The organism is Exiguobacterium sp. s48, assembly GCF_018617395.1.
In the GTDB taxonomy this organism is placed as follows: Bacteria; Bacillota; Bacilli; order Exiguobacteriales; family Exiguobacteriaceae; genus Exiguobacterium.
In genome coordinates this window covers 1-115,343 of the sequence record NZ_JACSKC010000002.1, presented here as the reverse complement: position 1 = coordinate 115,343, position 115,343 = coordinate 1, and the positions used below count along the sequence as shown (strand labels likewise).

Below are 115,343 nucleotides of genomic sequence, written 5' to 3'. Positions count from 1 at the left end.
ACAACGTATTACTTCATTCAAACACCTGATGCTGAGGCTGATGACGATGCACGTACGTCTGAAGGAATTGTCCTTTACGGTGGACGTTCGATTGCGGGTATTCAAGTCGGTGACCTCGTCAAAGTGAACGGAAAAGTGAGCGAATACGCGATTGAAGGATACAGCGATCGCCAACAGACGGATATGAAGATGACGCAAATCGATACGCGTAACGGAAAAGTCGAAGTCGTCGCGAGCGGCGTGACCCTTCCGACACCGATCACAATTGATGCTTCAAACCTCCCGACCGAGTTTATCGACAGCGATAACCTCGCCGTCTTCAACCCGGAGAAGGACGCCATCGACTTCTGGGAGAGCCTTGAAGGAATGCGCGTTCAAACGAACAATTTGAAGTCGGTCGGACCGCAGGAATATGGTGACTTGGTCACTGTTCTCGAAGATACGCCAACAGAAACATACAATGGCGGCGTCTTATTGAAAAAGAACGACGCGAACCCAGAACGTATTCAGTTCCGTCTCGAGCCGAACGCGGAAGCGCGTGATTTCGATGTGGCGACAGGTGACCGTTTCAACGGACCAATCGTCGGTGTCGTCGGCTATTCATTCGGTAACTATAAGATTCAAGCTTCACTCGAAGATATGAAAGCTGCCTTCGTCAAAGGTGATGCACAACGTGAGAAGACATTCATCGAAGCAGAAGAAGATCAATTGACGATCGCCTCTTATAACTTGGAGAACTTCTCAAATAACATCAAAGAAACATCGGATGAGAAGGCACTCAAATTGGCAAAAGCGTTTGTCAACGAATTGAACAGCCCTGACATCATCGGTGTGACAGAAGTACAAGACAACGACGGACAGGACAAAGGGGCAGGTTCTGCCGCTGACCAGAGCTATCAACGCTTAATCGACAATATCGTTGCTGTCGGCGGGAAAACGTACAAGTACGTCAACATCGACCCTGAGAACAACCAAGATGGTGGCGCACCGGATGCCAATATCCGCGTCGGTTTCTTATATGATCCGGAACGCGTATCGTTGACAGAAGGAATGCCTGCCGGTGATGCGACGACAGCTGTCGGATACGCTGACGGCAAGTTGACGTATAACCCAGGACGCATCGACCCGACAAACGAAGCGTTCGATCGCTCGCGTAAACCGCTAGCGGCTCAATTCGACTTCCAAGGCGAGAACGTCATCGTGATTGCGAACCACTGGAACTCAAAAGGTGGCGACACTGGTTTCTTCGGCTCACAACAACCGGTCGTACTCGGAAGTGAAGTGCAACGCAAGAAAATCGCACAAGTCGTTCACAACTTCGTGGCAGACGTGAAGACGAAGAACCCGGAAGCGAACGTTGTCGCACTCGGAGACTTCAATGATTTCGAGTTCTCGGATGCGCTCCAAATCTTCAAAGGCGACTTGATGACGAACATGGTCGAGAAGGTCCCTGCTGTTGACCGTTACTCGTATGTGTATCAAGGAAACTCCCAAGTACTCGATCACATCCTCGTCTCGAACCGCTTGGCAGCTTCTACAAAGATTGATATGATTCACGTCAACTCGGACTTCACTGAGATGTCAGGTCGCGCGAGTGACCACGATCCGGTCCTTGCACAGATTGATTTCACACCAGAACCTGAAGTCGAATTGACACGCTATACCGTTGAAAATCATCCAGCGGCACGCCTCGTCCTTCAAGAGGATTACATCGGCGTGACAATCGGAAAAGGCACGAACTTCAAAAACGGAATCTTCGTTCGTGGCGTATACACGGAATTGACAGGAGACCCATTGAAAAACGTCGTCGTTCAAGTGAAACCGAAAGAAGCCGGTGCCATCATCGACTTCAAAGGTGCGACGGTGAAAGAAGTGATTGTTGACGGGAAGAACCTTGCCGAGATTCACGGGGCAAAAAACGTCCAACGTATCACGTATACGAAAGGCGCTTCTCCTTCATCGATCATCATCAAGAAATAACATGTTGAACCGCAGACACATCGTCTGCGGTTTTTTTGGTTTTACCTCTCTTGAAGCGGGGATAGAGAGGAAGATACTGAATCATGGAGGATGAGACCGATGGAATTGTATAACGGAGACTTGTATTGGCCAACGACTGAATCAGATGACGTCGTGTTAGAGAGACCTGACAAAAAAGAGCATTACGACGTACTCGTCATCGGAGCCGGTATGTCCGGAACGTTGACGGCATATACACTACATCAGGATGGGGTCGATTTCGCGGTGCTTGATGGACGAAAAGTCGGGACAGGCAGCACGTCGGCCAATACGGGTTTAATTCAATATTCAAATGACATCATGTTACATGAACTCGCAGAAAAAATCGGCGAAGATGCGGCGGTACGCTTCTATCAATTATGTCTCGATGCGGTCGAATCACTCGAACAGGTGGCAAAAGATGTCGATGCATCCGATATATATATTCGACGGGACAGTCTTTGTTTTGCGAGTGAAGAGACTGATGTTGCCAAATTGAAACGTGAGTATGAGATGCTGTCTAAACACGGTTTTGACGTAGAGTGGTTGGACCGTGAAGCGTTACGCGAACGTTTCCCATTCGAAAAACCGGCGGCCCTCATCACAAAAGGCGATGCCGAGGTCAACCCGCTCACGCTCAGCCGTCAAATCATCCGCCATTTATCAAAACAGAACGTCCCAATTTTTGAAGAAACGGCGGTGGATGAGGTCGTGGCCGATTGTGACGGATGGCTCGTCTTCACCTCGAATGGGACATTCAAGACGAAGAAAGTCATCTTTGCGACAGGTTATGGGCCTGCTCCCCTACTTGATTCCCATCGGATCGACTTGAATCGGTCATACGCCATCGCAACGAATCCGATTGCCGAGTTTAGTGAATGGGAAGGTCGAGCGCTCATTTGGGAGACGAAACGACCGTATCTCTATTTGCGCACGACTCCGGATGGACGAATTATCGCAGGCGGGCTTGACGAAGACAAGGCAGAGACACCGCACGACGAGGCGCTCATGAACAACCGGGCGGAACGGGTGAAAGAAAAAATCGCCGAACTGTTCCCGATGTATGACTTAGAAGTCGATTATGCCTGGGTCGCCTTGTTTGGAGAATCGGTGGACCAACTCCCGTTCATCGGGGAGCACCCGAATCGACCGAACTTGTTTTATTTGCTCGGATATGGGGGAAATGGAACGGTGTATAGTATGCTCGGCTCTCATATTTTGAGTGCCCTCGTTCGTGGTCAGTCGCATCCCGATGCGGACCTCGTTCGTCTAGATCGAACGTAACCCCCGACACATTGGGGGTGTTACATAATTGAAGGAGTGCTTTTGGATTGAAGAAAAAGAGAAAATCAAAAGGGGTATACCGATTACGTCGTCTCGCCGTATTCCTTGTCCCGCTTGGCTGTGTCATTTGGTTTTGGCCACAGGAATCGTCCCCTACAACGCAATTGAAGTCTGAACACACTTCTATTTCCGAGGAAATATATACGATTGAAGAACGTACACCCATTGAAGAAGACGGTGTCATTCGATATGAGTATGATATCGTGGTGCATAACGAACCAAGTACCGATGAACTACAATCGATTAGTCATGATATCATCGATGACGTCCGACAGTCTGATCAGTTCCAGGCCGCCTTATTACGTTTTTATGATGATGCTGCCTATGTCGGGACGGATCCTCCACTCGGTGAAGCCGTATTCGCTCCGGAAGGCGACTATGCGCTTGCGGACTGGGTGGAACCCGGCCAAACCAACGACATGACGTTCGGTTGGCAACTGCGGGAAAAAGAATGGACGAGCAAATTGACCGATTCAGAGATTCAGATTTGGAGATCATGGCAAGACCAATATACAAAGCAGAATCCTGACGACCCCGACGTGAATGCGAAAGTGACACGCGTCATTTCTACAGAGTACGAACTCGACCCTAAAGTGGTGCAACAAATCGTATTGAAACAGCATGTGTGGGCCGCATTATAAATGTTTGTGTGAAATCTCTCTTTTTTGAAAAAGAGGGATTTTTTTAGTGGCGTTAGGGAACACCGATACAGTAGGTCAAACGGTGACTTACGACGGTCAGTCATACTTAAGGGAGGCAATCACATGGGGAACAAGAAAGAAGAGCAGTTAAAACAACATACGATTGATAACGAACAACAAGCTGGCTTGACGACGAACCAAGGTCTGAAGATGGCAGAAGACGAATTCTCGCTGAAAGCAGGACGTCGTGGTCCGACATTGATCGAGGACTTCCATTTCCGTGAGAAGATGACCCACTTCGACCACGAGCGGATTCCAGAGCGAATCGTCCATGCGCGCGGCGTAGGAGCACATGGAGAGTTCCAGGTGTATGAACCGCTCGCCGAGATCACAAAAGCGGACTTCTTGAACGACCCTTCGAAAACGACACCCGTATTTGTCCGTTTCTCGACCGTTCAAGGCTCACGCGGATCCGCCGATACGGTCCGTGACGTTCGTGGTTTTGCGACGAAGTTCTACACAGACGAAGGGAACTACGATTTAGTCGGAAACAACATCCCGGTCTTCTTTATTCAAGATGCCATCAAGTTCCCCGACCTCGTCCATGCCGTGAAGCCTGAACCACATACGGAAGTGCCGCAAGGGGGAAGCGCGCACGATACGTTCTGGGATTTCGTTGGACAAAACCATGAAACGGCCCATATGGTCATGTGGGCGATGAGCGACCGCGGGATTCCACGTAGTCTACGCATGATGGAAGGGTTCGGGGTGCATACGTTCCGTCTCGTGAATGCGGAAGGAAAGGCACATTTCGTCAAGTTTCATTGGAAACCGAAGCTCGGGGTTCATTCACAAGTATGGGACGAAGCCCAAAAAGCAGTCGGGAAAAACGCTGACTTCCACCGCGTCGACCTCTATGAAGCAATCAATAAAGGTGACTATCCCGAATGGGAGCTCGGCCTGCAGCTGATCCCAGAAGAAGATGAGTTCAAGTATGACTTCGACATTTTAGACCCGACCAAACTGTGGCCGGAAGAAGAGATTCCAGTGAAACTCGTCGGGAAGATGACACTCAACCGGAACGTCGACAACTTCTTTGCAGAAACCGAACAAGTCGCCTTCCATCCGGGTCATCTCGTCCCAGGAATCGACTTCTCGAACGATCCGCTCTTGCAAGGTCGTCTCTTCTCGTATACGGACACGCAGCTTTCGCGTCTCGGCGGACCAAACTTCCACCAGATCCCAATCAACAAGCCCGTTTGTCCGTTCCACAACAATCAGCGGGACGGGATGCATCAGATGGCCGTCCACAAAGGTCAGACGAGCTACCACAAAAATGCGCTCAACCATAACCAGCCGGAACCTGTACCAGCCGACCAAGGCGGGTTTGAGCACTATCAAGAGAAAATCGATGGACATAAGATTCGGGGACGTAGTGACAGCTTCCTTGATTTCTATTCACAGGCGAAGCTCTTCTATAACAGCATGACCGATGTCGAGAAGCAACATATCCAAGATGCTTGCAGTTTTGAGCTCGGAAAATGTGAGTCCGACATGGTGAAAGAGAACGCCGTCGATTTATTGAACCGCATCGATCGTCATCTCGCTGAAGTCGTCGCCGACAACTTGGGGGTAACCGTGCCAGACGAGAACAATGAGGTCCAATCAGATAAGGCGTCCCCTGCCCTCTCGATGGCGAACACGATCAAAAAGCCTGATACGAAGAGCGTCGCCCTTCTCCTTGCCGGTGACGTGGATGCAAATCAGGTGAAACAGTGGGTGCAGACGCTCGCCGACCACAACGTCAACTATAGCCTCGTCGGTAAGAAAGCGTATATGCTTGGTGACTTGAAAGTGAAAGAGACGTACGACACGGTCGACTCGAGCCTCTTCGATGCCGCGTTCTTAGTGAGTGCCGCAACCTCGGTCGAAGATGACGTACTCGAATTTATCGAGAACACGTATAAGCACTATAAACCGCTCGCTCTACACGTACACCATAAAGAGGCACTCGCCACGTGCCGCGTGAAGACCGACCAGCCTGGCGTCTTCATGTTTGATGAGCACAATCTCAATGGATTTGATGCGTTCATCGACGGGATTGCGACTGCCCGTTTCTGGGATCGCGCTTGATGACTTCACTCGACTCATATTTTGGGTCGAGTGTTTTTGATTCTGACGAATTCAATTCGTTTAATGCGTCATCTCGGACAATTCTCCCTCCGATTTGGTATACTCATTTAGTTATGTTTATTAACTATTCGAATTTGAAGAGAAAAGGAGGCGTCGTGTTCGATGCAACAACCTATTCAAAAACTATGGACGAGAGACTTCTTGATCATCTCGCTCATCAACTTTTTCCTGACGCTCATCTTCTTCTTATTGATGGTGACCATCGGAGTGCATGCTGTCGAGTCGTACGGGGCGACAACAAGTCAGGCAGGACTCGTCACTGGTATTTTCATCATCGGAACGCTGACCGGGCGCCTATTCATCGGTCGACTGATCGACTCGATCGGTCGGAAGAAGACGCTTTATATCGGACTTGTCTTTTTCACCGCCACTATTCTACTTTACTTCGTCCATTGGGGCGTCGGTTTCTTACTATTCACTCGATTCGTACATGGACTCGGGATGGGATTATCGAGTACGGCAACGGGAACCATCGTTGCGCAAGTTATTCCTGCGACACGAAAAGGTGAAGGAATCGGGTATTATAGTATGAGTTCTACTCTGGCGACAGCCATCGGGCCATTCGTCGGATTACTTCTTAGCCAACATACAAGTTTTACTGTGATTTTCGCTCTCTGTTTCGTGATAGGGGTCGTCAGCTTGGCGAGTACGTTCTTCGTCAACGTACCGGAAGTCGATGCGCCAGAAGTCGTTCGCGGTTTCTCTTTGAAATCGTTCGTTGAGCCAAAAGCGTTACCGATTGCTCTGATTATCGGTATGGCTGCATTAAGTTATTCGAGCGTCTTATCCTATATCAACTTTTATGCGAGCGAACTCGACTTGATTGAGGCGGCAAGTATCTTTTTCCTCGTCTATTCAGTCGCCGTTCTGTTATCGCGCCCGGTTACAGGGAAGTTGATGGATGCGCGCGGGGCGAACGTCGTCATGTATCCAGCAATCGCGATCTTTGCCGTCGGACTTCTTGTGCTTAGCCAGGCAACTAGTGGTTTGATGCTTTTACTCGCAGGGGCGTTGATTGGATTAGGTTTCGGGAATATCCAATCTGGCACTCAGGCAATCGCCGTCAAGGCCTCTCCCCCTCATCGAATGGGGATGGCCACGTCGACCTTCTTTATCGCACTCGATGCTGGTCTAGGATTCGGCCCCTACTTTATTGGATTATTAATTCCATTGACTGGATTCTCGACACTTTACTTGATTCTTTCTGGCGTCGTACTGTTTACCATTTTCTTGTATTATGTGATGAGCGGACGAAACGAACAAAAACAATTAAACGAAGCTGCTTGACGGGATGTACGTACATCCCGTCTTTTTTTGAAAGTTCACACATTTGGTCGAATGATGCGGTAAGATAAAAATGACGTGTAAAAAATAGAATGATCGAAATGAGGGAGACGAGATGAACGCTGACCAAACACTTCAATACAATGCATCGATTTTGTTACGGACGTTCGATAAAATTTCAGACTATGTGTTCTTTATGGAAGTCGATGGATCAGCGTATCGGTATGTCTTCGTAAATGAACCAGGCAAACGAGCAATCAACTGGTCGGATGCGGATATCGGAAAAACCATCGATGAATTGGTTCCGACTGAAACCGCCGCTCTTATTACGCAACATTACGATGAAGCCATTCGAACAAAAAAGAGTGTCGTTTACGAAGATTATCGCCTTGCCGACTCTTTTTATACAGATACTGTGGAGGCAGACGATGTATTGACGCTTCCGCTTCATTATTTCGAGTCAGAAGTAACACCGATTTTTAATGATGACGGAATCTGTACACATATCGTCTCTGTCGTACGTGAAGTGACAGAACGGAAGCGTCGCGAACTCGAACTGTCCATCTTGAAAGATCATCACGAGTCGCTACGACGATATTCTCCACACGGTATCTTTGTTCTCGACCATCACTTGAACATTAAATCAGTTAACCCGGCCGTTACGGCCATCACAGGATATGCCGAAAAGGAAATTCTTCATCAACCGTTCCTTCACTGGCTCCCGGAGAGTGAACGATCTCGTGTTCGAAAAGGATTGCAGTTCACCCTTTCAGGCATTCCACACAAGTATTCCGTATACGCCGAACATCCATCCGGTGAACGACTCGACTTGTCCGTTCTCAATATCCCAATCGAGGTCGGTGGAAACATTACTGGTTTATTCGCGATCATCATCGATTTGACGCCAGAGAAGAATGCTGAACGTGCCACGGTCGAAAGTGAACGTCGCTACCGTCAATTGATTGAAACGATTCCAGAAGGTATCATCGTCCACCAGGAAGGGAATATTTTATATGCGAACGCGATGGCACTCGCTACAATTGGCGAAACCTATCTAGAGAGTGAATCGATTTTTTCCTTTATCGCGGAGGAATACCATCAGTCTGCCAGAAAACGAATCGCCTCTCTTGAACTCGGCGGTCCTGTTCAAGATACAGAGATGGTCATCGTGACACCAAGTGGTGACCATCTTCAGATGGATATTAGCAGTCTCCTCATCGACTACGAGGGTGAAACGGCCGTCCTAACGATTTTGCGAGATGTCACCGAAAAACGTGAAATGGAACAAGCCTTGAGACAAAGTGAGTTGCAGTATCGATTGATCACAGAAAACATGAGCGACCTCGTCTGTATTTTAGAACAGGGAGGAGTTGTTCGTTACGCATCTCCATCTCATCGCTCCGTTCTCGGTTTTGCAGCTGGGTATTATGAAGGGAAGAACACGCTTGATTACATACACCCTGATGACATCCATGTCGTGCGTGAACAGTTAAAAGAATTGAAAGAACGAGATGTTTCCTTGACACTCGAGTTCCGCCATTTCCATGCCGACCAGCGCTGGATTTGGCTCGAAACGAAAATACAGGCCATTTACGATGAGTCTGGACACCTGCTCCACTACTTGACGGTTAGTCGGGAAATCATGCAGCGAAAAGCGCTCGAGAAACAACTAAAGCATTTGGCGTATCATGATACATTGACCGACTTACCGAATCGTCGCTTCTTCCTCGCCTATCTCGAAGAGGCGATTGATCGAACCGAATTCGAACAGGAAGAGTTGGCCGTTCTCGCCCTTGATGTCGATCGTTTCAAACAAATCAATGATACGTTCGGTCACGACGCGGGCGACGAACTCTTACGACAACTTGCGCGCCGATTGACTTCGGTGCTTCGAAAACAAGATATGATTGCCAGACTAGGCGGTGATGAATTTGCCGTCCTCATTCGCTTTACCGACCCAACAGCCTTGCACCGCGTTGCAGAGAAAATTATTCAAGCACTCCAGCGACCATGGGAGATTGATCATCATACGTTCATCACGACGTCAAGTGTCGGTGGTGCGCGATATATCAAAGGACTATCGACTAAGCAGTTATTAAAACGTGCCGACCTCGCTCTATATGAAGCAAAAGCAGGCGGACGAAATCAATATGCACTCGCAAAGGACTACGTATAAGTAGTCCTTTTTTCACGTGAAACATTATATCGAGTCTAAATCCGAACATTAATGAGTATTAAATTAAACTTTATTCATTTTTAGGTTATTTTTCTGAAGTTTCCCTTTGACTTTAGCCTTCATTCACGTTATATTACCGAATGGGCGAAGTTTTTCTATTGTTCAATCTATTAATGTTCGTGAATAGGGGTGCGATATATGGATAAAGTATTTGATTATGAAGATATTCAATTAATTCCTGCAAAATGTATTGTCGACAGTCGTTCGGAATGTGACCAGACCGTCGAGCTCGGGGGCTTCACGTTCCGCTTACCGGTCGTTCCGGCTAACATGCAGACGATTATCGATGAAAAGGTCGCATTGATGCTGGCTAAGAACGGGTATTTTTACATCATGCATCGCTTCAATCCAGAGACGCGCCTTGCGTTTATCCAAGATATGCATGAGAAAGGTCTCTATGCCTCAATCAGCGTTGGGGTGAAAGAGGATGAGTATGGATTTATCGAGATGCTTCAGTCAACCGGACATACACCAGAATTCATCACCATCGATATCGCACATGGACACTCGAATGCGGTCATTCGCATGATTCAGCATATCAAACACCATCTTCCTGGGTCATTCGTCATCGCGGGGAACGTCGGGACACCAGAGGCCGTTCGTGAATTGGAGCATGCCGGAGCGGATGCGACGAAGGTCGGAATCGGTCCTGGTAAGGTGTGTATCACGAAAATCAAAACTGGATTTGGTACAGGGGGTTGGCAATTGGCGGCACTTCGATGGTGTGCCAAAGCAGCGACAAAACCAATCATCGCGGATGGGGGCATCCGTACTCATGGTGACATCGCCAAATCGATTCGTTTCGGCGCTTCGATGGTCATGATTGGTTCATTGTTCGCCGGACACGATGAATCACCGGGGGAAACGTTCGAGCAAGACGGAAAGCAACTGAAAGAGTATTTCGGCTCAGCATCCGAGTTCCAAAAGGGTGAGCGGAAAAACGTCGAGGGGAAAAAGATGTTTGTCGAACACAAAGGGGCATTGCAAGATACATTGACCGAGATGGAGCAAGACCTCCAGTCGGCGATTTCTTACGCGGGTGGCGACAGTCTCGAGGCATTGCGCACCGTAGACTATGTCATGGTGAAAAACTCAATCTTCAATGGGGATAAAGTATATTAAAAGGCGACCTCGTGTCGCCTTTTATAGTTCCTTCATCATCATGTAATAATCTGACCCCGGTGGATAGTCCGGCAACACTCCTGCGACTGTATAGCCGAATCGCTCATAAAAAGGTTTCGCTTGAAATGAGAACGTCGTCAGCTTCACACGCGTTGCACCGAGCGACTTCGCTAACGCCTCCCCTTCTCGAAGCAATTGACTACCGATGCCTTGACCATGAAAGTCTGCATCGACCCAAAGGCGGTCTAAATCGAACCATCCCCAATACACGCTCCCATACAAGCCGGCGATCATTCGTCCTTCTTGCTCGACTTTCAACTGAATAGTCGGCACGTGCGCCTTGCGAATGTCACGATGATGTGTCGAGTGGACATTGTTATAATCGCGCAGCTTTCCAGTTAAAAACTGTTGAAACGACTCGTTCTCCTCGTGAATTCTTTTGATGATATGTGTCATTTCCTCACCGTCCCATTCACAAAAAACGAAATCAATTCCTCCTCTTCATCGTTGATCTCACGATTGACGAGCGAAGCGTATGATTGCGTGATTTTATCACCATTTCCCGGGAAATCTCTAGAAATGGTGGCGATTCTTCTTAATGCCAGACAATCTTCTGCGAACGCTTCACGACTCACCATCTCACCGTGTGACCAGACAATCTGTTGGGCATCAAACGCCTCCAATAGATCCAACAACCGAAGGGTTTCTTCCGGAGTCATTCGCCGTGTCGGAGAATAGATGTCCGCGTATAACGCGTCTCCTAAAAATAGAACCCGCTCTTCTACGACATACAGGACAACCGCATCTTTTGCATGGTCTCCTCCGACATGCTGTAACACGACGTGAACGCCACCAAGGTCGAGCGTCAGCGACTCTTGAAACGTTAGCGTGGGCAACACGATTTTGATATCGCGCGTATCTCCATACTCTTCTCGGATCGCCTGGGCACAAAACTCGATTTCAATCCTTTTCTCCACCCGTTCATCGAGAGAAGCATCATCCCAAGCATACGGAATGAGTTTCTCCATCCCTTGTTTTGTTGCCTCACTCGCAATAGAAACCATCCCTGCAAGCGCAGATAAACCAAAGATATGGTCCCAATGCCAATGCGTCAATGCGACCATCGAAGGCGCGCGGAGGCCTTGTTTCTCTAGCTGTTCTAAAAAGAATGATGCGTGCGACACGGAATTACCCGCGTCAATGAGTAGGGTATGCGTATCGCCGACAACCGCACCGAGAATCGGTCGGTCTGTGCGGTCGACCGGTGTCATATACCAAAAACGATCCGAATGTTTAATCAAGGTTTGCATGAACGAACAGACTCCTCTTCCAATATATTCGTTAATTCTTCGAATGAACGTCGCTCATCGTTTTGAATCTGAACGTGGTGAAGCGGGAGTCGTTCCAGTAGTTCGAGCTCACGACGCTGACGTTCCACTAAAATCTCAATCGTTCCGGCTACCCCCTCACGCCTATGGTTCACACCATAGGCACCGCTCGTATAATACTCGACAAAGCCACCTTGCCATTCCATCGGTCGTTCATCATATATGATTGGAAAAATGCGTGCGACGTCATTCAACGCCAAATAAACGACCATCGGATCAATCGGTTTTAGGATGTCCGCGATCTCTTGGACGTATGCTTCCATATCCGCTAACGGAACGTCTTGAGAAACCATTCCAATCGTGAAAGGATTTTGGAGCAACGCACATTCAAAGATGACGTCCTGTTCTTCCCCCTCTACCTTTTGAACATACCGTCGCCAGCGTTCGCACATGATTCGTGCGTGAAGGGCGAAAGGTAGCTCGTAGACGTCCGTTCCGACACGTTCTTCGCCATCATCATAACGGACGAGCCATCCCCCCTCGATTTCATCGAGAATGCGACCAGTTGACGGTTTCTCCTCGACCCAATAGACATCATGCACATCTACCGGGTGTGACGCATCCACTTCCGAATAAAATTTACCATTACGTTTATCTTGTAGCATCTCGGCAAACGTAGATTTCCCACTTCCCGGTAATCCTTCAATTAGCCATAATTTCCCCATCTTCAAATCTCCTTATCTGAATATCCATCATACTGAAACCACTGATTTCCCCCATTGTTCTTTGCAATATACATCGCCGCATCCGCTTGTTGAAGAATCGAATCCACCTTTTCAATCGGTTGCGCCGTACTCACCCCCACACTTGCCGTGAGATGGACAACTTCTCCGTTTGACGCAACTATTTCCCGAGAAATTACATCATTCATTTCATGCACACCCGACGGTTTGCCCGCTTGCACGATCATATATTCATCGGCAGAGTAGCGGTACACCTGACCTCCAAATGTCTCCACGAACCCGCTTAATCGTTGAGCGAGTTCAATTAATAATTCATCGCCAATCAAGTAACCATATTGATCGTTAATCCGCTTAAAATCATCGATATCAACTAACATCAATGTGAGTGTATTCGAGCGTTGCGTCTGCTTAAATAAGTCTGTCATCAGCGTGTGACGGTTACATAATTTCGTCAATGGATCTTGTGTTGCGATGCGAATCATTTCACGTTGCTTACGCTCTTTTCGAATCCCGTTCTCTAACCATCTTGCGAGCAATCGTACCGTATCACTCAACTCTTGAAGCGTGTCCCCGTCCAATTGATCATTTAAATTGCCTTGCTCCGCTAGTAAAACAATCCAGCCATATACTTGATGTTTATGTGTCAATGGGAAACTAACCATCGTCGTGAACTCGACTCCATCCACAATCAGTTCCCCTTCTTGCAACGTTTGCGATCCGACCGTTGTCAATTGATGAAGCGCACGCAGATTTTCCTCTTCCCAATTCAGGTGAGATACCCCATTCCCAACAAGTAGACGGTGCGGTGGTTCAATCGAAAAGATGACCGCATGTGAATAACCAATCCAGTCCAATAGAATTTCTTGAACGCGTGCCAATTGATCCTTGAACGGCATACGAAATGCTGTCGCTTCATACAACGCCTCTATCGTTTGCTGACGATTCATTTGTCGTCGAGCGGCTTCGGTATGTTCAATTTCTGTCATCACCCAATGTGTGAACGTTTCTAGCGTTCGCAGGTTCTCTTCGGTAAACGTCCTCGCCTGGCCATCCACTACACAGAGTGTCCCGATGACATGACCTTGTTTCGTCCGTAGCGGCACACCTGCATAAAATCCAATTCGTCCGAGCCATGGACTATCACTTTCAATCGCTTCTGCTGCGACATCTTCAATCACGACCGGACGTTCCGATGTGACGACCCGATTACATAGCGTCCACTCTCGCTTCAAGTGAGCCGATTCGAGGTCGATGCCGACACACGATTTAAACCATTGTTGGTCCGTCGTCATGATGGAGATGAAAGCGACCGGCATCTGAAAAGTTTGCGCGACCAATCGGGAGATGCGATCAAATCGTTCCTCTTGGGGCGTATTTAAAATCTCTAGTCGTAATATGGCTTTAAGTCGTTGCATCTCATGTGCATCCAAAGAAGGATTCAGCATCTGGGACGGTTGTTCGATTCTCGCCAACATCGTCTGGTGGGTATACAAGAGTTCAAGCGCGCCATCTAAATCATCAAGTGTCATTGGACGACTGAAGAAATACCCTTGAATCTCATCACAGCCAAGTTGACGTAAAATCCGATATTGCTCTTCCGTCTCAACCCCTTCGGCCGTCACGTCTAACTCTAATTTTTTGGCGAGTGAAACAATCAGTTTGACGATTTCATACTCTTTGAGCCCACTTTCCTGGTCAAGTTGTGCCACAAACGAGCGATCGATTTTAATCCCATCGATTTCGAAGAGCTTCAAGTAATTCAAAGAAGAGTAGCTCACCCCAAAGTCATCAATTAACAATCGGAATCCTTGCTGCTTTAACGACTCGACCGTTTTGATGGCTGCGACCGGTTCATGCATCAAGGTGTGTTCGGTCACCTCAAACTCAAATTGCTCCGGTCGAAGGAAGTAAGAGGAAATAATGGATACCAACTCATTCATATGATGTTCATGGAACAAGTTCGGTGACACATTCACAGCCACACGACGACCTTCAAATTGTTCGGGATGTGAAGACACGTCCTGACATACTCGGTTCATGACGAACCGTGTCACGTCTTCGATTAGTAAAGATTGCTCGGCCACGCGAATGAATGTTTCTGGAGAGACGAATCCGAGAACCGGACTTTCCCAACGAATGAGTGCCTCAAAATGAATCGAACCGTCCATCGATACTTTCGGTTGATACACCATGTATAACTCATTTTGTTTTAGTGCTTTTACTAACTCTGCTTCAATCATCACTTCATCGATGTAGCGTTGCACATACTCGTCATGTTCATATAAACGAATCGTTTGATTTCCTGTCTGACGTGCTTCTAATAGAGCGGTCGAAGCGTTCATGATGATGCGGTCGGCATCCGTCGTGCCGGCACCGATTCCGATACAACTCGATAATGGAAATTCCGCATCTGCGACCTGGTAGGAATGACTGGCAATCACGTCGAGCAGATGCTCGGCATACATATACGCCGTCTGAATGGGGACGTGGGGCAACACGGCGATAAAGTCCTCACCGTCTACCCGACCGATGATCGAACCTTTCGGAAGCGTATTCGCCAATTGACGCGTAATGTCTTTGATCAATTGATTGGAGCGTTCTACTCCTTGGAGTGACATCATCATCTTGAAACGATTGATGTGAAGCCGCATCACGCTCGTCTCTTCTGTGCTCTTTTGTTCGAACAATTGATCAAGTTCTAATTTGACTTTCATCAGGTTCGGCATACCCGTCAAATAGTCGATATGCTCGATGCTTCGCAATAGTTTAATCTCCGCTTCCTCTGACAAATCTGTCGTCAAACTGAGTACGTAACGAACAAGACCAGTCTCATCCTCGATCGGCACGAGCATCGAGGAGGCGAAGCGGGCCGTATTGGAGTCGATGTTCATTTGCGACATGAAATAGACCGGTTCCCCCGTTTCGGCAACTACATCGTAATGCTCGATGAGTTCATCAGCCACTTCCGAGCGATACATCTCATGTAAATAACGGCCTTCTACATCACTCGGAAGCGAAGAGGCCACTTTCCCCTGCTCGCTCACACTCACGTAGCGATAGCCTTCCTCTGTCACTTCCATTAGAAATACCATCCGATACAAGCGTGTGAACAGCTCGAATAGATAATATGGGTCGCCTTTCATCCGTTGCATCGTATCCCTCCACCTGTCCCTTTTTCTTATAGTGTAGTTGGTTTCGCCCTAATGATGGAGAAAACCTTTGAAAAAATGGGGAAACGTTTTTCTCTTATAGAAAAAACACCTTCTCGTACTTGAGAAGGTGTTCTCCGGGTTAAAGCAATTCGTTCGCCAAGAGACGATAGACGTTCAAGCGATCTTCTTGCTTATGCTGAATGCTACAAATCATCGCCTCGTCGAAACCGTAACGTTCCGACTCATCCCGTAACTGTTCCGCAATTTGTTTTGGTGTCCCCACGAGGTGAATGGCTCGATTGTTGGCGATGTAAATTTTATCGACCTCCGTGAGCGGATAATCATGAGCCGCTTCCGGACTCAACAATTGTCTCAATTGACCACGCATCAAGAAGAGACGCGACAAATCAGAAGGTCGAGCCAAATATTCCGCTTCTTCTTCCGTCTCTGCCGTCGTGACCAAATACGTGACGCTGATGTCCGGTTTCTCCATAAAATCAGACGGCGTGAAATGGTGACGGTACGTGTCGAGCGTATCGGCACTTAGTTCACCATTAAAAAATTGAGCAAACGAATAGCCAAGTCCCATCCGTCCGGCTTGCACGGCGCTGTTCCCACTCGAACCGAGTAACCATGCTTCTGGAAGCGTAACGCCTGTCGGTGCTGCTGGCGTGTTCTTATACCATCTCTCTTCAGGTGCTTCATCTTTGATCAATTGAAGCGTCGTATCGAGTTTCTCGTAAAGTCCGTCCATCATCGGCTTTTGCCCTTGTGACATCGCATAGATCGCGTTCGCATCACCGCCTGGCGCACGTCCGACACCAAAGTCGATCCGTCCTGGGGCGAGCGCGCTGAGCGTCTTGAATACCTCTGCCATCTTGAGTGGCGAGTAATGCATCATCATGATGCCGCCGGACCCGAGACGAATCTTGTTCGTCTTAGCTGCCAAATAGGCCGTGATGACCTCTGGAGCCGAGCTGGCGAACGACATGCCCCCATGATGCTCCGCCATCCACATGCGGTAATATCCTAACTCTTCTGCGACTTGTGCGAGCTCGACTGCGCTGTTCAGCGCATGTTCTCCTGTATGACCCGACGTGACCGGCGCCTGGTCTAACACACTCAATCTCATCATGCATTCTCCTATCTCTATAATGAAGTTTCTAAATATCTTGAATTTGTTGGACTCGCCGTCATCATACTAAATGCTTCAACGGAATACGAATGTTTTGCCTAGTGTACAATCCTATATTTTTCAGAAAATTTCCGCATGTTGTTGATAGCATCAGGTCCCGTTTTTTATACTAGAAAAGAAATACGTTTTAAGAACAGCTGGATGTGTAATGGGGATACATAGACAGCACAAACACTTCGGGGAAATGGGGAATGCATCATGAATGGTTCATCAACACCAGACGGAAAGAAACCTTCTTTTTCGAGTCGAGACTTTTTCAAGTTCTTGATTCCATCACTCATCGGGATCATGTTTTTCATCGTGCCCATCTCATCAGAAGAAGGCTTTACGATTCCGGTCGCCTTCTTATCCAATCTATTGATTGACTGGATTGGGGATTACGTCCCGACACTCGCCGTCATCATGATGGGGATTTCGATTGTCGGCTCATTATTACTCTTTACGGCACGTCCTGCTTTTATGATGGAGCGCTCATCCATCAACGCACTGTTTAGCGTGACACCGTTTTGGTTCGTCATGCGCGTGATCGGTTTCATTGCCGGGGTCATGACGCTACTCACACTCGGACCAGAAATGATTACGTCAGAATTTACAGGGGGCTTATTGCTCTTTAACTTGATTCCAATCTTATTCGCGACATTCTTCTTTGCCGGTATGTTGTTACCGCTCTTATTGAACTTCGGACTTCTCGAGTTCGTCGGGACGTTCTTGATGAAGATCATGCGTCCGCTCTTCCGCTTGCCAGGGCGCGCCTCACTTGACTCGCTCGCTTCATGGGTCGGAGATGCGACGATTGGGATCCTACTGACGACAAAACAGTACGAGGAAGGCTATTACACGAAACGGGAAGCGTCGATCATTGCGACGACATTCTCCGTCGTCTCCATCACCTTCACCATCGTCGTCTTACAGTATGTAAAACTCGACCAATACTTCTTGCCGTACTACGGCGCCATCGTCCTCTCCGGCTTGGCCGCAGCGCTCATCATGCCACGGATTTATCCATTGTCCAGAAAGGCAGATACGGCTTATGAGAAGACCGAACTCAAACCGGAAGAAGAGGTGCCGGCGAACGTGTCACTCGGTAAGTGGGCGTTAATTCAGGCGCTACAAAAGTCACGTTCGAGTAAAAGTTTTTTAGAGACACTCAAGGACGGCTTCAAGAACGTGCTCGATATGTGGATCGGCGTTCTTCCTGTCGTCATGGCCGTCGGGACGATTGCGGTCGTCATCGCAGAATATACGTCGTTCTTCACCATTCTCGGGAAACCGTTCGAGCCAATCTTGATGCTCCTTCAAGTGCCTGAGGCATCGGAAGCCGCTCAGACGATGGTCGTCGGTTTCGCCGATATGTTCTTGCCGGCCGTACTCGGAAGCGGTATCGAGAGCGAGTTGACGCGTTTTGTCATCGCCACGTTGTCCGTTACCCAGCTCATCTATATGTCAGAAGTCGGGGGCTTGTTGCTCGGTTCAAAACTGCCAATCTCATTCCTCGACCTCGTCTTGATTTTCTTGTTACGAACCTTCATCACCCTTCCGATCATCGTCGGAATCGCGCATCTTGTCTTTTAACGAAAACGACGCCCTTTCTCTTTTATGAGATGGGGCGTCCTTTGTATACTAAAAGAAAAGGAGGGAGACCAAGATGGAGCACCCATTTGCAGGACAACTCGAGGTCGCGAACAACGGCTATGCCGGGATCATCGACCCGGAAGCTTATGTGAACGATCGTTATCACGGACGCTGGACATTAAAGCGCGCTGTACAGATTGAAGGCGTGCCCGTCTTGCTCCAACGTCAGTTCGAGAACGGGAAGAACAACTGTACGTTGACGTCAATCACCGCCATCTTCCGTTTCTATCGAGATCATGGGTATACGAACATCCCAGATGATGTGACACAGATTCAAGAAGATGTGCGCGAGATCGCCTTCATGCATCATTTCAAAGACGAGAAAGGGACACCACCGACTCAAATCGCCACCATCATCACGAAACTGTGGAAACGATACGGGTATGACGGTCGAGGCAGTTCACGCTATCTATGGAAATGGACGACGTTTGAGCGTGAGCTGAAAGCTGGCCGCCCATTTGTGTTGAACATGGCGAACGGCTTCTATAAAAATCATTCTGTCACGGGAGTCGGCTACTTGCAGTTTGAAAAACGAGGGTTTCCTGACGTCATCTTGTTGGCCGTGCTCGACAACCGTTCGAAAGACGTGCGCTACATCGACTTCAACGAATTCAACTTTTGGGGTAGCATCACGCGTGTCCATCCGCCAGCCAATCGTCCATAATCGTTTCAATCGCTTGCCCGATTTTTAACAGGTGCTTGCGTTTCGCGTATGACCCGTAATGTAACCCGTTTGAATCACGGCCATTCCCGAGACCGACGAACACTTCTGACGGCTTCATATGGAGCCCGATCATCGGGATACCCGAATCATGACGTCCGATTTCATAGGTGATGGCAGGATATGCAGACAGTCTTCCGATTTTTGAAAAACCGCTAAAGGCACGACAATTGTCGCGCCCGAGTACGATGATACGGCTCGGATGGATATACGCAATCGTCCGTTTCAATAATTCGATTGAGGTCGGGTGTTCCATCCAGTCGCGCCCCGTCCTCATCTTCCCCATCTGTTCATACGTCGCAAACTTGAAAAAATCGACGTGAATGACAGCGACCGGGTGATCATAGAACGAACGCCCCATCCCGTTAAGGAGCGCCTCGAGTTTGGCGCCACCGGGTTTCCCGAACCAGCTCGTCGTCGCGCGACCCGACTCGAAATAGGCCGATGCCCGTTCGAGCGTTTGTTGCAGCGCCTCTTCATTTTCAAGGTAATCTTCAATCGAGAGCGTTTCCCGCCAATAGAACTTTTGGGTTTGCCCCGTTCTCGGTGTCCCGTCACGATGTAAAAACTCGCCGCGAGACGGATTCGTCCCGATGGTCAGCCATTGATTCGGACCAGGTCGACCGTACCAAAGGACAGGCGACGCCTCCGGAATCAGTTCTTTCCCGAACGGTGTATCACACAGTTCCTGCTGAAATCGGATCGCGTCTTGTAACAGTCGTACTCCCTCCATGTCATCCCTCCTCTCCAGTTCGTTTCCCGCTTTCGAGAGTTCATAAAATGCGTTATAGTGAGAGGACGAAGCCAAACAAAGGACGTGTACACATGCGCATCAATAAATTCATCAGTGAATCAGGCAAGGCGTCCCGTCGCCAAGCCGACCGTCTCGTCGAAGAGGGACGCGTCACCATCAACGGGAAAAAAGCAAAAATCGGCGACCAAGTCAAACCGGGTGATGAAGTCCTCGTCAACGGTTCAGTCGCTCGGGTCGCACGAAACAACGTCTACATCGCCGTCCATAAGCCGGTCGGGATCACGAGTACGACAGAGAAGAAAGTAAAAGGGAACTTGGTCGACATGGTCAACCACCCGCTCCGTATCTTCAACATCGGTCGTCTCGATAAAGACTCGGAAGGTCTCATCCTCATGACGAACGACGGCGATATCGTCAACGAGATCCTTCGTGCAGAAGGCGAGCATGAGAAAGAATACATCGTCTCGGTCGATAAGCCGATCACACCGGAGTTCGTCGAACAGATGGAAGCTGGCGTCAAAATCCTCGGACAGAAGACGCTACCGTGTAAAGTCCGTCCACTTTCAAAGTTCGATTTCAACATCACGCTCACGCAAGGACTCAACCGTCAAATCCGTCGGATGTGTGAGGCGCTCGGCTACGAAGTGTTCCGTCTCCAACGTGTGCGTGTCATGAACATCACGCTCGGGAAACTCCCGCCTGGACAATGGCGCGACCTTTCGAAAAAAGAGCGTGAGCAGCTGTTCCGCGAATTGAATTACGAACCGAAAGAATGGTACTAAAACAAGCCTAGACGCGCGTCTAGGCTTGTTTTTTATTCTGGTCGAAGTGATGCGACATAGTCGGTCTCACGACGAGAGATACTCCTCACGTCCATTCGAGCATAAGAAAAGCCTCCCTTCGCTTGAAGGGAGGCTAGTTGTATACATAAAAAATGAGCACCTCTCACTAGAGGTGCTCTCGAAAGTCTACCGCGACGGACCACGCTCCACAACGTGCTCCTCAAGGGAATGTCCGCCGTCTTACATAGACCAGCTCATCGCATGTACTCAACTATATGCGAAACCTACGTCTTCGTCAATCTTTTCTTCAATCCCGGTTGACATCTTCCTAAAAATTAGGATAATCAATAGTGTTAGCACTCTTTATATTAGAGTGCCAAAATACAGACATCAAAAGGAGAACGATCATGACAAAGAAACAGTTTCAAACGGAATCGAAACGAATTTTAGAGTTGATGGTCCACTCAATTTATACACATAAGGACATCTTCCTGCGTGAGCTCATCTCGAACGCGAGTGATGCCATCGACAAGATGTATTATCGTGCCCTCTCCGACGAGAGCATCGAATTCAACAAAGACGATTACTTTATCAAAATTGAACTCGACAAAGAAGCGCGGACAATCACGATTCGCGATACAGGGATCGGGATGACAGAAGAAGAACTCGAAACAAACCTCGGAATCATCGCCAAGAGCGGTTCACTCGCCATGAAACAGGCGACGAAGATGGAAGAAGACCATAGCCTCATCGGCCAATTCGGGGTCGGGTTCTATTCCGCGTTCATGGTTGCTGACCGCGTGACCGTGCGGACTCGCTCGATTGACAGTGAACAAGGATACGTATGGGAGTCAGAAGGTACAGACGGTTATTCAATCGAACCGACAGACAAAGTGGACATCGGTACAGAAATCACGCTCCACTTGAAAGCAGACACAGAAGATGATGCGTATTCGTCATTCCTTGAAGAATACGAGATTCGCTCACTCATCAAGAAACATTCGGACTTCATCCGTTACCCAATCAAACTCGATGTGACGAAGCATCGTCAAAAAGAGGATTCAGAAGAGTATGAGGACTACAAGGAAGAAGAGACCGTCAACAGCATGGTGCCGATTTGGCGGAAGCGGAAGAGCGAACTGACCGACGAGGATTATAAGGCGTTCTATCATGAGAAACGCTACGGCTTTGATGAGCCACTCAAGCACCTTCACTTGAACGTCGACGGGACGATTCGTTATCAATCAATCCTCTATATCCCGTCAACGGTTCCATTCGATTACTACACGAAAGAATTTGAGAAAGGGCTCGAGCTCTACTCGAACGGCGTGTTGATCATGGAGAAGTCACCCGACCTCTTGCCAGACTACTTCGGCTTTGTTAAAGGGATGGTCGACTCAGAAGACCTCTCTCTCAACATTTCCCGTGAAATGTTGCAGCAGGACCGCCAGCTTCGTGTGATTGCGAAGAACGTGAAGTCGAAAATCAAAGGCATGCTCGAGAAGATGCTCCAAAACGAGCGCGAAGACTACGAGAAGTTCTACGAGTCGTTCGGTCGCCAATTGAAGTTCGGCGTGTACGACCAGTTCGGCGCAGCCAAAGACGAATTGAAAGACTTGATTCTGTTCCATTCTTCCCATGAGAAGAAACTCGTCTCGCTCAAAGAGTACGTCGAGCGGATGAAAGAAGATCAGAAGTATATTTACTATGCGACAGGCGAATCGATTCATCGCATCGATCTCTTGCCACAAGCAGAACGTTTGAAAGAAGAAGGATACGAAATCCTCTACTTCACAGAAGAGATCGACGAGTTCGCGATCAAGATGCTTCAGTCATATGAGGACAAAGAGTTCAAATCGATTGCGAGCGGTGACCTCGGTCTCGATGACGCGGAAGCGAAATCGCTCAACGAAGACAACCAAGATTTGTTCGCCTTCATGAAAGAAGAGCTCGGAGACCGCGTCAAAGAAGTGCGTGCCTCGACACGTCTCAAGTCGCATCCGGTTTGCTTGACGGTCGCAGGTGACGTCTCGATTGAGATGGAGAAGATTTTGAACGCGATGCCAAACGGCGGCGGCATGAAAGCGGAGAAAGTGCTCGAAGTGAATGCCGACCACGCCATCTTCCAGACACTTCAACGTGTGTATAAAGAAGATGAAGCGAAAGCGAAACAATATACAGACCTCTTGTATCAACAAGCCCTCCTCATTGAAGGGTTACCGATTGAAGATCCGGTAGCGTATTCGAATGCGGTGTGTGCGTTGATGGCGGAGTGACTTTGAATAGCAAATGCCCTCATCTGAATGAAAATATCATTCAGATGAGGGCATTTTAATTATTTAAAGTTATTATATGTTCCCAACAGCTGCATCTGCTTCACTTCATGCAACAAGCTCTTTTCATCCTCTTGCTCATGAATCTCCGCAATTCGATGACCCATCCGCTCAATCAACCCGACGACGAGAGCATTCCCCATCGTGAAGTATCGCTTGCGGTCTGTCATGGTCGCGGTCCATCCGTATGGGAAGCCATTCAATCCTTCACATTCCTCTGGACGGAGATAGCGCAATTTTTTCGTATGCGGATCTTCGATGACATGGCTTGAACGGTTGCACGTTCCTTCGCTTGTCAACATCGTTCTACCTGGAAGGTCTAACGAATCCGGATAGGACATGCCTCCTTCAGCATAGACATAGACGTGACCGCTCGCAGAAGTACGTTCGATTTTTTTCGGCCCCTTCATGTAAGCCAATTCCTCTTTTTCCGTACGTCCAGATTTTTTAACCTTCTCTGTATCCAGATAATAGTGTTCCGGAGCAGGACCAAACTGCTCATAGACCTCTTGAACGACTTGGCCGAGCGTCTTAGGTGTCTCGCGAACCGGGAGCGTCTCAAGCGTCGTCACTTGATCCCCCGTCATGACACCCGCATTTCGATAAGTCGCAGAGAAAGTGTCCGATATTTCGACGATGTCTTTCGGCAACTCGAACGTCGAACCTGGATGCTTCTCGCTCGTCATCTCCATGACCGGGAAAGTCGGTGCAAAGAATCCGTCTTTCAACAACCACTGCTCAGGATTTGCTTTCCCCGCTCGGGTCGAATGCTTCAAATCCGCTCGCGTCGCAAAGATGAAGATACGGCGGCGGCGTTGGGCAAATCCATAGTCTGCCGCATTGATGACTCTCCACTCGACCGTATATCCTTGATCGGCAAACGCACGAAGCATGACGCTGAAGTCACGCCCTCTTTGTTTCGCAGGTGACTTCATGAGGCGATCGACATTCTCGAGTAAGACGTAAGGCGGCTTTTCCTGCTCGATGATGTTCATGATTTCCCAGAACAAGACACCCTTCTTCCCTTGAATCCCTTGCTCGTTCTTTAAGCTACGCGACACACTGTAGTCTTGGCATGGGAAGCCCCCCACGAGTAAATGGTGTGGTCCTGCTTCCATCCATGACAGCGCGATATCCTCATTTACGTGTTGGCCACGCCCTTTGAAACGTTCAGCATAGCAATCAAAGGCCGGTTGCACCTTCGTCGCCGGCTCCCACTGATTGCCCCAAACCACATCGAATTTGTCAGATGTAGGCTCGGCATTCACATCTTTGATTCCTTCAAGCGCGATGCGGAAACCTCCTACACCGGCAAATAATTCAACTACTTTAATCAATGGGAACACCCTTTCGTATTTTCTATCTTAAATTTACGCTATTTTAGGTCCTATCACAACCGAACTAGCTCGATGAAATTAGTTTAACAGAAAAGGTGAATGGGATCAACAACTACGTTATACTCATCTTACATATGTAAATTTATAGGAGGTATTCGATTGCGTTACGAAACGATTCAAGAACTGATGGATAAGGCAAGAGAGGCTGAGGGCAAGACATTCGGCGAGATTGACACGACCGGACGGATTAAAAATGTTCGCTCCAAGGGATCACTCGGTCACATTATTGAAGAGAGCCACTTCGGATACCCAATCAATTCAGATGCCCGACCAGACTTTGAGGAACTTGGCATCGAGTTAAAGGTCACCCCTTTCAAGAAAAACAAAAATGGTACATATTCTTCGAAAGAACGACTCGTCTTAAATATGATTGATTACCATAGCGAGCATCGATACTCGTTTGAAACTTCAAGCTTTTTATCGAAAGCCACAAGTATGCTCATCATGCTCTATCAATATGAGCCCGAGATCCCAATAGACGACTATCGTATCTATAAGGCATTCTTAAACGAATTTTCGGAGGAAGATTTAGCCGTGATGCGACAAGACTGGGAAACAATCGTTACCAAAATCAAGAATGGAGAGGCTCATCTCATTTCGGAGGCAGATACGATGTATCTGTCCGCCTGTACAAAAGGGGCGAACGGTTCGATTGTGCGTACTCAACCCTTCTCAGATGAACCCGCCAAACCGCGTGCTTTCTCTTTGAAAGCATCCTATATGTCCGGATTGGTTCGTAAATATTTAACACCGGAACTACTAGAATCCATCGCGAACCACGGTGAGTTAAACGAAATGTCTATCGAGGAACTTCTCGAAACCCGACTCTCACCACACTATGGCAAGACACTGATTGATTTATGTGAAGAAACGAAAGTTCCATACAACCCTAGAAACAAGGCGATGATTCCTCACGTCATGGCCAAACTGTTAGGAGTGCAAAAGACAGACCTTTCCGGTATCGAAGAATTTGCGAAGGCAAACATCAAGTTCAAAACGGTCGCACGCGAACCTGACGGAAAGATTCGCGAACATATGTCGTTCGGCAAGGTCGATTTTGAAAACCTATGCCAAAGCGACTGGGAAGATTCAGACCTATATGACACATTCGCAGAACAGAAATATCTTTTCTTAGAATTTCAATATGACGAAGAATACGTCCCGAAGAAAAAGCGAATCCCTCGCTTTGTAGGCATTCGACTCTGGAACATGCCACTCGAGACAATCGATGGCGAACTATATGAGATGTGGTCCGAGGCTCGAAAGATTGTCAGAGAAGGGGTTGAGCTGATACCTATGAAAAATAGAGTAAAGAATAACCTGCCCGGGCCGAAATTCAACCGAGTCGCACATGTACGTTCAAAAGGTGCGGATGGAGATGACAAAGTCCGCCTCCCCGATGGACAATGGATCACAAAGCAGGCGTTTTGGTTAGATCGAAACTACATTCAGCAGATTCTAGACGCTTAACATGAGTACTTCTCCCTCTACAGTGGAATCTTCCTAGTAGAGGGAGGTGAGAGGTATGGCCAGAAACGTACCGAAAGCATCGAGCCCAGCCGTGTTCAAGACGATGAGCGGAAACCGCGGGAAAGATACGAAGATGGAAGTCAAAGTCAGAAAAGCGCTGTGGGCGGCCGGATATCGGTACCGCAAGAACAATCGCAAACTTTACGGGACGCCCGACATCTCGTTCCCGGGATTACGCGTCGTCGTATTTTTGGATTCTTGCTATTGGCACGGCTGTCCTCTCCACTTCAAATTGCCGAAGACGAATTCAGATTTTTGGCGACAAAAGATTGGACGCAACATCGAGCGTGATGCCGATGTCACACGACATTATGTAGAGGAAGGTTGGGTCATCCTTCGATTTTGGGAACACCAGGTCAATGAGGACTTCGATCATGTCATCTATACCATCACTCATTTCGTTGATATGGCCAAACAAAACCGACACATACGAAGTGGCTGAGGTCAAAAGTACATCAGTCTAAATCTTCATCGAACATCGGTTCATCATAGGTCTCGGTCGTGTCATCGATAAGTAGGTTCGCGTAGAATTCCTCTACGCGGCCTCTTTTTTCGCCTTTTTCATTTAAATATTCAACGATTTTGAATGTATCCGGTGCTTCAAGTCCGATAATGACAATCGGTACGGTGAGTTGCGTGTTCAGCGGCTTCAAATGGTGCACATATTTCTCATACGTCCCAATGGCTCCATCGAAGTTGCCGGCTCTCTGCAAACGCTGGGTCGCACAGATGATGACCCCAATCCGTGTTTGAATCGCCTTTTCGACGTGATTCAGTTCGCTTGCGATGACCGGTTTCAATAAGTTCCAAGCGATCGTACCCGAATGGTTAAATCCGACCTCGAGTGAGATATTGTCTTTAGCGAAATCAAGACGCCACACATTCTCTGAATAGTCACGGTCCTGAAAAATCGGACTCTCGCTCATCCATCCTCTTCTCAAAAATTCCAGTCTGAACAGTTCATTCAAAGCCTTTGATAGACTTTTGTTCTTTTTTGCGTATTTTTCATTAAATACTTTGATGATGTCATCGTCACTAATCGACTGAATGATGTCATGAATCTCTTTCCAAATCTCCTTGAACTCTTCATCGTTCTTCAATATCGTCTCACCGAATCGGTGGGAATGGACTCGATAATTCATAATAAATCCCCCGTCTGTAAATGATAATCACGAACAGAAAGACGAGAATAACGATACACTCTCCATCTTTCAATCAAGTTTGTGATTCATTTAATATTTTGTAAAGATACTACTTAAAGAAAGAAAATACATCATTATTGTAATCGTTTTCTTTGTTGATATTAAGCTATTCATAAATAATCATGAGTTATTTCAGCACATTTCAAAGCATGCAAACGCCTTGACAATTCCAGCTCGTTATATGAAGTTAGTATTACATTATAATTATTCTAGTCGAGATAGAAACGCTAGAGTAAAAAACAAGGAGGACATAACCCATGTCATTAATCGGCAAAGAAGTACTACCATTCAAAGCACAAGCATTCCAAACAGGTGAATTCCTCGAAGTTACAGAGAACGACCTCAAAGGCAAATGGAGCGTTGTCTGCTTCTACCCAGCTGACTTCACATTTGTCTGCCCAACTGAACTTGAAGACCTTCAAAACGAGTACGCTACACTTAAAAACCTCGGTGTAGAAGTATACTCTGTCTCTACAGACACACACTTCACACATAAAGCTTGGCACGAAACATCTGAGAAAATCGGAAAAATCGAGTACATCATGATCGGTGACCCATCACACGTCATCTCACGCAACTTCGACGTCTTGAACGAAGAAGACGGCCTCGCAGACCGTGGTACGTTCATCATCGACCCAGACGGTGTCATCCAAACTGTCGAGATCAACGCTGGCGGCATCGGCCGTGACGCGAGCACGCTCGTCAATAAAGTCAAAGCAGCACAATACGTACGCAACAACCCAGGCGAAGTCTGCCCAGCGAAATGGGAAGAGGGTTCTGAAACACTCCGCCCAAGCCTTGACCTCGTCGGTAAATTGTAAGGAGCGATTGCATGTTAGAAGCAGCGATTAAACAACAGCTCGACCAATATCTCCAGCTCATGGAGGGCGATGTCGTCCTCCGTGTGAGCGCTGGGGAAGACAAAGTCTCAAATGAGATGCTCGAGCTCGTCAACGAACTCGCCAGCATGTCATCACGTATCTCGGTCGAACGCGCGACACTCGAGCGTACGCCGAGCTTCAGCGTGAATCGTCCATCTGAAGAGACAGGAATCGTCTTCGCAGGGATTCCACTCGGACACGAGTTCACATCACTCGTCCTCGCCCTCCTCCAAGTGAGTGGGCGCGCACCGAAAGTCGATGCGGACACAATCAAACAGATTCAAAACATCGAAGGCACGTATCACTTCGAGTCATACATCAGTCTCAGCTGCCACAACTGTCCTGACGTCGTGCAAGCGCTAAACGTCATGAGCGTCCTCAATCCGAACATCGCGCACACGATGATCGATGGAGCCGCGTTCAAGGATGAAGTGGAAGCAAAAGAAATCATGGCTGTCCCGACGGTCTTCTTGAACGGAGAATCGTTCGGTAACGGTCGGATGTCACTCGAAGAGATCTTAGCGAAACTCGGTACAGGTCCTGACGCCTCTGCATTCTCGGATAAAGATCCATACGACGTGCTCGTCGTCGGTGGCGGTCCAGCTGGTGCGAGTGCAGCTGTATACGCGGCTCGTAAAGGAATCCGTACCGGAATCATCGCAGAGCGCTTCGGTGGCCAAGTGATGGACACGATGGGGATCGAGAACTTCATCGGTACCGCTTATACAGAAGGTCCAAAGCTCGTCGCAAGTCTAGAAGAGCACGTCAAAGAGTACGGAATCGACGTCATGAACCTTCAACGCGCAAAACGTCTTGAGAAAAAGGACCTCGTCGAGATCGAACTCGAGAACGGCGCTGTCTTGAAGAGTAAGAGTGTCATCCTCTCGACCGGTGCACGCTGGCGTAACGTCAACGTCCCAGGTGAGGCGGAGTTCAAAAACAAAGGGGTCGCTTACTGCCCGCACTGTGACGGTCCTCTCTTCGAAGGGAAACGTGTCGCGGTCATCGGTGGCGGTAACTCCGGGATTGAAGCGGCCATCGACCTCGCAGGGATTGTCAAGCACGTAACGGTCCTCGAGTTCGCTCCTGAACTCAAGGCCGACCAAGTGCTACAAGACCGTCTCCACAGCCTCCCGAATGTGACTGTCATCACGAACGCTCAGACGACAGAAATCACGGGTACGGACAAAGTGAACGGGATCTCCTATGTGTCTCGTGAAACGAACGAGTCACATCACGTCGAATTGGAAGGCGTCTTCGTCCAAATCGGTCTCGTCCCGAACACGGACTGGCTCGACTTGGTCGAACGCAACAACTTCGGGGAAATCGTCGTCGACCGTCATGGCGCGACGAACGTCCCAGGTGTGTTCGCAGCAGGAGACTGCACGAACAGCGCCTACAAACAAATCATCATCTCGATGGGTTCTGGTGCGACAGCCGCACTCGGCGCCTTCGACTACATGATCCGCAACTAACACAAAGACTCGCCCTCTATCATGAGAGCGAGTCTTTTTTTACAGTTCAAACGTCTTCCCCGAGTCCGGGATGAATAAAATCGAGTCTCCGCTCTCCGTTTCAAACCGATAGCCCACTCGAGGAGTAAATGGATTCCACTCTCCCCCGGTCGTCGGAACGCTCTCCATGTACGTCACGTCCTTGTACGTTTTGCTCAACGTCTCTTCTGCCTCAGCTAACGAGTAGCTTGGAATCGAGAGCAAAATCGCCACCCCAACACTCATCACTCCGACCGACACCGCCCAAAGAGTCGATGTCGGCTTTCGAAACTGTGCCAAGACTAGCAACATGATGATCCAGCCAATCGGTACCCCAAACGTCGCCGCATTCCCATACCACTGCGCATTGATCGTCAATAAACTGGCAATCACCACACCGCCAACCATCCACCACCACTTCATCAACATCACCTCCTCTTTATTATCCCAAAACCAGGAAATGACTCAATACTTTTATTCACATTGATGTATGATAACTTATAGTGTATGATATACAGTATAAAGATAAACGAATGAAGGAGGCGAAAAAATGTCCGATGTAAAAGCCTCGTTGGTGACGGAGTTGCGGCGCGGTACATTGACGATTGCGGTGCTCAGCCAGTTGAAGACACCCCAATACGGCTATTCTCTCGTTCAAGCGCTACTTGATGCCGACATCAACATTGACCAGAGTACGCTTTACCCACTCTTGCGTCGACTTGAAAAACAAGGACTCGTCACGAGTTCCTGGGACACGACGGAGAGTCGACCTCGCAAGTACTATGTGCTCAGCCCAGACGGAATGGATATTTTGAATGAGTTGTACGTGGAATGGATGAACATGTCGAAAACATTGACCCGTCTAATTGAAGGAGGAAATGATCATGAATCTTCGTGATGTGTATATCGATGAAGTCACCTCTCGAATCCCAGAGTCGATGCGGCAAGACGTCGCACTCGAATTGGAATCGACCATTGATGACATGACTGGAAATGACCCGTCTGAAGCGGCTTTATTTGAAGCATTGCGCCAACTCGGCGACCCTCATATCCTCGCTGCTCGCTATGCGAACCGGCCACTCTATCTCATTGGTCCTGCCCTCTTCACACAGTATGTGAACATCATCAAGATCGTCTTACCAATTGCCGTCACGGTTGTCACCATTCTCTCCATCATCGGTTATTTGACCAATCCCATCGACGACACGTCTTGGAGTCAATTCTTGATTCAAGCATTCCTTCAAACTGGGGCGGCCATCTTCAATGTCGTCGTTCAAACGCTATTCTGGATCACCCTCACGTTCTTCATCATTGAGCGTGCCGTACCTGAGGGTGAAGTACCCTTCTCGAGTTGGAAACCTGAACAACTCAAGAAAGTAAAGCCACGTTCGACCTCGATTTCTTTTGGTTCGATCTTGTTTGACTTGGTCGCCACCGTTCTCCTGGTCGTCTTGTACGTCAACGCCGAGCAGATGATTCGTGTCGTCATTAATGGCGAATCCTATCCGCTGTTCAATTCGTCGGTCTTGGATCGATTTTTCCCGTTTGTCATCGCCTTGGCCGCCTTTGGCATCGCCATCGCTATTTACAAATGGATCGTTCGACACTGGACAAAGCCGCTCGCCTTGTGGAATACCCTCTTCAATATCGTATGGATTGCCGTCACGGCGCTCATTTTACTGCAACCCGATTTACTTTCTTCTAATGTCCTCTCATTGATCGCTGAACAAACTACAATCGACATCGAAACAATCAGCCAATGGGCTGTGTGGAGTATTCTGTTCACGGTAATCGTCGTGTGTATCCTCGATTTGGCTGAAGGGTTGATCAAAGCGTTTCGACGTTGACCTCACATTCAAACGTTTCATTTCCGAGGAAAGTGGAATACCCGACTAGAGAACGGATTTTGAATGGGGAGGCATTTGATGGGTATTCCAACAATCAAGCTACATGACGGTTATGAGATTCCGGCCATCGGACTCGGAACAGTTTATTTAAAAGGTGAAGCAGGGGTCGACGCCATTACGTGCGCCATCCGAAACGGGTATCGGCTCATCGATTCGGCGATTCGCTACGACAATGAAGGTGCGGTCGGTGAAGCGGTTCGTCAATCTGGCATCCCGCGCGAACAGCTTTTCTTAACATCAAAATTACGCGCGCAATATTACGACTACGACCAAGCACTCGAGATGATTCGAGAGTCCCTATATCGGGCGAATCTCGACTATTGGGATTTGTTCCTCTTGCATTGGCCAAACCCGAAACAAGACAAGTACGTCGAGGCATGGCGTGCCTTGATTCAAGCGAAGAAAAATGGATGGATTCGCTCCATCGGGGTATCGAACTTCATGCCGGAGCACCTTGACCGCTTGATTGAAGAGACGGGAGAAACACCGGTCATCAACCAAATCGAGTTACACCCGTACTTCTCGCAAGTCGAACAGCGGCAAGCCGACAAAGAACGCGGCATCATCACAGAAGCGTGGAGCCCGCTCAGTCGCGCCCGCACGGTTATCCATGACGAGAAGATCACAGAGCTCGCGAAACAAAAAGGAAAGAGCGTCTCTCAAGTCATCTTACGTTGGCACGTGCAACTTGGGGTCATCCCGCTCGCCCGCTCGTCTAATGAGTTACACCAAAAAGAGAACCTCGACGTCTTCAACTTCGAATTGACCGAGGCAGAGATGGAGACGCTCAATGCGTTGACGAAACCGGATGGTCGCATCGATGACCAAGACCCGAGAGAATACGAAGAGTATTAATTAAATCGGGTTGAGCATGCGCTCAATCCGATTTTTGTATATATTCTAACTAAACTACTTAAAGGAGATTCTCATGCTATCCCAACAACGAAAAGACATGATTGCCTTCTTGAAACGGGAAGTCGTTCCTTATTTGCGGTCACATCAATTCCAAGGATCGTTTCCTCACTTTCGGCGCATGCAATCTGACCGAATTGATTTAGTCACCTTTCAATTCAATCGGCATGGTGGCTCGTTCATCGTCGAATTGGCTCAAGCTCCGCCCAGTGGCTTTCAAACATATTGGGGAGAACAAATTAGCCCACAAAAAATGACCGCCCATGATATCGACGTCGACGCACGACGAAGGCTGGGCAGTCATTCTTCAGATGAAGACGGTATTTGGTTCTTTTACGAGTCAGCTCAATCTGACCAAGACTATCTACGCGTGGTGCAACAAGTCATTGCTTCGTTTGAACAAGATATCTTACGTTGACTACGGAATTAATTAAAACGCCGGAATGGCTGTTTCTTCATAGTTTTCTTCTAAGAACGCACGGACTTCATCACTTGTGAGCGCTTCGCCGAGTTTTTGGATCGCTTCGTCATCCTGGTTGTCTTCACGTGCGACAAGCGTGATGGCGAAGTCGTTCTCGACACCTTCTGTTAAGAGAGCGTCACTCTTCGGTGTCAAACCGAGTGGTGCCGCGTAAGCCGGTGTCATCAAGACCGCATCAACATCATCGTATGCACGAGCGAGCATCAACAAGTCGACTTCTTCAAACTTGAAGTTTTTCGGGTTCGATGTGATATCAGCTTGTGTATAGTACGTGCCTTCTTTCTCTCCGAGCTCGATCACATCATGTTGTGCGAGAAGGGAGAGCGAACGGTCGATGTTCGATACATCGTTGGCGATGGCGATTGTCGCGCCTTCCGGGAGGTCTTCCATATTGTCATAGTTTTTCGCGTATACGCCGTAGTTTGCGAAATAAATCGGTTCGATGGGAACGAGATTCGCATCATTGCTGCGGTTGAACTCTTCCATGTACGGGACGTGTTGGAAGAAGTTCGCATCGACTTCTTTTGCCGCAAGTGCCGAGTTCGGTTGGACGTTGTCTCCGAGGACGACAATTTCGAGTTCGATATTGTCTTCCGCGAGCTGTTCTTTCGCGATATCAAGCATATCTGTCATCGGTGGGATGAGTGACGCGACTTTCAACGTCTGTGGTTCGTTCGCTTGTTCTGTTTGTGTTTCTGTGTCGTTCCCGCATGCGGCGAGGACGAGTGTGAGTGAGGCAAGAAGTGCCATCAATTTTTTCATATTCATTTCCTACTTTCTGTTTAGCGTTTGTCGATGATTCGTGCCACGGTCGTGCCCGTGAACTGGATCAATTGCACGAAGACGAGCATGATGAGAATCATATAGAGCATGAGTTCGGTCTGGAACTGCTGATACCCATAACGGATGGCAAAGTCACCGATGCCACCTCCCCCGACGACCCCCATGATCGTCGAGTACGAGATAAAGCTGATGATGGATGTGGTCAAGCCAAGGACGAGGCCAGATCGGGCTTCCACATATAGAAACTTAAAGATGATATCTTTCACCGATGCGCCCATCGAGAGTGCCGCTTCAATGACCCCGCGTGGGACATCAATCAACGACTGTTCGACAAGGCGTGCATAATGTGCGATGGCAATGATGGAAAGTGGCACCGTCGCTGCTGCCGTTCCGATGGCGGTCCCGATAATAAGTCGTGTAAATGGAATCAAAAACACGACGAGTAACAAGAATGGGAAAGACCGCACGATGTTCACGACCAGGTTGAGGACGGAGAAGACGATTTGGTTCTCTAACAATTGTCCTTTACGCGAAAGGTAAAGCCACGTGCCTAACGGCAATCCGACTAGAATTGCGGCGAGAATCGATACCCCGACCATAATGAACGTTTCGGCGATGGATTGCCAAATCTCTGATTGATAGCGCACCAAGATGTCAGGCATTCGATTCACCTTCCTCTCGCAACTGTTCGACGAACCAACTTGGGTTCTGATCGATGGCGACCACCCCTGTCGGCTCCCGTTCAATCGTCTCATGAACGGTACCGTCTGCCATGACGGTGACACGATGACAGATTTGACGAATGACATCCATCTCATGTGTGACGAGCACAACGGTGACGCCGAGTTTTTCATTGACTGACTGAAGGACACGCAGCACTTCCGCTGTCGTATTCGGGTCGAGAGAAGAGGTCGGTTCATCGCATAGGAGTACGCTCGGTTCACTTGCGAGTGCCCGAGCGATGGCGACACGTTGCTTCTGTCCCCCACTCAACTGGGAAGGATATTTATCGCGATACACTTCGAGTCCAACGAACCGGAGACATTCCATCACGCGCGTCTCCCATGATGCTTTCGGCCGCTTGGCAAGTTTCAGTGAATCGAGGACGTTATCAAAGACGGTCTTGTTTGCAACAAGATTAAATTGTTGAAAAATCATACCGATCCGATGTCGCTTCTTGCGTAGTTCCCTGTTAGAGAGTTCGGTCAACTGGTCGCCATCGACTGTGACGCTCCCGGCATCCGGTTTCTCCAACAAATTCATCAATCGAAGAAGCGTCGACTTCCCGGCACCGCTCGCGCCGATGATGCCGTAAATCTCACCTTTTCGAATATGAAGCGATACATCGCGGACGGCCATTTCTTGTCCATACCGCTTATGGACGGACGACAATGTGATCATGGCAGACATCCTTTCTACATCTCGTGAGTGAGTCAACCGTTTATCATTTTAGCGAAGTAAAGAGTCGATGTCAGTTCATGTGCTCACATGAAAAGAACCGCACTGCGGTTCAGAGTGGATGTCGTTTAAAATGTTCGGCTATGTGTCGTTTCATGGCGTCTCGATTTTCGGCAAAGATGTGATGGCGATGACCGTTCCCACCAGACGGATGTGGAAACCCACTCACTACGCGATCTTGATCCAAAAGACCTCGCTCAACCAATAACTCCACGGCTCGCCTTACGTTCACGCCCATCGGTAGGATGAGTGCATCTTGAAGATGGGCCATCTCTTCTGCGAAGATTCCTTCTACGTACGGTCGAAACAGCTCTGTTCGAATCATATCCGGGCTCGATCCGTTATAGTTCTTGCCTTTATAGAAGACGGGATAAGGGAGGACCGCCGTGTTTTGAACGAGATGGTTCGCTGACCCAAACAAATCGAGGGATGATTCGATTCCCAAATGATGATGTAACTCCAAATCGTCTAGCATCGTCACTAAGTTCTTTCGAATCGGACCGGAAAAACTGCCACGTTGTTTGACGGCTCGAAGCGCCTCTTCGTCCGTTGCATCCTTCAAGTCACGGATTGCCTCGAACGACTGACGCATCTGATATAAACCTGGCGTGATTCCCGCGATGACGACTTTTGCCTTTGGATTGATGTATTCGAACGGTGCATAATAGATGTCGAGTTGTTTCTTTTCATCACGGTCTAACAGAAAGTCTTCACTTTTCAACATTTCTTCTTCTAAATTTGATAGCTGCAAAATCTTTGATTTATATGTGTGAAATAATGCTGTTCGTGTCATATAAACAACACTCCTGTCGTCTACTTTCTCTATCTCTATTTCCCTAAATCTTTGTGTGAGAAAAGTTCATGTTTCAGACAAACGCTATTCAAGAATAAAGCGCTTTCATTCCATTTTTTGTGCTATTCTGACGATGTGATTGAGAAATGATTTTCCATCAGGTTCGCTAAATTCTCACAAGGAGTGTGTTCAGACATGAAAGCAGTCGTTGTCAATTCAGCAAGCAAAGCCAACATCGAAGTCGTTGAAAAGGAACTACGTCCATTACAAGCAGGTGAGGCGCTCGTCGATGTCGAGTACTGTGGCGTTTGTCACACAGACCTTCACGTCGCGGCCGGTGACTTCGGGGATGTGCAAGGACGCGTGCTTGGTCATGAAGGGATCGGGATTGTGTCAAAAATCGCGGACGATGTCAAAAGTCTAAAAATTGGAGACCGCGTCAGTATCGCCTGGATGTATCATGCATGTGGTCGCTGTGAATATTGTACGACGGGACGGGAGACGTTCTGCCGAAACGTTCAAAATGCCGGATATAGCGTGGACGGCGGTATGGCCGAACAAAGTATCGTCGTCGCCGACTATGCGGTCAAAGTACCTGATGGATTGGACCCTGCGCAAGCTTCGAGCATCACATGTGCCGGCGTCACGACGTATAAAGCCATCAAAGTCGCAGACGTGAAACCTGGGGAGACGGTCGTCATCTACGGTTGCGGTGGACTCGGCAACCTAGCCATCCAATATGCGAAACACGTCTTCAACGCACACGTCATCGCCGTGGATTTGAACGATGATAAGCTCGAACTCGCAAAAGAGAGTGGTGCTGATTTGACGATCAACCCATCGACTGAAGGAGATGCAGCTGACATCGTACAAGAGAAGTTCGGTGGGGGCCACGCCGCTGTCGTCACGGCCGTCTCAAAAGTCGCCTTCAATTCGGCAGTCAATGCAGTCCGCGCTTGTGGGAAAGTGGTCGCGGTCGGTCTACCTTCTGAAACGATGGATTTGAACATCCCTCGTCTCGTCCTCGATGGAATCGAAGTGGTCGGCTCACTCGTCGGAACACGGAGAGACTTAGAAGAAGCCTTCCAGTTCGGGGCAGAAGGACTCGTCGTGCCGGTCGTTCATAAACGCTGTCTTCACGAGGTGCAAGACGTGTTCGAAGAGATGGAGCAAGGGAAAATTCAAGGACGTATGGTCATCGACTTCAAAAATAAAGACTGCTAATCAAAACGGGGCCTTATGCCCCGTTTTGTTCTAGATTGGCGTTGACGGGGTATAGTTGCTTTTGTATAGTTAGGAACGTCTAAAAGCCGGAAATGAAAGAGGAGTGACTTGATTTGACTCCATCAACGTCAACCCGTCTACTTGATTTATTGTCAGAGCGAAATGATCAAGTTCGACGCATGAGTGAACAATCTTGGAATGAACAAAGTGATATCCAACTCTCGAACTCGGAATGGTATATTCTCGCGACACTTTATCAATCAAAGACGACGATTGCCGAGGTCACGCGCAATGTCCACATCTCTCGCCAAGCGATTCATAAGCTGATCAAGAACCTTGAGAGTAAAGCGCTCGTCCTCGTGACGGACCACCCGCAAAATCGAAAGGACAAATGTATCGAGTTGACCTCGTTCGGTCACACTTGTTATGAACAAAACGAGACACTTAAAGCACAACTCGAGCAACGGATCCAAGATAGTCTAGGTCGAGAGGCGTTCGAACAACTGAAAACCATTCTGCGCTTGGATTGGAACCTGTAATCGTGACGAGTTAAACTTGTCACGATTTTTGTATGCACATCTTCCTTTAAACGTCAACCGAGTTGACATTTCATCTTCTGAATGACTATGCTTATAGATAAGGAAGAGGTGATCGACTTGTTTAAAGCTGGAGACTTAATCATCTACTCGACCCATGGCGTATGTCGGATTGACGACATTTCGGACAAAACGGTCGCAGGAGAAACGAAATCGTACTATACGCTTCACCCCATCAACAACTCACAAAAGTTACAAATCAGCATCCCAGTTGATAATGACAACGTGATGATGTTGACGTTACTAGAAGCAGACGAGGCATCAGAGATTTTAGAGTCGTTCCGCTCGCCTGGCGTTGAATGGAATCCGCATTCGAACAATCGCAATCGTGAATTTTTAAATGTCGTCCATTCAGGAAACCGTCACGAGATTGCCCAAGTCGTGAATACATTGAGCCGTCGACACATCGAGGCACTTCAAGCGAACAAAAAGCTGTACGAACAAGATCGTAAAATTTTAGAGAATGCCAAAACGATTTTGGTGAAAGAGCTCTCCCTTGCTCTCGAGCGTTCAGAGAGCGAAATCGAGCGCACGATTGGCGAGTACTTACATGAAAGCATGGCGACACTCACACCTTGACCTCTTCCAGTGGAAGTGGTCTTTTTTGTTCTGTCACAATAATATACTTTTTTTGACATTTTTCATGTATCCTAAAACAAATACACCAACTGATATAGGGAGGATGTTAGGATGCAACTGCACTCTAGTACGACCCATGTCACCGACACGCACGTCGTTCGGGCAATCGAAAACAATCTAGCAATCATTCGTTTTGATGAGAATCGTCGCGTCGCTTACGTCAATGAGATTTTTGCCAGAACGATGGGGTATGAAGTTCATGAACTAATGGGACGCCCCCATCGTGATCTTTGCTTGCCCGAGTTTGCAAACAGCCCCCAATACGACCTGTTTTGGCGTAAGCTCATGCAAGGATTGAGTTATCACGACAAGATTGAACGACGTGCCGCCGATGGTCATAGTGTCTGGCTAGAAGCGACCTACATGCCGATCTTCGATGACGCCAACCAGAACGTCATCGGCGTCTCAAAGATTGCGGCCGATATCACGTCACGGCAACAAGACGTACTCCACATGGCGAATGACCTTCAAGAGACGTCTGAATATTTATCCGCTCAGTCCCAAATCGGGAAACAAGACGGAGAACACGTCCTCGAGAACGTCAAACTAATCGAGCAAGAGTCGACTCAAAACCTAGAGCACTTAAAAGCGCTCCAACAAGAGGCGAAGACAATCACGGATATTGTCCGAACGATTCGCGAAATCGCTGCTCAAACCAATCTCCTCGCACTCAATGCCGCAATCGAGGCGGCACGTGCAGGTGAGCATGGACGTGGCTTCAATGTGGTTGCGACAGAGGTCCGTAACCTTTCGAACAAAGTTTCGCTTTCCATCACCGAGGTGAATAACAACATCGAAGGCATCGTCAAACGCATCGATGACGTGTCGACAAGCATCGGACGAATCTCCCATAAAGTCAAAGATAGCTCCGGACAGCTCGAGCAGACGGTCCGCGAGTTCGAAAAACTGGCGGATTCAGCCGCTACACTCGAACAGCAGGCCAAGACGTTTCTTAAGATGGTATAAGGTCATTTAGAAATCATTATATAAACAACACCGTTCCATCTATACCAAGACTATTCGTCTTGCTCCGATGGAACGGTGTTGTTCTTCAAACGCTCTTTTTACGTCTTATCAATTGTACAATTGAAAGAATTAACATGATCGCAAGTATCGGTAAAATGAATACTAAATCTGCGCGAATAATAGGCCCTTCTTCGGTCTTTGCCCAGTCATAAACAAAAAACTCCCAAACGCCCCACGCAATAAACAATACAATCGTCGTGATTTGAATTTTTGTAAGTTTCATTCCAATCCCTCCTCAGTTGTAATGTTTTTAGTATTTACTATTTACCCAATCGATATATAGATTACGCTAGGTACTGAAAAAACGAGCATACGATTGTATACTCGTCTTGAATCTATTAATTGTGGACCATGTCCTTTTCCTCTAAACCGAGCGTGACCGCAGTCGATTCGCGAATCGTCTTGAACAAATCTGGATGTTCCGACAACTTCAAGCCATATGACGGTACCATCTCTTTGATTTTCGCTTCCCACTCCGGTAAGTGTTGCGGGAAACACTGCTCGAGCACTTTCAACATGACGTGCACGGCCGTCGATGCGCCTGGAGAAGCACCGAGAAGTGCCGCAACCGAACCATCTTCGGCACTGACGACTTCCGTTCCAAATTGAAGCGTTCCTTTTCCTTGCGGTGTATCTTTGATGACCTGCACACGTTGCCCCGCCACGACAATCTCCCAATCTTCGTTTTTGGCGTTCGGGATGAATTCACGGAGTTCGTCCATCCGTTTGTCGTGTGATAAGAGTACCTGCTCGATCAAATACTTCGTAAGTGGCATCTCTTTCGCCCCTGCGGCAAGCATCGTGATGACGTTGTTTGGTTTGACCGAACGAATCAAATCCAAGTTCGATCCTGTTTTTAAGAATTTCGGCGTGAAGCCGGCGAACGGTCCAAACAACAACTCTTTGCGCCCATCAATAAAGCGTGTGTCGAGGTGCGGTACCGACATTGGTGGTGCCCCCACTTTCGCCTTCCCGTAGACCTTCGCATGATGTTGCTCGATGACCTCACGATTTTTACAAACGAGGAAGAGCCCGCTGACTGGGAATCCACCGATTTGTTTCGACTCTGGAATCCCTGTCTTTTGTAAGAGTGGTAAACTTCCACCACCACCTCCGATGAAGAGGAACGGTGCCGTGTGCGTTTCAATCTTGTTCGCAGACAAGTCTTTCACTTTCACTTCCCAAAGACCGTTGTCGAGACGTTTCACGTCCTCGACGCTATGGCCGTAGTTGACCTCAACTCCGTTCGACGTGAGATGGTCAAACAACATCCGTGTCAACGCACCAAAGTTAACGTCCGTCCCTGAATCAATTTTCGTCGCGGCAATCGGTTCGTCCGATGTCCGTCCGTCCATGATGAGGGGGAACCATTCCCGTAGCTGACTCGGATCGTCTGATAAGACCATCCCTTCAAACAACGGATTCGTTGTGAGCGCTTCCAAACGACGTTTCAAGAAGTCGACGTTCTTCTCCCCTTGGACCATGCTCATATGTGGAATCGAACGAATAAAGGCACCTGGATTTTCAATCAATCCTTGCTTGACGAGATGCGCCCAAAACTGGCGTGAGATTTGGAACTGCTCGTTGACGTTGACTGCTTTGGAGATGTCGATCGTCCCATCTGCGTTCTCTGTTGTATAGTTTAATTCGCAAAGTGCGGCATGTCCCGTACCTGCGTTATTCCATTCGTTTGAACTTTCTTCCCCTGCTGCATCGAGCTTTTCGAACACTTTGATGTTCCACTCCGGTACGAGCTCTTTAAAGAGTGAACCGAGCGTTGCGCTCATAATTCCTGCCCCAATCAAAATGACGTCTGTTCTCGTTTGCGTACTGCTCATGAAAACCCCATCCTTATCCCCTGAATTTTTTGTCATACAACCGAAGAATCCCCATTCCTCAATCATATATTTTATAATCGTTATACCGATTATAACTCTTTTGTGATGAATGATAAGGGTTATGTATGATTTTTTGTGCTGAAACTTTTTATGAACGTGTAATGATTCTTTGAAACGTAGGAGGTTTTCTTTTGAGACGCGGCGTACGTTTTACAATACCTAATCGATACGGTCATTTTTTGCAAGAAATATTGAATACAATCCCTATTGAACAGTATCGATGGAGCGTGGTAGATGAAGAGTCTTACATCGTAGAAAATGGGGAACTTAATCGTTTGTTGTTTCCAGATTCGACAATAATCGATGGTCATCAATTCGCTGAATTGCTCACACAACATGAACACTACTTGATTTTTGTCGATATCAAAGCGTTTCAATCTGATATGTCCTCGGAAATCGTAACGTATGAAGACTTTTTACAAAGTACGTGTGAATTCGCTCTACTGGTGACCGACAGTCAAGACGTCACCATGTATTGTAAAGACCCACAGATGCTCAACTCCCTCTATGAAAATGCTGCTTTGCATGGATTCGGGGATATCACATACATCACCAGTCATAATGACTCGATGACACGCTTATCTTGTTGGTAACTAGACATCTTGAAAAGGAGAGTCCACATGCCTACACTCTATTTGATTCGCCATTGCTCTGCCGCTGGCCAAGAAGCTGACGCCCCACTTACGGAAGCCGGTCACACCCAGTCCTTACTGCTTCGCGACTTCTTTTCTGAACTCACAATCGACCGAATCATCTCAAGCGATTACACTCGTGCGATTGCTTCAGTCACACCACTTGCCGATGCTCATCACCTTTCAATCGAACGTGAACCGTTACTGAGAGAACGCATCCTGTCTCATGAACCACTCGAAGACTGGCTAACCCCATTACATCAGTCGTTCAGCGACCTGACATTCAAACTACCTGGTGCCGAATCTGCTGAAGAGGCAACACATCGTATCCTACAAGTGGTCGAGAGCGCCATTTCACAACAGGCTTCCACTCTACTTGTGACGCACGGCAACTTGCTAGCACTTCTATTACAACATCTCGACCCACGATATGACTTCGAGACGTGGCGTATGATGTGTAACCCGGACGTCTATCGTCTAGATTTTAACGACAGCACGCCAGTCATCGAGCATATTTGGCCAAACAAAAAAGCCGTCTCGCGATGAGACGGCTTTTGTTATTTCTCCACGAAGAACATCGAGATGGCACCGAGACCGACGTGTGTCCCAACGGAGACCCCCATCTGCATGAGATGAATATCGCCTGTGAAATTTGTTTCGGTTTCAATTTTTGCTTTCAAATTTTCAGCAATCCGCTGATCCGAAGTATACCCAATGATGGCAAAGTTCGTGATGTCCGGATTGATTCGTTTGGCGAACTCGTCGGTATAGTGTTTGAGCACTTTACGCGTACCACGTTCTTTTCCAACGATGGCACCTTTTCCATTTTTCATACTCATGATTGGCTTCACCATGAGTAACTTTCCGATGATAGCGCTCGTATTTGAGATTCGTCCACTTTTAATCAAATGGTCCAAGTCATCTACGGACAAGAAATGCTTCACTTTTGTCTTATACGTCTCGTTAAAATCAACGAGCTCCTCAAACGATGCACCGGCTTCACGCATCTGCGCACTCTTCAGTAGTAACCAACCGCTACCGTGGCTCATCGAACGAGAGTCGACGACATGAATCTTCACGTTTGAGTCAGGATGCGCCTCTTCAAAGTACTCTTTTCCGATAACCGCTGATTGATACGACCCACTTGTCCCACTCGACATGCAAATACAAAGAATCTTCTCATGACCAGCTGCGACCGCATCTTCCATCAATCGTAAGAACGTTGCCGGACTCGGCATTGCTGTCGTCGGAAACTCCGGTAGCGCTTCCAACATTCCGTAAAAATCATCCGGCTGGATATCCACCCGGTCCTGGTAAGACATGTTGTTCATGGTAATGATCAACGGTGCAATCCCGATGTTGTACTGTTCGAGCACTTCATCTGATAGATCACACGTTGAGTCAGCTAATAATTTAATCATGTATTCCTCCAAAAACCTTTTCCATTAGTGACGGGAATCATCCTACAACTTCGTCTGTTTCGACGTCACAATAGGACCTTCTCTAGTGTAGCAGATTTGGAGGGGGAAATGTTTTTTTACTGGGTTGAATGTGCGACTTGCTTCTCGTGATGCAAAAGCCATTCTTTTCGCCATAATCCACCGGCATACCCAATCAATTTTCCACTTGATCCGATGACGCGATGGCAAGGGACGACAATACTCAACTGGTTACGACCGTTCGTCGCCCCGACCGCTCGGACGGCTGTTGGTCGTTGCACTCGCTCAGCGAGTTCTCGGTAAGAAGCCGTCTCCGCATACGGAATCGTTTGTAACGCATCCCACACCTCTAGCTGAAACGTTGTACCCATTTGCTCAGTCGGAAACGTGAACGTCATTCGTTCCCCACGAAAATAGGCATCTAACTCATCCCGACACTGTCGTAACACACCTGGGACATCCTGATCAGGTAAATACACCTCATCTCGTTCGACAAATAAAATCGATTGAATGACTTCGTCGGTTCCAACGATTTCAATCACGCCGATTGGTGTCTTCATCTCCAATTTATACGTCTCCATATAATGACCTCCATAGATAGAACGTTGCGTATCCTTCCCATCCTTGCCAATGCTCCCCGTAACGTTTCACGTCTTCGATTGTCGGCTTTTCAGATACTCCTAATCGACGCTGGATTGCTTGATGCAATCCGACATCCGCCACGGGGAAAGCCGATGCCTCTTGAAAACACTTCATCAAGACATAGTCTGCCGTCCATTCCCCAACACCCCGAATCGCGAGTAGGCGTTGACGGATATCAGCTGAAGAATGTGATTGCAGAGACGTTTTCGACAGATTTCCACTCGTTATTTCCCGTGCAATATCAATGACATACTCTGCTTTCCTTCGACTAAATTGAAGTTCTCGCAATGCTTCCGGTTCGAGCAGGGCGATTCGCTCCGCAAGAGGGAACGTCCAGTACGTTCTTCCCTCGACGACTCGATGGTCTCCATATCGTTCAACGAAGCGTCGTTTGATTGTATACGCGAACGATAAAGTAATCTGTTGTCCGATGATGGCCCAAGTCAGCGCCTCGAACAAATCGGGAAATCCAATCATCCGTAATCCGCGATGTGATTCAATCAAAGGTGCCAGCATTTCATCTTTCGCACCCATCACTTCAAATGGGGCCAAATCGCGCTCAAGGTCTAACCAGTCTCGTACCTCACATGCGACACGTTCTTTCTCTATATCTGATACTTCATCGACCGGGAACCGTACAAGAATGTGATTCTCCTCTTCTTGGAGCTCGATTAGAATGAGCCGCTCCTCGATTCGGGTCAGCTTTCGAACCGTGTCATGCGTTGTCACATGGAGCACTTCTTGTTTTGATCGACTCAAAAAGACGAGACACTCTTGAAAATCAAAAGGCTGTTGAACAGCGAGTAGCATCTCTGTCATATGTCCTCTCCTTTTCGATACGTATTCGGTGTGCAGCCCTTTACTTGTCGGAACACGCGGTAAAAGTTCGATGGCGTTTGAAACCCGACTTCATAGCAGACGGTCAGATTGCTCATGTCGGTCGTTCGCAATAAGTAAGTCGCCTTATCAATCCGAATTTGCTCCAATTGTTGCCGTGGCGTCTTCCCGGTCGCTTGAGTGAACGTCCGCTCTAAGTGAAAAGGACTCATTTGAACATGCTCAGCAATCTGTTCGAGGCGAATCGGTTGTTTGTAATGTTCCACAAGATACGCCATGATTTGTTTGACGAGCGCATGGTGTGGCGCATGCTCCACTTCCGGCTGGCATCGTTTGCACGGTCGGAACCCGTTCGTTTCTGCTTCTTGTTTGGTCATGTAAAAATCAACATTCTCTTTTTTTGGTTTGCGGGAACGGCACGATGGTCGGCAATAGATCCCTGTTGTCTTCACAGCCGTATAAAATAATCCGTCATACGTCGCATCACAGGCGATTACTTTCGCCCACTTTTCTTCAAACGTCAGCATCTCCACACCCCTTTCTACTCTCACTGTAGCAAATCTAAAATCCACATTTCGTCCTTTTTCTTGCGCTTACAGTCTCTTCTTTTGAAACGTTTTACAGATTTCAGCCGTATCCTATAGTACGATTTAATTAGAAGACGCTGTCAGTCATATGACAGATAAGGAGAAAATCTCATGCGCACTCGTTTTTCATGGAAACAATTAAAATGGCTCATCCCTATAGCGTTAATCGCCTTAATTTTGATCCAGAGTGGACAGGAATTAAAAAACCTCTCCCTCGCGACCGCCTTCACGACATTGAAACAACTGACCGGATGGGAACAGTTCACACTCATCCTACTCGGCGGATTCGCTGTCTTGACGATGACAGGGTATGATTACTTCTTGCTCCGCTCGCTACAGATTCAATTACCGAAGCGAAAAGTCGCACAAACGGCATGGATCACGAACTCGATGAACGGCATGCTCGGATTTGGTGGAGTGATTGGGATTGCCCTTCGTACATCCCTATATCGTCCTTATACAGATACGAAGCGTCTGCTTCGTGCCATCGGATGGATGACACCTACACTTATCAGTGGTCTTTCCATCCTCTCAATCGGTGTGCTCTTTGGTATTTTCCCAGCCGGTGCACTCGTTGGGACGAAACCTTGGATTTGGCCCGTATTGCTCGCAGTAAGTGCGATGCTCCCGTTTTATCTGTTCGTCACCTCACGCCGGTCAAATGTCGGTTGGTCCACCTTACTCGGTTACACGATGACTTCCCTTGCGGAATGGGTCAGTGCCGGGATTGTGGCTGTCTACGCGTTATCACTGCTTGACGGAACCGCCACATTCCCTCAACTGTTTGGGGTCTTCATCGTCGCAACGGTCGTCGGTGTCGTCTCCCTCGTTCCGGGCGGTGCCGGTACGTTTGACTTGCTCTACCTCGTCGGGATGACACAACTTGGGATTCACCAAGACATCGTCCTTTCTTCTTTGATCATCTATCGGTTCGTATACTTTGTCATCCCATTTTTAATTGGACTCTTTCTGGCGGCAATCGCCTTTGGAGATCAGGTCGTCAAACAAATCGAACATCGACCGATCATCGGATCGTCTTATGAAATCGGAACCGTCGTATGGCGCGTCGTTTCTCGGGCACTTGCTAAGATTGGGCGCTTAGCAGGAAGTTTGATTGCCTTGATGAGCAGTCTCATCATCTGGTTTCAGACACTTCTCCCGAGTGTGACACCACTCTATGAAGTGAATCGCTGGTTCGAGTGGATTGGGACGCTCCTCTTACTGAGCGCCGGGCTCCTCATGTTCCTATCTGTGTATGGGATGTATGTACGGACCAAGCGAACGCTCTGGTTGCTTAACACCGCATTCATCTGGGCAACGATCGGTGTCATCGCCCGAGGCTTAAATTTATTTGAAGTCTTCGTCGTCATCGGTTTTGCGACGTTTGTTTGGTTAACACGAAAACGTCATGTCCGATACAGAACGATTTTAACGACCGGACGCCTCATCCGAAACCTATTCTACGTTCTCCTTTACGTTGGCTCTCATGCCTTCTTACTCCAATCCTTTGCCGGAACGGATGCTTTATTTTTCACGTCACATCAAGCGGCATGGCTGACGAGTTTGTTGCTTCTGCTCACTATGATTGTCGGCAGTACACTCCTTCTCTTGTTCGACCGTTGGAAACGTCCTGAACTCGGAGAATCCTACGACGAAACAAGAATGAGGAACTTCCAAGAAACGTACCCTACATCAAGTAGCTTTGATTTGGTTCATATGGCAGATAAACGTTTCTATATGAACGAAGCTGGAAACGCGTGTCTCTTATTTGCGACAGCTCGGAACCATGCGATTATTCTCGGAGATATCCAAGGTGAGCGACAGGCCGCGACTGAACTGTTAACGCGTTTTATTGAAGATGCGGATCGAATCGGATATATTCCTTTATTTTATCAAATCACACCGAATTGGATGCCACGGCTTCACGATGCCGGCTTCACGTTCTTCAAGCTAGGGGAAGAGGCGACGATTGACGTTTCGACCTTCTCCTTATCTGGGAAGAAGCGCGCGAATATGCGCTCACTCTACAATCAGTTTGAGAAGAAGGGCATCACGTTCGATATCGTCTGTGAACCGAGCCTCTTGCTGTTACAAGAGTTAAAAGACATCTCGGACGAGTGGATCGGGAATCGAAACGAGAAAGGTTTTTCTCTCGGATTTTTTGACTACGAAACGTTGACGCGTTATCCGATTGCCTTATTGCGAGATGCGGACGGTATCGTCGTAGCCTTCATTTCGCTACTCCGAGGAGATGGGGCCATTTCAATCGATTTGATGCGTTCAAAAAATAACGCGCCGACCGGATCGATTGAAGTGTTAATCCTTCACATTATCGAATGGGCGCGCGCAGAAGGCTATGAACATGTTGGACTCGGTGTGGCACCACTTGCCGCCGTTGGTGAGCAGACGTTCTCCCATTGGCCGGAGCGCGTCGCCGCCGACATTTTTGAAAACATCAGTTATATCTATCCGTTCAGTGGACTGCGACAGTTCAAGCAAAAGTTCAAACCGTCGTGGGAAGGACGGTATCTCGCATTCCGACAACGTCGTAAACTACTGCCATCAATCTTACGGACAGCGCGATTGATTAGTCGGAAACGTTGAAAAACAGGAATCTCTCATGATGAGAGATTCCTGTTTTGTGTATCCTCTTATTTCAACGTCACACTCACGTTATCAATCGTGATGTCATGAGCACCGAGTGGTGACCCTTCTGTGCGTCCCATCAAGAACTTCAATCCTGTCATATCCGTTACCGGCATCGTCACTTCAAACGTGTACGTGTTCGTTTCTGGTGTGACTGAAACGATTTCGCTCAAGTAGCGATAGTACCCGGCATTCTCTAACGTCACTTCGAATGAACGAGCGACAGTAGAAGATGCGTCGAATTGTACGACGTACGTTTGGTCTTGTTGTAATTCGAGACCCCCTTGTTCCATGAGGACACTCCACGTCTCGTTCCCTTCTTGCGTAATCGAGATAAGTGCCGCCTCATTCACCGCTTCGACAGCAGCCTGTGCGTCGAAGTGGACATAGGAGCCCCAGTTGGTGAGACCTTCTGTGAATGCACCATTTTTAAGTGGAGATGGGTCGATATACACCGGTGTGACATCGCGCAATTCGACGTCATCGATTTCAATCACACCTTTTTCAGAACCGAGAATGAACTGAAGCTGACTCATAAGGTCCGTTCCAGCTTCCATCGTGAACGGAATTTCATACGTATCGAATGCTTTAGATAAAGTGACACGCTGAAGCGGGAGATAGGCATCCCCATTCGCTCCGTTCAATCCGACTTGAAGACCATCCACGCGCTCTGCACGGGCTTTGAAGCGGAGAACGTATTCATGCCCTTCTTGCAATTGAATCCCTTGTTGCACCAATGTTGCCGGTGCTCCTTTTTTCTTGTTCGTTTCGAAACGGAAGAGACGCTCGACTGGATCGACCATTCCTGTCCCTTTCGTGACGCCTGGGTCGAACGTCCAATACGTCATACGATCCATCGCACCTTGGTCGAACGTACCGTTATATACATGGTTCCCGTCTCCGAGCATCGGTTTCGTCGCATTCGGATTGAATGCCTCACGAGGCGTTTGCTCGACACGGACGTTCCCGATTTGAACACCCGATGTGCTGAGTCCGACGTTGAACTCAAGACGTGCCGCAAGATCAGTCTCTTCGGTCATATCGAATGTCATCGAGTACGTTTGAACGTCTGTCGTCAAATCGAATGACCCCTCATCTGAATATTTCGCATAGCCTCGGTCCGGTCCACCGCCCACTTTAACAGCAATCGAACGCGCTGCGTCCGCCTTGGCGTCAAACGTCACTTTATAATGTCCGCCCTGTCCAAGTGACACGTTTTGAATCAATTGATGCGAGTACGGTTGGCTTCCCGCTTGCTCAATCGAAATGTCTGCAAAACGTGACCCTGCCAAGTCGATTACGTCGACTGAGCCGACTCCACCAAAGTCAGGGAGCGCCACATAGTTCCAATACGTCGGGTTGAGCGCCTGTGCACCGTTCGTCACCGTCGTGATCGGCTCTGTATAGTCTTCGTCATAGACGAGGTTTCCGTCTGCTAAAGGTTGTTTCGCACCTTCTGGTAACACGATTTCTGCATCCGAGTATGTCGGTTCGACAGCATCGCGATACTTCCCGTTCTTCAAGTCAAAGACGCGAACGTAATCGACTTCCATGTCGGCAGGGAACGGTGTCGTCTCATCGACGTCTCCATCAAACCATCCACCGACCGCCAAGTTCATGACCAAATAAAAATCTTGGTCGAATGGCGCAGGATAGCTATATTTTGAGGCTTTGTTTGCTTCTTTCGCATACCAGTCATTTTGTGTCTGATAGAGTTGACCATCTACATACCAACGAATCTCGCCAGGCTCCCACTCGACCGCATATGTATGCCACTTGTCGATGCCGTCACCTTCTGCGAAATGATAGTCTTTCCCTGTGTACTTGTTGTTTGGCCATGTTTCCCCGTAGTGAATCGTACCAGCAACTTTGTCCGGCTGACTGCCCCATGACTCCATGATGTCAATTTCGCCAGATGCTGCCCACCCACCGTAACGGTCCTCTTCTGGGAGCATCCAAAATGCCGGCCACAGTCCTTTACCGGTCGGAAGTTTCGCTCGCATCTCGTAACGACCGTATGTCTTACTGAACGTGCCCTTCGTCGTCAACTTCGCTGATGTGTAGTCATAAGTACCGAATTGATCTGACGCCTGCTCTTTCTTCGCACGAATGACGAGCTTACCGTCCTCTACGAAAGCGTTTTCGTTTTTGTCCGTATAAAATTGCTTCTCATTGTTTCCCCAACCAGCAGCGACCGGATTTCCATCTTTGTCGACAATCCAGTTCCCCGTTTCAAAATTCCATTTCGAGTGATCAATTTCAGACTTGCTAAACTCATCTGACCAGACAAGTTTCCACTTGGCGTCGTCGGCTTTTGAACTCTTTTCAGCTGGTACTTCTTGTGGCAATGACAAGACGAGACCTGTTCCGAGTGCGAGTGCAACCCATTTCTTCATCATGTGTCCTCCTTTAGGATAAGTGATGGCAATCTGTAAGTTCGTTCTTTTGAAAGCGATTTCCGAAAGCGCTTTCGTTAATTTCATTATAGTTTTTTATCTATTCCAACTTCAACCACTTTTATGAAGTGCAATCAAAATGACATAAAAAAAGCACCGACTCATGTCGATGCCTACACATTTAAGAATCTACTTTCACTGCAGCTTTATGATTGATTCCTCCCCATTGCCCTCGCATCGCAAACAGCAACGGAATCATTGGTTCATGGTATGGAATAAATTCATGTTGTTGAATCATTTGAAGAATTGTCGCTTCATCCGCCCATTTCACAGCCTGTACTTCAGATTCTTGAAGCGTCAACTCATTCAAGTCTACTTCCGCTTCGACTAAATAAATGTCGTCAAATCCTTCATCAAAATTGACCGTCAGATGTGGACGTGTCTGAGATAGATCAAGCTTGAGCCCAATCTCTTCTTCGAGCTCCCGCATCGCGGCTTGTTGGCTCGTATCTCCTACAGTCGCACTTCCCCCGACTGTGATGTCCCACATATTGGCCCAACCATCCTTAAATGGTTGACGCTGTTGAATCAACATCTCACCTTTTTTGTTAAAGATACATACGTGAATGACAAGGTGATACTCACCTTCTGGCAATCGACTTCCCCGTTGCCACGTGCGACCCGTCTTTTCTCGGTCGACCGTATAGACATCCCAAAATTCCATTCGATACTCCCCTTTATGTTGCGGCGCTAGATGCCGCTGCTTGATCTGCTTTCGCGCAATCGATGGCTACGACGATGGAAATGAGCAAGTGTTCTATCTCCGGTTCTTCGACACGAATCTCGTAACTATCGCCCCATGAGAACCATTTCTTTTGTACACTTCCGATCGACTGTCCGTTCTTCGTCACATCAAAATCCATGTCCCACCAATCTCCTTGGACATCGATCCCGGCTGCATCGATTGAATATTTCGGTTTAAAAAACGAGAACTCTTTCGAGATGGTCATCATGTCTATGCCATCCACTTCTACGAAAAACTTCGGTAAAAAACTAAACGTCTTTTTCGTAATCGTTGTGACCGTCTGACCGTTCGTGTCTTTGATTTCAAATGATTTTGGAAACTTCATAAAGCTACCTTCGACGAAATAGCGGTCATGTCCGTCAGCATCCTTGATGGTAAAGCGCCCGCGTAAGCTGAACACTTTTTGTTTCATGTAGAGCGTATGCATGATGATCCCTCCGATTCATATCATACTCTTCTATACGACTATTCCCCGGGAACGTTTCATCGGAACAATAAAATACCGTGCACTTCAAGCAAGTGCACGGTTCCATTTCCTGATTATTTAATCTTCCCGTTGTTCTTCAACAAGTTGAAGATTCGTTTTGCTTGATCGGTGTTATCACTCATGCCGACGAACTTCTCTTGTTGTGGCCCGAACGCATATACCGGCACGTCGTCACCCGTGTGACCACCCGTCGTCCAACCTGTTCCTGAACGCTGATCGAAGATTTTCTCGATGGCGTTGTCGATTTCCGTCACATCATTCGTCTCAGCCGCTTTCTTCACAGAAGCAATCTCTTCAGACGTCAATTCCAAATCAATGTTCTCACGCAAGACCGCTTCCACGTCCGCTCCACCTTCGATTTCTTTCGCCATGAAGTCCGGTGTACGTTTCGCTGCTTGAATCGGTGTCGGATCCCAGTTGTAATTTCCGTCCGCTCCGATTGAAATACCACCTGTCGAGTGGTCCGCTGTCACGACGACCAACGTCTCACCGTTCTCTTTAGCGAAGTCACGAACGACCTCAAATGCCTTCTCAAAGTCTTTCATCTCGCTCATTGCGCCGACGACATCGTTATCATGTCCGGCCCAGTCGATCTGACTTCCTTCTACCATAAGGAAGAAGCCATCATCATTTCCTTTTAGACGATCAAGCGCTGATGTCGTCATGTCCGCAAGACTCGGTTGTTCGTCTGGACGGTCAATCATTTTATCCATGCCGACTTCTGCAAAAAGACCAAGTACTTGCTCGTTGTTGTCTTGTTTCATTTCCTCAGCAGAAGTGACATAACTATAGCCGTCTTCTTGGAACTGTTTCGCAATATTTCGGTCCGAACGTTCGAAGAACTTCGTTCCGCCTCCGAGCATGACGTCGACTTTATGATCACCATTAATCAAATCATCGTAGTAATCGTTGGCAATCGCATTCTCACTCTTACGTTGCTCCTCGTGCGCTCCGTAAGAAGCCGGCGTCGCATGCGTGATTTCTGACGTGGCGACAAGCCCTGTCGACATGCCGTTCTCTTTCGCTTGTTCAAGTACCGTTTTCACGTCTGTTTTGTCGTTATCAACGGCAATCGCATTATTATATGTCTTCACACCCGAGCTCATCGCTGTCGCTGCTGCGGCCGAGTCTGTTACGTTTTCTTCCTCGTCCTCAGGATATGTCGATTGCATGCCCACCAAATGTGAATCGAACGCAGTCGGCTCCATTTCTACCGTTTCTTCATTGTCGTTCATGTAACGAAGCGCTGTCGTATAAGGTACGCCCATCCCATCCCCGATCATAAAGATGACGTTTTTCGCCTTATGATTCTTTGAATCCTTTGCTGCTTCTGCTTCGTTTTGTTGTTGAACACCGACGATTCCCCCGAGCGCAAGCGTCGACACGACTGCGAGTGGAACGAACTTTTTCATTGTCTTTTTCATCTGTAAACCCTCCCGAATATGTGCTACTTCTGTAGCCTAACGAACTTTTGTAAAGATACATTTTCAGAATGAATACAGCCCTGTATGGTTTTTGTAAATGCCGCCATTTCAACAACATAAAAAGCCTGACTCTCTCGTCAGGCCCGTAACGCTGTATGAACAAAAGTATGCAATGCCTCTTGGCTCGTGATGTGTTCGTTGCACGTCTTACTGTCGACACATATATATGTGCCGATGGCTTTGTAATAGTCCGGATTTTTCGCTTGTTTCGCTTTGGTGATCGTAACGCAGTACGTCACATCCGTGAACTGATTACAAAAGGCACATATGTTTTTCTTCGTATTCGTGCTCGGTTTACATGCGATACCAATCAATTGACCTTCGTATTGGCAAATCATCAACTTTTGATTGGAACGTCCATCGTTCCAACCTAGATACGTGAGTCGTCCAAAATCAACATCGGATAACTCCGGTAAGCGAAGCTTCTTCTGTTTCGGGAACAATTCCTTCAGCTGCTCGGCAGAAATAACGGGAAACGGTTGAACCCATTCTCGTAATTGTTGCATGTATTCGTCGAACGCTTCGTTCGTCTGTAGCGCCGCGAACTGTAACAGCTTCAGTTGTTCAGTCGTCGCTTCAGGGAATGCATACATCACTTTCGATTGTGCCAAGTCGATGACTGCTCGCAAGACAGAAGGCGGCAGGCTTTGCGTTCGACTCTCTTTGACGAGCATGACTTGTTCTTTAATGAGATTATACTGTTCGTTTTGAATAAATGGATCTGACATCTTGTCGCCCCCTTCCTCTATCCTCAGTTTACAGGAAACGACGATTCCTTACTGTGTACACTTTGATTAAGAAACATAGTCGACCTAAAAAGGTACGACTAGCGAACTAGTCGTACCTCCTTCATGTCGAGCGGTATACAATCTTTCGAATCGTATGCGTCGCCAAATGATAGGACTTGGCCAGATTTTCGATTCGCTCTCCATTCCGAAACGCTGCGCGTATAGCTTCGTTTCGTTCCTCAAGTAATTGTTTTCCACCGTTGACCGTCCCCCATTTCCGTTTCGTGTCAGTCGGGGTAGGCACATATAACGTTTCACCTTGTACGTATTGTTGCACCTCTTGCAACAATCGTTCTGGCAGGATTTGTTGCGCATTGACGTACTTCATCATACCTCGCTCCTTATTGAATGAATCCAATCCGATAAGGGAGCAAAGCCAAGTGGTTTACGTTAAAATCAAGCGATCAAGGTATTCGTTTCGCCCCATGCAAGTGATCGCCTTTCGTCCAAATGGCTTTGCATGAGTGCGTGAAGACCTAGAAAATCGAAGCCGATTTTCCACGGGTATGCGCCTCCTTTGCGATGTGTCGTTCTTTCGATTATACCGAATTCAATGAATCGACAAAAGGGCGACTCAGCCGTTCTTCATACTGAATTCATCCGCGAGCGTGAAGGATACATCCTTCACTTCTAATCCGCTCAGTGCGAAATAGAGTTGGAGATAATTATGCTGGTTCAAGAAGAAGACCTGTTTCGTCTGTGTCACCCATTCTCCGTCCGTCCCGTTAAACGTGAACGTCGCACCTGGGATATTGTTCGCAAACAATGTCACCGGCATCTGTGCCAACTCTCCCGCGTTCGAACGGGCCGTCAACGTGATGTCATACGTCCCCGTTTGGTCGACTGAGATGGCGAAGACGTGCGTGTTCCCTGTCGAGGTATCGATTCCTGACAAATCGACGTGTTCCCCGTTTTCGAGATGTTGATAGTCTAACTCAAATGCATCCTGTTGATTCGTCTCATCTTCAAAGCCGAGCACCTCGACCGAACCATCATGAATCCCGAGAAGACGCTCCATCGCCGGTGATTTCAAGATGAACGCACAAATATTGCGCGCGCTCCGCAACAACTCGCCTCGTGTCACCACGCCTTCTTCGAGCGATGCCATCGTATTATCCTCGAATGAGTTGAGGTCCGGGCGATCTACCACCATGTACAAGTCGTTTTGCGAGCGAACCATCGCTGCCGTGTTTTGACGATTGGCCGACTCATCCTCACGGAAGTTCACTTTTGCCCACCAGTCTGTCATGACGATGCCGTCAAAGCCCCACTCGTCCCGTAAGATACGCGTGTTTTGATCATATAGACCTGCCGTCCAGATGCCGTTGACTGCACCATATGTCGTCATGATGGACGATGCGCGCCCTTCTTTCACCGCCATCTCGAACCCTTTCAAATAAATCTCGCGTAACGCGCGTTCCGAGACGACCGAGTCGATATCGTGACGATGCGCCTCCTGGTTGTTGGCGCTGAAGTGCTTGAGTGTACCCGTCACACCAATGCGATGCATCCCGTTCAATTGAGCAACCGCCATCTTACCAGTCACATGCGGATCTTCTGAGAAGTACTCGAAGTTCCGTCCGTTCAACGGGTTGCGGTGAATGTTCATCCCGGGTCCAAGCAACGTGTCGACGCGATTTTTTCGCATCTCAAGTCCTGTCATCTCGAACAAGTCTTCGACGAGGGCGACATTGAACGTGGATGCCAACAGTGTTCCGTTCGGAAGTGCGAACGCCTTCGTCCCGATATCCATGCGAATACCGGATGGACCATCGGCACAACAGGCCGCTGGAATTCCGAATTCGTTCAATCGGTCGGATACGCCACCAAACGCAGCTGCCGTTCCCGGTGTGACGCGTGGTGAGTTCATCCCTTGTCCGCGGACGATTGTCGCCAAATCTTCATCCGTCAATTGATCCAAGAATGTGTCGAGCGAAGCCTTCCCATGATACACATCACTCAATTTGATGCCTTGGTCATCTGTGAACGGTCTCGTCTCAGGACGTTCTTCCAAATAACGCGTCTCGACGTCAACAGCGCGAAGCGGTGTGGACTCGTAACCCACTTCCAATCCTCGTTCGCCTTGAATCGGTTTCATCCGTTCGAACGGGAGGACGGGTGCCATATTTTCACTCAACGTCTCAAGGACTCGTTGCTCCTGCTGCTCAACTTCGAAAGCGAGTGTAGCCGAACGCACATCCGTTCCGACATATAAGCGATATGCCCCCGCCTCTAGAACGAAGCTTGATTCATGACCCGTCACGCCAGAATCGTCGTAGCTCGCAAAGTCAGTCATGTGGACGTTGAACGAAAGGATTTGGCGCTCACCCGGTTCAAGAAGTACCGTCTTCTCGAACGCCACCAGTGACCGGAGCGGATTTCCGAGTTTTCCTTGCGGTTTTTCGACGTAGAGTTGGACGACTTCTTTCCCGTCACAGTCATCCGTGTTCGTCACTTCCACCTCGACCGTCAGGACACCATCAGTTTCTGCGGTACGCTTTACCTCCGTTTTGAACGTCGTGTAAGATAGTCCGAATCCGAATGGATATAAGACATCCTCCTTGGCGAACGTTTCGAAGTAGCGATAACCGACATAGATGTCTTCTTGATAAATTCCTTTATCTGCATGACCAAAGTTCTTCGTCGACGGATAATCTTCAATCGAGTGAGCAATCGTATCCGTCAGTTTCCCGGAAGGACTCACATCTCCGACGAGCACGTCGATGAGTCCTTTTCCACCTTCCATCCCACCTTGCCATGCATAGAGGATGGCACTCGGCTCATTCGCCCACTTCATGTCGATGATGTTCCCAACGTTCAACACGACGACCGTCTTGTCGAAGCGTTTCGTCACGCGCTCGATCATCGCATGTTCGATATCCGTCAATAAGTAACTACCCGGATTGGCCGTGTTGTCACGGTCTTCTCCTGCCGTACGTCCAATCATGATGAGGGCGACATCTGATTCTTGTGCCGCCTGTTCGACGAGTTCGTCCGTTACGTCCATCTCCTGTTGCGACCACGGTTCACCGGCCCAGCCGACACCTTGGTCGAACGGATTCTCCTTCACCCATTCCTCATACGTCGCATAGAGCGATTCATTGATGTGAATGTCTGGACGCTCGTGTAGTGCTTCGAGCGGTGTCGTGATGTGCCCGACGTTCACCATCCCGCCTGAACCGGTACCGCTCTTGTAGTAATGGAACTGGCTACGACCAAATACGGCGAGCTTCGTCCCTGACTGTAATGGGAGGGTCTTCTGTTCGTTTTTGACTAACACGACGCCTTCCGCGACCGCTTGACGTGCCAATTCCTCATAACGAGTCCAATCCAATGTATACTGTTTCATTTCGTCAGCTCCTTAAGTCCTTTTGCGATTACATTCATACAATCGTCTGCCTGTGGATAGTCTCCCAACTTGTCCATGAAGGCATGGTCCATCCCCCGATATTGAATGAGGCGTGTCGGGACACCCGCTCGTGCCAGTTTCCGCGCATACGCCTCCCCTTCGAGTCGTAAGTAATCGTACTCGGCCGTCACAATCAAAGTCGGTGGTTGGCCTGAGACATCGTCTGCGAATAATGGTGAGACGAGCGGATGCGTGACATCCACCTCCCCTTGAAGATAGAGGTCATTTAATAGCGAATCCGTGTCGGCGAGAGCGAGCACGACATCTCGAATCAGGTCGTGATGGTGTGAGATATCGTACGCATCGAGCGTCCATTCAAAATCATCTGTCGGAATCGATCCCAGATTGACGACAGGATAGACGAGCGCTTGATAACAAATGCGACCCTCCCCTCGTTCTTGCTCCATCAGACAGCAAGCGGTCGCCAAGTTGCCTCCGGCACTGTCTCCGGCGACGCCGATTCGGTCTTTGAGGATGTTCAACTCATTCGAATGTGCGTGTACCCATTCAAAGGCGCGGTAACAGTCATTCAATCCGGCCGGGAACGGATGCTCCGGGGCAAGACGATAATCGACGGAGATGACGACCGCGTTCGCCTGTTCTGCGAGCAACTTACAAGGGTTCTCGACCGTATCGAGCGTTCCTCCGAAGAAGCCGCCACCATGGAAGAAGAGGATGGCTGGGATGGCTTCAGTATGACTCGGACGATACAGACGAACCGGAATGTCACCATCCTCACTAGGAATCGTGAGATACTCCGTTTTGATATCAGTCGTCGTCCGATCTTGATTCGGCCAACCCATGCTAGCGCGTTCATACTCGAGGTCAAATACTGTATCCGGTTCATCGTGTGAAGAATGATTTGCGGTCAACGTCGCAAAGACGCGTGGATCAAGGTCGCCGGTACGAGCTGAATCCGGGATTGGTTTGATGACGGTTTCGAGGTAGTTCGAAACGACAACATGATTTGTAGACTTTAATGATTCCATCCATTGTGCGTAGAGACTCATTTGACTTCACTCCTTCGTAAAAATAATCAATCAAAAAAGGAATTTGCTTGACCTGGTAGAATACGGTACTAATCTTTAAAAAAGGAGAATTTATATGTATAGCGCAGAAACTCGGGATGCACATTTGACTCAATTTATTCAAGAGTTACAAAACAACGTTAATGTAGAGGGCGTGGTTCAGCTAGGTTCTGGTGTGAATGGATACCAAGATATTTACTCGGATATCGATTTGATGGTTGCTAGTTCCTCACACGTTAGCTCAACTGATGTAAAAGAAGAACTGGCTACATATTTTTCAACACTTGATCACATCATCGTAAAAGAGAAAAAATTCTCGTCTGATATGTTTCTGCTCATCGTAATTCTTAAAAACGGGCTTGAGTTCAATGTTTCGATTGTCCCTTTGGAAAAGTTAACGGTTCGCTCTCCTTTATGGCGAGTCATATTAGACAAAGACGACAGAGTTTTAGCAAAAATGACAAAAGAGGATGAGCTTTTTCAAAATCAAGAAACGCCTTACCGATTCCATATAGACCCCTCATTTGAATTTTTCTATCTGAGCCACGCACTAGAAAAAGAACTAAAACGAAACAACTTCATTTATGCGCTCAATATGCTTGAAGAGTTAAGATCCCTGACACTCCTCGTGCAGACATTGAAAGAAGAAAAGAAAGCTCATCAATTTAAGGCATACCATACGTTGCAACCTTTATTTGTTCAGAGTTATCTAGACGCGTTCCCTCATACAATCGATACCACGAGCATCCGAGCATCACGCGAAAAAATTCAAATGCTGTTTCTTCAGTCTATGCAAGATCACCCACAATTTTTAAAAAATGAAACTCTACTCTGTTCATTCACCTTGTAAAAATGAATATTGACCTTCGAACGACTTATGACTCGCTTTCATGTATAATGAGGGGTATTGCAAATAGATATTGAAATTTTCTGAAGCAGAAGTTTTCACGAAAGAATGAGGTTACCCATGAACAAACAGCAATTTACTGATTATCGCCTGAGCGACGAGATTACCCGCGCGCTAGGCATTATGAAATACGAATCACCGACTGAGGTACAACAGCAGGTCATCCCACGTGCGCTCGAGCGCGAAGACTTAATCGTCAAAGCACAGACCGGAAGTGGAAAGACAGCTGCTTTCGGGATTCCGGTCATCGAGCTCATCGACTGGGCCGAAAATAAACCCCAAGTGCTCGTCTTGACACCGACACGCGAACTCGCCGTTCAAGTACGGGAAGACATGACGAACATCGGACGTTTCAAACGAATCAAAGCGACTGCCGTCTACGGGAAAGAACCGTTCTCGAAACAGCGTGAAGAGTTGAAACAAAAGACACATATCGTCGTCGGTACGCCAGGTCGCGTCATGGACCATATCGAGCGTGAGACCCTCTCACTCGACCGCGTCGAATACTTGATCATCGATGAAGCGGACGAGATGCTCAACCGCGGCTTCCTCGCTGACGTTGAGAAGATTCTTCAACAGTTGCCGAAAGACCGCGTCACGATGGTCTTCTCCGCAACATTCCCACAAGATATCGAACGTCTTTGCCAAAAGCATATGAATGCTCCGGCACGTGTCGCGATCGAATCGACAGGCATGACTGCTTCGACAATCGAGCACCGTCTCCTCCCGGTTCACCGGAACGAGAAACTGGCTGTGCTTCAAGACATCACAGTCGTCGAGAACCCGGACAGCTGTATGATTTTCTGCCGGACGAAAGAGAACGTCGACACGGTGTACGCCGAGCTCGACAAAGCCGGTTACTCGGCTGAACGCCTTCACGGCGGACTCGAACAAGAGGACCGTTTCGCCGTCATGAACGGATTCAAGATGGGTAACTTCCGCTACCTCGTGGCAACAGACGTCGCAGCACGTGGAATCGATGTCGACAACGTCGAACTCGTTATCAACTATGATGTTCCTGTCGAAAAGGAAAGTTACGTCCACCGTACAGGTCGTACCGGACGTGCCGGCAAACAAGGGACAGCGATCACGCTCATGACCCGTCAGGAAGAACGTCTCATTAACGCGATTGAATCATACGTTCAATTCGAGATTCCGATGATCGATGCGCCGACGGAAGCGGAAGTCGCGGCTAACCAAGATGCCTTTGAGCAGAAGTTGAGCGGACGACGTGTCGTTCGAAACAACAAGACGGCTCGTATTAACCAGGACATCATGAAGCTTCACTTCAGTGGCGGGAAGAAGAAAAAACTTCGCGCCGTCGACTTCGTCGGAACGATCGCCAAAATTCCTGGCGTATCCGCTGACGACATCGGAATCATCACGATCAACGATCAGATGACGTACGTCGATATTCTGAACGGAAAAGGTTCGATCGTTCTTCAAGCGATGGAGACAACGCCTGTCAAAGGGAAGAAACTCAAAGTCAGTAAAGCCCGTAAATAATGATTATTTCGCCTCAAAGATGATGTTCGTCTTTGAGGTTTTTTGTTATCTCACCAATAACGAAAGCGCTTTTGATGAACACTAAAAAAATATGGCTTTTAGAAAACGTTTTCACCTGTATCATACCTGTATCAAAGATTGAATTCAACCTTCCTCACTCACATGCTGGAACCGCATTGGTGACCGATCTACTTCGTTGCATCAGCTAGATGAACCTACTCGTTTTAAGAGCGAGTGCAGAACTCTGATATGTAAAAACCAATAAAAAAGGGGAGATTAATTTCTCCCTTCCTGTTCAGTACGTTGCGAACGACGAATCAAAAAAGTGGCCCATTTCGTGCCGTTTCTGGAGTTTTGACGATATCACGAATCCTCCAGGCCCTGCCTGGTCTATCACAGAAAGTGATAGCAGTTTACCCTTATGCTCTTTTCTATTGTTTTTCAATAGATGATTGAGTTTTTCTGAATTCTTAATCAATCATTCAATTTATGTTCTTTAGATTGAAAACCTTCTTTAGGAGATAAAAAGAATACGATAGACAATATAAAAAGCGCTACCGGAAATGTCACTAAAGAAATATCAAATTTAACAGAACTAATAGCATATTCTCCATATAAATAAATACCCATCCATAGAGAGGAACACAATAAAATCACAGCTGATAAATTTTTCATAATTATCCACCTTTAAGTTAATATCCGATTACCTTATGTTACCATATAGGTGTCGGAGCGCACACGAAATACTCTGAAAATTAACAAAGATAGAGCCCAATGTTTACACCTTGGACTCTTAGCTTGAACGTTCACTCATGAACACTACAACATACTCGATTAGTCTAGCGACTCCTCCGAGATGAGTTTGAACCCTTCAATCTCCGTCTCCTCTTCCACTTCAATCAGCAAGCACGGTTTCCCCTTATAGTTCACTTGCTTCACGTATTTCAAGTCTTGAGGACTGACCGAGATATTGGCGACCTTTGTATTGATCTTGATTGATTTTGACGTATACTTCGGAACGACACTCGTCGCTTTCATTTCATATTTCGTATCGTCGACGACTTGCTTGAACGCCTGCTCGACCTTCTCCGTCGTCACATCTTCCACACCGCTTGCCCGTAGGACGATCTCGACCGCACGAGAGTCGAGCATCGCTACCCGCTCTTCTTCCCGTTCGTTCTCTTCTTCCGCGACAATGATTTGATTGATCTCATCGTAAACGGTCGCGAGCGTCCGTGAATTGACTTCTTCGCCGATGACCGCTTTGACCACTTCTTCGAAGACTGCCTTCTCTTCCACTGCCGTGACGATCTCCGAACCGTTCAACACGTTCTCAATGAACGTCATATCCGGTTGATGCGCTCTATGTGCCGAATAGAGGACATGGTTCACATCGGCCGCGTTATCCGTGAAGCATGGGAACAAGAATCCGCCGATTGGCGCCTCGAGTTTGATAATTGGATTTACAATCAAGCTGGCTTTGAATTCACGCTCGACGAAGTCAAAGACGAGTGACTTTTTCGGAAGTTCTGTCGGGCTGATGCTGCCGAGGATGAACTTCGTTGTATACACTTCATCGTTCGCGTGAATCTCAGACTCTTCCGAGTATCGGTTCGTCGGCTTATTGTAATTCCCCCGGATGAACGTCACGACCATATCTTTCTCAAACGGTGTATCCTTTACCATCTTCAACGCGATGCGCTGCATATAGTCCGTCCAGACGTCGGTCTCTTCCGTACGAAGTCCTTCATAAAGCAACCCTTGCGTGTGGTCGACTTGACCTTCCTCAGGATATTGGAACTTCACTTCGAATAACTTTTCATCGAGTTTCCCACCGAGCACTTTTTTGAAGTTCGTCAAAAACAGTTCTTGCTGCTCTTCTTCTAAGAACGGGAATGGACGCAACTCTTCGTAATAAATCTCATTCGTTTCCTGCCGGATGTAAATCGTATATAAGTCAGCAATCTTTAGCTTTGTCGCATTCACTTTAAACTGTCGGCGAATCGCCGCAATCTCTTTCTTGTTCATTCCATCCACCTCTTCTTTTCTCTCCATCCATGTCACCCATTATACCAGTCCTGATCGGTTACTAGTTCCAAAGAAATAACACCATGTCCCTTGCTGATACTGGAGAAGGATTTGTGATAGTCTTTCTAATCATTTTGCAGATTTTCACACTTTTTCAAAATCGTCCTGTGTATGATCAAGTTGGATTTATTGCGTGATGTTTGTCTCACTAGTTGTTTGATGAAAGGTTGCCCACTTGCTCGACAAGTGTTCATTCCAAATACATAGTAGGAGGCTTTTTATGTTGAAGAAACTCATGTCTGTCGCACTTGTCACATTGCTCGTATGGATCTCCGCGTCGTTTGACGCGACACCGGTCTCTGCATTCCCACCGAACATCCCATCGAAAGCGGACGCGCTCACGAAACTGAACGCACTCACCGTCAAAAATGAAGGATCGATGACGGGCTATAGCCGCGACCTCTTCCCACACTGGTCAAGTCAAGGAAATGGTTGTAACACACGTCACATCGTCTTGAAACGAGACGCTGACTCGGTCGTCGATCAATGTCCGGTAACGACCGGCTCATGGTACAGTTACTATGACGGATTGACGTTCACATCAGCATCTGACATCGATATCGATCACGTCGTCCCGCTCGCCGAAGCATGGCGCTCTGGTGCAAGCAGCTGGACGACAACAAAACGTCAAAGCTTTGCAAACGACTTGAACGGTCCTCAGTTGATCGCGGTTTCTGCTTCATCGAACCGCTCAAAAGGAGACCAAGATCCATCGACATGGCAACCTCCTCGCACGGGTGCGCGTTGTGCGTATGCGAAGATGTGGGTCGAGACGAAGAGTCGCTGGGGCTTGAGCCTTCAATCCGCAGAGAAGTCAGCACTCACGACAGCCATCAATGCTTGCAGTTACTGAGTGAGAAAAGGAGTCTTCGAATGAACGAAATCACTTCAATCTTTAAGGCAACCCACGGTGTCATGACGGAGGAAGTCGGTGTCATCAGTGGTGAGTTGGAACTGACGACGGCGTGTCAGGAAGATGGTTCCTTGACACTCCACATCACGTACGTCGGGGCAAAAGATGTATACACGCTCCCGGGGAGTCCCTATCAGCTGCATGACCCGAATGATCATGACGTTATCCATCAGATGCTCGTGAATGTTCTCGAACGGACGTAAAAAGAAGGAGTCTATCACTCGATTTGAGTGACCGACTCCTTCTTTTACTTTTTATGCAGAATATTTAGTTTTGTTGCTGCTTCCGATCGACCTCTCGAATAATCGCAAGCGCCTCTTCGTAAGACTGTCGCAATTCATCTGGCATATCTTCGACGTACTCACCAGCACGTACTCGAATCGACTCTTCTTGCATGAGTGCTTCGATGTACGCGTCATATTCGTCAGCCGTCAACACATCACGTGCAGCAGGCTGATCGTTCAATTGATCGAAGTATGGTTGAAGATCAAAGAGTGCTTGCTTCACTTCCAATCGTTCCGCCTTCGGAATCGCTTCATAATCGACATTTCCGTTCGCATTTCCATAGGCGATTCGCGTATCCGTGAAGACACTTAGACCTTGCTTGAACTCCTCATACTCTGCCTCACCGAGTACCCCTTTCGCTTGATTCAATTTGGCGTCCAATAACAAATATTTCTCTAAAGTGGCGCTGACGATATGTACTTTCATCTCGTCAAATGAACCGTATAACTCATCTGCCAAGAGGGATTGATAGGCGAAGGCACCTGTCGGAATAAGGAGTGCTGCCGCAATTCCGACCGTCATCAACCGTCGACGGATAAATCCTGGTTCCCGGCGCATCTCTTGTTTCGCTCGCTTCACACCTTGTCGGCTGCGTTCACGCAGTTCACTTGGAATTTCGATGTCCGCCAACATCCGTTTCATCTCACGATCCATAGCAATCGGCCTCCTTCCATTCTCGTCTCAATTTATCGACAGCTCGATATAAGGTTGTCTTCACCGTCCCAATCGGCCATTCCAATAAATCTGAGATTTGTTGAAACGTGTAGTCCTGATAATATTTCAACACGACCACGCTTCGTTCATCCTCATGAAGGGAATCCATCATGTCGGCGAGTGTCATCGTTATCGCGTAATCTGTTTCCGTACTTCCGATTGACTCTTCAAACTCCGGCTTTAAATGAATCACATTTTGCCTCTTCTTCATGACATCGAGCGCACAGTTGATGGCAATTTTCATCAGCCACGTCTTCAAAAATTGCGGTTCCCGTAACGTTCCGATTTTTTTAAAGGCTTGATAGGCGACTTCTTGCACGACGTCGAGCGCATCATCCGGATTTTTGACGTATACATAGGCCATCCGATATAGGTCGGTCTCGTAATGCTGAAAGATCTTTAAGAAAGCTTGATCATTACCTCGTTGCGCTTTCTGAATGAGACGTTTCATCGAACGTCCCCCCTTTTCGTTTTTTCCCTTACACTTATTAGACATGAAACGCATCCATTTAGCTTTACTCATTTGGGAAAAAATGAAAAAAAGCATCTCAGAAGAGACGCTTTGATGATGATACGTTCTGATATTTTGTTAATAAGTCTTTCGGAATATGGCAATAATCATCCGGACAACGTGTCAGGCGGTCCTGATGCTCGTCCGCACTTCGCACATAGTTCGTGAGCGGCTTGACTTCAACAGCAATCCGCTTCGCATCCGAGCGTCGATCAATGAACGCCTGCGCCTCCATCAAATGTCGTGACTCCTCGCTGTAGACGCCCGTCCGATACTTCTCCCCGACATCGATTCCTTGTTGATTGATGCTGTATGGGTCGATGATTTCGAATAAGTAGCCCATCAAATCCTCAACTGTCACCACATTCGGATCGAATGTCGTTTTGACGCACTCCGCGTATCCGTCATATTCCCCGTCCAACGTGTCCGTCGTTCCGTTCGCACGTCCCGCTTCAGTTGAAAGGACGCCAGGTAAGGTCCTCACAAATTCTTGAACGCCCCATAGACATCCTCCTGCTAAATAGATTGTTTCGATTGGAATCACTCCCGTTCCATATTATCATCTTCATCTTGAATATACCCCAACCGCTTCAAATCTTCATAGACAAGCGTAGACAATAACTTCCGCCCGTCCCCATTCAAATGGTCCGGGTTATGGAAGAAGGATTGTTTGTGAATGAATCGTTCGTCCCCCATGTAGTTGAGGAATGGAACATCAATATCCAATTTTTCTAAATGCTGAAACACGAGGCGTTCCATGACGTCTTCATCAAAATACGTATGATATGAGGCATGGACCGGCTCCATCGCCAAGACGACGCGATAGCCTTGCTTCTCGCAATAATCGATGATGTCTTGTAAATATGCCATATTCTCTTCAATCTCGTGATTGTTCACGGCATTCTCGTATTGGGCGGCGACTTCCTCATACTTACGCTCGGAATAGTTCAGCCCCCCATTCTCCCATGGCTTATGCGCATCGAAGCGGAAATCTCGGATTTCCCGGGAAATGGCGGCGTAGGCACTCCCACTGTTCAATGCAGGGAACTGTTCGTGCGTATAATATTGAAACAGGCTGACCGGTTCGATGTCTTCACGGTCTAAGACACGATAGTAGTTTTCTTTCCGTCCGACGTCCGAATTGCTGAAGGTGATTTGTGATAACGACACAATCACGACCCCACCTGGCTTCAGATGTTCATCGTATTCTTTCAACATCTTCAAATCATATTCGATCGGCTGACTCGGTAACGCCAAATCCAGATGCGACAATCCAAGCGACTTGAATGAATACCCATACATCGCATGGGACGTTCCGAGATTGATGATGTCGACCGGTTGAGGGTCTTCCTTGAAGGCAAGGACAGCTCGGTTATTATTATATTCCCACGACTCTTTCACGAACTCGTTGACGGGAATGAAGATTGCGATGATGACGAGTAATACGACACCTATTTTGATTCCTAAACGCTTCATGCTAATTCCTTTCCATCCATCTTAGAACCCACCGTATACAAATCCTTGGCTCGACACGCCAAATAAGAACGCCGAGACAATCAAGAACAAGTTGATGGCCACGCTCGTCACCGCAGACTGACGTGCCATCCAATCCCAAGCCGATCCTCTCGTCCGTTCAATATGTTGGAACAGATGAACGACGACAAAGACGACGAGGAAGATGATCAAATCGAGCAATGAGAACATTTGAACCGCCTGCATCATGCCTGACGGTGCCCATGACGAAGGTGTCACATATAGTTTAGCGTGCGAGAACGCCTCTGCCATCGAATGCGACTGGAAGAAGACCCGTGAGAAACAGACGAGCTGGAACGTGATGGCGATTTTCCACCACCGATGCAGTGTCGGAACGCGGTCAAATCCGACCCATGACGCCATTTTTTCACGTTGTTGTTTCGTATGGTCTCCGAACACGCGATAGATTCCATGAATGAGTCCCCATAAGACGAAGTTCCATGCGGCTCCGTGCCAAATCCCACTCACTAAAAACGTCGCAAGGATGGCACCATAAATCTGTTCGCGCTTCTTCTTTCCTTTTGCGAGCGGCATGAAGATATAATCCCGTAGCCACATCGAAAGCGTGATATGCCAGCGATTCCAGAAGTCGGCGATTGATACGGCGAAGTGCGGCTGCTTGAAGTTTTCCGATAAACGAATCCCGAGCAATCTTGCACAGCCGATGGCGATGTCACTGCATGCCGAGAAGTCCGCGAACAATTGAATCGAGAACAACATCGTTGCGAGTACAATCTCCGAACCAGTCGGGTCCGGGCTATTGAATACACTTGCGACAATCGGTGCCAATCGGTCAGCGATCAATGTCTTCTTGAAGAATCCCCAAATGATGCGTTGAGTCCCATAGCTGATATTGTCGTAGTCGAGATGCTGCTCCGTCTTCAGTTGCGGAAGCAGCTTTTTCGCCCGCTCAATCGGACCCGCCACAAGTTGCGGGAAGAAGGCGAAATAGACCGAGAAATAGCCGTAATGACGCTCTGCTTTTTGCTTCCCTCGCGAGACGTCCACGACATAACTGATGGCTTGGAACGTATAAAACGAGATGGCCAACGGCAACACGATTTCTTTATACGGGACGTCATAATCGAATCCGCTCCATGTGGCGAACGAACGGAGCGAATCATTGACGAAATTAAAATATTTGAACCATCCGAGGAAGAAGACGAGCACGGAGACACCGACCCACATGAGCCGTTTTTTCTGCTCCTTCTTCTCCTGTTTCTCAATCAGAATTCCAATCACATAGGTGAAGGCGGTACTGATCAATAGGAGCGGAATGAATTGGACGCTCAACGTGGCGTAAAAGACATAGCTCGCCAACAAAAGGAGCACCCAACGGTACCGATGTGGAACCATATAGTACGCTCCAACGATGAGGGTTAAAAATAAGAGAAATTCAATCGAAATAAAAGTCATATTTACCACCTGATGTTATGAAACTTGACGATGTACCGATTCCTGACAATCAGGTGGTCACAAGTTCTCGCTTCGGCAATGCAGCATAACGAATCTTTCCGAATGCATTCCGCGGAATCTCGTCAATCTGCATCACCCGAACACCTTTCACCTTGATTTGTTCTTTGATGATTTTTTGAATGCGTGCGACGTCATCTTGTAACGTATACACGTATAACTGGTCGTCTTCCCCGGCACAGACGCAATCATGTCCATGCTCTCGAAGGAGGGCCTCGACTTCGTCTAGGCTGATTCGACTGCCATACAGTTTGATCATGCGCTTGATTCGGCCGACGATGAAGAAATATCCATCCTCGTCGCGATACGCCATGTCACCCGTACGCAAGACGCCTTGATTGTCATCACCTTTTGAAAGGTCAGCTAACGAGGTCGCGTACCCAAACGACACGTTGTCGCCTTGATATACCAACTCGCCTGTCACATTCGCCTCTTTGATGTCATTTCCGGATTCGTCACGCAACGTGAGCGTTCCACCAGGGATGGCAATTCCGATGCTTCCTTCTTTTTTCGCATGCATCCGATCTGGTAAATACGACATCCGGGCCGTCGCCTCCGTCTGACCGTACATGATGAAAAATTGAATCCCTTTCTCTGCACATACTGTTGCGAAGTGCTGCGCAAGTGCCGGGTCCAACTTGCCACCGGCTTGCGTCAACTTCTTCAGACTTGGGAGATCATACGTCTCAAACTTCAATCGTTTCAACATCTCATAATGAAACGGGACCCCACCAAACGTCGTCGCCTGCTCGGCACGACACAGCTCCCAAAACTCCTTTTGAACGATCGAGCGGTCTGTCAGGATGAGGGTCGCTCCTTTCAACAGATGACTGTTGATGATGGAGAGTCCATACGAATAGTTCATCGGAAGGGTCGTGATTGGTTTATCCGTTTGATCGATGTCGAGATAGTCGATGATCGATGTGGCGTTAGCTGATAGATTGTTATACGTGAGACGCACCAATTTCGGACTTCCGGTACTCCCTGATGTCGTCAACAGAAGGGCCAGCTCCTCATGAAGTTGGTGGCGAACCGCTGTTTCGGTTTCAAATAAGGCGTAGCCACCATAGCCATAGAAGGCATCCAACGAGTTCGCCAAATCCTCCCTCGTCTCAGGAGCCCAGACGTGAGTCGGTTGATACCGTTCCATCAATTTCTGTAATTGGTCCACTGGAATATCTGCATCGAGCAAGACCGGGACGACCCGTCCACGGAGAAAGCCGATATATCCGAAGATCGACTCGACTCGGTTGGCACATAAACAGAAGACGAGCGACCGTTCGCCGACCTCCTCACAAATCGAGTCCCCGACTTCCAGCATCTCTCTATAGGAATAAGAGCGATCTGCAGAGACCGCCTCACGATCCGCGAACTGCTCGAGCATTTGAAAAAGCGTCATGACTGGATGTCCACACCGAGGCGCTGCAACAACGCGATGCCAGACTGATATGAATGAAATTCTGTCATTTCATCCGAGTCGATATAGACGTCAAACGCATCCTCGATTTCGGCGATGAGGGTCATATGTCCAATCGAATCCCACTCCGTTGATTCCCCAAGCTTCATCTCTTCAAGGACCACATCATCCTCTAGTTCCAATCCATTTCGAAATGCCATGTTATATGCTTCAAGCGTGCTCATTGTATTCATCCTTTCACATTCACTCCAACTTATTCGATTCCATCTATTCTTATCGACTGATAATGATAATCATTTGCCTTGTGATTCTATCACAATTTTTCGAAATCCTCAATTCTTCATAGGAGATAAAGCTTGAAGTTGAGCGATTTTTTGTATGAAAAAGACCACATCGTTATGATGCAGTCTCAGGAGATGATAAAACATATTCGAGTTGTAAGTCGAGTGGTTCTGCCTCGTAGACTTCTGGCACGATCTTCTCAACCTATCAGATCATAATGATACAACGATTATTTGAACTCGATTGCCACCGTTTCATAACCGCTATTCTTTAAAAACTCTGTCAAGAACTCTTCAATGCGCTCGTCGGCCTTCGTCAGCAACCCTTGCTCAATCTTAGTCTTTTCCATTTTTGCCTTCTCTTTATTGATTTCATCAAAAATCAATTGCGAGGGGTAGTCAGAAAAAAGTGTCCCTTTTACATCTGTCACTACAGCATCATCTGTATTCGCTACGTTGTCTAAAATGGTTGAGTGAAGTACAGTGACAGTCAATTTCTCAGTCGTGTCATTGTAAGAGACCTCCATGCTAGAGAGGTCCGTACCCGCCTTGAGGTATCCTGAGTATTCAATCAGCTTGATTGCTTCCGCTAGTTTGACATCTTTTAATCCGATCAACGATACGGATGTCGTGTTTCGACTGACAATGACGTTGCTGTATTCATACTTTAACGTTGTCAACTCCGTCAATTCGACGAGTCGATCTTTGACGAGCGATACATCAGCCTGTTGATTAGTTGAAAATACACCTGGCTTGATCACTACAATCGCAATGACACCAATCAAGACGAGTGTGAGTAAAACGAATGAGAATCTCCCAATCATTCTTTTCATAATCAATCTCCTTTTTATGTATTCAAATACTTTCGGATTGTCTTATGATTATATCCCGTCTCGTCAGAGATGGCTCTGATGGTCCATCCTTTGCTTCTTAACTCACGAATCATAAAAAATCCCTCACTTCGGATCATGTCTCACACTCCATTTTCAGGTTGTCAGAATCATTGTAAGTTAATTTGAGGAATTTTTAATACGTTGATATAACGGATTTTAACAGCGTTGATTACACAGAATTATTTTTATTGAAATTAAAAATAACAATAATACCTTTTCCCGAATACTATTGAATCCCTTAAACAAAAAACCACCCTTTTTTACTGAGATGATAAAGTAATAATATTAATTAGTAAGGTCAAAAAAAAAAGACATAGAAGTTAATCTGTGTTTAAACGATTTTGCATCATTTTAACTCTGCTCATAACTTCCTTTAGGTTTTCCTGATCGAGTACAAACTCACTTAGAAAAACATCCATAAATGTCTGTAATTTATTATCTTTTGTAATATTTCTCTCAAAAGTAGCGGTATTACTATTTGCATCTTCCTCAAAGTACATCTTAAAGGTATATATACGTTCTGAGGATTACTTATTAATAGATATTATAAAAGTATAACGCTCCACTGATGCTACCACTGAATCAAGTATGTCTGAAACGAAACACAATTGGTCCTTCATTCTTTTAGAAAGGTTATTTACCTCTTTAAACCTTTCATAGAACTATGTATTATATCTTTGTTTCAAAGACTTTTAAAGGCTTATTTATACCATCTATTAAATGGGATATCTGTTAGCTTATAACATAGAAAAAACCAGACAATTATTATCTGGTTTCTTCACCTTATTCATCCGAAAGAAAGTGTGAACAAAAGATTTTAGCCCATTAGAGACTATTAGAATTAAACACTAAAGGTAATTAAATCCTAACAATTCTATAGTTCTCTATGGTTCAATAAAAAGTTAACCTATACCTTTTTTTCGTATTTATTTTTTTATAAATTCCATTGTTATTATAAAGTTTGAAGTGTAGTTTGTACTTGTTCTTCTAATGGAGAATAAATATTTACCTTAAATTTAATTAGCAATTGCAGTGTGGGTTCACTTATAGGTGTAAGACACGCAATACAGAGAAACTCTTTTGGTCGACTAAATGCTACATACCCCAATCTACACTTATCTTGTTGATCGCTTAGTCGTTTCTCTTTATCGTTCTCTAGCCACATTAAAAGTTCTTTTTCATTTTTAGCGACAACTAATGCAGCATCAGCCTGTAAACCTTTTGATTTATGGATTGTTAGAAAAGAATCCCTGTACTCAGTTAATTCTATAGATAAATGCTCCTTTTCAGGAGTGATTCTGTTTGAGAGTTCGTCTACTAATCTCTTAGTTCTCTCTTTAATTTTAAAACTAACCTTCTCTCCTGTTTCTACCCTTTTACGACTAAAAGTAGTTTCTATAAAGTTAGAAAAATCGTCTAAATCAATGTTTAAATTGTAATTAATTTCATAAAATATTAAGAGACATTTCTTCCTAAGTTCAATTTCTTCCATTTCTAGTATTTGATGTAACTTATCTTTTTTTATATTATAAAATGACGATAAATAATCATAAATACACGTAAATAATGTCAAATTTTCTTTAGACTTGTTGTCAAAATTATTTTTTCTATAATTGTTATAAACTTTATTTTCATGAGCCAAAAAAAATCTTGTTTTAGGAAAAAATTCACAATATGCTTTGTTAATACATAAACTATTAAAATCAGAAATAATGGATTTCAATATGGTAGATTGAATAAACATTACAGGGTTTTTAGAAGTAATTTTCTTATTTGCCCATTCTTGTTGGATACTAGAGTGAAATTGATTAATGAAGTTCACTATCGTTTCACTAGATCTATAATTGCTCATCAATTTACTAATAGTATATATTTTTTTCTTTTGTAAAGAATCAATCGGATGCAAAGGAACACTTTTTTCACCTGAAGGACTTCTCCCTTTTCTTGGCTTATTTTTAAAGTTCATAATGCGTTGTTCGGGGTCCCCAACTAGTATGACTTCAGAATTCTTGCCTTTTCTAAGGGTGTCAAAAATCTCAAACTGTGTTTTTGTAGAATCCTGAAATTCGTCTACAAATAGATATCTAATTCGGTTACAAAAACGCTTTTTTACATTTTCGTTATCTAAAATTTTCTTTGAAAGAGTAATTATATAATCATATGTCAAAACACCTTTCTCCGAAAGTCGATTAACTATAATGTTTTTTTCCACAAACGGATTCGAGGAAGACTTACCAACACTAATTTCATAATCTGTGATAATTAGTTCATTTGGTACCAAACCTAAAACTTTTCCATAAGGCTTTATTAGAAATTTGATAAGAAAACTATGTATTGTTCCAACAAAGATATTCTGGTGTACTGAGATATTTTTTTGTAGCCTTTCTAAAATCTCATTGGTCGCAGAATTAGTATACGTTATCACTGCCAAGAACTTATCCGGCGGTAATTCCCTTGATTTTTCAATTATTTGCTTTATTAACTCGGTGGTTTTTCCTGATCCAGCAGCAGCAATTATCAATGTGTTATTTAGTTTTTTCTTCATTTTCTTCCCCCATAATAAACTTGAAGATAGCAACTATATAATCAGGAATAGTAAAGCCTTCATTATCTTTTAGTAGTTCTTCATGTAAAGCGAAGGCAAAATCGGATTTATCATTTTCTATATTTTCAAAGTAACTACCTACATCTATTTGCTCCGTCCACTTTTTCTCAACTTCTTTATACTTTATTGGATGAAGTTGCTTAAATACCCTTAATAACAATTCTTTACCCTTGTCCTTATTGTTAAACTTAATTATTTCTTTTTCAAATGTGTCTTCGTTAATTTCAACAGCAATAACATTGTCATTAACCTTATAATGTTCTTTCAAGTTTTCTGCTCTTTTTTCCGTTTTCTTACCCTCGTCCTTATCTGTTAATACACCGCATTTAATGAAGTATCCATTCTTTATTATTTCTAAAAAATGCTTAAATGCTACTCCATTAACATTAATAATGTTAGCCCCAATACTTTCTAATGTTTGCTTGTATTGTATTTCAAAAAATAGTGGAACTAAAATTTGTTCAGAGATCCCCTCAACAAGTAAAAGTCTCCTTGCATAAAACATAGATGAATTTGTTGCATCGAGATATTTTTTTAAATATTTTATATGATCATGTCCTTCCTTCTTATCGGAAAAACCATCTAGAATATAGTGATAATTTATCTTCCCTTTATCCTTATAAAGGATAACTAGGTTATTTAAATCAATTGAGGTAGTAATATTGGTTGAATGTGAAGTAACAATGATTTGTGTATCTTCCTTAACAACTTTTTCATTCCCAGAATTATTAACCTTGCTTAAGTTCTTTGCTAGATGAGTTTGCAAATGTGGATGCAAATGTGCTTCAGGCTCCTCTATTCCTATAACTCTGAAGGCTAATTTCGTTTTATCATCAGTCTGTGAGGCTAAATGTGAGAGTACAAGTGATATAAACAATAGATTATTTTTCCCTAAACCATTTCTTTCAATTGAAACCGGATTTTCCCCATAAACAATACTTAATTTCTTTAATATTTCATTAACCTCTGGAGAAGAAAAATTAAAGTCAATACTATTTAACTCTGACGGATTAGATAAAGACACTTTATCTAAATACGTAGTCAATTCTTTTTTAATAGACTCTAACTTTTTGTTTTCACTTAATTTTTGGTTTAGTTCACCAAGTATCGTTTGTACTTCAATGAAATCATTTTCATAATTCTTATTTAAAATACGATACAATAATTTATATTCTCCATTTGCAACCAATTCCTTTTTTGCATCACGGAGAGCATCTAAAACCTCTAGTTTTAACATTTTTAGAAAGTATGGATCACATTTATTTGTAGGATTATTTCCGCCATAAATTACATATTCATATTGGTCAATTGGAAACTCTACATGTTTATATAATTCTTCCCTTTTCACCTTACCAGCGCTTTCAAGTTCCTTTAAATTAGAAACCTGCCTTTCAATCCATTCTTGCCGTTTAAATCCACCCCTTGGCTTAGACCAATAAGTTAACTTTGCTTTAGTAAGGGTGGTTTCAAAAAACCAATCTCCTACAACAGCAAGTTGATCTTCGTCTAAACCTTCTAAAATCAACTCTACCCTTATATCAGGAAACTTTATTTTTGATTCATCGATAATTTTATTCTCTATCAGTTTTACAATAGACCTTTTAAAATTTTCCTTGGTAATTGAATTTATATCATCAATGTTCAAAAATCTCTTCTTAAACATAGTAATATCTTGGCTCAATACCAAACCAATACAATCAATTAAATTGGACTTTCCGATATTATTCTCTCCGATAATAGCGGTAAAAGGTTTCAGTGGAATAGAAAATTCAGTTTCACCAAAATTCCTATAGTTTTTAACACTCAATTTTGATATATACACGACTAGACTCCTTAGTATCTTTATAAAATTATATAAATAGGAATTCTACAATAACTGACAAAAAACCTCCATTTTTTTCATTGGCTTAATACTTATCTCAAAAGCACAATAAAAAACAGCAGATTTCCCTGCTGTGAGTCAGTATCATATAGTAAGTATCTGTTTTTATGTTTTCAGTTTAAATCATTTTGTAATCAGTAGAATAAACTCAACAATAGTAGGAATTGAACCAAAAAAATTAAAGGCTATTTACTATTTGATTTATAGATTCTTTGATTAATGTACAATTTAGAAAGATCATCTACCTCAATATAATATTTACCAGAAGTAACCTTCTTAATTTGACCAAAAACTATAGCAGGCACTCCGTTCTCCCACTCACCCTCAATCTTGCCCATAAATGACCAAAATCTCTTTTTAATATTTTCACTTAATTTAATACTGAAATTGTTATAGGGATATTTTTTATCAGAGTTTATCCAGATTGAGTTATCGGAACTATGAAGGTAACCCCAAAATAACCCTTGAATGCCACCTTGATTTATATTTAATGATGCCCAAGAATGGACGATATTTTCAAGTGGTAATTTTTTTTTGTTTATTGTTATCATAACTCCTTGCTTTTCAAGAGTATTATCTAAAGCATAGTCTAATATTCTTTTAAGCGTCCAGTTCTTCTGTACAGATTGGGTCGGATCTTTATCATAGATATTTTTATTATTACCTGTCTTACCAGAGCCCTCTGTCGTATTTTCACCATCTTCTAAAAGCAAAATATTACTAAAATAATCTTTAAACTTTATACCAATAACATTTGTATCTGCCTCTCTTTTGTTTTGAGACATTCTATTCTCTTTACTTTTGGTAGAGTTATTAGACTTCTTTAATTTGCATTCATCATCGTGTTTTGCAGAAAAACATGGCTCTTTACCATCAACTGATTTTTTCCTAAACCAAGCATTTTTTCCGCATTCTCTACAAATTAATAAACCCTTTATTTCAAGTTGCTCTTCTTCGGACATATTTTGAACTTGATAAGAAGAGTAAATTGCCTCTGAATTTTTATGCTTAACTACGTCCATACTCTATCACTCCTATGAAATATTTATACATTTTGACAAATTATTCACTAAATATTATTTTATCAATAAATTTAATTAGGTAAAAAGAATGTCTCTTGGATTATCCTCCAAATACCCAAAATAGCCCTGCTATTATTGAACCAACATATCCAAAACCTGAAAACCAAAATCCTCTTCTAAGAACTTTATATTTCATTGTAGCAGTTTTAGATAAGCGCAAGCTGAAGAAGGAAATCGTCCAAAAAGAGGCGCATTCTTATCGGAATCAACTCGATGCCGAGATCGAGCGCGACCGGGGAGGAAAACAGAAAGCAGTCCTTGGAGCCAAAAAAGTCTGAAGCGAACGAGGTCAAGGAAATCAAGGTGAGCACGACCGACCCAGAGAGTGGGTATTACGTCAAAGGAGAGAGGGAGAAGCAGTTCGCCTACTCGGTACACGCCGCGAGTGACAAGAACGGGTTCATCCTGGGGGCCGTCGTGACCCCGGGTAACGTTCATGACAGTGTCCCGTTCCCGAAGCTTATCGACAAGTTCACTGATCATCTCGGTACGCCGTTCGCCGTCGCCGACTCCGCCTATAAGACTGCCCCAAGCGCCAAACGGTTGATTGACCGTGGGATCTGCCCGCCCTTCCGTATACGCGTCCAAAAGAACACCCTTCGGAAGAATGATTTCGTGTACGATGAATACTTCAACGTCTATCTCTGGCCGAACAATAAGACTCTCGACTATCGGACGACGACACGGGAGGCGAAGCGTCAATGGGTCATCGAGCGTCACCTCTGACAACACTACCTGGACGAGGTTGAGGACCTCCGGCACACAGAACCGGCACGCGAAATCTACAGAAGACGAAAAGAGACAATCGAACGTGTCTTCGCGGACGCAAAAGAGAAGCATGGAATGCATTGGAACTGATACGGGGGACTTAGAAAAAGTTTCGATGCAGGCGATGCTTACTTTTGCTGCCATCAACCTGAAAAAGATGGCGCGGTCAGAGCGCCTCATGGTCCAAAATACGACAAAACGCCCGTTTCAGACGAAATGAAACGGGCGTTTTGTCTACGGTCTGAAAAGACAGGAGAACCTGTCTTCTTTTTAGATCTTTTCTATCCACTCTTTATTGATAATAATTTCTACCCTTTGTTTTACCACTATTTATGATACGGCTCATTCCGATTGATTCGATACGCCCGATAAATCTGCTCACACAATACGAGTTTCATGAGTTGGTGGGGGAACGTCATCTTCGAGAACGAAATCGTATCATCCGCTCGTTTCATCACATCGTCCGACAGACCGAGCGATCCTCCGATGACGAAGGCGATTTTACTCTTTCCATACGTCGCGAGTTGATCGAGTTCACGGGCGAACTCTTCGCTCGTCCGCTGCTTTCCTTGAATCGCCAACGCGATGACGTGCGTATCTGGGGATATCTTCGCCAAAATCCGCTCGCCTTCCTTTTGTTTTACTAGTAACATATCTGCCTCACTCAAATGCTCGGGTGCTTTTTCGTCTGAGACCTCGATTTCCTGCACTTTTGCGTAGGCAGACAGCCGTTTTGTATACTCGGCAATTCCTTGTTTTAAATATTTTTCTTTCAGTTTGCCGACCGTGATAATTGAAATATTCATCCAATTCTTCCTTTTTCCACAGTTTTTTTGGAGTTATCCATAGGGTTATCCACAGAGTTATCCACAAATCCACATGTTGATAATTAGTTTTTGCTTGACACAATATATGTTGCATCGGCTTCACAGAACTCACATGTCACGTGTTCACTTGTGGATAATTCCTCTAGCAACGGGTATTCACCTGTTTCATCCACAATGATGTCTAAAGCGATTTCAACATGTTCCTTGCATACTTTTTTTTCCACAGTTTTTCCTCCTTAAAAAAGAAGCGTCGCCGCTTCTTTATGTTGCTTCAGTTAATGTTGCCTCGGTTTCTCTCGCTTCCCCGCGACGTAAATACTCAATGGTAATCGTATCACCGACCGTCGCATCACGATAGAGTGCATCGCGTAAATCGACGTAACGTTTGATTTCTCGATCTCCGATCTGTGTGATGATATCGCCAACACGTAGTCCTGCTTCTTCGGCCGGACTACCTGGTGTCACTTCTTCGACGAAGACACCGTCTTCCTGGTCGAAGGAGATGCCGTATTCTTCCCGGACGTTACCGGGTACGGCGATGACTTCTTGAATCGTGACCCCGAGCTGGGCCCGTGTCACCTTGCCGTCGCGTTCTAACATGTCAATGACCGGTAGCGCCACGTTGACGGGAATGGAGAATCCAACCCCTTCTACGCTCGCCTCGGCGATTTTCATCGAGTTGATTCCGACGAGTTCTCCCCGAATGTTGATGAGGGCACCGCCTGAATTTCCCGGGTTGATGGCCGCATCCGTCTGAATGACTTCCGCGTTATAATCCATCAAGCCGTCACTGTTCGTATCGACCGGCACCGTCCGCTCGACACCACTGACGATACCACGGGTGACCGAGTTTGAGAAGACACCGAGCGGATTTCCGATGGCCATAACGGTCTCCCCGGCTTGAAGGACGGTAGAGTCGCCAAGTACGATCGGCTTCGCTTCGATATTTTTCGGTAACTCCACTTCGGCGACCGCCAAGTCATTTAGCGGGTCTTCGCCTAAAATGGTTGCCGAGGCGATTTGGCCATCGGAGAAGGCAATGTTGACCTCGTCTGCTTCTTCGATGACATGGAAGTTCGTGACGATATAGGCCGTGTTTCCTTCTACTTTATAGATGACGCCAGAGCCCGCACCCGCCTCCCATTGCGAGTCCGAGGTGAACGCTCGCTGGATATTGGTGATGCTGACGACGGACGTCTTCGCACCGAGTACAGCCGTTGTGACGTCCGATTCGGTGACGGTGACGGCCTGTTCGGTCCGTGTCAGTTCATTCGTCACAAAACGAGAGGTCGGCGAATCCCAGAGCATCACGATGACAAAAAACAAAGCCGCTCCTAAGAATCCGCCAACCCCTCCGAGTAACAACGGTTTTATATTAGGTCTCGGCTTATGGCGTACGTGCTCCTCTTGCTTCGGTCGCCATTCGCTCCGAGACGGGTACGTCGATTTTTCTTCTGTTGATTCGTGTACTTCAGGTTCGACGTCTTGAGGTTCATACTCATGGTGTCTCTCTTCGTTCACGACGCGTCCCCCCTTCAAGACAGTGTGATATCTGTCTTTTCCCAAGTTTCCTTATAAAGAAACGAGTGAAGTGGGGATTGTCGGGTCCGTGTCGCACAATTTGATTCGACCTAAATCAACGTCTCGCATGCCGAGTGTTTGCGAGACGCTCATCTGTGCGAGCTCTTTCATGTTATTGTCCTTACTCAAATGGGCCAAATAGATTCGTTTCGTGCGGTCTCCGATGACCTCACTCATCGCGATGGCCGCATCTTCGTTCGAGACGTGGCCATAATCGCCAAGAATCCGTCGTTTGACACTCCATGGATAACGTCCCATCTGTAGCATCGAAACGTCATGGTTCGATTCAAAGATGAAGTCGTCCGCTCCACGGATGACCCCTTTCATCCGGTCCGAGACATAACCCGTATCGGTGATATGGGCCAAACGCTTCCCGTCATGGGCAAACTGATAAAACATCGGGTCTGCCGCATCATGGCTCACGTTGAACGTCTCGAGTTCAATATCACCGAACTGTTTCACGTCGCCCACTTCGATTTGAAACTTCAAAGCAGGGTCGATTTTTCCAATCAGTGATTCCATCGCTGCCCATGTCTTCGCATTCGCATAAATCGGTAAATTATACTTTCGTGCTAGTATCCCGACACCTTTGATGTGGTCGGAGTGCTCATGGGTGACGAGCAGTGCGTCGATCCCATCAAACGACCGACCGATGGCTTCGATGCGCTGTTGCATCGCTTTTCCGGTCAATCCGGCATCGACGAGCAGCTTCGTCCGTTCCGTCTCGATATAGAGGGCGTTTCCGGTCGATCCGCTCGCTAACACACTATACTGTAAACTCACACCATCACTCCTTTCATTCTTTCGTTTCAAACTCGACACGTTCGACGGTTCCGTCGATGGCGTTGACAAAATACACGTGGTCATCAATCGCGATGGACCAAAGTGGTGGCATGATAATCAAACTGCCTGAGCTGTCGAGTGGTAAGCTATAAAACCCGGTGTTAATGGCCCGCATCTCTTGGTTCGGTTGGAAATACTTCCGGGACGCAAGTTGAGAGATGGCTTCACTGGCCGTCAGCACGAGGTCGTCTTGTGTTTTCGACGAGAGATTTTTTAAATGACGCTGTTTATAATCCGTCACTTCAAACGCATCGTTCAACTGAATGAGGATGAGGGACGGGCCGATATACATTTCCGTGTCCCCTTCGACCTCTGGAGTCGAGAAGATTTTGTTGTCCTCGAACGTTTGGACGAACGCGATTTGTCTCGTCGCTTCATCGTATCGCCAATACGCATACTCATTCCCGAATGGAACGTATTCTGCTACAAATGTTGAAGCGGTCGTCCGTAAATCTTTCGCATCGAGCGGGACCGGCTGTTTCAACTCGACTTCGAGCTGCATGTTGTCGAGCGTCGTCGCCAGTTGCGCATCCCGATTTTTGGTGATCATCGCAGCCGACATTTCTTCAGACGATCCCGTCAAATATCCGATATCCCGACCCATCCGTGGCAATTTTGCCGGATCGACATTCCTTTGGTCTAAAATCTGCGTAATGGAGGTGTTATCATTCGTCACGACCTCGGTCGCCCATGTTTCCGTCAACAATTGGAATAACAGATAGATGTTCAAGGCGAGGAAGGCGAAGATTAAAATCGTTTTCGCTTTACTCCAGTCCACGATACATCATCCTTTCTGTCCAACCGTCTTTTTGATTGAATGGCACCCAACGTCCTGCCTCACGCACGAACCAGTTCGGCGAGAACGTCACATAGCGGCTCGTGTCCTCGTTATATTCGATTTCATAACCGATTCGAATCTCGGTCACGTTCTCAAAACGTCCGGAATTGATGAGCGTACCGAGCACTTCATCCGCATCGGCCAACTGTGTCGTGCCGACCGTGATCAACCGATCGATTTCCAAGTGGTGACGCGTAATGGAACGGACTTGCGCGCCATCGTTTTCCACACGAAGTGTGGATAAGTCGATCGCATCATTGTTGATAAACGCTTCACGCTGACTAAAGACGGGGTATCCTTTCACGTGAAAACGGAATACGGTCGTTTCAAACCCTTTATTGGCTGGCGTGATGGCATCGAATCGAAGAGACAATCCTTGATTCTCAGATGCATCATCGACCCATCCCCCGTGGAAGTTTACAAATTCCACAATCGAATCTAATCCAAGTGCCGTATCGCGCTCGGTGCTGTTACGTGACAAGTTCCGATAGCGACTGGCGTTCAGTTTCGCATCATATTCTGCCACGCTGACACCGTTCGTCAATGCACCGACCGAGCTCGCCGGGTCGACTTCTTGGACGTTCGGGTCGCCCGGGAAGAACGTGTCGCGCATCCAATCGAGACGCGCATCGATTTGAATCGACGATACGTCGTATGCGAACAATTCATTCATCTCAGGTCCGACGACTGGGATGTAATTCACACGTTCATCGGTATATGTCACCCGTTTCATCGTCCGACTCGAATTTTTTAGGAAAAGACTGTTCACATCGCCGTTTCCGACTTTCGTCAATTTCCCTTCCCAAATCGATTGGTCGCTCATGATGGCACGGATATTAAACGCATTCTCATCCATATAAATCAGAATTCGCTGTGGGATTTTCCCGGACAGGCTGTACGTCCCGGGAAGCATATAGCTAAGCGTGTCCGCATAGTAAGCCTCCGGTAAAATCAGTTCGAGCCCTTCGTTGATATTCGAATAGAAGCTCGGAATGTTTTTTGCGGCGAGTGGTTTGAACTCGCTCGCTTCGAACGAGTCACGAATGACACGCATCAGTTGCTTCGGTGTATTTTTCGATGCAAAGACAGCATTGTTGTCATGCACAACCGCTTGAGTCGGGATGATGACTTGATTTGCCCGACGCTGTAGTGACTCGTCCACCGTCGTCAATTGCGTCTCCGATTGGACGGCCTGATAGGTAGGATGATAATCCCACAAGATGATGGTTTGAACAATCGACGTGACGATTAACGTGAGCAAAATGAACGACTTCCACAGTTCCGGCTTTGCAATCGTAAACCGTTTCATCAATCATTCACCTCCACAATCGTATCGAACGGAATCGTGAAGTAAATCGTCGTACCGCGACCAAATTCACTCTCCGCCCAGATGTCGCCACCATGAGCGGATACGACTTCCTTCGCAATCGATAGACCAAGTCCGGTTCCACCAATATTACGTGCCCGTGCCTTATCGACACGATAGAAGCGTTCGAAAATTTTCTTCAAGTTCGACTTCGGAATCCCGACCCCTTCATCCTTGATACCGATGACGAGGCGTTTCGCCCGAAGCATCGTCCGGAACGTAATCGTTCCGCCTTCTGGGGAGAACTTGATGGCGTTCGTGATGATGTTGTCGATGACCTGGGTCATCTTATCTTGATCGGCATGCACGTAGACGCGACGCTTCATCAGTTTACGACGGAATTGGATGGCGTCCCCTTTCGTCATCTCGTGACGATCGATGATATCGTTAAAGAACTGTACAAAGTCGAACTTCACTTTCTGCATCTTATATTCTTTACTGTCCATCTTCGAGAGTTGCAACAAGTCGTTGACGAGGCGAATCATCCGCTCCGTCTCGTTTTGTGTCGTCTCTAAGAAGCGTGGTGCCAGCTCATCGTCCTGGTACGCCCCTTCGGCGAGAACCTCCAAATAGCTTCGCATCGTCGTGAGTGGTGTCCGCAACTCGTGACTGACGTTCGCAACAAACTCACGGCGGTCTTGTTCGACCTGTTCTTGCTCCGTGACGTCGTGTAAGACGACGATGAGACCTGTGATCGGCCCACTATGTTTTTGAATCGGCGAGAAGTAGGCACGGACGAGGAACAACTCTTCATCCGTACTGAGGTCAATCAGCTTCGTCGGCATCGTCCCGTCTTCCGGAATGACGATTTCCTCTTCGAATGCGAGGAGACTTTGTAAGTTCATCCCCATCGCCTCTTCTTCAGCGACCCCGATCATGTCGCGCGCCTGGTCATTCATCAAAATGACGCGTAACGAACGATCGGTTGCGACCACACCGTCCGACATGTTCTCCAGGACACTCGTCAAACGACGGCGCTCCGCCTCCGTCGTCGCGTTCGCTTCCATCAACTCGTCCGTTAATTCGTTGAACGCATAAGCGAGTTGACCGACCTCGTCATCCGAATACACTTTAACCTTCCGCGAGAAATTCCCTTTCCGCATCTCGACGGCCTGTCTCCGCATATCGGCAATCGGTCGCGTAATCGTGCGTGACAAGAGAATTCCGAGGAACGAGGTGATGATGAGCGCAATCAACGTTCCCGTTGCGAGGATACGTGTCACTTGCTCCATCTGATTGTAAATAGACTTCATCGACGCCTCGATATAGATCATCCCGGTCGTCGTTCCATCGACTTCCGATTTAATCGGAACGGCGACGACACGCATCCGGTCATTTGAGTCTTCATAGACAAGCGTTTCTTGTGCCCCACCTGTCGCGAATGACTTCTGAATGAACGTGCTCGCCGTCCGTTGTCCGACGAGACTTTGATTGTTTTGGTTCGAGGTCGCCCGTACGACACTATTCGTGTCGATGATTTGGACTTCTCGAATGTCGTCAGCTAGCGTCGTGCTCTCTGTAAAATCAGACAGCAGCTGATCCATTAACTGGTTCAACTGCTGATCCGTAGTCGAGTCACTCCCGTTCGCTGCGATCCCCTCACTGACGTTATAGCTCAGTAGGTTCGCCCGGTCGACGAGTGACTGCGAGAAGTTGTTGATGTATTGCCGTTCCAAAGAACGCACAAAGTACACGCCGATGACTTGCATCGCAACGAGAATGAGCAGCGCATAGATGACGACGAGCTTCCACTGGATTGATTTAAAGAAGTTCGTCCGTTTCATCGTTTAATCTTCTTCTCCTGCCTTCAAATAATACCCGACGCCGCGACGTGTGATGATGTACGTCGGTGTCGATGGGTTATCCTCTACTTTTTCACGAAGACGACGTACGGTAACATCCACGGTACGTACATCACCGAAGTAATCATAGCCCCACACCGTCTGAAGCAAGTGTTCACGTGTCATCACTTGTCCGATGTTTTGCGCGAGGTAATGAATCAATTCGAACTCGCGATGCGTCAATTCGATTTTTTCATCCCGTTTCGTCACCATGTACGAGTCCGGATGAATCGTCAAGTCGCCGATCACGATATCGTTCGCGTTCGCCCCCTTCGACTCTTGTGCCGGTGCCGTCGCATGACGTCGCATGTTCGCTTTGACACGCGCCAACAACTCGCGTGAGCTGAACGGTTTCGTGACGTAGTCGTCCGCCCCAAGTTCTAGTCCGAGCACCTTGTCGATCTCGGAATCTTTCGCCGTCAACATAATGATCGGCATATCATACTTCTTTCGTACCTCGCGACATACTTCCATGCCATCCTTGAGCGGAAGCATGATGTCGAGCAAGATGAGATCGGGTTGAATCTCTTCTACTTTCACGAGCGCGTCTTCGCCGTCGTAGGCGACATGCACCTGGTATCCTTCTTTTTCAAGTTTAAACTTCAATATATCTGCGATTGGTTGTTCGTCATCTACCACTAAAATCGTACGATCCATTCAGTGAGTCCTCCTCTTATCATTAAACGTACATGCCTACATTGTAACTCTTTTTATACAGCTTAGAAAGCGTGGTCCATTTCCACGGAAATGAAAAAGGGAGCCCGATGGCTCCCTTTCTTATGCTTCGTAAATATCACGCAAGATAACCGTCTGTTCACGAGCCGGTCCGACCGAGAACGTCAACAATTCGATTCCTGTCAATTCCTCGATGCGACGCACGTAACGCTGTGCGTTTTCTGGAAGGTCGTCGAAGTTACGGACGCCCGTAATGTCTTCTGTCCAACCAGGAAGTTCTTCATATACCGGTACACACTTCTCAAGGACGCGGAAGTTCGGCGGATATTCGTCGAGATGCTTTCCTTCATACTCATATGATGTACAAATCTTGAGCGTCTCAAGACCCGTCAATACATCGATTGAGTTGAGGCAAAGGTCTGTGATCCCGCTGACACGACGTGAGTGACGAACGACGACGGAGTCGAACCAGCCGACACGACGTGGACGACCAGTTGTCGTTCCGTATTCTTTCCCGACTTCACGGATTGTATGACCGATCTCGTCATCGAGTTGTGTCGGGAATGGACCGTCACCGACGCGTGATGTATATGCCTTACAGACACCGACCACGTGATGAATCTTCGATGGACCGATTCCGGCACCACTTGATACGCCACCTGACGCTGCGTTCGATGATGTGACGAACGGGTACGTTCCGTGGTCGATATCGAGAAGGACACCTTGTGCCCCCTCAAAGAGAACCTTCTTCTCTTCATCGAGTGAATCGTTCAAAACGACCGATGTATCGCACACGTATTTCGCAAACTGTTGGCCATACGCGTAGTACTCTTCGAAAATGTCATCAAATTCGACTGGGTCGACCTCGTACATTTTCACGAACATGCGGTTTTTTAGTTCGAGCACGGTCTTTAACTTCTCTGCGAAGACTTCTTTGTCGAGAAGGTCGGCGATGCGAATCCCGATGCGTGCCGCTTTGTCCATATAGGCTGGACCGATTCCTTTCAGAGTTGTCCCGACTTTCGCGTCACCTTTCGCCTCTTCCTCAAGACGGTCTTGAAGCTGGTGATACGGCAAGATGATATGGGCACGGTTCGAAATCCGAAGGTTATCCGTGCTCACACCGCGTTCGTGTAAGTAAGCGAGTTCTGTCACGAGTGATTTCGGGTTGACGACCATCCCGTTCCCGATGACACACGTTTTATCCGAGTAGAAGATCCCAGACGGAATGAGGTGAAGTTTATATTTCGTATCATTGAAGACGATCGTGTGACCAGCGTTGTCTCCCCCTTGATAACGCGCGACGACTTCGGCTTGTTTCGATAAGAAATCGGTGATTTTCCCTTTCCCTTCATCGCCCCACTGCGTTCCCACTACGACTACTGATGACATAATGAATCCTCCTTATTAATCAACGTTCTGTTCAAACCATCCGTAAGTGTACACTTGAAAAGCAAGAAAGTCAATCGAATACCGAACGTTTTATATAAGATGTAACTATTCGTTCGTTATTTTACCTATACCTATATAAAAAAAGACACCACCGACGTTACATCGGTGGTGCGAAGGCTTGCGTCTCCATGTTGACGAACTTGTTATACTCTTTCCGGAAGGAGAGCTTGACCGTACCGGTCGGACCGTTACGTTGTTTCGCAATGATAATTTCAATCGTGTTGGCGTCCTCACTCTCTTTATCGTAATAGTCATCACGATAGAGGAAGGCGACGATATCGGCATCTTGCTCAATGGCTCCCGATTCACGGATATCCGACATCATCGGTCGCTTGTCTTGACGACTCTCGACTCCACGAGAGAGCTGCGACAAGGCGATGACAGGTACTTGTAGTTCCCGCGCAATCGCTTTGAGGGTACGTGAGATCTCTGATACTTCCTGTTGCCGGTTCTCGCCTGGTTTTCCGTTCCCGACGATGAGCTGCAAGTAGTCAATCATGATCATTCCGAGACCATATTCCTGTTTCAAGCGACGACACTTCGCCCGAATCTCATTGACCCGAAGACCCGGCGTATCGTCGATATAGATGCCCGCTTGCGAGAGCGACGACATCGCGAGGGAAAGACGACCCCAGTCCTCTGCTTCTAGGCGACCCGTCCGTAGGCGCTGGGCATCGATGTTTCCTTCCGCACACAACATACGCATGACGAGTTGCTCGGCCCCCATCTCCAAACTGAAGATGGCGACGTTCTCGCCTGTACGGACCGCAACGTTTTGCGAGATGTTCAAGGCGAATGCGGTCTTCCCGACAGATGGACGGGCGGCCACGATAATTAAATCGTTTCGTTGGAAACCGGCCGTCATCTTATCCAAATCCGTGAATCCGGTCGCAATCCCGGTGATTTCACCGCTCGATTGATGCAGTTTTTCAATCGTTGAGTATGCATCGGATAGGACGGAACCGATCGGGTGGAAACTCGATTGCCCTTTTCGTTGCGATACTTTTAAAATGTTTCGTTCGGCATCAGACAAAACGGAATCGACCTCGTCTTGACGCTCATACCCATCCGAGACAATGTTTGTTGCCGTTCGAATCAATCGGCGAAGTGCCGCCTTTTGATCGACGACGTTCAAGTAATAACCGATGTTGCCGATGGCCGGGACGGATTCCGCGACCTCTGCCAAATAGTTGAGGCCGCCAATCTCGTCTAAAATCCCTTGCGCCTGCAATTCAGAGCTAAGCGTGACCAAGTCGACCAGTTCACCTCGGTCATTGATTTTTAACATCGCTTCAAAGATGCGCTGGTGGCTGACACGATAAAAGTCGTCCGGGTCGACCCGTTCCGAGGCCGTAATCAATCGATCCGAATCGAGGATGATTGCCCCTAAGACGGCTTGCTCCGCTTCCACACTATGCGGTGGTGTATTGACTTGAATCGCATCACTCATCCGTCTCTACCTCACCTTCAAGCTTCTTGTACATGTACGTTCAACGTCGCGACGACGTCATGGTGCAACTTCACAGGCACTTTCGTGAAACCGAGCGCCTTGATTGGGTGCTCGAGTTCAATTTTGCGCTTATCGATTTTGTAACCCATTGTTTTAAGGGCATCCGCGATTTGTTTGCTTGTGACCGAACCGAACACGCGACCACCTTCACCGGCTTTTGTCGTGACGGCGATCGTCTCTTTTTCAAGTTTCGCTTTTAGTTGTTGTGCTTCTTTCAACTCTTCTTCTGCAGCCTCTTCGGCACGACGTTCTTTCGCCGCGAACGCTTTTAGGTTTCCAGGTGTCGCTTCAACCGCCAAGTTTTTCTTGAACAAGACGTTTTTCGCGTAAGCGTCTGCCACGTTCTTCACTTCTCCAGCTTTCCCTTGACCTTTTACATCTACTTTCAAAATGACTTTCATTCTGATTCCTCTCCTTCAGTTTCATCTGTTACGTAATGATCGATTGCCTCTTTCAGCATGGCATTCGCTTGTTCACGACTCACTTCAAGTTGTGTGGCCGCATTCGTCAAATGACCACCACCATCGAGCATTTCCATGATGACCTGGACATTGACATCACCGAGCGACCTTGCGCTGATTCCCGTGCGTCCGTCCGGTAAGATCGCGATGACGAACGACGCTTTGACGCCTTCCATATTCAGCAACTGGTCCGCGGACTGCGCAATCAGCACTTGGTGATGTGCCTCGTCGTCAGAAGCGACGGCAATCGCCATACCACCTGCATAAATTTCGGTGTTTCTTAAAATCTGCGACTGCTCGATATAAGCATCGAGGTCCTGACGCATAAAGTGTTGTACGAGAACCGTATCAGCACCTTGAATTCGTAAGAACGATGCCGCATCAAACGTACGAGAGCCCGTACGGAGTGTGAAGCCTTTCGTATCGACCATGATTCCAGCCAAGAGTGACGTCGCCTCTAAAATCGAAAGTTTACGGCTCCCTGCTTGATATTCGATTAACTCCGTCACGAGTTCACTCGTCGACGAAGCATACGGTTCCATATACACGAGGACCGGGTCTTCAATGAACTCTTCGCCGCGACGGTGATGGTCAATCACGACGACGCGTTCTGACCGGTACAAAATATCTTTCGAAATGACGAGTGACGGGCGGTGTGTATCGACAACGACGAGAAGTGTCTGTTCGTCGATGAGCGGTTGCGCCTCGTACTCGGTCAAAAATTGACTGTATAGCGAGTCATCGTTCTCCACTTCCTGAACGAGTCGCTGAATACCAACACTTGTCTCACCGGACGGGACGACGACGTATGCTTCACGTCCCACAAACTCGGCCAATTTCATAATCCCGATGGAAGCCCCGAGCGAATCCATATCTGGATTTTTATGTCCCATGACAAGGACACGGCTCGATTCCCGAATCAGATCGCGCATCGAGTTCGAGATGACACGCGCTCGGACACGCGTCCGTTTCTCTGTCGGGTTTGTCTTCCCTCCAAAGAAGCGAACTTTTCCGTTATGGCGTTTGACGACGGCCTGGTCACCACCACGGCCGAGACCTAAATCGAGGCTCGACTGCGATAGATTGCCTAACTCCGTCAACGTCGTCTCCCCGCATCCGATACCGATGGATAGCGTCAATGGAATTCTCTGTTCCTTCGTCGCGTCACGTACTTCATCTAAAATCGAGAAGCGATTGTTTTCAAGTTCCGACAACGTCCGCTCATTCATGACGAGGAAGAAGCGGTCCGCCGCTGTACGACGCATATAGATGTGATGTCGCTGTGCCCATTGGTTGAGAAGCACCGTCACACGACGATTGACCTCGCTTCGGACTTGTTCATCCACTGCAGTCGACATCTCATCGTAGTTATCCAGATACAAAATACCGATGACTGTCTGCGTTTGAGCATATTTTTGCTCCATCTCTGCTTCTTCAGTCATGTCAAATAAATATAATGTTTGATGTGCTTGATTATAAAAGACACGATAGACGCGGTCGCCCACTTCAATCGTAGCCTCATCCTCTTCCTCTTCAATCAGTTCATCGAATGCGGAATGAAGGGCGTCAAGTGGTACACCAATCGCCATCTCAAGTTCAAAAATCAATCGCGATTGTTCGTTATACCAACTGATGCGTCGATCTTGGTCAAAGACTAAAATTCCGATCGGCATCGTCGTCAACGCTTCTTTTCCGACCTCTTCGATTTGATGAGAGAGTGAGAGGACATACTGTTCCCAATTTTTACGCTCCCGTCGCAACGTTACTTGCTGATAGATGAAAAAAATCAGCGTGCCCATAAACAGGGTGATTGCCGCCACGATGCTATAGAACGCCAATCCTAACGAAACAAGGAATCCAATTACATAGGGAACCATGTGTCGCGCGTATTGGTTCTTCACGGATGTTATTGCTTCACCACTGTGCATGTATGCCTCCTAAAATGAGTAATGTTCACCCATGGAATCGTAAAGGTTTCTGCTCTATCATACCATATCCGTCGGTTTCACTTACACACTTACAAACAAGATGAAATACAAAAAAACGACTTATCCAAAAGGATAAGCCGTTCGTCAAACCTTACTCTGCAACGTATGGAAGCAAAGCCATTTGACGTGAACGCTTGATAGCGACAGTAAGTGGACGTTGGTATTTCGCTGAAGTACCAGTCACACGACGTGGAAGAATTTTACCACGCTCCGAAACGAAGCGTTTGAGCAATTCTACGTCTTTATAATCGATATGAGTGATGTTGTTCGACGTAAAGAAACATACTTTACGACGACGACGACCTCCTGGACGACGTGCCATGTGAAGACCTCCTTTATAAGTTAGTTTTTATTGTCCGTGATGATTAGAATGGCAAATCATCATCTGACAAGTCGATTTTGCCGCCACCCGAGAACGGATCTGCGTCAAAACCTTTATTTGAAGACTGGTTTGAGGACTGAGATGAAGTCGAAGCGGCTCCTGCGCCCCATCCTGATCCACTTGATTCACCACCACCGAAGACATCTCCAGACGGTGCTTGCTCACGTTGCCCTGAGGCTCCGCGTGGTTCGAGGAAGCGTACGCTATCGGCAACTACTTCTGCCCGGTAACGACGTTGGCCATCTTGTCCTTCGTAACTACTGATTTGAAGGCGACCGTCAACGCCGGCCATGCTGCCCTTTTTCAAGTATTGTGCTACGTTCTCTGCTTGTTTGCGCCAAACGACACAATCAATAAAGTCCGTCTCGCGCTTCCCATCTTGTCCAGCGAATGGACGATCGCAAGCGAGAGTAAGGCGTGTTACGGCGATTCCGCTCTGCGTATAACGCATTTCGGGATCGCGAGTCAATCGACCAACTAACACAACTCGGTTAATCATCTCCAAGCTCCCCTTTCACGATACGAAACGTTAAGGATTAACGCTCGTCTTTTGTTGTCATTTGACGGACAACGTCGTCAGAGATCTTCATGAGACGCTCTGTTTCTAAGATCGCTTTAGGTTCAGCAACGATGTTAAGAAGAACGTAGTGTCCTTCGCGCATCTTGTTGATTTCATAAGCGAAACGACGTTTACCCATGTCTGTTGTTTTTTCAACAGTACCACCGTTTTCAGTGATGACGTTGTTGAAGCGCTCGATTAAAGCTTTCTTCGCTTCCTCATCAACTGATGGACGGATAATGTAAAGAAGTTCGTATTTACGCATTATCTTTCACCTCCTCTTGGACTAACGGCCCCTACCGGTTGTAGGAGCAAGGAGCAAACAATTGTTTTACTCACGTCATAATATACTATCAAACTTCCCTGACTTTTACAACACGTTTCCGTAAATCAACTTATACGTTGAAGCGGAATGTGACAACATCGCCATCTTGGAAGACGTATTCTTTTCCTTCTGAACGAAGTTTTCCTTGTTCTTTCACGGTCGTCATGTTGCCTGCTGCCGAAAGGTCCTCATAAGACACGACTTCAGCACGGATGAACCCACGTTCGAAATCAGAGTGGATGACACCGGCACATTGTGGTGCTTTCATCCCTTGTTTGAACGTCCATGCGCGTACTTCTTTCTCACCCGCTGTGAAATATGTCGCGAGACCGAGTGTCGAATACGCTGCACGAATCAATTGATCAAGTCCTGACTCTTCGATACCGAGGTCTTGTAAGAATTCGAGACGTTCTTCCGGTTCAAGCTCAGCGATTTCTTCTTCGATGCGTGCACAGATGACGATCACTTGCGCTCCTTCTGTTGCCGCATGGTCACGTACCGCTTGGACGTGTTCGTTCGCATCCGCGTCTGCTACTTCTTCTTCACTGACGTTTGCCACGTACAACATCGGCTTCATCGTCAATAGTTGGAAGTGCTTCACGATTGCCAATTGGTCTTCCGTGAGCTCTGCAACACGGGCAGGACGCTCTTCTTCTAAGACGGCTTGTACGATTTCAAGTGCCTCAAGTTCTTGTGCAGCACCTTTATCTTTTGATTTGACCATTTTTTGAACACGCGTGATACGTTTTTCAACCAACTCGAGGTCAGCTAAAATCAATTCGAGGTTAATCGTCGTGATGTCATCAATCGGTGAGACGCGACCCGCAACGTGCGTGATGTTCTCGTCTTCAAAACAACGGACGACTTGGCAAATCGCATCCACTTCGCGAATGTTCGCCAAAAATTTGTTTCCGAGTCCTTCACCTTTTGATGCACCTTTTACGATGCCGGCGATATCTGTAAACTCGAATGCTGTTGGCACTGTCTTTTTCGGTTTGACGAGTTCCGTCAATCGATCTAGACGTGCGTCTGGTACTTCTACGACGCCGACGTTCGGGTCGATTGTCGCGAACGGATAGTTGGCCGCTTCGACTCCTGCTTGTGTAATCGCATTAAACAATGTCGATTTCCCGACGTTTGGCAATCCGACAATTCCTGCTGTTAATCCCACTAGTATTTCCTCCTCATCCGGTGTTTCCCGGGAAATGTTAAGCCGTCTGTGGAGTGGGTACATTTAGTACACCACACCGTCACATCCTTCACAATTATAGTTAGTCCACGATTAAACCGCAACTCACGTTCATAACCTAAAGAAAAACGCCGCTTATTCGGCGGCGTTCCCTTGTTCAAGCACTTTCTTAAATCGCTTATCAAAGTCACGGCGTTGCATGAGCACGCTTGCTCCGCAGCCTTGACACTTGATGCGAATATCCATCCCTACACGTGTGATTTGCCAGCGGTTCGTCTTGCAGGCATGTGGTTTTTTCATTTCCACAATATCATTCAACGCATATGATTTACTGTGCATTTTCTGCTTCTCCTCCTTTAGGAGTCGGGGATGGTGGCAACATGACCGTCCGTGGGTACGGAATTTCAATGCCACGTTGGTCGAATCCTGCTTTCAATTCTTTGTGCAGAATGCGTCCGGCAGCAAAGTGTTGCGTCGGTGGGACTTCTGCCATCAAACGATAGACGACTTCTGAAGCTCCAAGTGACTGTACACCAGCAAGGGTAATCGGTTCGATGAAGAGGTCGTGATACTTCGCTTCGACTTCTTTCGCAATCTCTTTGATTGCCGTCTCGACGTGCTCCATATCCTCTTCATATGCGACACCGACATCGACGACCGCTACACTGTTTTCAAGTGAGTAGTTTGTCACTTGCATGATTTGTCCGTTCGGAATGATTGAAATCTGTCCGTTCAGTCCTTTAAGTTTCGTCGTCCGAATTCCAACTTCGATGACGACCCCTTCGACTTGCTGATTCAAACTGACGTAATCCCCATTTTTATACTGATTTTCAAAGATGATGAACGCACCTGTAATGACGTCCTTCACTAAACTTTGTGCACCGAAGGAGATGGCAAGACCTGCTACCCCGGCCGATGCGATTAAACCGGCGATATTTACACCGAATTGTCCAAGAACCGTCAAAACCATAATCAACCCGATCACATAACGGATTGTGTTTTGTGCCAGTTTTAATAACGTTTCATTCTGTCGCTGGGCGACGATATCATGCTCTTTTATTTTACGGAGCGTAAACACGCGTTCGACCATCGTCGTCAAAATGCGTGTCGCGATATATAAACCAAGGATGATGAGCGCCACACCGGCGAGCTTGATCCCTAAACCAATCCACATATCGGTATCTTTAAAGTACTCGACGAATTGGTTTACACTATCGATTGTTTCATCCGCAACCGTGCTTAAATCTTTTTCTGTATTTTGCGAAGCCATCTTTTCACCTCAAAAGTCGTAGATTCTAAATCATCAAAACATATTTCACGACTTTTCTCAAACGCTGCATTCGGAAGTTAGAAATTTTCCACTTTTGGGAAAGGGTTAATACGAGATCAATCCCCCACTGCAACTAGGAATAGGCAGCTTAGAAGAGAGGATGAGATTCATGCCGTTTCGCTTAAAACCTCATAAACCATACTCTTTCTTCATTGAACACACTGAGCGGAGTGGATCCAGATTGCTTGCGGACCAACTTCATGAGCAGTTGGTCAATGAAACACATCGCCCCATCGTCCTTGTTTGCATCGGTTCGGACCGCTCGACCGGTGACTCACTCGGTCCCCTCGTCGGGACATTTTTAGAAGAACGTCACATTCGGAATCTACATGTATATGGCACGCTAACCAAACCGGTTCACGCGCTCAATTTGGTCGAAACACTTCATGAGATTCAAACACGTTTCCATCAACCACTCATCATTGCCATTGATGCTTGCCTCGGACGTTTATCGAGCGTCGGGTACGTCTTCTTCTCTGAAGGACCACTTGCTCCGGGTGCGGGTGTTCAAAAAGAACTTCCGGCAGTCGGTGCTTACAACATTAAAGCCGTCGTGAACGTGAGCGGATTCATGGAAATGATGATTCTACAGAATACGCGACTCCATCTCGTGTACGAACTCGCTCGTTTCATCACCGATGGATTTGTTGATTTTGATGCACGAATTGGGCGCCTTCATCACGAAGAGACCGCCATCACTCGACTTCGTCAGTCACGGAACGAATCAAAATCCTGAGGAGAAAGTAACGTCAACAATTGTTCCAAATCATCTTGGGAAAAATACTTGAGCTCTAACACACCACCTTTTCGGCGTGGACGAATCGACACATCCATTTGAAGACGCTCTGCGAGCACCGCTTCGACCGCTTCGATATCGGCGTTCGATTGCTTCAGCGTCTTTTTTTCTGTGCGCTCTTTTTGTAAATATCGCTCGAGGCGACGAACCGTCCAATGCTCGGCAATGACTCGTTTCGCAATCTGTTCCATCGCTTGTTCTGATTTCATGCCGGTGATGGCACGCGCATGGCCCATCGTCAAATCTCCGACCATGACCGCATGTTGGACGGCACTCGGCAACCGGAGCAGGCGTAGGCTGTTTGTCACGTGACTCCGGCTCTTTCCGACACGATCGGCCAACTGTTGTTGGGTCAGACCTAACGTCTGCATCAACTGTTCATAGGCAACGGCCTCTTCAATGGCGTTCAAGTCCGCCCGCTGAATGTTTTCAATCAATGCCAACTCCATGACACGATCGGAGTCCGCCGTGACGACGAGTGCAGGAATGTCTTCTTTCCCCGCGAGCTTCGCTGCTTGAAAACGTCGTTCCCCAGCAATGATTTCATAATACCCCGTCGCTTTTCGAACGACGATTGGTTGCAACACACCATATCGCTCGATGGATTGACGCAACTCTTCTAGTTTTTCCACCTCAAATTGTTTCCGGGGCTGATTCGGGTTTGGGCGAATGAATTTTAAGGCTAATCGTTCCATCTACAAACCTCCTTCATCGTATGAAAAAGCACGGACTCATTTTTGAGGCCGCGCTTTCGGGATGCGAATTCGAATTTCAACAAATTCCTCTTCGTCTACTTCTTCAGTTTGGACATCAATCCCTGTTTTCCCAATCAAATCGATTGAGTCACGAATCGTGTTGATGGCGATTCGTGTATCGCGCGCAAAACTTTTCGTTCGACGACGTTGCTTTTTCGGCTTTCGCTTCTCTTCTTCAATTGGTGTTGTTAAAAAGGCGACGCGTTCTTCCGTCTCTTTGACGTTGAAGTCCTGTTCCAACACTTCTGCGAGTACTTGGAGTTGTAATCCTTCTTCCTTTAGCGGTAACAACGCACGGGCATGCCGTTCATTGATCCGCCGATCGCGAAGCGACTGCTTCACATCTTCCGGCAATTTTAACAAACGCAATTTATTCGCAATCGTCGACTGACTTTTCCCCAGACTTTTCGCGAGTGCATCTTGCGTCAATCCGTTCAGAGCGAGTAAACGATCGTATGCTTCCGCCTCTTCGATTGGACTTAACTGTTCACGTTGCAAGTTTTCGATCAAGGCGAGCGCGGCTGTTGTATCATCGTCCATATCGCGAACGATTGCTGGAATCGCTGACCAACCAAGTGATTTTACTGCTCGGAAACGTCGTTCGCCAGCAATGATTTCATAGCAGTCCCCATCTGCCTTTCGAACCACGATTGGTTGAAGCAGTCCATGTTCCGAAATCGTCGTTGCCAGTTCTTCAATTTTTGCCGGTTCGAACACTTTACGCGGTTGGTAACGGTTTGGACGCAACCGTGACAACGCGAGTTCCTGCACCGTATCATCCGCTCGAACTTCCGCAATATGCGTCACGGCAACTTCGTCTTTTCGATTCACACCGAACAATTTCGCAAATCTATTCTTCAACGTCGGGCACCCCTTTATGTAAAAAAATAAGCAGACTCCACCACTGGAATCTGCTTTTGTTTCACGTGAAACGACATCATCAGATAAGTGGCTCTTTCGCCGGTGTTCCCGCTTTACGCGGATATTTCCCGGGCGTTTTTCGTAGTTTATCTACAACTACGATATTACGCTCACTCATCTCTCCTGGCAATAGGAACTGGTGTGTCGCTTTTTCTTTCCCACCTAGAACGGCTAAGGCGTTTTTCGCATCTGCCATCTCGTCAGACACCTTCGCTGCTTTCAGCGCAACGAAGTTCCCGCCCACTTTCGCGAGTGGTAAACAGTACTCCGCCAAGACGGTCATGCGTGCCACTGCACGTGCTGTGACGACGTCAAATTGCTCACGGAACTTTTTATTTTTTCCAAACTCTTCGGCACGGCCATGATGGAACGCGACACCTTCGAGCCCGAGGGCAAGCGCCAACTCGTTCAAGAAGGTGATGCGTTTGTTTAACGAATCGATGATTGTGACGTGTAAGTGTGGGAATAAAATTTTAAGCGGAAGACTCGGGAATCCTGCCCCTGCTCCGACATCACATACCGTTTCGACTTTCGTGAAGTCAAAGTGAAACGCCGCGCTGAGTGAATCATAGAAGTGCTTCAAATACACTTCCTCTCGGTCCGTGATTGCCGTTAAGTTCATTTTCTCGTTCCATTCGACGAGCATTTCGAAGTAACGCTTGAACTGAGCGAGTTGTGTCTCGTTCAGCTCAAACCCTTCCGCTCGTAACGCTTCAATAAATTGAGATTCGTTCATCGTTTCACTCCACCGTCGCATATTGTCCTTGTTCGATATAGACGAGCAAAATTGACACGTCTGCTGGGTTTACGCCCGAAATACGGGACGCCTGTCCGATCGAAAGTGGACGAACTTGTTTTAGTTTTTGTTTCGCTTCTGTCGCGAGACCACCGATCGCATCGTAATCCAAGTTCTCTGGGATTCGTTTTTCTTCCATGCGACGCATCTTCTCGACTTGTTCAAGTTGTTTTGAAATATAGCCTTCATACTTCACTTGAATCTCGACTTGTTCTTTCACTTCAAACGACAATTCTTCCGTTGACGGAACGACTGTCATGAGCGCTTCATAGGATACTTCCGGACGTTTCAACAAGATGTTGGCATGTGTCGCTTCTTTGAGGGGATGTGCACCGACCGATTCGAGCATCGCATTGACTTCAGGTGTCGGTTTTACAACCAATGAGGCGAGGCGTTTCACTTCTGTTTCAATCGCTACACGCTTCTCGTTGAGGTGAGCGTGACGATCTTCTGAGAGCAAGCCAATCTCATATCCGATATCGCTGAGTCGCAAATCTGCGTTATCATGACGCAACAAGAGACGGTATTCGGCACGCGACGTGAGAAGACGATACGGTTCGTTCGTCCCTTTTGTAACGAGGTCATCGATCAAGACGCCAATGTAGGCTTGTGATCGATCTAAGATGACCGGATCTTTTCCGAGCACTTTGCATGCAGCGTTGATTCCCGCCATGATCCCTTGGCCCGCAGCTTCTTCATAGCCGCTCGTCCCATTGATTTGACCTGCCGTGAAGAGGCCTGGAACCGCCTTTGTTTCAAGCGTCGGCCAAAGTTGCGTCGGTACGACCGCGTCATACTCGATCGCATAACCTGGACGCATCATCTCTGAGTTTTCAAGACCTGGAATCGTGCGAAGCATCTGATGTTGAACATCTTCTGGCATACTCGTCGAGAATCCTTGAACGTATACTTCTTCTGTGTCGCGACCTTCTGGCTCTAAGAAGATTTGGTGACGCGGTTTATCATTAAAGCGAACGACCTTATCTTCAATCGATGGGCAATAACGTGGTCCCGTTCCTTTAATCGCACCCGAGTACATCGGTGAACGGTGTAAGTTCTCATCAATCAATTGGTGCGTGCGCTCACTCGTGTACGTGAGCCAGCATGGGATTTGTTCAATCGGATTCAAGTCCGTCGACGTGTACGAGAAGAATGATGGATTCTCGTCTCCTGGTTGAATCTCCGTCTTCGAGTAATCGATCGTCTTCCCATCGATTCGTGGCGGTGTTCCTGTTTTGAATCGAACTAAGTCGAGACCAAGTTCTTCTAAATGTTTTGAAAGCTCGACTGATGGCATTTGGTTGTTTGGGCCACTTTCATATGCCAATTCACCAATGATGATTTGACCGCGCATGAACGTTCCCGTCGTGACGATGACCGCTTTCGCGCGATATTCTGAACCTGTGTTCGTTACCACGCCACGTACTTCTCCGTCCTCAATCAACAAACGTTCGACTAGCGCCTGACGAAGCAGTAGATTCGGTTCGTCCTCTAGCACTTTCTTCATGTGATTTTGGTATTGGAATTTGTCCGCTTGTGCACGTAATGCACGTACCGCCGGACCTTTCGATGTGTTGAGCATCTTCATTTGGATGTATGTCGCGTCAATCGCACGACCCATCTCGCCACCGAGTGCATCGATTTCACGTACGACGATTCCTTTCGCCGGTCCCCCGATTGACGGGTTACAGTACATGAATCCGACCATGTCCGGGTTCATTGTGAGCATCGCTGTTTTCGCGCCCATTCGCGCCGATGCGAGTGCCGCTTCAATTCCTGCATGCCCAGCGCCAATGACGATTACGTCAAACTCGCCTGCTGTATAAGCCATTATTGGTTCCTCCTTATTATTTCCCAAGACAAAACTGTGAAAAGAGCTGATCAATCAAGCTCTCTTGTACGGTATCTCCATTGATTTCACCAAGCGTATCCCACGCTCGACGTAAATCGATTTGGACCATATCAATCGGCATATTCATGACGGCACTATCGAGCGCCTCATCAATTTGACCAATCGTTCGTTTGATTAACTGAATGTGTCGAGCATTTGAGATATATGTCATATCCTGCGACTCGACACCTTTTGCGAAGAAGAGATTTGAGATCGCCGCCTCAAGGGCATCAATCCCCTCATCTAATAAGAGCGATGTCGCCACAATCGGACGTCCTGCCGCTAGTTTCTCTAGCTTAGAAGAATCCATGTTTTGTGGCAAGTCCGTCTTATTGATGATGATGATCGCGTTCATATCTTTGACCGCTTCGAACAATGCCTCATCCTCGATTGTTAATCCTTCATGTCCGTTTAAGACGAGAAGGACCAAATCTGCCGCTCCTAAAGCCTTTCTCGACTTTTCCACACCGATTCGTTCCACGATATCTTCCGTTTCTCGAATCCCTGCCGTATCGATCAGTTTGAGCGGGACACCTTTCACGTTGACGTATTCTTCAATCGTGTCACGTGTCGTCCCGGCAATTTCCGTGACAATCGCTTTCGTCTCTTGAACGAGCGTATTCATTAATGAGGATTTCCCAACGTTCGGTCGCCCGATAATCGCCGTGGCCAAACCCTCGCGTAAGATTTTCCCTTGTCTCGCCGTTTCGAGTAACTGCTCGAGGACACGTTTGACTTCGCCCGCCTTCTCTTCGACAATGGCCTGGGTCATCTCTTCCGCGTCATACTCCGGATAGTCGATATTGACCTCGACTGCCGCAATCGTCTCGAGCAATTGTTGACGTAACTCGCGAACAAGTCGTGACAAGCGTCCTTCCATTTGGGACATCGCGACGTTCATCGCTCGATCCGTCTTCGCCCGAATGAGATCCATGACCGCTTCCGCTTGCGATAAATCGATACGTCCGTTCAAAAAGGCGCGTTTTGTAAACTCGCCCGGTTCTGCAAGACGGATGTCGGGTTGGTCGAGAATGAGCTCAAGGACACGATTGACCGCTACGACGCCCCCGTGACAATTGATTTCGACGACGTCTTCTCGTGTGAACGTCTTTGGCGCTCGCATAATACTGACCATGACCTCGTCTACTACCTCGCCCGTATCCGGACGTGTTAATGTTCCATAATGAATGGTATGTGAATCGACTTTAGTTAAGTCTTTTCCAGTAAACACATTGCTCACTGTTTCGACCGCCAAATCGCCTGATAACCGAACGATCCCGATGGCACCTTCTCCCATCGGTGTCGAAATCGCTGTAATCGTGTCAAACTCTAGCATCTTTCTCCCTCCAAACCTAAACATCTTCTTCTATCATATGCATAACGAACCTACTATACACGATATTCGACTTGAACGAAAGAGTTGGCCCATCGATCAAGTCATTGCCATTCGACTCATCGTTTTCGTACAATAAAGGAATATATTTACATAGGAGAGAGGGCAATCTATATGAAGCAGCAAGACGCAATCCAAATCATCACCGAGCGATTAAAGCACGATGAAGCGGTTCAAGCGATTTTTATGAAGGGCTCATTCGGTCGGGGAGAAGCCGATGAACATTCAGATATCGACCTCTATGTCATGGTGCACCCCGATGAAGAGGACTCCTTTCTATCCAGACGCCTCGAATATTTAACCGCCTATCGTCCGATTCTGTTAAAAGACGAGATTTATATCGTCGCGCCACAACTCATCGCCGTCTTTGATGATTTCCTTCACCTCGACCTGTTCACGGTTACGGAAAATACGTTGAATCATCAAGACTCGATTCATGTGCTTTACGATCCGGAACAGCGGCTGGCTCGTCATGCCACTTCCCTACAATTAGACGAAGCGACAACCAGTGATCATGCATTCGATGCCGTTTGGTTCTTTTTCCAATATACAAAATCACGGAATCGAGACAATTCGATTTGGGCGATCGAAATGCTCCGACAAGGAATGTTCCATTTTGCGTATGTGTTAGCCGCTCACCATACACCGGACCGGGCATCCCTCGGTTTAAAGGATGTGGCGCAGCGACAAGCCATCGACTTATATGATTTTTACGATCAATTGACACCCGCCTCGCATGAAAAAGCCGCCCATATCTATATGGAGCGACTCAAGGAAGAACAATCTTTTTTCGCGTCACTACCCGGGTACAACGTATTCGGACCGTTCATGGAGCAGTTGATTCAACGAGAAACAAGCCGTCCTTTATGACAGGACGGCTTGTGTTAATATCGGGCTTGCCGTTTCGTCGAGCGAATCGCGAAGTAGAGGAACAGCTCAAGTACTGCAATCGCGATGAGGATTCCACCGAACAGTTGGAATAAGACGAGCAGGCTACTGAATGGATTCGTCAACATGAGAATGCCGACCCCGATCCACAATAGACTTCCAATCAAAAACCAAAGCCATCGTCCCGCCATCGATTGACGGTACCCGAGCGCCTGAATCAGGCGGATGATCCCACCGAATAAGAACAGGGCCCCGATTAAGATGGGTAAGAGACTTGCCAACGTTTCAGCGAAGAAGAAAACGACTGCCGCTAAGATCAAATAAATGACCCCCATAAAGAACCCGGGTGGCAATCCTCCCTGACGCTGTCGCATCCCTTGAATAATCATCCAAATCCCCATGATGGCCAAATAACCGGCAATGACATACACCATGACATCAAAGAAAAATCGAGGGTATAGCAGAATAAGAACACCGAGTACAAAGTAAATGACCGCTTGCCATAACGTCGAACGCTCCAGGCGATGAATGAATGCCTCCATTTTTCCACACCTCCGTATACTTGTTTCTATCTTTATTCCCTTCTCGTCAGGAGACAATCCCACAAAAAAAGCTGAGTGTCAGGAGACACCCAGCTTCATGATTATTTACGTTTTTTCTTTTTGTTTTTCTTCTCTTCTTCGGCAAGCGCTGCACGTTCTGCTTCTTTCGCAGCGATTTTCGCTTCAGCCGCAACTTTCATCTTCTCACGCATCGGGAGCATGATTGCCATCGTAACGATGATCGAGATGATATAACCGACTACCCAGTACAATGAGAGGGCAGCTGGAAGGTTGATCGACATGATGAAAATCATGACTGGGAAGATATAGAGCATCATCTTCAATTGTGGGTTCTGTTCTTGACCCGCCATCGAGATTTTTTGTTGTGCGAATGTCAAAATTGCCGCTAAGATCGGTAAGACAAATGTTGGATCCGGAGCACCGAGGTCGAACCATAAGAAGTTCGCTTCGAAAATCTCAGGTGTACGACGAATCGCATCATAGAATGCGAAGAGAATCGGCATCTGAATCAAGATTGGCAAGCAACCAGCGAGCGGGTTGATTTGGTACTCTTGATAAAGTTTCATCATCTCTTCCTGGAGTTTACGTTGTGTTTCTTGGTCTTTTGAGCTGTACTTCTCACGAAGCTTCAGCATTTCTGGTTGCAAGACCTGCATCGCACCCATACTCTTCGTCTGCTTGATCATGAGCGGAAGAATCAACAAACGAACAATGATTGTCGCGATGATGATTGAGATCCCGTATTGCCATGGACCACCCACTAAGTAAGCAACTTCCTTCAAGAGCCACGCGAGCGGCCATACAAAGTACTTCGCCCAGAAACCTTCTGTGTCAGCCGTGATTGGTTCGGACTGAATGGTAGACGGATCCACACAGCCTGCCATTAACATAATGACCGCGGTCATGGCAGCGAGTAATCCTAATTTTAGCTTTTTGCTCATAGTTCCTCCTACGCTTTCTTTATCAATTCTTTTTAACGCACACGTCTATCGGGCAATCTTATAAGACTCTGTTTATATGAGAGAACAAATTCAGATTGTCATGGTCACCGGCCTTGCTTTTTCCAGACCTTGGCTCGTTTGAATACGTGTTTCAAGCTCTCGGTCACTTCCGACTGCGTCAATGCGGTCGCAGGCTTCCGAGCAATAATCACATAATCATTCGGCGCAACATTCGGTTCGAGCAAGCGAAGCGACTCACGCATCAATCGTTTCATGCGGTTCCGTTCCACAGCATTTCCAAGCTTTTTGCTGACAGAAAGACCCACTCTGAAATGTGCTTGATCCGCTTTGAGCGTGTAGACGACAAACTGACGATTGGCCACGGAGCGTCCTTCGCGAAACACCGCTTGGAACTCTTCATTCTTTTGCAGGCGGTATTCTTTTTTCAAAATTCTCACTCCATCCTTCGCTTCAAAAATCGTCAACTAACATCATATCATATCCGCATCATTTGAACGAGCGAGAATCGATGAAATGCTACGTTTCTGTGACAAACGAAAAAATTGCCCGAGGAAAGGATCCCCGGGCAATCTTCATTTAAAATTATACAGTCAAGGCTTTACGGCCTTTACGACGACGAGCAGCAAGAATGTTGCGACCGTTTTTAGTCGCCATGCGTGCACGGAATCCGTGAACTTTCTTACGCTTACGGTTGTTAGGGTTGAAAGTTGGTTTCATGGTTACAGCACCTCCTCAAGATTAACGCTCTATTAGCAAGTTATAGTTTCATTTAAGGCAGTCTTTAAGATTATATAAATTGATTCAACAATTGTCAATGTATTTTCGGATGGTTTTCGAATTCACGCAATGAGGCACTTAGAAAGCATTCATCCACATGGATTCGATCGTATTCAAAGACGAGTAGGGGGAAGAATTCATACACAACCTTTACGTATTTTATAAACGGTCTTTATAAATAGCCACGTTGAGCCATTTTATCCACAAATTCTCGAAGTTATCCACATTTATATGTGAATAACTCCTCTTTTTTCATATTCGCATTCTTTATTTTTTCATTTTCTTCTTTTACAAAAACAATCTTTTATTTCACTTCTCCCTCTTTTGTGTATAACTTTTTCACCTCATATTCTACAACGGTTGCTTTATCCACAACATATCCACAGGTTATCCACAAAACACACAGCATGTGGATAAGTGGGTGTGGATACTTTTCTTTATCTGTGGATAAATACTGAAAAGCATTGCCACGTCTATTTTATTTTGCTAAACTGAATGTGCACAAACTTGTGGATGAACAATTCGTGATTCCAAGATATACACAGGCTGTGGATAAGTGTTATCCCCATAATGAACACCATGTGGATAACTTTATCCACAGTTTTTGTTCTCTGGGGATAACCCTAGTTTCTACTATAGAATAGTGTATGTGTATATCGTGTGAATAAGTTTTACCTAACATGTGAGTAAAGGAGGTCTTTCATTGAAGAATGCTCGCGAGATTTGGAGAAATGTCTTATCGGTAATCGAGGAAGAAGAACGAACTCCAAAAGCCAGTTTTGACATGTGGTTGAAATCAACCGAGGGGATATCGTTGATGGGAACGACGCTCGTTGTGTCGGCACCAGCCAGTTTTATCGTTACGTGGTTAGAGCGACAGTATCTCTCTCTGTTACAAGATACGGTTGAAGAGATCACAAACAACAAGCTTGAAATTCATTTCATCGAAGAATCTCAAGCACACAAGTATGCTCCAGCAGATGGATCATCACACGAGTCCATCGCCGTGACGGAAACAAAAGAACAACCTGTGATATTACCTTCAAAAGAGGAAGGGGATCTTGGTCAACTGAATGACAAATATATTTTCGAGACGTTTGTCATCGGATCGGGGAACCGATTTGCCCACGCAGCATCACTTGCTGTCGCTGAAGCACCGGCTCGTGCATATAACCCGCTGTTCATTTACGGAGGTGTCGGACTCGGCAAAACACACTTGATGCACGCCATCGGCCACTATGTAAAAGGTCAAAAACCAGGGGCTCGGATTGCTTATGTCTCTTCTGAGAAGTTCACGAATGAATTTATCAACTCGATTCGGGATAATAAGACAGGTGAGTTCCGAAACCGTTATCGGAACATCGATGTGTTATTGATTGATGATATTCAGTTTTTAGCAGGAAAAGAACAGACGCAAGAAGAGTTCTTCCATACATTCAATGCGTTACACAACGATCAAAAACAAATCGTGATTTCAAGTGATCGACCACCAAAAGAAATCCCGACGTTAGAAGATCGACTTCGTTCACGCTTCGAATGGGGACTCATCACAGATATCACGCCACCTGACCTCGAGACACGGATTGCGATTCTCCGTAAAAAAGCGACGGCAGAAGGACTTGATATCTCGAATGAAGTCATGCTTTATATCGCAAATCAAATCGATACGAACATTCGGGAGCTAGAAGGGGCGCTGACACGAGTCGTTGCTTACGCAAAGCTCGTCGGACGACCAATCGACCCAGACGTGGCAGCCGAAGCGCTTCATAATATCATGCCGGTCCAGGAAGCGAAGAAAATTGTGATTCGCGACATTCAGGAAGTAGTCGGCCAACACTTTAACATTCAAGTAGAAGAATTGAACTCGAAAAAGCGAACGAAGACGTTGGCATTCCCACGTCAAATCGCGATGTATCTATCTCGGGAGATGACGGAGAGCTCCTTGCCAAAAATCGGGGAAGAGTTCGGAGGACGGGATCATACGACTGTCATTCATGCACATGAAAAGATCAGCACTCTTTTAAAGAACGATGTGGAAATGCAGGAGACGATTCAGACGTTGAAAAAGGCACTTTCTAGCTAACGAAGAATTCTCTGTGGATATCCTGTGGATAAACCACCTTAGTTATCCACAAGTTATTCACAGGCAAAATGGCTTAATAAGTAGGCTTAAGGGGACTTATCCCCAGTATCCACAGCCCTTATTACTATTATGACTTAATTAATACTATTATTATTATTAAGAAATGGACTCATTTCACCTTAGGAGGAATTATCCACATGCATTTAACGATTCAACGAGATGTATTCATGCAAGCCGTACAAGACGTATCAAAAGCTGTGGCTTCACGAACGACCATTCCAATTTTGACAGGCTTGAAACTTGAGGCACATGCGGACGGATTAACATTGACAGGAAGTGACACTGAGATTTCGATTGAACGTTTGATTCCAATCGAAGAGGGTGGAATGGAACTCATTCAAATTCAACGTGCCGGAAGCGTCGTCTTAAACGCCCGCTTCTTAGGAGAAATCGTGAAGAAGTTACCGACGAACGAAGTCACACTTGAAGTCTCACCGAACTTCATGACTCGGATTGAGTCTGGTCAAGCAGAATTCCATTTGAACGGTCTTGATCCAGACGAGTATCCGCGCTTACCTGAACTTGCGAGTGACCGTCGCTTCTATTTACCGGCGGATCTGTTGAAGACCATCATTCGTCAAACGAGCTTCGCAGTCTCTTCACAAGAGACGCGTCCTGTATTGACAGGGGTCAATTTCTCAGCAGAGAAAGGTTTCCTCACATGTGTCGCAACCGATAGCCACCGTTTAGCGCTTCGTCGTGCTCGTTTTGAAACGGATAACGATTTGACGTTCCAAAATGTCGTCGTTCCTGGCCGTTCACTCAACGAACTCGCTAAATTACTCGACCGTGAAGAGTTGCCGATTGAAATCGTCTTAACGGACCAACAAATTTTATTCCGTATGAAGAACATCTCATTCTTCTCTCGTTTGTTAGACGGTGCCTATCCAGACACGTCACGTCTCATTCCGGAAGAATATCGCACTGCGGTTCGGATGAATGCGAAAGAGTTCTTGCAGGCCATTGACCGTGCGTCACTCTTAGCACGTGCCGATCGCAACAACGTCATTAAATTCGTGGCGGAAGATACAACGGCAGTTGAAGTATCTTCACACTCGCCTGAAGTCGGTAAAGTATCGGAACGTGTCAGCATCCTATCACTTGAAGGGGAAGAATTGAAAATTTCCTTCAACTCCAAATTTGTGATGGACGCGCTCCGCGCACTCGATGCATCTGAAATCGAAATCCAATTCACAGGTTCGATGCGACCGTTCATTTTACGACCGGTTGAACAAGATAGTGTTCTTCAACTGATTTTGCCAGTCCGCACATCGTAAGCTGCGGATAGGGATGATGAGGTGTCTTGCCTTGTCATCCCTCTTTTTGCCTTATTCGACGATTTTCGATAAACTAATATGTATGGCGATTTTTTCAGATCAGCATGTGAGAAAGGAAGTGACGACATGGAAAAAGTGTCGATTACAACCGAGTATGTGACGCTCGGACAATTTTTAAAATTAGCAGATATCATCTCAAGCGGGGGACAAGCAAAGTTCTTTTTAGAGGATGTCATGATTAAAGTGAACGGTGAGCAGGACCAGCGCCGTGGTCGTAAATTAAGAGATGGAGATACAATCGAAGTCGAAGGCTTCGGGGAATATCAAATCGAGGGAAACTGACGTGCATTTAAAGTCGATCCGATTGCAAAATTATCGCAACTACGAAACCCTCGAGCTAGATTTTTCAGAACAGACGAATGTTCTGATTGGTGAGAATGCCCAAGGAAAAACGAATCTTCTCGAATCGATTTATGTACTTGCGCTCGCAAAATCGCATCGGACGACACAAGACCGTGAGTTAATCGGTTGGGAAGCGGATGCTGCGAGTATCGAAGGACGGATTCATAAACGGACGGGTGAATCGGTGCAGAGTCTCTCTTTTTCTCCTAAAGGAAAGAAAGCAAAGCTCAATCATTTGGAACAACGTCGTCTCAGTGACTATGTCGGCGCGTTTAACGTTGTCTTGTTCGCCCCTGAAGACTTAGCCATCGTGAAAGGCAGTCCGCAAGGGAGACGGCGATTTTTAGATATGGAGATCGGTCAGGTCAGTCCTGTGTACTTACACGAGCTCAATCAATATTTGAAGACGTTGAAACAACGGAACGCCTTGCTGAAGCAGTTATCCACAAAAGGTGGCGACGAGACGTTACTCGAAGTCTTGACGGATCAATTGATTGAACTTGCCGTGAAGATTGTGATGCGACGTTATCATTTCATCGATCAACTCGAAAAATGGGCCAATCCGATTCATTCTGGAATCACGCGAGAACTCGAAACACTGACGATTCAATACGTTTCCGACACGTTTAATAAAGAACGTTTCTCAAAAGAACAGATGTTTGAAACGTATCGTCAAAAGTTTGATAAAATAAGAGAGAACGAACGACGAAGAGGTGTGACCTTGTTTGGTCCACATCGTGACGATTTTGAATTGTATGTCAACGATCGAAACGTCCAAACGTTCGGTTCACAAGGTCAGCAACGAACGGCGGCCTTGTCATTGAAGCTAGCTGAAATTGAGTTGATTCATGAAGAAGTAGGCGAATATCCTCTGTTGTTATTAGACGATGTGTTATCTGAGCTTGACGATCATCGCCAAACCCATCTCCTCGATACGATGGGACGGAAAGTACAAACGATTTTGACAACAACGAACATTGACGGGATTGCACATGAGACCATTCAGCAAGCTAAAGTGTTTCACGTGAAACAAGGCGAAGTTGAAACGGAATCCGTGTAATCGCGGCAAGAAGGAACACCAAATCATGTATAGTAGGTGAAAATAACCGATGAGTAATGAAAATGAAAAAGAATTGCAAGCGTACGGCGCCGATCAGATTCAAGTCCTTGAAGGCTTAGAGGCTGTCCGTAAACGTCCAGGGATGTATATCGGTTCCACAAGCTCTCGCGGTCTCCACCATTTGGTATGGGAGATTGTCGATAACTCAATCGATGAGGCGCTTGCCGGTTATTGTGACACGATCACAGTGACAGTCGAGCCAGGGAACTCAATTGTTGTCGAAGACAACGGACGTGGGATTCCAGTCGATGTTCAAAAGAAAACGGGCCGACCTGCCGTTGAAGTTATTTTCACGGTGTTGCACGCAGGTGGTAAGTTCGGCGGCGGTGGATACAAAGTATCAGGTGGACTTCACGGTGTCGGGGCATCAGTAGTTAACGCCTTATCGACAAAACTTGAAGTGTTTGTCCGTCGTGATGGGAACGTATATTATCAATCGTTCAAACGTGGTGTTCCACAAGGTGAGCTTGAAATCGTCGGAACGACTGATACGACAGGAACGACAGTCCGTTTCTTCCCAGACGGCGACATCTTCCAAGAGACACTTGAATATGACTTTGATTTGTTAGCGACACGTTTGCGTGAACTTGCCTTCTTGAACAAAGGATTACGAATCGTTGCCAAAGATGATCGTAGTGATGAGACGATTGAACGTAACTATCATTACGAGGGTGGAATCAAGTCTTATGTCGAGCACTTGAACCGTTCTAAAGCGTCGATTCATGAGGAACCGGTGTATGTGCACGGGACGAAAGACGGAATCGAAGTTGAGATTGCCCTTCAATACAACGAAGGTTTCGCGAGTAACATCTATTCGTTCACGAACAACATTCCGACGCATGAAGGTGGGACGCACGAGACTGGATTTAAGACAGCGCTCACACGTGCCATTAATGATTATGCGAAGCGATTCGGATTGATGAAGGAAGCCGATGGCAGCCTCTCAGGGGATGATGTCCGTGAAGGATTGACTGCAATTGTTTCGGTCAAACACCCTTCTCCTCAGTTTGAAGGGCAGACGAAGACAAAGCTTGGGAATGCAGATGCACGGACAGCAACGGACACACTATTTAGCGATACGTTCGAACAGTTCTTGCTTGAGAACCCATCGGTCGGTCGTCTCATTGTCGACAAAGGATTGATGGCTGCACGCGCGCGTCTCGCTGCGAAACGTGCACGTGAGATGACACGTCGTAAAGGAATTCTCGAAGTCAGTTCATTGCCAGGGAAATTGGCCGACTGTTCTTCAAAAGACGCGTCGAAATCAGAACTGTATATCGTTGAGGGTGACTCGGCGGGTGGTTCAGCAAAATCTGGACGTGACCGTCACTTCCAAGCCATCTTGCCGATTCGAGGAAAGATCATCAACGTCGAGAAGGCACGCCTCGATAAGATTTTGGCCAACCAAGAAGTCCGGACCATTATCACAGCTCTCGGTACAGGAATTGCCGACGAGTTTGACTTATCAAAAGCGCGTTACCATAAACTCATCATCATGACCGATGCCGACGTCGATGGTGCACACATTCGTACGCTATTGTTGACGTTCTTCTATCGTTACATGCGTCCACTTGTCGAAAGTGGATATGTGTACATCGCGCAACCACCGCTCTATGGTGTGAAGCACGGGAAAGAAACAATCTACGTTCAAAATGACCGGGAGTTACAAGCGACACTTGCACAACTTCCTGAAAATGCACGTTATAGCGTTCAACGTTACAAGGGTCTCGGAGAGATGGATCCTGAACAGTTATGGAATACGACAATGAACCCGGAAACGCGTTCGATGCTTCGTGTCGACCTGCAAGATGCGATTGAAGCGGACGAGATTTTCGAAACGCTCATGGGTGACAACGTCGAACCACGCCGTGACTTTATTCAATCTCACGCCCATTACGTGAAGAACCTCGATATTTAATAAGAAGGGTAGGCAATAACGAATGGCAGAACAAGAAAATATCAAGGATATAAATATTAGCCAGGAGATGCGAACGTCGTTCATGGACTATGCGATGAGCGTCATCGTATCACGTGCCCTTCCGGACGTACGAGATGGATTGAAGCCGGTTCACCGTCGTATTTTATATGCGATGAACGAACTTGGGATTCGTGCGGACAAGCCCCATAAGAAATCGGCGCGTGTTGTCGGGGACGTAATCGGTAAGTACCACCCACACGGTGATTCGGCTGTTTATGAGACGATGGTCCGTATGGCTCAGGATTTCAGTTATCGCTATGAATTAGTCGATGGTCATGGGAACTTCGGTTCAGTCGATGGCGACTCGGCCGCTGCGATGCGTTATACCGAGGCACGAATGTCTAAAATTGCGATGGAACTCGTACGTGACATCGGAAAAAACACAATCGATTATCAACCAAACTTCGATGGTGAAGAAAAAGAACCGGTCGTACTCCCAGCTCGCTTCCCGAACTTCCTTGTAAACGGAACGAGTGGGATTGCCGTCGGGATGGCGACGAACGTCCCTCCGCATAACTTGAATGAAGTCATCGATGGGGTTTTGGCACTTTCCCATAACCCGGACATCACGATTGCGGAATTGATGCAACACATCCCAGGCCCTGACTTCCCGACAGCGGGAGAGATTTTAGGACGAAGTGGGATTCGTCGTGCATACGAGACTGGACGCGGATCGATTACGATGCGTGCGAAAGCTGAAATCGAAGTATTGAAAAATGGCCGTGAACGGATTCTCGTGCATGAGATTCCTTACCAAGTCAACAAAGCGCGTCTCGTTGAGAAGATTGCCGACTTGGTCCGCGATAAAAAAATCGAGGGCATCACAGACTTGCGCGATGAATCAGACCGTAACGGGATGCGAATCGTCATCGAGGTTCGCCGTGACGCAAACGCAAGTGTCATCTTGAACAACTTGTATAAGCAGACGCCGATGCAAACGACATTCGGGGTCAACATGCTCGCGCTTGTAGGCGGTCGTCCAAAAACGTTGAACATCAAACAAGCCATCTATTACTACATCGAACACCAAAAAGAGGTCGTGCGTCGTCGTACGCAATTCGATTTGGATAAAGCGGAAGCGCGTGCCCATATTTTAGAAGGTCTTCGTGTGGCACTTGATCATTTGGACGAAGTCATTGCCATCATCCGTAGCACGCGTACAGGTGATGAGGCGCGTGAAAAATTAATTGCTCGCTTTGGACTTTCGACAGAACAAACGCAAGCGATCTTAGATATGCGTCTCCAACGCTTGACTGGGTTGGAACGTGAGAAGATTGAAGGCGAATATCGTGAAGTAAAAGCGTTGATTGAAGAGCTTCGTGCGATTCTTGGTGATGAGGAATTGCTCCTCGACATCATTCGTAACGAGTTAATCGAAATCAAAGAGCGATACGGTGATGCTCGTCGTACGGTGATTCGCACGGATATTGTTGAACTCGAGGATGAAGATTTGATTCCGGTTCGCGACATGATGATCACGCTCACGAGCGAAGGATATATCAAGTCAATCCCTTCGGATTCATACCGGACTCAGCGCCGTGGTGGACGTGGAAAACAAGGTATGGGCACGAACGATGAAGACTTTGTTCTTCGCTTGCTCTCAGCATCGACACACGATACCATCTTGTTCTTCACGAACTTTGGACGCGTTTTCCGTCTTAAAGGGTACGAAATTCCTGAGATGAGTCGTACTGCGAAAGGAATGCCAATCATCAACTTGCTTCAAATCGACAAAGGTGAAAAAGTCGAAACGATGATTCCGGTCGATTTCAACAGTTACCTCGCAAACCAGACGGTGGCGGAAGAAGCACAGGATGAGTCAGAAGAAGTGGCAGACGAACAATTGTCTCTCGTCTTCATTACGAAAGAAGGATTGATTAAGCGTTCGCCACTTTCGGCATATGCTCGAATCAACAAAAACGGTCTACGTGCCATCAGCTTGAATGAGACGGATGAACTTGTCACGGTTCGTTTAGCGAAGAGCGACGATGAAATGTTGATCGTCACCCGTCAAGGGATGTCAATCCGATTCCCTCTCGAAGGAGAAGTTCGCTCGATGGGACGTACGGCACGAGGCGTTCGCGCGATTCGACTGAAGAAAGACGACGATTTGGTCGTCTCGATGGAAATCGTTCGCACGACACAAGACGTCTTGATCATCACGGAAAAAGGATACGGAAAGCGTACGGCCATGGAGCAGTTCCGCACACAAGGTCGTGGCGGTTCCGGTATCATCGGAATCAAGACAGACCGTGGAACAGTCGTCGGGATGCGTGTCGTTGATGAAGATGATGACATCATGTTGATGACCGAGCTCGGTGTTGCGATTCGGATCGATTCGCAAACAATCTCTCAAATGGGTCGAAGTACTCGCGGTGTGAAAGTGATGAACATCGAAGAGGGCGATCGCTTAGCGACTATCGCAAAATTGAAAAAAGATGAGTTAGAAGAGGAATCAGCAGTCGATTTGGAGAATGGGTTTGAGGATGAAGCACCTGAAACCGACGAATCGTCTGATGTGAATGAGTAAGACGAGAGGTCGAACGGTGTTTCCGTTCGACCTTTTTATATATTAGGAGGGATTCGCGTGCGTTTGAACTTATCCACTGTACATGTTGGGATGACGTTATTGTCACCCGTTTCTTCCTTAGAAGCCGGAATCCACTTAACCAACGAACATTTGCGTTTGCTCCGTTTCTTAAAAGTCGAAGAAATTGATGTCTCACCTATCGAACGAATGACGTTTACTTCAAAAGAAGAGCAGATTCTTTGTAGTCAGGTGCTTCAATATGAGAAGCATTACAATCAGTGGGAAGAGAGAATCGCGCCTAATCCGTATGAAGGTTTAGAATTCATCCATCATCTCTTTCGTCAAGACGTCCCGCTTTCAGCGGTCGTCCATTTCTTTACACATCAACCGTTACGAAAAAATCATGTCATTTATCATGCGATTTATCGAGCACTCGTCGCACGAGTTTTATCCAAATATCGTGGTGACGAGCATCAACTCCAATTTGATTATGGCATTGCGTCCTATTTTGCAGATGCAAGTTACGCTAAAATTCGGAAATGGTCGCATATGCGTTATTTCACAAAAATGGAACGAGAATTATTGTACCAACATCCACTTGTCTCGGCATCGATGCTTCCGAGTAGTCAAATATTACGAGGTCGTGTCTATCAATTGATTGCTGAGCATCACGAACGATTGGATGGATCCGGATTTCCGAAGCGTTTGACGGAACGTGAATTGAATCCGGCATCTCCTCTATTTATTGTCGCCGATCGCTTCTGTCAGTTAACCGCACCCCGGACATTCCGGAAGCCGCTCTCTCCGGAAGAAGCATATTTCTATATGTGGCAGAATAAAGCTTACGACGGGGAGGCACTATCGCTTCTTGCGACGTTACTCGGATTTTATGAAATGGGTCGGTCGGTGTTATTGAGTAACGGAATTCGTGGAACGATACACGCCTATACAAATCGTGTCGATCAACCCGTTGTCGTTGAAGCAACAGGAGAGACAGAATATGATTTATCTCGTTTAAATGAAATACACATTGTATCGTTTCTATAAGAAGAGACTAGCGATTTCATTCATTATAAAAGAATGGAATCGTCTTTATTTATTCTTTTTTAAAAAACTTTATTTTTATAGTTGACGGATATAATTTCAGGTGCTATTATAAATGAGTCGCTAAGAGCGGCAGACGAACTTTGAAAACTGAACGATGAGGCAAAAATAAGTTTTACAATTTTTGAATGAAGCGCAAGCTTCGTCAATTTAAGAGCTATATC

Annotated in this window: 110 protein-coding genes (1 of these 110 running past the window's edge); 43 read left to right on the top strand and 67 right to left on the bottom strand. The window is 47.0% G+C overall.

Features of this window, described 5'->3' with window-relative positions; translation table 11 throughout:
- The 7 genes from KNO66_RS10930 to guaC form a co-directional block, all read left to right on the top strand.
- Nucleotides 1-1,980, top strand: partial view of a lamin tail domain-containing protein gene (locus KNO66_RS10930; protein WP_214742509.1) — the 3' portion only. It extends 1,527 nt beyond the left edge of the window; only the last 1,980 of its 3,507 coding nucleotides appear in the window; its start codon lies beyond the left edge, outside the window; the stop codon is at nucleotides 1,978-1,980.
- Nucleotides 1,981-2,079: 99 nt separating this feature from the next.
- On the top strand, nucleotides 2,080-3,282 hold the full coding sequence (locus KNO66_RS10925; RefSeq protein ID WP_214742508.1) for an NAD(P)/FAD-dependent oxidoreductase: 1,203 nt from the start codon (nucleotides 2,080-2,082) through the stop codon (nucleotides 3,280-3,282).
- Nucleotides 3,283-3,329: 47 nt separating this feature from the next.
- Nucleotides 3,330-3,983 carry a hypothetical protein gene (locus tag KNO66_RS10920; protein ID WP_214742507.1) on the top strand — a complete coding sequence of 218 codons (654 nt, stop codon included), beginning with the start codon at nucleotides 3,330-3,332 and terminating at the stop codon, nucleotides 3,981-3,983.
- A gap of 123 nt (nucleotides 3,984-4,106) precedes the next feature.
- Nucleotides 4,107-6,116, top strand: coding sequence for a catalase (locus KNO66_RS10915; RefSeq protein WP_214742506.1), 2,010 nt, complete (start codon nucleotides 4,107-4,109; stop codon nucleotides 6,114-6,116).
- A 162-nt stretch (nucleotides 6,117-6,278) separates the two neighbouring features.
- On the top strand, nucleotides 6,279-7,463 hold the full coding sequence (locus tag KNO66_RS10910) for an MFS transporter (protein WP_214742505.1): 1,185 nt from the start codon (nucleotides 6,279-6,281) through the stop codon (nucleotides 7,461-7,463).
- A gap of 112 nt (nucleotides 7,464-7,575) precedes the next feature.
- Nucleotides 7,576-9,636, top strand: a complete 2,061-nt coding sequence (locus tag KNO66_RS10905; RefSeq protein ID WP_214742504.1) for a PAS domain S-box protein — start codon at nucleotides 7,576-7,578, stop codon at nucleotides 9,634-9,636.
- 198 nt (nucleotides 9,637-9,834) lie between these two features.
- Nucleotides 9,835-10,818 carry a GMP reductase gene (gene guaC, locus KNO66_RS10900; RefSeq protein WP_214742503.1) on the top strand — a complete coding sequence of 328 codons (984 nt, stop codon included), beginning with the start codon at nucleotides 9,835-9,837 and terminating at the stop codon, nucleotides 10,816-10,818.
- Nucleotides 10,819-10,839: 21 nt separating this feature from the next.
- Here the strand turns inward: guaC and KNO66_RS10895 are convergent, their stop codons facing one another.
- The 5 genes from KNO66_RS10895 to KNO66_RS10875 form a co-directional block, all read right to left on the bottom strand.
- Entirely contained in the window at nucleotides 10,840-11,274 is a 435-nt protein-coding gene (locus KNO66_RS10895; protein ID WP_214742502.1) for a GNAT family N-acetyltransferase, read from the bottom strand.
- The gene (locus KNO66_RS10890; protein WP_214742501.1) at nucleotides 11,271-12,128 is read right to left on the bottom strand and encodes an MBL fold metallo-hydrolase; all 858 of its coding nucleotides are present in this window, start codon (nucleotides 12,126-12,128) and stop codon (nucleotides 11,271-11,273) included. The genes KNO66_RS10895 and KNO66_RS10890 overlap by 4 nt, the downstream gene beginning before the upstream one ends.
- Nucleotides 12,116-12,871 (bottom strand): P-loop NTPase family protein, encoded by a 756-nt coding sequence (locus tag KNO66_RS10885; RefSeq protein ID WP_214742500.1) that lies wholly within the window; start codon nucleotides 12,869-12,871, stop codon nucleotides 12,116-12,118. The genes KNO66_RS10890 and KNO66_RS10885 overlap by 13 nt, the downstream gene beginning before the upstream one ends.
- A 2-nt stretch (nucleotides 12,872-12,873) precedes the next feature.
- A complete protein-coding gene (locus tag KNO66_RS10880) occupies nucleotides 12,874-16,041 on the bottom strand; it encodes an EAL domain-containing protein (RefSeq protein ID WP_214742499.1) in 3,168 nt (1,055 codons plus the stop codon).
- A gap of 139 nt (nucleotides 16,042-16,180) precedes the next feature.
- Nucleotides 16,181-17,173, bottom strand: coding sequence for an LLM class flavin-dependent oxidoreductase (locus KNO66_RS10875; protein WP_214742498.1), 993 nt, complete (start codon nucleotides 17,171-17,173; stop codon nucleotides 16,181-16,183).
- A gap of 261 nt (nucleotides 17,174-17,434) precedes the next feature.
- On the opposite strand from KNO66_RS10875, the gene KNO66_RS10870 reads away from it, so the two are divergent.
- Both KNO66_RS10870 and KNO66_RS10865 read left to right on the top strand, forming a co-directional pair.
- Nucleotides 17,435-18,808: a YjiH family protein gene (locus tag KNO66_RS10870; protein ID WP_214742497.1), complete on the top strand. Its 1,374-nt coding sequence runs from the start codon at nucleotides 17,435-17,437 to the stop codon at nucleotides 18,806-18,808.
- A 73-nt stretch (nucleotides 18,809-18,881) separates the two neighbouring features.
- Nucleotides 18,882-19,532: a C39 family peptidase gene (locus KNO66_RS10865; RefSeq protein WP_214742496.1), complete on the top strand. Its 651-nt coding sequence runs from the start codon at nucleotides 18,882-18,884 to the stop codon at nucleotides 19,530-19,532.
- Here KNO66_RS10865 and KNO66_RS10860 read toward each other — a convergent pair.
- Nucleotides 19,498-20,322, bottom strand: a complete 825-nt coding sequence (locus KNO66_RS10860; protein ID WP_214742495.1) for a hypothetical protein — start codon at nucleotides 20,320-20,322, stop codon at nucleotides 19,498-19,500. The two genes, KNO66_RS10865 and KNO66_RS10860, sit on opposite strands and share 35 nt — an antisense overlap.
- Nucleotides 20,323-20,414: 92 nt before the next feature.
- Between KNO66_RS10860 and rluF the strand changes: the two genes are divergently transcribed.
- Together rluF and htpG are read left to right on the top strand one after the other, a co-directional pair.
- Nucleotides 20,415-21,125, top strand: a complete 711-nt coding sequence (gene rluF, locus KNO66_RS10855; RefSeq protein ID WP_015880301.1) for a 23S rRNA pseudouridine(2604) synthase RluF — start codon at nucleotides 20,415-20,417, stop codon at nucleotides 21,123-21,125.
- A gap of 407 nt (nucleotides 21,126-21,532) precedes the next feature.
- A complete protein-coding gene (gene htpG / locus KNO66_RS10850) occupies nucleotides 21,533-23,401 on the top strand; it encodes a molecular chaperone HtpG (RefSeq protein ID WP_214742494.1) in 1,869 nt (622 codons plus the stop codon).
- Between the two features lie 59 nt (nucleotides 23,402-23,460).
- On the opposite strand, the gene dcm is transcribed toward htpG, so the two are convergent.
- Nucleotides 23,461-24,795 carry a DNA (cytosine-5-)-methyltransferase gene (gene dcm, locus KNO66_RS10845; RefSeq protein WP_214742493.1) on the bottom strand — a complete coding sequence of 445 codons (1,335 nt, stop codon included), beginning with the start codon at nucleotides 24,793-24,795 and terminating at the stop codon, nucleotides 23,461-23,463.
- A gap of 159 nt (nucleotides 24,796-24,954) precedes the next feature.
- On the opposite strand from dcm, the gene KNO66_RS10840 reads away from it, so the two are divergent.
- Together KNO66_RS10840 and KNO66_RS10835 are read left to right on the top strand one after the other, a co-directional pair.
- The gene (locus KNO66_RS10840) at nucleotides 24,955-26,325 is read left to right on the top strand and encodes a Sau3AI family type II restriction endonuclease (protein ID WP_214742492.1); all 1,371 of its coding nucleotides are present in this window, start codon (nucleotides 24,955-24,957) and stop codon (nucleotides 26,323-26,325) included.
- A 55-nt stretch (nucleotides 26,326-26,380) separates the two neighbouring features.
- Complete coding sequence (locus tag KNO66_RS10835; RefSeq protein ID WP_214742491.1) at nucleotides 26,381-26,827, top strand: very short patch repair endonuclease; 447 nt, start codon at nucleotides 26,381-26,383, stop codon at nucleotides 26,825-26,827.
- A 13-nt stretch (nucleotides 26,828-26,840) separates the two neighbouring features.
- On the opposite strand, the gene KNO66_RS10830 is transcribed toward KNO66_RS10835, so the two are convergent.
- Nucleotides 26,841-27,527: a BglII/BstYI family type II restriction endonuclease gene (locus KNO66_RS10830; RefSeq protein WP_214742490.1), complete on the bottom strand. Its 687-nt coding sequence runs from the start codon at nucleotides 27,525-27,527 to the stop codon at nucleotides 26,841-26,843.
- A 317-nt stretch (nucleotides 27,528-27,844) separates the two neighbouring features.
- On the opposite strand from KNO66_RS10830, the gene ahpC reads away from it, so the two are divergent.
- Entirely contained in the window at nucleotides 27,845-28,408 is a 564-nt protein-coding gene (gene ahpC, locus KNO66_RS10825; RefSeq protein ID WP_015880295.1) for an alkyl hydroperoxide reductase subunit C, read from the top strand.
- Between the two features lie 11 nt (nucleotides 28,409-28,419).
- On the top strand, nucleotides 28,420-29,943 hold the full coding sequence (gene ahpF / locus KNO66_RS10820) for an alkyl hydroperoxide reductase subunit F (RefSeq protein ID WP_214742489.1): 1,524 nt from the start codon (nucleotides 28,420-28,422) through the stop codon (nucleotides 29,941-29,943).
- A gap of 39 nt (nucleotides 29,944-29,982) precedes the next feature.
- Here the strand turns inward: ahpF and KNO66_RS10815 are convergent, their stop codons facing one another.
- A complete protein-coding gene (locus KNO66_RS10815; protein ID WP_214742488.1) occupies nucleotides 29,983-30,384 on the bottom strand; it encodes a hypothetical protein in 402 nt (133 codons plus the stop codon).
- A 127-nt stretch (nucleotides 30,385-30,511) separates the two neighbouring features.
- On the opposite strand from KNO66_RS10815, the gene KNO66_RS10810 reads away from it, so the two are divergent.
- The 4 genes from KNO66_RS10810 (at nucleotide 30,512) to KNO66_RS10795 (ending at nucleotide 33,198) form a co-directional block, all read left to right on the top strand.
- Nucleotides 30,512-30,859, top strand: a complete 348-nt coding sequence (locus tag KNO66_RS10810; protein ID WP_015880292.1) for a PadR family transcriptional regulator — start codon at nucleotides 30,512-30,514, stop codon at nucleotides 30,857-30,859.
- Entirely contained in the window at nucleotides 30,846-31,808 is a 963-nt protein-coding gene (locus tag KNO66_RS10805) for an HAAS signaling domain-containing protein (protein WP_214742487.1), read from the top strand. The genes KNO66_RS10810 and KNO66_RS10805 overlap by 14 nt, the downstream gene beginning before the upstream one ends.
- Before the next feature lie 78 nt (nucleotides 31,809-31,886).
- Nucleotides 31,887-32,723, top strand: a complete 837-nt coding sequence (locus KNO66_RS10800) for an aldo/keto reductase (RefSeq protein ID WP_214742486.1) — start codon at nucleotides 31,887-31,889, stop codon at nucleotides 32,721-32,723.
- A gap of 73 nt (nucleotides 32,724-32,796) precedes the next feature.
- Nucleotides 32,797-33,198 carry a DUF4304 domain-containing protein gene (locus KNO66_RS10795; RefSeq protein ID WP_214742485.1) on the top strand — a complete coding sequence of 134 codons (402 nt, stop codon included), beginning with the start codon at nucleotides 32,797-32,799 and terminating at the stop codon, nucleotides 33,196-33,198.
- A 12-nt stretch (nucleotides 33,199-33,210) separates the two neighbouring features.
- On the opposite strand, the gene KNO66_RS10790 is transcribed toward KNO66_RS10795, so the two are convergent.
- From KNO66_RS10790 to KNO66_RS10775, 4 genes are all read right to left on the bottom strand, one after another.
- Nucleotides 33,211-34,023: a MetQ/NlpA family ABC transporter substrate-binding protein gene (locus KNO66_RS10790; protein WP_214742484.1), complete on the bottom strand. Its 813-nt coding sequence runs from the start codon at nucleotides 34,021-34,023 to the stop codon at nucleotides 33,211-33,213.
- A 20-nt stretch (nucleotides 34,024-34,043) separates the two neighbouring features.
- On the bottom strand, nucleotides 34,044-34,706 hold the full coding sequence (locus KNO66_RS10785; RefSeq protein ID WP_031424175.1) for a methionine ABC transporter permease: 663 nt from the start codon (nucleotides 34,704-34,706) through the stop codon (nucleotides 34,044-34,046).
- Nucleotides 34,699-35,445, bottom strand: coding sequence for a methionine ABC transporter ATP-binding protein (locus KNO66_RS10780; RefSeq protein ID WP_214742483.1), 747 nt, complete (start codon nucleotides 35,443-35,445; stop codon nucleotides 34,699-34,701). Before KNO66_RS10780 ends, KNO66_RS10785 begins: the two co-directional genes overlap by 8 nt.
- Before the next feature lie 109 nt (nucleotides 35,446-35,554).
- Nucleotides 35,555-36,295, bottom strand: coding sequence for a hypothetical protein (locus KNO66_RS10775; RefSeq protein ID WP_214742482.1), 741 nt, complete (start codon nucleotides 36,293-36,295; stop codon nucleotides 35,555-35,557).
- Between the two features lie 195 nt (nucleotides 36,296-36,490).
- Here KNO66_RS10775 and adhP point away from each other — a divergent pair, with 195 nt between their 5' ends.
- The 4 genes from adhP (at nucleotide 36,491) to KNO66_RS10755 (ending at nucleotide 39,720) form a co-directional block, all read left to right on the top strand.
- On the top strand, nucleotides 36,491-37,519 hold the full coding sequence (adhP, locus tag KNO66_RS10770; protein ID WP_214742481.1) for an alcohol dehydrogenase AdhP: 1,029 nt from the start codon (nucleotides 36,491-36,493) through the stop codon (nucleotides 37,517-37,519).
- Between the two features lie 113 nt (nucleotides 37,520-37,632).
- Nucleotides 37,633-38,058 carry a MarR family winged helix-turn-helix transcriptional regulator gene (locus KNO66_RS10765; protein ID WP_214742480.1) on the top strand — a complete coding sequence of 142 codons (426 nt, stop codon included), beginning with the start codon at nucleotides 37,633-37,635 and terminating at the stop codon, nucleotides 38,056-38,058.
- Between the two features lie 87 nt (nucleotides 38,059-38,145).
- On the top strand, nucleotides 38,146-38,694 hold the full coding sequence (locus KNO66_RS10760) for a CarD family transcriptional regulator (protein ID WP_251128129.1): 549 nt from the start codon (nucleotides 38,146-38,148) through the stop codon (nucleotides 38,692-38,694).
- A 111-nt stretch (nucleotides 38,695-38,805) separates the two neighbouring features.
- Nucleotides 38,806-39,720 (top strand): methyl-accepting chemotaxis protein, encoded by a 915-nt coding sequence (locus KNO66_RS10755; RefSeq protein ID WP_214742479.1) that lies wholly within the window; start codon nucleotides 38,806-38,808, stop codon nucleotides 39,718-39,720.
- A gap of 85 nt (nucleotides 39,721-39,805) precedes the next feature.
- Here KNO66_RS10755 and KNO66_RS10750 read toward each other — a convergent pair whose 3' ends face one another.
- Nucleotides 39,806-40,003 (bottom strand): hypothetical protein, encoded by a 198-nt coding sequence (locus KNO66_RS10750; RefSeq protein ID WP_214742478.1) that lies wholly within the window; start codon nucleotides 40,001-40,003, stop codon nucleotides 39,806-39,808.
- A gap of 115 nt (nucleotides 40,004-40,118) precedes the next feature.
- Entirely contained in the window at nucleotides 40,119-41,618 is a 1,500-nt protein-coding gene (locus tag KNO66_RS10745) for a malate:quinone oxidoreductase (protein WP_214742477.1), read from the bottom strand.
- A gap of 191 nt (nucleotides 41,619-41,809) precedes the next feature.
- Here KNO66_RS10745 and KNO66_RS10740 point away from each other — a divergent pair, with 191 nt between their 5' ends.
- Together KNO66_RS10740 and KNO66_RS10735 are read left to right on the top strand one after the other, a co-directional pair.
- Nucleotides 41,810-42,271: a DUF2691 family protein gene (locus KNO66_RS10740; RefSeq protein ID WP_214742476.1), complete on the top strand. Its 462-nt coding sequence runs from the start codon at nucleotides 41,810-41,812 to the stop codon at nucleotides 42,269-42,271.
- Nucleotides 42,272-42,298: 27 nt separating this feature from the next.
- Entirely contained in the window at nucleotides 42,299-42,856 is a 558-nt protein-coding gene (locus KNO66_RS10735; RefSeq protein WP_214742475.1) for a histidine phosphatase family protein, read from the top strand.
- Nucleotides 42,857-42,867: 11 nt separating this feature from the next.
- Here KNO66_RS10735 and KNO66_RS10730 read toward each other — a convergent pair whose 3' ends face one another.
- The 4 genes from KNO66_RS10730 to KNO66_RS10715 all read right to left on the bottom strand — a co-directional run bounded on the left by KNO66_RS10730 (nucleotide 42,868) and on the right by KNO66_RS10715 (nucleotide 45,755).
- The gene (locus KNO66_RS10730) at nucleotides 42,868-43,731 is read right to left on the bottom strand and encodes a DegV family protein (protein WP_214742474.1); all 864 of its coding nucleotides are present in this window, start codon (nucleotides 43,729-43,731) and stop codon (nucleotides 42,868-42,870) included.
- A gap of 116 nt (nucleotides 43,732-43,847) precedes the next feature.
- Nucleotides 43,848-44,330: a methylated-DNA--[protein]-cysteine S-methyltransferase gene (locus tag KNO66_RS10725; protein WP_214742473.1), complete on the bottom strand. Its 483-nt coding sequence runs from the start codon at nucleotides 44,328-44,330 to the stop codon at nucleotides 43,848-43,850.
- On the bottom strand, nucleotides 44,317-45,210 hold the full coding sequence (locus tag KNO66_RS10720) for a DNA-3-methyladenine glycosylase family protein (RefSeq protein ID WP_214742472.1): 894 nt from the start codon (nucleotides 45,208-45,210) through the stop codon (nucleotides 44,317-44,319). The genes KNO66_RS10725 and KNO66_RS10720 overlap by 14 nt, the downstream gene beginning before the upstream one ends.
- On the bottom strand, nucleotides 45,207-45,755 hold the full coding sequence (locus KNO66_RS10715) for a bifunctional transcriptional activator/DNA repair enzyme AdaA (RefSeq protein ID WP_214742471.1): 549 nt from the start codon (nucleotides 45,753-45,755) through the stop codon (nucleotides 45,207-45,209). Before KNO66_RS10715 ends, KNO66_RS10720 begins: the two co-directional genes overlap by 4 nt.
- A 171-nt stretch (nucleotides 45,756-45,926) precedes the next feature.
- Here KNO66_RS10715 and mprF point away from each other — a divergent pair, with 171 nt between their 5' ends.
- Complete coding sequence (gene mprF, locus KNO66_RS10710) at nucleotides 45,927-48,419, top strand: bifunctional lysylphosphatidylglycerol flippase/synthetase MprF (RefSeq protein ID WP_214742470.1); 2,493 nt, start codon at nucleotides 45,927-45,929, stop codon at nucleotides 48,417-48,419.
- Between the two features lie 47 nt (nucleotides 48,420-48,466).
- Here mprF and KNO66_RS10705 read toward each other — a convergent pair whose 3' ends face one another.
- The 8 genes from KNO66_RS10705 to KNO66_RS10670 form a co-directional block, all read right to left on the bottom strand.
- On the bottom strand, nucleotides 48,467-50,857 hold the full coding sequence (locus tag KNO66_RS10705) for a carbohydrate binding domain-containing protein (RefSeq protein WP_214742469.1): 2,391 nt from the start codon (nucleotides 50,855-50,857) through the stop codon (nucleotides 48,467-48,469).
- A 181-nt stretch (nucleotides 50,858-51,038) separates the two neighbouring features.
- Complete coding sequence (locus KNO66_RS10700; RefSeq protein WP_214742468.1) at nucleotides 51,039-51,581, bottom strand: NUDIX hydrolase; 543 nt, start codon at nucleotides 51,579-51,581, stop codon at nucleotides 51,039-51,041.
- 13 nt (nucleotides 51,582-51,594) lie between these two features.
- On the bottom strand, nucleotides 51,595-52,089 hold the full coding sequence (locus KNO66_RS10695) for an LURP-one-related/scramblase family protein (RefSeq protein WP_214742467.1): 495 nt from the start codon (nucleotides 52,087-52,089) through the stop codon (nucleotides 51,595-51,597).
- 113 nt (nucleotides 52,090-52,202) lie between these two features.
- Nucleotides 52,203-53,573, bottom strand: coding sequence for an alkaline phosphatase (locus KNO66_RS10690; protein ID WP_214742466.1), 1,371 nt, complete (start codon nucleotides 53,571-53,573; stop codon nucleotides 52,203-52,205).
- A gap of 137 nt (nucleotides 53,574-53,710) precedes the next feature.
- Nucleotides 53,711-54,361 carry a FusB/FusC family EF-G-binding protein gene (locus KNO66_RS10685; protein ID WP_214742465.1) on the bottom strand — a complete coding sequence of 217 codons (651 nt, stop codon included), beginning with the start codon at nucleotides 54,359-54,361 and terminating at the stop codon, nucleotides 53,711-53,713.
- 121 nt (nucleotides 54,362-54,482) lie between these two features.
- Nucleotides 54,483-54,749, bottom strand: coding sequence for a CD3324 family protein (locus tag KNO66_RS10680; protein ID WP_147537676.1), 267 nt, complete (start codon nucleotides 54,747-54,749; stop codon nucleotides 54,483-54,485).
- 246 nt (nucleotides 54,750-54,995) lie between these two features.
- The gene (locus KNO66_RS10675; RefSeq protein ID WP_214742464.1) at nucleotides 54,996-57,770 is read right to left on the bottom strand and encodes a glycoside hydrolase family 3 protein; all 2,775 of its coding nucleotides are present in this window, start codon (nucleotides 57,768-57,770) and stop codon (nucleotides 54,996-54,998) included.
- Nucleotides 57,767-58,819 (bottom strand): alpha/beta hydrolase, encoded by a 1,053-nt coding sequence (locus tag KNO66_RS10670; protein ID WP_251128128.1) that lies wholly within the window; start codon nucleotides 58,817-58,819, stop codon nucleotides 57,767-57,769. The genes KNO66_RS10675 and KNO66_RS10670 overlap by 4 nt, the downstream gene beginning before the upstream one ends.
- A 115-nt stretch (nucleotides 58,820-58,934) precedes the next feature.
- On the opposite strand from KNO66_RS10670, the gene KNO66_RS10665 reads away from it, so the two are divergent.
- The gene (locus KNO66_RS10665) at nucleotides 58,935-59,708 is read left to right on the top strand and encodes an aminoglycoside 6-adenylyltransferase (RefSeq protein WP_214742462.1); all 774 of its coding nucleotides are present in this window, start codon (nucleotides 58,935-58,937) and stop codon (nucleotides 59,706-59,708) included.
- A gap of 117 nt (nucleotides 59,709-59,825) precedes the next feature.
- Nucleotides 59,826-61,271 carry a DEAD/DEAH box helicase gene (locus KNO66_RS10660; RefSeq protein ID WP_074035205.1) on the top strand — a complete coding sequence of 482 codons (1,446 nt, stop codon included), beginning with the start codon at nucleotides 59,826-59,828 and terminating at the stop codon, nucleotides 61,269-61,271.
- A gap of 474 nt (nucleotides 61,272-61,745) precedes the next feature.
- Here KNO66_RS10660 and KNO66_RS10655 read toward each other — a convergent pair whose 3' ends face one another.
- Both KNO66_RS10655 and KNO66_RS10650 read right to left on the bottom strand, forming a co-directional pair.
- The gene (locus tag KNO66_RS10655) at nucleotides 61,746-61,946 is read right to left on the bottom strand and encodes a hypothetical protein (RefSeq protein WP_214742461.1); all 201 of its coding nucleotides are present in this window, start codon (nucleotides 61,944-61,946) and stop codon (nucleotides 61,746-61,748) included.
- Nucleotides 61,947-62,105: 159 nt separating this feature from the next.
- Nucleotides 62,106-63,299: a DUF4317 domain-containing protein gene (locus KNO66_RS10650; protein WP_214742696.1), complete on the bottom strand. Its 1,194-nt coding sequence runs from the start codon at nucleotides 63,297-63,299 to the stop codon at nucleotides 62,106-62,108.
- 280 nt (nucleotides 63,300-63,579) lie between these two features.
- Here KNO66_RS10650 and KNO66_RS10645 point away from each other — a divergent pair, with 280 nt between their 5' ends.
- On the top strand, nucleotides 63,580-64,212 hold the full coding sequence (locus KNO66_RS10645; RefSeq protein ID WP_214742460.1) for an HNH endonuclease family protein: 633 nt from the start codon (nucleotides 63,580-63,582) through the stop codon (nucleotides 64,210-64,212).
- Nucleotides 64,213-64,232: 20 nt separating this feature from the next.
- Entirely contained in the window at nucleotides 64,233-64,475 is a 243-nt protein-coding gene (locus tag KNO66_RS10640) for a hypothetical protein (protein ID WP_214742459.1), read from the top strand.
- Nucleotides 64,476-64,539: 64 nt separating this feature from the next.
- Here the strand turns inward: KNO66_RS10640 and KNO66_RS10635 are convergent, their stop codons facing one another.
- From KNO66_RS10635 to KNO66_RS10585, 11 genes are all read right to left on the bottom strand, one after another.
- Nucleotides 64,540-65,211, bottom strand: a complete 672-nt coding sequence (locus KNO66_RS10635; protein WP_214742458.1) for a DUF3600 domain-containing protein — start codon at nucleotides 65,209-65,211, stop codon at nucleotides 64,540-64,542.
- Nucleotides 65,201-65,722, bottom strand: coding sequence for a sigma-70 family RNA polymerase sigma factor (locus KNO66_RS10630; RefSeq protein WP_214742457.1), 522 nt, complete (start codon nucleotides 65,720-65,722; stop codon nucleotides 65,201-65,203). The genes KNO66_RS10635 and KNO66_RS10630 overlap by 11 nt, the downstream gene beginning before the upstream one ends.
- 97 nt (nucleotides 65,723-65,819) lie before the next feature.
- Nucleotides 65,820-66,317, bottom strand: coding sequence for a peptide-methionine (S)-S-oxide reductase (locus tag KNO66_RS10625; protein ID WP_214742695.1), 498 nt, complete (start codon nucleotides 66,315-66,317; stop codon nucleotides 65,820-65,822).
- Between the two features lie 5 nt (nucleotides 66,318-66,322).
- A complete protein-coding gene (locus tag KNO66_RS10620) occupies nucleotides 66,323-67,258 on the bottom strand; it encodes a hypothetical protein (RefSeq protein WP_214742456.1) in 936 nt (311 codons plus the stop codon).
- 21 nt (nucleotides 67,259-67,279) lie between these two features.
- Nucleotides 67,280-68,731, bottom strand: coding sequence for an MBOAT family O-acyltransferase (locus tag KNO66_RS10615; RefSeq protein ID WP_214742455.1), 1,452 nt, complete (start codon nucleotides 68,729-68,731; stop codon nucleotides 67,280-67,282).
- A gap of 49 nt (nucleotides 68,732-68,780) precedes the next feature.
- The gene (locus KNO66_RS10610; RefSeq protein ID WP_214742454.1) at nucleotides 68,781-70,187 is read right to left on the bottom strand and encodes an AMP-binding protein; all 1,407 of its coding nucleotides are present in this window, start codon (nucleotides 70,185-70,187) and stop codon (nucleotides 68,781-68,783) included.
- On the bottom strand, nucleotides 70,184-70,438 hold the full coding sequence (locus KNO66_RS10605; RefSeq protein WP_251024962.1) for an acyl carrier protein: 255 nt from the start codon (nucleotides 70,436-70,438) through the stop codon (nucleotides 70,184-70,186). Before KNO66_RS10605 ends, KNO66_RS10610 begins: the two co-directional genes overlap by 4 nt.
- Nucleotides 70,439-70,716: 278 nt before the next feature.
- Nucleotides 70,717-71,319: a DUF4230 domain-containing protein gene (locus KNO66_RS10600; protein WP_214742453.1), complete on the bottom strand. Its 603-nt coding sequence runs from the start codon at nucleotides 71,317-71,319 to the stop codon at nucleotides 70,717-70,719.
- Nucleotides 71,320-72,331: 1,012 nt separating this feature from the next.
- The gene (locus KNO66_RS10595; RefSeq protein ID WP_214742452.1) at nucleotides 72,332-73,924 is read right to left on the bottom strand and encodes a UvrD-helicase domain-containing protein; all 1,593 of its coding nucleotides are present in this window, start codon (nucleotides 73,922-73,924) and stop codon (nucleotides 72,332-72,334) included.
- Nucleotides 73,905-75,806 carry an ATP-dependent nuclease gene (locus KNO66_RS10590; protein ID WP_214742451.1) on the bottom strand — a complete coding sequence of 634 codons (1,902 nt, stop codon included), beginning with the start codon at nucleotides 75,804-75,806 and terminating at the stop codon, nucleotides 73,905-73,907. Before KNO66_RS10590 ends, KNO66_RS10595 begins: the two co-directional genes overlap by 20 nt.
- Nucleotides 75,807-76,051: 245 nt before the next feature.
- Entirely contained in the window at nucleotides 76,052-76,888 is an 837-nt protein-coding gene (locus tag KNO66_RS10585) for a hypothetical protein (RefSeq protein WP_214742450.1), read from the bottom strand.
- A gap of 95 nt (nucleotides 76,889-76,983) precedes the next feature.
- Between KNO66_RS10585 and KNO66_RS10580 the strand changes: the two genes are divergently transcribed.
- From KNO66_RS10580 to KNO66_RS10565, 4 genes are read left to right on the top strand one after another with little or no spacing between them, the layout of a single operon-like run.
- On the top strand, nucleotides 76,984-77,226 hold the full coding sequence (locus tag KNO66_RS10580) for a hypothetical protein (RefSeq protein WP_214742449.1): 243 nt from the start codon (nucleotides 76,984-76,986) through the stop codon (nucleotides 77,224-77,226).
- Nucleotides 77,207-77,674 (top strand): transposase, encoded by a 468-nt coding sequence (locus KNO66_RS10575; RefSeq protein ID WP_214742448.1) that lies wholly within the window; start codon nucleotides 77,207-77,209, stop codon nucleotides 77,672-77,674. The genes KNO66_RS10580 and KNO66_RS10575 overlap by 20 nt, the downstream gene beginning before the upstream one ends.
- Nucleotides 77,675-77,683: 9 nt before the next feature.
- Entirely contained in the window at nucleotides 77,684-77,806 is a 123-nt protein-coding gene (locus tag KNO66_RS15015) for a transposase (protein WP_214742694.1), read from the top strand.
- The gene (locus KNO66_RS10565; RefSeq protein WP_214742447.1) at nucleotides 77,787-77,936 is read left to right on the top strand and encodes a hypothetical protein; all 150 of its coding nucleotides are present in this window, start codon (nucleotides 77,787-77,789) and stop codon (nucleotides 77,934-77,936) included. Before KNO66_RS15015 ends, KNO66_RS10565 begins: the two co-directional genes overlap by 20 nt.
- A gap of 106 nt (nucleotides 77,937-78,042) precedes the next feature.
- On the opposite strand, the gene rlmH is transcribed toward KNO66_RS10565, so the two are convergent.
- The 18 genes from rlmH to KNO66_RS10475 all read right to left on the bottom strand — a co-directional run bounded on the left by rlmH (nucleotide 78,043) and on the right by KNO66_RS10475 (nucleotide 94,823).
- The gene (gene rlmH / locus KNO66_RS10560) at nucleotides 78,043-78,522 is read right to left on the bottom strand and encodes a 23S rRNA (pseudouridine(1915)-N(3))-methyltransferase RlmH (protein WP_074034007.1); all 480 of its coding nucleotides are present in this window, start codon (nucleotides 78,520-78,522) and stop codon (nucleotides 78,043-78,045) included.
- Nucleotides 78,523-78,605: 83 nt separating this feature from the next.
- Nucleotides 78,606-78,767 (bottom strand): CxxH/CxxC protein, encoded by a 162-nt coding sequence (locus tag KNO66_RS10555; protein WP_015880243.1) that lies wholly within the window; start codon nucleotides 78,765-78,767, stop codon nucleotides 78,606-78,608.
- A 37-nt stretch (nucleotides 78,768-78,804) separates the two neighbouring features.
- The gene (locus tag KNO66_RS10550) at nucleotides 78,805-80,064 is read right to left on the bottom strand and encodes a S1C family serine protease (RefSeq protein WP_214742446.1); all 1,260 of its coding nucleotides are present in this window, start codon (nucleotides 80,062-80,064) and stop codon (nucleotides 78,805-78,807) included.
- 51 nt (nucleotides 80,065-80,115) lie between these two features.
- Nucleotides 80,116-80,907: an MBL fold metallo-hydrolase gene (locus KNO66_RS10545; protein ID WP_214742445.1), complete on the bottom strand. Its 792-nt coding sequence runs from the start codon at nucleotides 80,905-80,907 to the stop codon at nucleotides 80,116-80,118.
- 13 nt (nucleotides 80,908-80,920) lie between these two features.
- A complete protein-coding gene (locus tag KNO66_RS10540) occupies nucleotides 80,921-81,745 on the bottom strand; it encodes a two-component system regulatory protein YycI (RefSeq protein WP_214742444.1) in 825 nt (274 codons plus the stop codon).
- Nucleotides 81,732-83,114: a two-component system activity regulator YycH gene (gene yycH, locus KNO66_RS10535; protein ID WP_214742443.1), complete on the bottom strand. Its 1,383-nt coding sequence runs from the start codon at nucleotides 83,112-83,114 to the stop codon at nucleotides 81,732-81,734. The genes KNO66_RS10540 and yycH overlap by 14 nt, the downstream gene beginning before the upstream one ends.
- A complete protein-coding gene (walK, locus tag KNO66_RS10530; RefSeq protein ID WP_214742442.1) occupies nucleotides 83,114-84,955 on the bottom strand; it encodes a cell wall metabolism sensor histidine kinase WalK in 1,842 nt (613 codons plus the stop codon). Before walK ends, yycH begins: the two co-directional genes overlap by 1 nt.
- Nucleotides 84,956-84,958: 3 nt before the next feature.
- Nucleotides 84,959-85,669 carry a response regulator YycF gene (gene yycF / locus KNO66_RS10525; RefSeq protein WP_214742441.1) on the bottom strand — a complete coding sequence of 237 codons (711 nt, stop codon included), beginning with the start codon at nucleotides 85,667-85,669 and terminating at the stop codon, nucleotides 84,959-84,961.
- 120 nt (nucleotides 85,670-85,789) lie between these two features.
- Nucleotides 85,790-87,079: an adenylosuccinate synthase gene (locus KNO66_RS10520; protein ID WP_214742440.1), complete on the bottom strand. Its 1,290-nt coding sequence runs from the start codon at nucleotides 87,077-87,079 to the stop codon at nucleotides 85,790-85,792.
- 157 nt (nucleotides 87,080-87,236) lie between these two features.
- Nucleotides 87,237-88,589, bottom strand: coding sequence for a replicative DNA helicase (dnaB, locus tag KNO66_RS10515; protein ID WP_026824725.1), 1,353 nt, complete (start codon nucleotides 88,587-88,589; stop codon nucleotides 87,237-87,239).
- A 17-nt stretch (nucleotides 88,590-88,606) separates the two neighbouring features.
- Nucleotides 88,607-89,050 carry a 50S ribosomal protein L9 gene (gene rplI / locus KNO66_RS10510; protein ID WP_214742439.1) on the bottom strand — a complete coding sequence of 148 codons (444 nt, stop codon included), beginning with the start codon at nucleotides 89,048-89,050 and terminating at the stop codon, nucleotides 88,607-88,609.
- Nucleotides 89,047-91,038: a DHH family phosphoesterase gene (locus KNO66_RS10505; protein ID WP_214742438.1), complete on the bottom strand. Its 1,992-nt coding sequence runs from the start codon at nucleotides 91,036-91,038 to the stop codon at nucleotides 89,047-89,049. The genes rplI and KNO66_RS10505 overlap by 4 nt, the downstream gene beginning before the upstream one ends.
- A 151-nt stretch (nucleotides 91,039-91,189) precedes the next feature.
- The gene (gene rpsR / locus KNO66_RS10500) at nucleotides 91,190-91,420 is read right to left on the bottom strand and encodes a 30S ribosomal protein S18 (protein WP_015880232.1); all 231 of its coding nucleotides are present in this window, start codon (nucleotides 91,418-91,420) and stop codon (nucleotides 91,190-91,192) included.
- A 43-nt stretch (nucleotides 91,421-91,463) separates the two neighbouring features.
- The gene (gene ssb, locus KNO66_RS10495; RefSeq protein WP_214742437.1) at nucleotides 91,464-91,979 is read right to left on the bottom strand and encodes a single-stranded DNA-binding protein; all 516 of its coding nucleotides are present in this window, start codon (nucleotides 91,977-91,979) and stop codon (nucleotides 91,464-91,466) included.
- A 37-nt stretch (nucleotides 91,980-92,016) separates the two neighbouring features.
- A complete protein-coding gene (gene rpsF / locus KNO66_RS10490) occupies nucleotides 92,017-92,304 on the bottom strand; it encodes a 30S ribosomal protein S6 (RefSeq protein WP_015880230.1) in 288 nt (95 codons plus the stop codon).
- A gap of 130 nt (nucleotides 92,305-92,434) precedes the next feature.
- Nucleotides 92,435-93,535, bottom strand: coding sequence for a redox-regulated ATPase YchF (gene ychF / locus KNO66_RS10485; protein ID WP_214742436.1), 1,101 nt, complete (start codon nucleotides 93,533-93,535; stop codon nucleotides 92,435-92,437).
- A 153-nt stretch (nucleotides 93,536-93,688) separates the two neighbouring features.
- Nucleotides 93,689-93,892 carry a DUF951 domain-containing protein gene (locus tag KNO66_RS10480; RefSeq protein ID WP_214742435.1) on the bottom strand — a complete coding sequence of 68 codons (204 nt, stop codon included), beginning with the start codon at nucleotides 93,890-93,892 and terminating at the stop codon, nucleotides 93,689-93,691.
- The gene (locus KNO66_RS10475; protein WP_214742434.1) at nucleotides 93,882-94,823 is read right to left on the bottom strand and encodes a mechanosensitive ion channel family protein; all 942 of its coding nucleotides are present in this window, start codon (nucleotides 94,821-94,823) and stop codon (nucleotides 93,882-93,884) included. Before KNO66_RS10475 ends, KNO66_RS10480 begins: the two co-directional genes overlap by 11 nt.
- 169 nt (nucleotides 94,824-94,992) lie before the next feature.
- Between KNO66_RS10475 and yyaC the strand changes: the two genes are divergently transcribed.
- Nucleotides 94,993-95,619 carry a spore protease YyaC gene (yyaC, locus tag KNO66_RS10470; RefSeq protein ID WP_214742433.1) on the top strand — a complete coding sequence of 209 codons (627 nt, stop codon included), beginning with the start codon at nucleotides 94,993-94,995 and terminating at the stop codon, nucleotides 95,617-95,619.
- Here yyaC and KNO66_RS10465 read toward each other — a convergent pair.
- From KNO66_RS10465 to mnmE, 5 genes are all read right to left on the bottom strand, one after another.
- Nucleotides 95,592-96,374, bottom strand: coding sequence for a ParB/RepB/Spo0J family partition protein (locus KNO66_RS10465; protein WP_214742432.1), 783 nt, complete (start codon nucleotides 96,372-96,374; stop codon nucleotides 95,592-95,594). The two genes, yyaC and KNO66_RS10465, sit on opposite strands and share 28 nt — an antisense overlap.
- A gap of 36 nt (nucleotides 96,375-96,410) precedes the next feature.
- Nucleotides 96,411-97,295, bottom strand: coding sequence for a nucleoid occlusion protein (noc, locus tag KNO66_RS10460; RefSeq protein WP_214742431.1), 885 nt, complete (start codon nucleotides 97,293-97,295; stop codon nucleotides 96,411-96,413).
- Between the two features lie 79 nt (nucleotides 97,296-97,374).
- Nucleotides 97,375-98,091 (bottom strand): 16S rRNA (guanine(527)-N(7))-methyltransferase RsmG, encoded by a 717-nt coding sequence (rsmG, locus tag KNO66_RS10455; protein WP_214742430.1) that lies wholly within the window; start codon nucleotides 98,089-98,091, stop codon nucleotides 97,375-97,377.
- 4 nt (nucleotides 98,092-98,095) lie between these two features.
- Entirely contained in the window at nucleotides 98,096-99,982 is a 1,887-nt protein-coding gene (mnmG, locus tag KNO66_RS10450) for a tRNA uridine-5-carboxymethylaminomethyl(34) synthesis enzyme MnmG (RefSeq protein ID WP_214742429.1), read from the bottom strand.
- Between the two features lie 16 nt (nucleotides 99,983-99,998).
- Nucleotides 99,999-101,378: a tRNA uridine-5-carboxymethylaminomethyl(34) synthesis GTPase MnmE gene (gene mnmE / locus KNO66_RS10445; RefSeq protein ID WP_214742428.1), complete on the bottom strand. Its 1,380-nt coding sequence runs from the start codon at nucleotides 101,376-101,378 to the stop codon at nucleotides 99,999-100,001.
- 171 nt (nucleotides 101,379-101,549) lie between these two features.
- Here mnmE and KNO66_RS10440 point away from each other — a divergent pair, with 171 nt between their 5' ends.
- Nucleotides 101,550-102,305, top strand: a complete 756-nt coding sequence (locus tag KNO66_RS10440; RefSeq protein WP_214742427.1) for a nucleotidyltransferase domain-containing protein — start codon at nucleotides 101,550-101,552, stop codon at nucleotides 102,303-102,305.
- Nucleotides 102,306-102,319: 14 nt separating this feature from the next.
- On the opposite strand, the gene KNO66_RS10435 is transcribed toward KNO66_RS10440, so the two are convergent.
- From KNO66_RS10435 to rpmH, 4 genes are all read right to left on the bottom strand, one after another.
- A complete protein-coding gene (locus KNO66_RS10435; RefSeq protein WP_214742426.1) occupies nucleotides 102,320-102,865 on the bottom strand; it encodes an HdeD family acid-resistance protein in 546 nt (181 codons plus the stop codon).
- 101 nt (nucleotides 102,866-102,966) lie between these two features.
- A complete protein-coding gene (gene yidC, locus KNO66_RS10430; protein ID WP_214742425.1) occupies nucleotides 102,967-103,827 on the bottom strand; it encodes a membrane protein insertase YidC in 861 nt (286 codons plus the stop codon).
- A 104-nt stretch (nucleotides 103,828-103,931) separates the two neighbouring features.
- Nucleotides 103,932-104,276 (bottom strand): ribonuclease P protein component, encoded by a 345-nt coding sequence (gene rnpA, locus KNO66_RS10425; RefSeq protein ID WP_214742693.1) that lies wholly within the window; start codon nucleotides 104,274-104,276, stop codon nucleotides 103,932-103,934.
- Nucleotides 104,277-104,430: 154 nt separating this feature from the next.
- Nucleotides 104,431-104,565, bottom strand: a complete 135-nt coding sequence (rpmH, locus tag KNO66_RS10420; protein WP_015880216.1) for a 50S ribosomal protein L34 — start codon at nucleotides 104,563-104,565, stop codon at nucleotides 104,431-104,433.
- A gap of 763 nt (nucleotides 104,566-105,328) precedes the next feature.
- On the opposite strand from rpmH, the gene dnaA reads away from it, so the two are divergent.
- The 7 genes from dnaA (at nucleotide 105,329) to KNO66_RS10385 (ending at nucleotide 115,122) form a co-directional block, all read left to right on the top strand.
- Entirely contained in the window at nucleotides 105,329-106,708 is a 1,380-nt protein-coding gene (dnaA, locus tag KNO66_RS10415) for a chromosomal replication initiator protein DnaA (RefSeq protein WP_214742424.1), read from the top strand.
- 197 nt (nucleotides 106,709-106,905) lie between these two features.
- Nucleotides 106,906-108,045, top strand: coding sequence for a DNA polymerase III subunit beta (gene dnaN / locus KNO66_RS10410; protein WP_031424075.1), 1,140 nt, complete (start codon nucleotides 106,906-106,908; stop codon nucleotides 108,043-108,045).
- A 126-nt stretch (nucleotides 108,046-108,171) separates the two neighbouring features.
- Nucleotides 108,172-108,387 (top strand): S4 domain-containing protein YaaA, encoded by a 216-nt coding sequence (yaaA, locus tag KNO66_RS10405; protein ID WP_015880213.1) that lies wholly within the window; start codon nucleotides 108,172-108,174, stop codon nucleotides 108,385-108,387.
- A gap of 1 nt (nucleotide 108,388) precedes the next feature.
- On the top strand, nucleotides 108,389-109,507 hold the full coding sequence (recF, locus tag KNO66_RS10400) for a DNA replication/repair protein RecF (RefSeq protein WP_214742423.1): 1,119 nt from the start codon (nucleotides 108,389-108,391) through the stop codon (nucleotides 109,505-109,507).
- 49 nt (nucleotides 109,508-109,556) lie between these two features.
- Complete coding sequence (gyrB, locus tag KNO66_RS10395; protein WP_214742422.1) at nucleotides 109,557-111,485, top strand: DNA topoisomerase (ATP-hydrolyzing) subunit B; 1,929 nt, start codon at nucleotides 109,557-109,559, stop codon at nucleotides 111,483-111,485.
- 22 nt (nucleotides 111,486-111,507) lie between these two features.
- Nucleotides 111,508-114,075, top strand: coding sequence for a DNA gyrase subunit A (gene gyrA / locus KNO66_RS10390; RefSeq protein ID WP_078145951.1), 2,568 nt, complete (start codon nucleotides 111,508-111,510; stop codon nucleotides 114,073-114,075).
- A gap of 57 nt (nucleotides 114,076-114,132) precedes the next feature.
- Nucleotides 114,133-115,122 (top strand): HD-GYP domain-containing protein, encoded by a 990-nt coding sequence (locus tag KNO66_RS10385; RefSeq protein ID WP_214742421.1) that lies wholly within the window; start codon nucleotides 114,133-114,135, stop codon nucleotides 115,120-115,122.
- The last annotated feature ends 221 nt before the right edge of the window (nucleotides 115,123-115,343 follow it).

Coding starts and splice junctions, on each gene's coding strand:
- KNO66_RS10925 (WP_214742508.1), top strand. CDS start 2,080: ATGGAATTGTATAACGGAGACTTGTATTGGCCAACGACTGAATCAGAT.
- KNO66_RS10915 (WP_214742506.1), top strand. CDS start 4,107: ATGGGGAACAAGAAAGAAGAGCAGTTAAAACAACATACGATTGATAAC.
- KNO66_RS10910 (WP_214742505.1), top strand. CDS start 6,279: ATGCAACAACCTATTCAAAAACTATGGACGAGAGACTTCTTGATCATC.
- KNO66_RS10905 (WP_214742504.1), top strand. CDS start 7,576: ATGAACGCTGACCAAACACTTCAATACAATGCATCGATTTTGTTACGG.
- guaC (WP_214742503.1), top strand. CDS start 9,835: ATGGATAAAGTATTTGATTATGAAGATATTCAATTAATTCCTGCAAAA.
- KNO66_RS10895 (WP_214742502.1), bottom strand. CDS start 11,274: ATGACACATATCATCAAAAGAATTCACGAGGAGAACGAGTCGTTTCAA.
- KNO66_RS10890 (WP_214742501.1), bottom strand. CDS start 12,128: ATGCAAACCTTGATTAAACATTCGGATCGTTTTTGGTATATGACACCG.
- KNO66_RS10885 (WP_214742500.1), bottom strand. CDS start 12,871: ATGGGGAAATTATGGCTAATTGAAGGATTACCGGGAAGTGGGAAATCT.
- KNO66_RS10880 (WP_214742499.1), bottom strand. CDS start 16,041: ATGCAACGGATGAAAGGCGACCCATATTATCTATTCGAGCTGTTCACA.
- KNO66_RS10875 (WP_214742498.1), bottom strand. CDS start 17,173: ATGAGATTGAGTGTGTTAGACCAGGCGCCGGTCACGTCGGGTCATACA.
- KNO66_RS10870 (WP_214742497.1), top strand. CDS start 17,435: ATGAATGGTTCATCAACACCAGACGGAAAGAAACCTTCTTTTTCGAGT.
- KNO66_RS10865 (WP_214742496.1), top strand. CDS start 18,882: ATGGAGCACCCATTTGCAGGACAACTCGAGGTCGCGAACAACGGCTAT.
- KNO66_RS10860 (WP_214742495.1), bottom strand. CDS start 20,322: ATGGAGGGAGTACGACTGTTACAAGACGCGATCCGATTTCAGCAGGAA.
- rluF (WP_015880301.1), top strand. CDS start 20,415: ATGCGCATCAATAAATTCATCAGTGAATCAGGCAAGGCGTCCCGTCGC.
- htpG (WP_214742494.1), top strand. CDS start 21,533: ATGACAAAGAAACAGTTTCAAACGGAATCGAAACGAATTTTAGAGTTG.
- KNO66_RS10835 (WP_214742491.1), top strand. CDS start 26,381: ATGGCCAGAAACGTACCGAAAGCATCGAGCCCAGCCGTGTTCAAGACG.
- KNO66_RS10830 (WP_214742490.1), bottom strand. CDS start 27,527: ATGAATTATCGAGTCCATTCCCACCGATTCGGTGAGACGATATTGAAG.
- ahpC (WP_015880295.1), top strand. CDS start 27,845: ATGTCATTAATCGGCAAAGAAGTACTACCATTCAAAGCACAAGCATTC.
- ahpF (WP_214742489.1), top strand. CDS start 28,420: ATGTTAGAAGCAGCGATTAAACAACAGCTCGACCAATATCTCCAGCTC.
- KNO66_RS10815 (WP_214742488.1), bottom strand. CDS start 30,384: ATGAAGTGGTGGTGGATGGTTGGCGGTGTGGTGATTGCCAGTTTATTG.
- KNO66_RS10810 (WP_015880292.1), top strand. CDS start 30,512: ATGTCCGATGTAAAAGCCTCGTTGGTGACGGAGTTGCGGCGCGGTACA.
- KNO66_RS10805 (WP_214742487.1), top strand. CDS start 30,846: ATGAATCTTCGTGATGTGTATATCGATGAAGTCACCTCTCGAATCCCA.
- KNO66_RS10800 (WP_214742486.1), top strand. CDS start 31,887: ATGGGTATTCCAACAATCAAGCTACATGACGGTTATGAGATTCCGGCC.
- KNO66_RS10795 (WP_214742485.1), top strand. CDS start 32,797: ATGCTATCCCAACAACGAAAAGACATGATTGCCTTCTTGAAACGGGAA.
- KNO66_RS10790 (WP_214742484.1), bottom strand. CDS start 34,023: ATGAAAAAATTGATGGCACTTCTTGCCTCACTCACACTCGTCCTCGCC.
- KNO66_RS10785 (WP_031424175.1), bottom strand. CDS start 34,706: ATGCCTGACATCTTGGTGCGCTATCAATCAGAGATTTGGCAATCCATC.
- KNO66_RS10780 (WP_214742483.1), bottom strand. CDS start 35,445: ATGATCACATTGTCGTCCGTCCATAAGCGGTATGGACAAGAAATGGCC.
- KNO66_RS10775 (WP_214742482.1), bottom strand. CDS start 36,295: ATGACACGAACAGCATTATTTCACACATATAAATCAAAGATTTTGCAG.
- adhP (WP_214742481.1), top strand. CDS start 36,491: ATGAAAGCAGTCGTTGTCAATTCAGCAAGCAAAGCCAACATCGAAGTC.
- KNO66_RS10760 (WP_251128129.1), top strand. CDS start 38,146: ATGCTTATAGATAAGGAAGAGGTGATCGACTTGTTTAAAGCTGGAGAC.
- KNO66_RS10755 (WP_214742479.1), top strand. CDS start 38,806: ATGCAACTGCACTCTAGTACGACCCATGTCACCGACACGCACGTCGTT.
- KNO66_RS10750 (WP_214742478.1), bottom strand. CDS start 40,003: ATGAAACTTACAAAAATTCAAATCACGACGATTGTATTGTTTATTGCG.
- KNO66_RS10745 (WP_214742477.1), bottom strand. CDS start 41,618: ATGAGCAGTACGCAAACGAGAACAGACGTCATTTTGATTGGGGCAGGA.
- KNO66_RS10735 (WP_214742475.1), top strand. CDS start 42,299: ATGCCTACACTCTATTTGATTCGCCATTGCTCTGCCGCTGGCCAAGAA.
- KNO66_RS10730 (WP_214742474.1), bottom strand. CDS start 43,731: ATGATTAAATTATTAGCTGACTCAACGTGTGATCTATCAGATGAAGTG.
- KNO66_RS10725 (WP_214742473.1), bottom strand. CDS start 44,330: ATGGAGACGTATAAATTGGAGATGAAGACACCAATCGGCGTGATTGAA.
- KNO66_RS10720 (WP_214742472.1), bottom strand. CDS start 45,210: ATGACAGAGATGCTACTCGCTGTTCAACAGCCTTTTGATTTTCAAGAG.
- KNO66_RS10715 (WP_214742471.1), bottom strand. CDS start 45,755: ATGCTGACGTTTGAAGAAAAGTGGGCGAAAGTAATCGCCTGTGATGCG.
- mprF (WP_214742470.1), top strand. CDS start 45,927: ATGCGCACTCGTTTTTCATGGAAACAATTAAAATGGCTCATCCCTATA.
- KNO66_RS10705 (WP_214742469.1), bottom strand. CDS start 50,857: ATGAAGAAATGGGTTGCACTCGCACTCGGAACAGGTCTCGTCTTGTCA.
- KNO66_RS10700 (WP_214742468.1), bottom strand. CDS start 51,581: ATGGAATTTTGGGATGTCTATACGGTCGACCGAGAAAAGACGGGTCGC.
- KNO66_RS10695 (WP_214742467.1), bottom strand. CDS start 52,089: ATGCATACGCTCTACATGAAACAAAAAGTGTTCAGCTTACGCGGGCGC.
- KNO66_RS10690 (WP_214742466.1), bottom strand. CDS start 53,573: ATGAAAAAGACAATGAAAAAGTTCGTTCCACTCGCAGTCGTGTCGACG.
- KNO66_RS10685 (WP_214742465.1), bottom strand. CDS start 54,361: ATGTCAGATCCATTTATTCAAAACGAACAGTATAATCTCATTAAAGAA.
- KNO66_RS10680 (WP_147537676.1), bottom strand. CDS start 54,749: ATGAAGTACGTCAATGCGCAACAAATCCTGCCAGAACGATTGTTGCAA.
- KNO66_RS10675 (WP_214742464.1), bottom strand. CDS start 57,770: ATGAAACAGTATACATTGGATTGGACTCGTTATGAGGAATTGGCACGT.
- KNO66_RS10670 (WP_251128128.1), bottom strand. CDS start 58,819: ATGGAATCATTAAAGTCTACAAATCATGTTGTCGTTTCGAACTACCTC.
- KNO66_RS10665 (WP_214742462.1), top strand. CDS start 58,935: ATGTATAGCGCAGAAACTCGGGATGCACATTTGACTCAATTTATTCAA.
- KNO66_RS10660 (WP_074035205.1), top strand. CDS start 59,826: ATGAACAAACAGCAATTTACTGATTATCGCCTGAGCGACGAGATTACC.
- KNO66_RS10655 (WP_214742461.1), bottom strand. CDS start 61,946: ATGAAAAATTTATCAGCTGTGATTTTATTGTGTTCCTCTCTATGGATG.
- KNO66_RS10650 (WP_214742696.1), bottom strand. CDS start 63,299: ATGAACAAGAAAGAGATTGCGGCGATTCGCCGACAGTTTAAAGTGAAT.
- KNO66_RS10645 (WP_214742460.1), top strand. CDS start 63,580: ATGTTGAAGAAACTCATGTCTGTCGCACTTGTCACATTGCTCGTATGG.
- KNO66_RS10640 (WP_214742459.1), top strand. CDS start 64,233: ATGAACGAAATCACTTCAATCTTTAAGGCAACCCACGGTGTCATGACG.
- KNO66_RS10635 (WP_214742458.1), bottom strand. CDS start 65,211: ATGGATCGTGAGATGAAACGGATGTTGGCGGACATCGAAATTCCAAGT.
- KNO66_RS10630 (WP_214742457.1), bottom strand. CDS start 65,722: ATGAAACGTCTCATTCAGAAAGCGCAACGAGGTAATGATCAAGCTTTC.
- KNO66_RS10620 (WP_214742456.1), bottom strand. CDS start 67,258: ATGAAGCGTTTAGGAATCAAAATAGGTGTCGTATTACTCGTCATCATC.
- KNO66_RS10615 (WP_214742455.1), bottom strand. CDS start 68,731: ATGACTTTTATTTCGATTGAATTTCTCTTATTTTTAACCCTCATCGTT.
- KNO66_RS10610 (WP_214742454.1), bottom strand. CDS start 70,187: ATGACGCTTTTTCAAATGCTCGAGCAGTTCGCGGATCGTGAGGCGGTC.
- KNO66_RS10605 (WP_251024962.1), bottom strand. CDS start 70,438: ATGAATACAATGAGCACGCTTGAAGCATATAACATGGCATTTCGAAAT.
- KNO66_RS10600 (WP_214742453.1), bottom strand. CDS start 71,319: ATGAAAAGAATGATTGGGAGATTCTCATTCGTTTTACTCACACTCGTC.
- KNO66_RS10595 (WP_214742452.1), bottom strand. CDS start 73,924: ATGAAGAAAAAACTAAATAACACATTGATAATTGCTGCTGCTGGATCA.
- KNO66_RS10585 (WP_214742450.1), bottom strand. CDS start 76,888: ATGGACGTAGTTAAGCATAAAAATTCAGAGGCAATTTACTCTTCTTAT.
- KNO66_RS10565 (WP_214742447.1), top strand. CDS start 77,787: ATGGAATGCATTGGAACTGATACGGGGGACTTAGAAAAAGTTTCGATG.
- rlmH (WP_074034007.1), bottom strand. CDS start 78,522: ATGAATATTTCAATTATCACGGTCGGCAAACTGAAAGAAAAATATTTA.
- yycH (WP_214742443.1), bottom strand. CDS start 83,114: ATGAAACGGTTTACGATTGCAAAGCCGGAACTGTGGAAGTCGTTCATT.
- walK (WP_214742442.1), bottom strand. CDS start 84,955: ATGAAACGGACGAACTTCTTTAAATCAATCCAGTGGAAGCTCGTCGTC.
- yycF (WP_214742441.1), bottom strand. CDS start 85,669: ATGGATCGTACGATTTTAGTGGTAGATGACGAACAACCAATCGCAGAT.
- KNO66_RS10520 (WP_214742440.1), bottom strand. CDS start 87,079: ATGTCATCAGTAGTCGTAGTGGGAACGCAGTGGGGCGATGAAGGGAAA.
- dnaB (WP_026824725.1), bottom strand. CDS start 88,589: ATGAGTGATGCGATTCAAGTCAATACACCACCGCATAGTGTGGAAGCG.
- rplI (WP_214742439.1), bottom strand. CDS start 89,050: ATGAAAGTCATTTTGAAAGTAGATGTAAAAGGTCAAGGGAAAGCTGGA.
- KNO66_RS10505 (WP_214742438.1), bottom strand. CDS start 91,038: ATGCACAGTGGTGAAGCAATAACATCCGTGAAGAACCAATACGCGCGA.
- rpsR (WP_015880232.1), bottom strand. CDS start 91,420: ATGGCACGTCGTCCAGGAGGTCGTCGTCGTCGTAAAGTATGTTTCTTT.
- ssb (WP_214742437.1), bottom strand. CDS start 91,979: ATGATTAACCGAGTTGTGTTAGTTGGTCGATTGACTCGCGATCCCGAA.
- rpsF (WP_015880230.1), bottom strand. CDS start 92,304: ATGCGTAAATACGAACTTCTTTACATTATCCGTCCATCAGTTGATGAG.
- KNO66_RS10480 (WP_214742435.1), bottom strand. CDS start 93,892: ATGCACAGTAAATCATATGCGTTGAATGATATTGTGGAAATGAAAAAA.
- KNO66_RS10475 (WP_214742434.1), bottom strand. CDS start 94,823: ATGGCTTCGCAAAATACAGAAAAAGATTTAAGCACGGTTGCGGATGAA.
- yyaC (WP_214742433.1), top strand. CDS start 94,993: ATGCCGTTTCGCTTAAAACCTCATAAACCATACTCTTTCTTCATTGAA.
- KNO66_RS10465 (WP_214742432.1), bottom strand. CDS start 96,374: ATGGAACGATTAGCCTTAAAATTCATTCGCCCAAACCCGAATCAGCCC.
- rsmG (WP_214742430.1), bottom strand. CDS start 98,091: ATGAACGAATCTCAATTTATTGAAGCGTTACGAGCGGAAGGGTTTGAG.
- mnmG (WP_214742429.1), bottom strand. CDS start 99,982: ATGGCTTATACAGCAGGCGAGTTTGACGTAATCGTCATTGGCGCTGGG.
- mnmE (WP_214742428.1), bottom strand. CDS start 101,378: ATGCTAGAGTTTGACACGATTACAGCGATTTCGACACCGATGGGAGAA.
- KNO66_RS10440 (WP_214742427.1), top strand. CDS start 101,550: ATGAAGCAGCAAGACGCAATCCAAATCATCACCGAGCGATTAAAGCAC.
- KNO66_RS10435 (WP_214742426.1), bottom strand. CDS start 102,865: ATGGAGGCATTCATTCATCGCCTGGAGCGTTCGACGTTATGGCAAGCG.
- yidC (WP_214742425.1), bottom strand. CDS start 103,827: ATGAGCAAAAAGCTAAAATTAGGATTACTCGCTGCCATGACCGCGGTC.
- rpmH (WP_015880216.1), bottom strand. CDS start 104,565: ATGAAACCAACTTTCAACCCTAACAACCGTAAGCGTAAGAAAGTTCAC.
- dnaN (WP_031424075.1), top strand. CDS start 106,906: ATGCATTTAACGATTCAACGAGATGTATTCATGCAAGCCGTACAAGAC.
- yaaA (WP_015880213.1), top strand. CDS start 108,172: ATGGAAAAAGTGTCGATTACAACCGAGTATGTGACGCTCGGACAATTT.
- gyrB (WP_214742422.1), top strand. CDS start 109,557: ATGAGTAATGAAAATGAAAAAGAATTGCAAGCGTACGGCGCCGATCAG.
- gyrA (WP_078145951.1), top strand. CDS start 111,508: ATGGCAGAACAAGAAAATATCAAGGATATAAATATTAGCCAGGAGATG.